Source organism: Brevibacillus nigriterrae (genome assembly GCF_049846925.1).
GTDB lineage: Bacteria > Bacillota > Bacilli > Brevibacillales > Brevibacillaceae > Brevibacillus_H.
Window position 1 is genome coordinate 1 of sequence record NZ_JBNCMT010000024.1, and the last position, 90,451, is coordinate 90,451.

Annotated in this window: 79 protein-coding genes and 4 pseudogenes; 23 read left to right on the plus strand and 60 right to left on the minus strand. The window is 43.1% G+C overall.

The genetic code is table 11. The annotated features are described in order from the left end of the window. Positions 1-13 precede the first annotated feature (13 nt). Genes ACPW7N_RS17375 through ACPW7N_RS17390 form a run of 4 tightly spaced genes read right to left on the minus strand, consistent with a single transcriptional unit; the run spans position 14 to position 5,318 of the window. Positions 14-922, minus strand: coding sequence for an MATE family efflux transporter (locus ACPW7N_RS17375; RefSeq protein WP_425652375.1), 909 nt, complete (start codon positions 920-922; stop codon positions 14-16). Positions 923-935: 13 nt separating this feature from the next. Next, a complete protein-coding gene (locus tag ACPW7N_RS17380; protein WP_425652376.1) occupies positions 936-2,420 on the minus strand; it encodes an aldehyde dehydrogenase family protein in 1,485 nt (494 codons plus the stop codon). A 16-nt stretch (positions 2,421-2,436) separates the two neighbouring features. After that, the gene (locus tag ACPW7N_RS17385; protein WP_425652377.1) at positions 2,437-3,705 is read right to left on the minus strand and encodes an NAD(P)/FAD-dependent oxidoreductase; all 1,269 of its coding nucleotides are present in this window, start codon (positions 3,703-3,705) and stop codon (positions 2,437-2,439) included. Continuing rightward, entirely contained in the window at positions 3,702-5,318 is a 1,617-nt protein-coding gene (locus tag ACPW7N_RS17390) for an amidohydrolase (protein ID WP_425652378.1), read from the minus strand. Before ACPW7N_RS17390 ends, ACPW7N_RS17385 begins: the two co-directional genes overlap by 4 nt. 181 nt (positions 5,319-5,499) lie before the next feature. On the opposite strand from ACPW7N_RS17390, the gene ACPW7N_RS17395 reads away from it, so the two are divergent. Continuing rightward, entirely contained in the window at positions 5,500-6,711 is a 1,212-nt protein-coding gene (locus tag ACPW7N_RS17395; RefSeq protein WP_425652379.1) for a MerR family transcriptional regulator, read from the plus strand. Between the two features lie 97 nt (positions 6,712-6,808). Here the strand turns inward: ACPW7N_RS17395 and ACPW7N_RS17400 are convergent, their stop codons facing one another. The 7 genes from ACPW7N_RS17400 to ACPW7N_RS17430 form a co-directional block, all read right to left on the minus strand. After that, positions 6,809-7,711 carry a radical SAM/SPASM domain-containing protein gene (locus tag ACPW7N_RS17400; protein WP_425652380.1) on the minus strand — a complete coding sequence of 301 codons (903 nt, stop codon included), beginning with the start codon at positions 7,709-7,711 and terminating at the stop codon, positions 6,809-6,811. Between the two features lie 182 nt (positions 7,712-7,893). Further along, positions 7,894-8,205, minus strand: coding sequence for a transcriptional repressor (locus ACPW7N_RS17405; protein WP_425652381.1), 312 nt, complete (start codon positions 8,203-8,205; stop codon positions 7,894-7,896). A gap of 96 nt (positions 8,206-8,301) precedes the next feature. Continuing rightward, the gene (locus tag ACPW7N_RS17410) at positions 8,302-9,309 is read right to left on the minus strand and encodes an LLM class flavin-dependent oxidoreductase (protein ID WP_425652382.1); all 1,008 of its coding nucleotides are present in this window, start codon (positions 9,307-9,309) and stop codon (positions 8,302-8,304) included. Between the two features lie 15 nt (positions 9,310-9,324). Continuing rightward, complete coding sequence (locus ACPW7N_RS17415) at positions 9,325-9,507, minus strand: hypothetical protein (protein WP_425652383.1); 183 nt, start codon at positions 9,505-9,507, stop codon at positions 9,325-9,327. A 95-nt stretch (positions 9,508-9,602) separates the two neighbouring features. After that, positions 9,603-10,841, minus strand: coding sequence for a Zn-dependent hydrolase (locus tag ACPW7N_RS17420; protein ID WP_425652384.1), 1,239 nt, complete (start codon positions 10,839-10,841; stop codon positions 9,603-9,605). 29 nt (positions 10,842-10,870) lie between these two features. Next, positions 10,871-11,059: a hypothetical protein gene (locus ACPW7N_RS17425; RefSeq protein WP_425652385.1), complete on the minus strand. Its 189-nt coding sequence runs from the start codon at positions 11,057-11,059 to the stop codon at positions 10,871-10,873. A 43-nt stretch (positions 11,060-11,102) separates the two neighbouring features. After that, positions 11,103-13,718, minus strand: coding sequence for a winged helix-turn-helix domain-containing protein (locus ACPW7N_RS17430; protein ID WP_425652386.1), 2,616 nt, complete (start codon positions 13,716-13,718; stop codon positions 11,103-11,105). Between the two features lie 171 nt (positions 13,719-13,889). Here ACPW7N_RS17430 and ACPW7N_RS17435 point away from each other — a divergent pair, with 171 nt between their 5' ends. From ACPW7N_RS17435 to ACPW7N_RS17455, 5 genes are all read left to right on the plus strand, one after another. After that, positions 13,890-15,494 carry an SWIM zinc finger family protein gene (locus ACPW7N_RS17435; RefSeq protein WP_425652387.1) on the plus strand — a complete coding sequence of 535 codons (1,605 nt, stop codon included), beginning with the start codon at positions 13,890-13,892 and terminating at the stop codon, positions 15,492-15,494. Beyond that, complete coding sequence (locus ACPW7N_RS17440) at positions 15,491-18,346, plus strand: DEAD/DEAH box helicase (RefSeq protein WP_425652388.1); 2,856 nt, start codon at positions 15,491-15,493, stop codon at positions 18,344-18,346. Before ACPW7N_RS17435 ends, ACPW7N_RS17440 begins: the two co-directional genes overlap by 4 nt. Then, on the plus strand, positions 18,343-18,504 hold the full coding sequence (locus tag ACPW7N_RS17445) for a hypothetical protein (protein WP_425652389.1): 162 nt from the start codon (positions 18,343-18,345) through the stop codon (positions 18,502-18,504). Before ACPW7N_RS17440 ends, ACPW7N_RS17445 begins: the two co-directional genes overlap by 4 nt. A 128-nt stretch (positions 18,505-18,632) precedes the next feature. Further along, on the plus strand, positions 18,633-19,802 hold the full coding sequence (locus ACPW7N_RS17450) for an MFS transporter (RefSeq protein WP_425652390.1): 1,170 nt from the start codon (positions 18,633-18,635) through the stop codon (positions 19,800-19,802). A gap of 20 nt (positions 19,803-19,822) precedes the next feature. After that, a complete protein-coding gene (locus ACPW7N_RS17455) occupies positions 19,823-20,332 on the plus strand; it encodes a GNAT family N-acetyltransferase (protein WP_425652391.1) in 510 nt (169 codons plus the stop codon). Between the two features lie 37 nt (positions 20,333-20,369). Here the strand turns inward: ACPW7N_RS17455 and ACPW7N_RS17460 are convergent, their stop codons facing one another. From ACPW7N_RS17460 to ACPW7N_RS17490, 7 genes are all read right to left on the minus strand, one after another. Further along, on the minus strand, positions 20,370-20,675 hold the full coding sequence (locus ACPW7N_RS17460) for a hypothetical protein (protein ID WP_425652392.1): 306 nt from the start codon (positions 20,673-20,675) through the stop codon (positions 20,370-20,372). A gap of 79 nt (positions 20,676-20,754) precedes the next feature. Then, on the minus strand, positions 20,755-21,318 hold the full coding sequence (locus tag ACPW7N_RS17465) for a histidine phosphatase family protein (protein WP_425652393.1): 564 nt from the start codon (positions 21,316-21,318) through the stop codon (positions 20,755-20,757). Continuing rightward, complete coding sequence (locus ACPW7N_RS17470; protein WP_425652394.1) at positions 21,275-21,928, minus strand: ABC transporter ATP-binding protein; 654 nt, start codon at positions 21,926-21,928, stop codon at positions 21,275-21,277. Before ACPW7N_RS17470 ends, ACPW7N_RS17465 begins: the two co-directional genes overlap by 44 nt. Next, complete coding sequence (locus tag ACPW7N_RS17475) at positions 21,918-22,841, minus strand: ABC transporter ATP-binding protein (protein WP_425652395.1); 924 nt, start codon at positions 22,839-22,841, stop codon at positions 21,918-21,920. The genes ACPW7N_RS17470 and ACPW7N_RS17475 overlap by 11 nt, the downstream gene beginning before the upstream one ends. Positions 22,842-22,883: 42 nt before the next feature. Next, positions 22,884-23,699, minus strand: coding sequence for an ABC transporter permease (locus ACPW7N_RS17480; RefSeq protein ID WP_425652396.1), 816 nt, complete (start codon positions 23,697-23,699; stop codon positions 22,884-22,886). Continuing rightward, positions 23,696-24,721, minus strand: a complete 1,026-nt coding sequence (locus ACPW7N_RS17485; RefSeq protein ID WP_425652397.1) for an ABC transporter permease — start codon at positions 24,719-24,721, stop codon at positions 23,696-23,698. The genes ACPW7N_RS17480 and ACPW7N_RS17485 overlap by 4 nt, the downstream gene beginning before the upstream one ends. Further along, a complete protein-coding gene (locus ACPW7N_RS17490) occupies positions 24,709-26,271 on the minus strand; it encodes an ABC transporter substrate-binding protein (protein WP_425652450.1) in 1,563 nt (520 codons plus the stop codon). Before ACPW7N_RS17490 ends, ACPW7N_RS17485 begins: the two co-directional genes overlap by 13 nt. 267 nt (positions 26,272-26,538) lie before the next feature. Here ACPW7N_RS17490 and ACPW7N_RS17495 point away from each other — a divergent pair, with 267 nt between their 5' ends. Further along, entirely contained in the window at positions 26,539-27,087 is a 549-nt protein-coding gene (locus ACPW7N_RS17495; protein ID WP_425652398.1) for a DUF3231 family protein, read from the plus strand. Here ACPW7N_RS17495 and ACPW7N_RS17500 read toward each other — a convergent pair. Further along, positions 27,041-28,087, minus strand: a complete 1,047-nt coding sequence (locus ACPW7N_RS17500; RefSeq protein WP_425652399.1) for an NAD-dependent epimerase/dehydratase family protein — start codon at positions 28,085-28,087, stop codon at positions 27,041-27,043. The two genes, ACPW7N_RS17495 and ACPW7N_RS17500, sit on opposite strands and share 47 nt — an antisense overlap. Before the next feature lie 48 nt (positions 28,088-28,135). Beyond that, entirely contained in the window at positions 28,136-28,621 is a 486-nt protein-coding gene (infC, locus tag ACPW7N_RS17505; RefSeq protein ID WP_425652400.1) for a translation initiation factor IF-3, read from the minus strand. A 115-nt stretch (positions 28,622-28,736) separates the two neighbouring features. Here infC and ACPW7N_RS17510 point away from each other — a divergent pair, with 115 nt between their 5' ends. Beyond that, entirely contained in the window at positions 28,737-29,273 is a 537-nt protein-coding gene (locus ACPW7N_RS17510; protein ID WP_425652401.1) for a Gmad2 immunoglobulin-like domain-containing protein, read from the plus strand. A 574-nt stretch (positions 29,274-29,847) separates the two neighbouring features. Next, positions 29,848-30,360: a hypothetical protein gene (locus ACPW7N_RS17515; protein ID WP_425652402.1), complete on the plus strand. Its 513-nt coding sequence runs from the start codon at positions 29,848-29,850 to the stop codon at positions 30,358-30,360. Positions 30,361-30,410: 50 nt separating this feature from the next. Here ACPW7N_RS17515 and ACPW7N_RS17520 read toward each other — a convergent pair whose 3' ends face one another. Next, complete coding sequence (locus tag ACPW7N_RS17520) at positions 30,411-30,734, minus strand: hypothetical protein (RefSeq protein WP_425652403.1); 324 nt, start codon at positions 30,732-30,734, stop codon at positions 30,411-30,413. Between the two features lie 170 nt (positions 30,735-30,904). Here ACPW7N_RS17520 and ACPW7N_RS17525 point away from each other — a divergent pair, with 170 nt between their 5' ends. Continuing rightward, a complete protein-coding gene (locus ACPW7N_RS17525; protein ID WP_425652404.1) occupies positions 30,905-32,497 on the plus strand; it encodes an alkaline phosphatase family protein in 1,593 nt (530 codons plus the stop codon). 38 nt (positions 32,498-32,535) lie between these two features. On the opposite strand, the gene ACPW7N_RS17530 is transcribed toward ACPW7N_RS17525, so the two are convergent. Both ACPW7N_RS17530 and ACPW7N_RS17535 read right to left on the minus strand, forming a co-directional pair. Further along, a complete protein-coding gene (locus tag ACPW7N_RS17530) occupies positions 32,536-32,772 on the minus strand; it encodes a DUF3892 domain-containing protein (RefSeq protein WP_425652405.1) in 237 nt (78 codons plus the stop codon). Positions 32,773-32,849: 77 nt separating this feature from the next. Then, positions 32,850-33,059, minus strand: coding sequence for a hypothetical protein (locus tag ACPW7N_RS17535; RefSeq protein ID WP_425652406.1), 210 nt, complete (start codon positions 33,057-33,059; stop codon positions 32,850-32,852). A gap of 274 nt (positions 33,060-33,333) precedes the next feature. On the opposite strand from ACPW7N_RS17535, the gene ACPW7N_RS17540 reads away from it, so the two are divergent. Continuing rightward, a complete protein-coding gene (locus ACPW7N_RS17540; protein WP_425652407.1) occupies positions 33,334-33,534 on the plus strand; it encodes a cold-shock protein in 201 nt (66 codons plus the stop codon). 156 nt (positions 33,535-33,690) lie between these two features. Here ACPW7N_RS17540 and ACPW7N_RS17545 read toward each other — a convergent pair whose 3' ends face one another. The 10 genes from ACPW7N_RS17545 to ACPW7N_RS17590 are packed head-to-tail and all read right to left on the minus strand — an operon-like array spanning position 33,691 to position 48,199. Then, on the minus strand, positions 33,691-35,892 hold the full coding sequence (locus ACPW7N_RS17545) for an LCP family glycopolymer transferase (RefSeq protein ID WP_425652408.1): 2,202 nt from the start codon (positions 35,890-35,892) through the stop codon (positions 33,691-33,693). Beyond that, entirely contained in the window at positions 35,889-36,863 is a 975-nt protein-coding gene (locus ACPW7N_RS17550) for an NAD-dependent epimerase/dehydratase family protein (protein WP_425652409.1), read from the minus strand. Before ACPW7N_RS17550 ends, ACPW7N_RS17545 begins: the two co-directional genes overlap by 4 nt. After that, positions 36,860-38,227, minus strand: coding sequence for a UDP-glucose dehydrogenase family protein (locus ACPW7N_RS17555; RefSeq protein WP_425652410.1), 1,368 nt, complete (start codon positions 38,225-38,227; stop codon positions 36,860-36,862). The genes ACPW7N_RS17550 and ACPW7N_RS17555 overlap by 4 nt, the downstream gene beginning before the upstream one ends. A gap of 36 nt (positions 38,228-38,263) precedes the next feature. Next, a complete protein-coding gene (gene galU, locus ACPW7N_RS17560) occupies positions 38,264-39,136 on the minus strand; it encodes a UTP--glucose-1-phosphate uridylyltransferase GalU (RefSeq protein ID WP_425652411.1) in 873 nt (290 codons plus the stop codon). A 19-nt stretch (positions 39,137-39,155) separates the two neighbouring features. Further along, complete coding sequence (locus ACPW7N_RS17565; protein ID WP_425652412.1) at positions 39,156-40,484, minus strand: tyrosine-protein kinase domain-containing protein; 1,329 nt, start codon at positions 40,482-40,484, stop codon at positions 39,156-39,158. A 15-nt stretch (positions 40,485-40,499) separates the two neighbouring features. Continuing rightward, positions 40,500-42,377: a polysaccharide biosynthesis protein gene (locus ACPW7N_RS17570; RefSeq protein ID WP_425652413.1), complete on the minus strand. Its 1,878-nt coding sequence runs from the start codon at positions 42,375-42,377 to the stop codon at positions 40,500-40,502. A 32-nt stretch (positions 42,378-42,409) separates the two neighbouring features. Then, entirely contained in the window at positions 42,410-43,630 is a 1,221-nt protein-coding gene (locus ACPW7N_RS17575; RefSeq protein ID WP_425652414.1) for an O-antigen ligase family protein, read from the minus strand. Then, positions 43,627-45,597, minus strand: a complete 1,971-nt coding sequence (gene asnB / locus ACPW7N_RS17580) for an asparagine synthase (glutamine-hydrolyzing) (RefSeq protein ID WP_425652415.1) — start codon at positions 45,595-45,597, stop codon at positions 43,627-43,629. Before asnB ends, ACPW7N_RS17575 begins: the two co-directional genes overlap by 4 nt. Before the next feature lie 12 nt (positions 45,598-45,609). After that, positions 45,610-47,049, minus strand: a complete 1,440-nt coding sequence (locus ACPW7N_RS17585; protein WP_425652416.1) for a lipopolysaccharide biosynthesis protein — start codon at positions 47,047-47,049, stop codon at positions 45,610-45,612. Beyond that, positions 47,039-48,199 carry a DegT/DnrJ/EryC1/StrS family aminotransferase gene (locus ACPW7N_RS17590; protein WP_425652417.1) on the minus strand — a complete coding sequence of 387 codons (1,161 nt, stop codon included), beginning with the start codon at positions 48,197-48,199 and terminating at the stop codon, positions 47,039-47,041. The genes ACPW7N_RS17585 and ACPW7N_RS17590 overlap by 11 nt, the downstream gene beginning before the upstream one ends. Positions 48,200-48,403: 204 nt before the next feature. Here ACPW7N_RS17590 and ACPW7N_RS17595 point away from each other — a divergent pair, with 204 nt between their 5' ends. Continuing rightward, a complete protein-coding gene (locus ACPW7N_RS17595) occupies positions 48,404-49,186 on the plus strand; it encodes a hypothetical protein (RefSeq protein WP_425652418.1) in 783 nt (260 codons plus the stop codon). Continuing rightward, positions 49,167-49,850, plus strand: a complete 684-nt coding sequence (locus tag ACPW7N_RS17600) for a sugar transferase (protein ID WP_425652419.1) — start codon at positions 49,167-49,169, stop codon at positions 49,848-49,850. Before ACPW7N_RS17595 ends, ACPW7N_RS17600 begins: the two co-directional genes overlap by 20 nt. On the opposite strand, the gene nosD is transcribed toward ACPW7N_RS17600, so the two are convergent. Next, positions 49,817-51,052 carry a nitrous oxide reductase family maturation protein NosD gene (gene nosD / locus ACPW7N_RS17605; RefSeq protein ID WP_425652420.1) on the minus strand — a complete coding sequence of 412 codons (1,236 nt, stop codon included), beginning with the start codon at positions 51,050-51,052 and terminating at the stop codon, positions 49,817-49,819. The two genes, ACPW7N_RS17600 and nosD, sit on opposite strands and share 34 nt — an antisense overlap. Before the next feature lie 143 nt (positions 51,053-51,195). Between nosD and ACPW7N_RS17610 the strand changes: the two genes are divergently transcribed. The 4 genes from ACPW7N_RS17610 to ACPW7N_RS17625 all read left to right on the plus strand — a co-directional run bounded on the left by ACPW7N_RS17610 (position 51,196) and on the right by ACPW7N_RS17625 (position 54,860). Further along, complete coding sequence (locus tag ACPW7N_RS17610; protein ID WP_425652421.1) at positions 51,196-51,636, plus strand: c-type cytochrome; 441 nt, start codon at positions 51,196-51,198, stop codon at positions 51,634-51,636. Between the two features lie 19 nt (positions 51,637-51,655). Then, the gene (gene nosZ, locus ACPW7N_RS17615; protein ID WP_425652422.1) at positions 51,656-53,536 is read left to right on the plus strand and encodes a Sec-dependent nitrous-oxide reductase; all 1,881 of its coding nucleotides are present in this window, start codon (positions 51,656-51,658) and stop codon (positions 53,534-53,536) included. 101 nt (positions 53,537-53,637) lie between these two features. Further along, positions 53,638-54,213: a basic helix-loop-helix domain-containing protein gene (locus ACPW7N_RS17620; protein WP_425652423.1), complete on the plus strand. Its 576-nt coding sequence runs from the start codon at positions 53,638-53,640 to the stop codon at positions 54,211-54,213. A gap of 59 nt (positions 54,214-54,272) precedes the next feature. Further along, positions 54,273-54,860: a YhcN/YlaJ family sporulation lipoprotein gene (locus ACPW7N_RS17625; RefSeq protein ID WP_425652424.1), complete on the plus strand. Its 588-nt coding sequence runs from the start codon at positions 54,273-54,275 to the stop codon at positions 54,858-54,860. 106 nt (positions 54,861-54,966) lie between these two features. Here ACPW7N_RS17625 and ACPW7N_RS17630 read toward each other — a convergent pair whose 3' ends face one another. After that, positions 54,967-57,162, minus strand: a complete 2,196-nt coding sequence (locus ACPW7N_RS17630; protein WP_425652425.1) for a heavy metal translocating P-type ATPase — start codon at positions 57,160-57,162, stop codon at positions 54,967-54,969. A 144-nt stretch (positions 57,163-57,306) separates the two neighbouring features. Between ACPW7N_RS17630 and ACPW7N_RS17635 the strand changes: the two genes are divergently transcribed. Beyond that, positions 57,307-57,726: a hypothetical protein gene (locus ACPW7N_RS17635; protein WP_425652426.1), complete on the plus strand. Its 420-nt coding sequence runs from the start codon at positions 57,307-57,309 to the stop codon at positions 57,724-57,726. 1 nt (position 57,727) lies between these two features. Here ACPW7N_RS17635 and ACPW7N_RS17640 read toward each other — a convergent pair whose 3' ends face one another. The 3 genes from ACPW7N_RS17640 to ACPW7N_RS17650 form a co-directional block, all read right to left on the minus strand. Next, positions 57,728-58,414 carry a sulfite exporter TauE/SafE family protein gene (locus ACPW7N_RS17640; protein WP_425652427.1) on the minus strand — a complete coding sequence of 229 codons (687 nt, stop codon included), beginning with the start codon at positions 58,412-58,414 and terminating at the stop codon, positions 57,728-57,730. Positions 58,415-58,497: 83 nt separating this feature from the next. Continuing rightward, positions 58,498-59,766 (minus strand): ribonuclease H-like domain-containing protein, encoded by a 1,269-nt coding sequence (locus ACPW7N_RS17645; protein WP_425652428.1) that lies wholly within the window; start codon positions 59,764-59,766, stop codon positions 58,498-58,500. Beyond that, on the minus strand, positions 59,756-62,035 hold the full coding sequence (locus ACPW7N_RS17650; protein ID WP_425652429.1) for a DEAD/DEAH box helicase: 2,280 nt from the start codon (positions 62,033-62,035) through the stop codon (positions 59,756-59,758). Before ACPW7N_RS17650 ends, ACPW7N_RS17645 begins: the two co-directional genes overlap by 11 nt. Positions 62,036-62,176: 141 nt before the next feature. On the opposite strand from ACPW7N_RS17650, the gene ACPW7N_RS17655 reads away from it, so the two are divergent. Beyond that, the gene (locus ACPW7N_RS17655; protein WP_425652430.1) at positions 62,177-64,129 is read left to right on the plus strand and encodes a hypothetical protein; all 1,953 of its coding nucleotides are present in this window, start codon (positions 62,177-62,179) and stop codon (positions 64,127-64,129) included. Between the two features lie 72 nt (positions 64,130-64,201). Next, on the plus strand, positions 64,202-64,912 hold the full coding sequence (locus tag ACPW7N_RS17660; RefSeq protein WP_425652431.1) for a hypothetical protein: 711 nt from the start codon (positions 64,202-64,204) through the stop codon (positions 64,910-64,912). Between the two features lie 128 nt (positions 64,913-65,040). Here ACPW7N_RS17660 and ACPW7N_RS17665 read toward each other — a convergent pair. Then, positions 65,041-65,200: pseudogene (locus ACPW7N_RS17665) on the minus strand (DUF255 domain-containing protein); the annotation flags it as partial. A 243-nt stretch (positions 65,201-65,443) separates the two neighbouring features. Next, complete coding sequence (locus ACPW7N_RS17670) at positions 65,444-67,135, minus strand: YecA family protein (protein ID WP_425652432.1); 1,692 nt, start codon at positions 67,133-67,135, stop codon at positions 65,444-65,446. A gap of 197 nt (positions 67,136-67,332) precedes the next feature. On the opposite strand from ACPW7N_RS17670, the pseudogene ACPW7N_RS17675 reads away from it, so the two are divergent. Next, positions 67,333-67,425, plus strand: a pseudogene (locus ACPW7N_RS17675) (hypothetical protein); the annotation flags it as partial. Between the two features lie 128 nt (positions 67,426-67,553). On the opposite strand, the gene ACPW7N_RS17680 reads toward ACPW7N_RS17675, so the two are convergent. The 3 genes and pseudogenes from ACPW7N_RS17680 to ACPW7N_RS17690 form a co-directional block, all read right to left on the minus strand. Continuing rightward, positions 67,554-70,127, minus strand: a complete 2,574-nt coding sequence (locus tag ACPW7N_RS17680) for a metallophosphoesterase (RefSeq protein ID WP_425652433.1) — start codon at positions 70,125-70,127, stop codon at positions 67,554-67,556. Continuing rightward, complete coding sequence (locus ACPW7N_RS17685; RefSeq protein ID WP_482758852.1) at positions 70,117-70,680, minus strand: methyltransferase domain-containing protein; 564 nt, start codon at positions 70,678-70,680, stop codon at positions 70,117-70,119. Before ACPW7N_RS17685 ends, ACPW7N_RS17680 begins: the two co-directional genes overlap by 11 nt. A 66-nt stretch (positions 70,681-70,746) precedes the next feature. After that, positions 70,747-71,400: pseudogene (locus ACPW7N_RS17690) on the minus strand (SAM-dependent methyltransferase); the annotation flags it as partial. Between the two features lie 181 nt (positions 71,401-71,581). Between ACPW7N_RS17690 and ACPW7N_RS17695 the strand changes: the two are divergent. Together ACPW7N_RS17695 and ACPW7N_RS17700 are read left to right on the plus strand one after the other, a co-directional pair. Continuing rightward, complete coding sequence (locus tag ACPW7N_RS17695; RefSeq protein WP_425652434.1) at positions 71,582-72,499, plus strand: helix-turn-helix transcriptional regulator; 918 nt, start codon at positions 71,582-71,584, stop codon at positions 72,497-72,499. Positions 72,500-72,584: 85 nt separating this feature from the next. Further along, complete coding sequence (locus ACPW7N_RS17700) at positions 72,585-73,097, plus strand: DinB family protein (RefSeq protein ID WP_425652452.1); 513 nt, start codon at positions 72,585-72,587, stop codon at positions 73,095-73,097. Between the two features lie 373 nt (positions 73,098-73,470). On the opposite strand, the gene ACPW7N_RS17705 is transcribed toward ACPW7N_RS17700, so the two are convergent. From ACPW7N_RS17705 to ACPW7N_RS17785, 17 genes and pseudogenes are all read right to left on the minus strand, one after another. Continuing rightward, complete coding sequence (locus ACPW7N_RS17705) at positions 73,471-74,034, minus strand: hypothetical protein (protein ID WP_425652435.1); 564 nt, start codon at positions 74,032-74,034, stop codon at positions 73,471-73,473. 82 nt (positions 74,035-74,116) lie between these two features. Then, positions 74,117-74,605 carry a hypothetical protein gene (locus tag ACPW7N_RS17710; RefSeq protein ID WP_425652436.1) on the minus strand — a complete coding sequence of 163 codons (489 nt, stop codon included), beginning with the start codon at positions 74,603-74,605 and terminating at the stop codon, positions 74,117-74,119. Beyond that, positions 74,602-75,924, minus strand: coding sequence for an AHH domain-containing protein (locus ACPW7N_RS17715; protein ID WP_425652437.1), 1,323 nt, complete (start codon positions 75,922-75,924; stop codon positions 74,602-74,604). Before ACPW7N_RS17715 ends, ACPW7N_RS17710 begins: the two co-directional genes overlap by 4 nt. Before the next feature lie 74 nt (positions 75,925-75,998). Then, positions 75,999-76,430, minus strand: a complete 432-nt coding sequence (locus ACPW7N_RS17720; RefSeq protein WP_425652438.1) for a hypothetical protein — start codon at positions 76,428-76,430, stop codon at positions 75,999-76,001. 41 nt (positions 76,431-76,471) lie between these two features. Further along, positions 76,472-76,714, minus strand: a complete 243-nt coding sequence (locus ACPW7N_RS17725) for an RHS repeat-associated core domain-containing protein (RefSeq protein WP_425652439.1) — start codon at positions 76,712-76,714, stop codon at positions 76,472-76,474. A gap of 190 nt (positions 76,715-76,904) precedes the next feature. Then, entirely contained in the window at positions 76,905-77,150 is a 246-nt protein-coding gene (locus ACPW7N_RS17730; protein WP_425652440.1) for a hypothetical protein, read from the minus strand. Positions 77,151-77,188: 38 nt separating this feature from the next. Continuing rightward, the gene (locus ACPW7N_RS17735) at positions 77,189-77,437 is read right to left on the minus strand and encodes a hypothetical protein (RefSeq protein WP_425652441.1); all 249 of its coding nucleotides are present in this window, start codon (positions 77,435-77,437) and stop codon (positions 77,189-77,191) included. Positions 77,438-77,658: 221 nt separating this feature from the next. Continuing rightward, positions 77,659-78,006, minus strand: coding sequence for a DUF7668 domain-containing protein (locus tag ACPW7N_RS17740; protein ID WP_425652442.1), 348 nt, complete (start codon positions 78,004-78,006; stop codon positions 77,659-77,661). A gap of 62 nt (positions 78,007-78,068) precedes the next feature. Continuing rightward, positions 78,069-78,560, minus strand: coding sequence for a hypothetical protein (locus ACPW7N_RS17745; protein WP_425652443.1), 492 nt, complete (start codon positions 78,558-78,560; stop codon positions 78,069-78,071). A 74-nt stretch (positions 78,561-78,634) separates the two neighbouring features. Further along, a complete protein-coding gene (locus ACPW7N_RS17750; protein ID WP_425652444.1) occupies positions 78,635-84,436 on the minus strand; it encodes an RHS repeat-associated core domain-containing protein in 5,802 nt (1,933 codons plus the stop codon). Between the two features lie 68 nt (positions 84,437-84,504). After that, on the minus strand, positions 84,505-84,924 hold the full coding sequence (locus ACPW7N_RS17755) for a DUF4280 domain-containing protein (protein ID WP_425652445.1): 420 nt from the start codon (positions 84,922-84,924) through the stop codon (positions 84,505-84,507). Next, the gene (locus tag ACPW7N_RS17760) at positions 84,905-85,456 is read right to left on the minus strand and encodes a serine protease (protein ID WP_425652446.1); all 552 of its coding nucleotides are present in this window, start codon (positions 85,454-85,456) and stop codon (positions 84,905-84,907) included. The genes ACPW7N_RS17755 and ACPW7N_RS17760 overlap by 20 nt, the downstream gene beginning before the upstream one ends. After that, on the minus strand, positions 85,416-86,606 hold the full coding sequence (locus ACPW7N_RS17765; RefSeq protein WP_425652453.1) for a pentapeptide repeat-containing protein: 1,191 nt from the start codon (positions 86,604-86,606) through the stop codon (positions 85,416-85,418). The genes ACPW7N_RS17760 and ACPW7N_RS17765 overlap by 41 nt, the downstream gene beginning before the upstream one ends. A 52-nt stretch (positions 86,607-86,658) precedes the next feature. After that, positions 86,659-88,083, minus strand: a complete 1,425-nt coding sequence (locus tag ACPW7N_RS17770) for a contractile injection system protein, VgrG/Pvc8 family (RefSeq protein ID WP_425652447.1) — start codon at positions 88,081-88,083, stop codon at positions 86,659-86,661. Further along, positions 88,080-88,727 (minus strand): hypothetical protein, encoded by a 648-nt coding sequence (locus ACPW7N_RS17775; protein WP_425652448.1) that lies wholly within the window; start codon positions 88,725-88,727, stop codon positions 88,080-88,082. The genes ACPW7N_RS17770 and ACPW7N_RS17775 overlap by 4 nt, the downstream gene beginning before the upstream one ends. 26 nt (positions 88,728-88,753) lie before the next feature. After that, positions 88,754-89,527 (minus strand): DNA and RNA helicase, encoded by a 774-nt coding sequence (locus tag ACPW7N_RS17780; protein WP_425652449.1) that lies wholly within the window; start codon positions 89,525-89,527, stop codon positions 88,754-88,756. Positions 89,528-89,557: 30 nt separating this feature from the next. Further along, positions 89,558-90,451: pseudogene (locus ACPW7N_RS17785) on the minus strand (molecular chaperone); the annotation flags it as partial.

Here is a 90,451-nt window from a genome sequence, read left to right on the forward strand (position 1 = left end):
ATTAGATTAGCATTCACATTAGGAAATTCGTGATATAACCGTTTTGAATCGTAAAGGCAGATACGTGTAGTTCGCCCCCGAGTGAACTTAGTAAATTATTCATAACAATAATGCCAATAAACATCGTAAGTGAAATGGAGAATGCCGCAAACCCGGTTGAATTTACTTCCCAAATATCCTTTACTTTCATTCGTATATCCTTCATAGCAGGTTTGAGGGAGGTTTTGCTTAGCATAAAATAAAAGATCAGCAAACACGGCATTGCCTGAGAGATTACATTTGCCCAAGCAGATGCGGCAACACCATAATGAAATTCTTGGAATAATACAATTTCTACCACAGCAGCTAAAAATGCTCCTACAAACCAGCTCCACATACTAAGCCCTGGCCGCTCATCAATTATCGTAAGAACACTTAGAATAATGGCTAACACAGCTAGCGGAAAGGAAATCCACATGTAGGTTCCAAACTGGATTGCATAGGGTAATGCCTCTTCATCTGCGCCAAAAAACCGCATCAAGGGCTCATTATAGATGTAACCAACGATCGCTATGACCAATGACAAAAGCATACCGAACCAGATCGATTGTCCAGCAATACTTCTTGCCTCTTCGATTTTTCCAGCACCTAACCTGAGAGCAACAACTGCTCCCGCTCCAACCCCTACCAACGTACCTATAGCTCGAGCAAGGACGATCATTGTATAGCCAATACCAACACCAGCTAGCTCTGATATACCTAAATTCCCCAATATATGACCATCCACCATGGAAGTAGCCGCAAGAAAAATGTTTCCGAATACAGCAAGCAGAACATATCGGTAAAACAATCGGCTGATTTTCTTGGTTCCCAATTCTCTTTCGTCACGTGCATCCTGTTTGACATTTGATGGATCTAAAATATCCAATGTGGTATTCGACATAAATTTCCTCCCATCATTTGTTCAGGTTATTAGAAAACCATCCGACAGCCTGTGCCTGGTAACAGAGATTAATCTGCTTCACTTCAGAAAACTCATTTAGTCCAAATATCCCTAATCCTCTGCCAATACCACTTTGCTTCTGCCCGCCCCATGGCGCTTGTACAGAAGCTACATGGTAGCAGTTTATCCAGGTGATGCCTGCCCGGATTTGTTTGACTACACGCATTGCTTTCGCAATATCTTGGCAAAAAACGGCACCCCCCAACCCATATACAGTGTCATTCGCCAATCGGATCGCCTCATCCTCATCCCTAAATTTCTGAACGACCAAAACGGGGCCAAAGATTTCTTCCTGAACAATTCTCATATCTGGTCTTGTATTGGTAAATATTGTTGGTTCGATATAGTAACCGCTTTCAAATTCTTGATCTAGTACTCGATTTCCTCCAATTGCGAGTGCTGCACCTTCCTGTTTTCCTATTTCGATATAACTCAATACCTTCTGCAAATGTGCTTCACTAATTAGTGGCCCCATTTCACTCGAAGCCTGATTACCAGGGCCTATGACAATTTGTCTGGCACGCATAACCAGCTTCTCGACAAATTGGTCATGAATGCTTTCCTCCAGTAACAGCCTTGATGCTGCCGTACATACCTGCCCACTATTAAAAAAGATGCTGAACAACGCATTGTCTACAGCGATATCTAAGTCATTGTCGGCAAACACAATGATGGGAGATTTTCCTCCTAGTTCGAGTGATAGTTTCTTTGTGGAGTCTGCGGCTAACCGCATAATGTTCTTCCCAGTTGTCGTTCCACCGATGAACCCGATTTTATCAACCAGATTACTTGCAACCATCGCAGAGCCAACAGTCCCACCTTGTCCTAGAACCAGATTGGCGACTCCTGCTGGTACCCCGGCCATCCCAATAATTTCAAACAATCGTACGAGTGTTACAGGAGTCAGTTCCGAAGGCTTTATCACAATCGTGTTTCCGGCGGCAAGTGCTGGTGCGATTTGCCAGGATGCCATCAGGAGAGGAAAATTCCAAGGTATAATCAGGCTGCATACGCCGAGCGGTTCACGCACGACCATTGTTTTTATGTCCTGGTTGATGTTATATAATTCGCCTTCTGATTGAGTAAGCAAGCTTGCGTAGTATTGAAAGCATTCAATTGCGTTGTTGACATCTGTTTTTGCTGCTAGTAATACTTTGCCGTTATTACCTGTTTCAAGCATTGCCATTTCATCCGCATGTTCTTCTAGTAACTCAGCAATTTTTTGTAGATACTTTGCTCTCGACTTATAGGGAAGTGAGGACCATTGACCATGATCAAATGTTTGGCGTGCAACCGAAATTGCATAGTGGGCATCCTCTATTGTTCCTTCAGCAGCAAGGGCAATCACTTCTCCGTTTGCTGGGTTTCTAATCTCCCTTTGCTCACCAGAACTAGATGTCATCCATTTTCCACCGATGTACATGTTTAGCTCTTTCATTACATATCCCTCCCGCTTACATTAACCAGTCAAGCAACCGATGATATTTGCTGGCCATATTAATTAGTAGTCCCTTTTGGCTGGATAAAGGAAATGGTTTCAGCTTAAGCTGACTAAATCGATAGGATCTTTCATTTTCATTTGCAATCGATTGAGCAAGAAGCTTCCCGAAAAGAGTTGCCATGGAAGCACCGTGCCCGCAATACCCAGCAGCGAAGTACGTTCCATCGCTCATTCTTCCAAGAATAGGGAACATATCACGAGTGACACCAATTAAACCACTCCAGCGATAATCAACTCTGCATCCTTTTAAATCAGGGAAGACGTTAATCATGGCTTGATAGTTTTCATCGTATACACTATCATCACGATTTGGATTGATATCTCCCCCACCAAATGCGATTCGAGAATCAGGTGTCCGGCGGAAATAGTACAAAAAATTGCTTGTGTCAAACACCATTCTTCCCTTTGGTAGCAGTTTTTCCAGTACATTTTCCGATAATGGCTCGGTAGCGATGATTTGGCTACTAATGGATAAAATCCCTTTATATAGCGGCTTTATCATCTTTTCTGAATACGCATCTGTCGCCATAATGAGCTCTTTGGCTTTTACGCTTCCAGACGGTGTTTGAACGTAAACATAATGAGCATCTCTTTTTACTTTTATCATTTTTGAGTTTTCATAAATTTTGGCCCCATGAGATTCCGCTGCTGCTGCTAGACCCAGTACAAAATTCAAGGGTTGGAACGAATAGCTCAAGGGATCTACCAGACATCCATGATATTGATGAGTGTGGATGGCTTCATGGATCTGGTTTTTTTCGACGATCACCGTTTCATACCCAAAGTGTTTGTTGCAGAATTCACTTTCTTTTTTTAATCCCTCAAAATGCTTCGGCTTGTATGCAGCAACCACATGTCCGCATTTCTGCAGGGAACAGTCAATTTGATATTCGTTTGTTAAGTGCTCTACAAGGTGGAGACTATCGAGCGAGAGCTGATTAAGCTCTTTGGCCTCAACCATTCCCCATTTCTCAACCAGTTCCACAATGGTTGGCTTGTAACCAGGCAGCAACATCCCGCCATTCCGGCCGCTAGCTCCCCATCCTACTGTTTCCTGCTCCAAAACGATTGTGTTATATCCCTTTTGCTGCAGATGAAGAGCTGCAGATACGCCGGTAAATCCAGCGCCAACAATGACAACATCTGTATGTACCTCTCCCATAAGCTCAGGACGCTTATTATGGGGATTGGCCGTAGCTGACCACAACGATAAACTCTTCATGAAAAATTCGTCTCCAATCCTTCTCTTTCGTATTCAATGATTCCATCTACTATCGTCATGTCTACTATTACATCCTTGATATTCTCGTCTTTTGTATTCAGAATGCTTCGATCAAGCACGACCAAATCAGCAAGTTTGCCAGCCTCGATACTCCCTTTTCGGTCTTCCTCAAAGCTTGCATAAGCACCATTCCAGGTGTACTGACGAATGGCTTCAAGGACACTAACCCGTTGATTTACGCCTACTTCTACCCCGTTTTTGCTTTTTCTATTTACAGCAACATGAATTCCAAGTAGCGGATTGCAGGAAGTTACGGGACAATCAGAACCAGCGGCAGCAATAATGTTTTGCTCGATGTAATCACGGAGAGGATACATCTGATTCACTCGGTCTCCATAATTTTTGATGTAACCTTCCCCGAATTCATAGAAAAAGGGAGGATTAGGAATCGGTATTACTCCAAGTTTTTTCATCCGCTCTTGCAAGTCAGCCTCTGCAATTCCTGCGTGTTCAATTCGATGTCGACAGTCAGTTCTCGGGAAGTCATTCTGTGCTTTTTCAATACAGTTGAGGACCATTTCAATGGCTCGATCGCCTTGGGCATGGGCTGTAATTTGAAATCCTTTTTGATGAGCTGGGATGAGTATCCGATCGATTTCTTCTTGTGTAAAGTAAAGGATTCCATAATCAGAAGGGTTACTGGTATAGGCTTTTCTGGTTGCAATGGTTGGGCCACTGCTGCTTCCATCCGTAAATATTTTGGCAGGTCCAATCCGAAACCGATCGTCACCTAGTCCAGTGACAATTCCCGTATCAATCATTTTTTCAACAAACACTTCTGATTGATTTAGAGTGCAGATCATTGCATAGACACGGACGCGAACATCTCGATTTTGTACTGCTTTGAAAATGCTACGAATATGTTCGGGACCATGTCCACCTGCATCGTGAATACTGGTAATACCATTGGTGAGGAACTCATCAGATGCGATTTTAAAGGCAGTTAGCAGTTCCGTTTCGTTATACTTTGCAACCTCTGCCATTTTCATATTTGCACCTTCAATAAATCTCCCGGTCAAATTACCATGTTCGTCTTTTTCGATTTGCCCACTTTCAAATGAGGTTTCATCTATTTGCGCAATCTCAAGAGCTTTGCTGTTCACCACACAGATATGGTTACACGTTCTCGAAATAAAGATGGGATGATCTTTTGAAACTTCATCCAATTCTTTAATTGTTGGATACCTTCTCTCATCTACTGACATTTCATTAAATCCAAATGCTCGAATCCACTCTCCTTTTGCTGTTTCCGATTTTTTTTGTTTAAGGCATTCAATCAGATCCTTTATCGATTTGATGGGTGGCTCCTTACAGTTAATCCCCATTCGGTTTGTGCCGTGGAGGATATGCAAATGAGCGTCAATAAATCCAGGAAGAATACTCTTTCCTTGCAGATCAACAACCTTTGTTTTTGCCGTAATATAAGGCTTTATTTCTTGATTCGTTCCGACGGCGATAATACGGTTTCCTTGAATAGCCACAGCTTCTGCAATCGAATTTTCTTGATCAACGGTGATAACCTCACCATTTAGAAAAACCAGTTCATGAAACATATTGCACCTCCTCTTGACAGAATTTTCAAAAACTTGTACTTATTAAGTTGACAAGAATGAATGTGAATTTTCTGTATTCATAATAGCCCTTGGGCTTAACGCCATGTCAATTCACCGAATCGTGCATTTTTTTTCAAAAAGATGGAGTTAAGACCATGTTTTGTTGATGGGGGGAAGCAAGATGAAAATCGGTACATTTGCCAAACTGTTTCATGTTTCGGTCGATACGATTCGTTACTATATTGAGCTTGGTTTATTGGTTCCAGAGAAAAAAGGTGCTCAGATACAGATGAATCAGTCCTGCCTTGATGATATGGAAATCATAATGGAACTAAAGCAACTGCAATTTTCCCTGCATGAAATTCAAAAATTTCTCTCCTACAAACGCTTGACTATCAATTTGGATATTAGTTATTATCGAAACCTCTTACTTGAAAAGAAAAACCAGTTTTTGGAGGAAAAGAAGAAAATCAACCAATCCATCCTACTCCTTAATGAAAAGCTGCAATCATTCGAGGATCATTCTTCTTTACGCAGCCACTCAGGAGTACCTATCCCTTTTGTCTCTTTTCTGTATTGTCCACATTGCAAAGTTCAATTACATATCACTGACGCATCCATACGGGATAGTAACATTTGTGAAGCAAAATTAAGCTGTTCCTGTGGTTACTTTGCGCTGATACAGGAAGGCATTATTATTACTTCGAATCTTGAGAAATCTCCCTATTGTATTCTCGATGAGGATACCATGAAGGAATTCACTCCTACCTTTGTCAGTTTAAAAGAAAAAGGACAGTACTGGTTATTCAAGGAATTAAAAAAGCAAGATTTATCAAATAAAATAGTGATTGAAACCAATATTGATATTTCAATTTCTTTACCAAAATCCATCACATCATTACATCCGAATGCCATCTACATTTTCTGTGGATCTTCTTTGGTCATGCTTAAGAAGCTTAAGTGTTTAATTGAAAAAAACAACTCAAATTTGCGTATTGTCTATTTTCAGAACACCGATTACGCTCTCCCCCTGAAACCGGGGTCAATTGATGTCGTGGTAGACAGCATAACTACGAACGATGTATGCTCGCACAGGAACATTTCTCCCATTACCTTATTAAAGAACTATATGAACCAAAGATCGATGGTGATTGGCAACTATCTGTATTACCATGAAGGTGCTATCTCCTTACGAAACTTCCGCACGCTATACCCAAATTCACATCCTCAAATTCTATATCCAAATTATCTTGAGACGAACCTGGTGAAAGAAGGGCTGGTACTTGAACATAAGGAACTGATTGGTTCAACAAATAACCCTGGAATTTTTCTTGATTATCACGAACAAGGAGAAAAAGTAAATCTGCTTGGTTATCTTGCAAATCACAGGTAAATGATAGAACCAGATTTGAAAAAAGCTCATGAATCCATTTAGCAGATTCATGAGCTTTTCGATTTGGCATTGATTCTACATTCGGATGCCATCGTTATTACATGACTACACTTGCCAATTCAGGTGTATTAAAACGCTGACGATACCCACACTTCCTGCATAGCTCCTCAACTGCTTCCCTTCTAGAAAAGCCATCGAAGAGGCGAGTTGCTCTTTCGCCGTTCATAATCTCATCAAAAGAAGTCTGATGAATATTGCCCAGGTTGATCACACCTTCACCATCCAGACAACAGGGAACAACCGTCCCATCAACAAGAATTGCTGCATGGGTGCGAAGAGCATAGCAAAACCCTTTACCATCGTCCTCTTTTGCATACAGGCTGGGCCATTGGAATTCATGATCCTGATTTAAGTAAATACGATCTGCAAGCTTGATCCCACTTCCTGGTGCTATTTTTTCTTCAATTTGAAAAGGAAGATCGAATTCTTTCTCAATCATTTCAAGGATTTCACGATTTTTCATCTTTTGAAGATTGGTTATATTGTCGGTATCCAGATTCCACAAACGGTATGAAATGAAGACATTTTGGTTTCGAACCACTTCACTGGTAAATGAAAGGATGTCTTCGATGTATCCCTGTTTGTCCGTCGAGCCTTCATGACCATCAAAACTGTGCAGGGAGAAGTTCATTTGTCGCAGTGCCGGTTTTCCCAGCAATTTTTCTCGATTTTTGGTGATCAGTGTTCCGTTTGTTGTAATATTGACTTGAAATCCCTTTTCATAGCTGATATCCAGCAGTTGATCAATCTTGGGGTGAAGCAATGGTTCACCTTTAACATGTAAATAAATAAAGTCCGTGTATGGTTTGATTTGATCCAGTGTTTTTGTAAAGTTTTCAATCGATATAAAATTCGCTTGTCGCTTTGTTTGCGGACAAAAATGACAAGCCAGATTACAGACGCTTGTTATCTCAAGATACACTTTTTTTAGTTTTTTCATCGGTACTTGTTCCCATCTATGTTTGATTTTGAATTCTTTCGATTCTTCGTGATTGTTAATTATATCATAGGATTCATGAGAAAAAAGCTGTCCAACAATTGGCTTATTCCGTTTTATGTGAAGAACATCGAGGCATTTTTTTACATAAAAAAGTGGCCTCTTCTGAAGGGCCACTTTCTTGATTAACCAACATATTCATTTCGCTTTTGGCTTTGCTTTGCATGGTGATGGATTCTGCCTGCTGATATTGCGTATTTCGTATCACCGTAGCTTCCTGTTTTGACTAATAGACCCGCCATTTCAAATGTGCGCAGATTGCTGTTGATCGTTGTATGTGTGATATTAGGGAACTGCTTGCGCATCTCCGTAGTGATTTCACTTAGTTCCATCTCTCGATCGTTGTCACGCAATATTTTAATCAGCTTTTCCCGTTTATCATTATGTCTGATTTTTTGTGTTTTTAGGATTTGGAGTATTTTATCTTCTAGTGTCATCGTCAAACTCCTCTCGCAGTAAAACCACTCATTCTAGTTATAAGTATAAGGAGTGGCACAGCAAGAGAAAATGGCTCGACTGGGTCATTTCTTCGTCTACTCTTTGCGAAGTTTCCCGGCGATGTGTGAAACAATTTCATATGAGTGCAGGCGAGCCTGATGATCGTAAATCTGGGAGTTGATCATGATCTCATCTGCCCCAGTTTCATCGAGAAACGATTGAAGTTGTCTTTGTACGCTTTCTTCATTCCCGACAAACGTATAGCGGAGCTGCTCCTGTAGGGTATTTTTTTCTAATGGAGTCCACAGTTCATCCATATTATCTACAGGCGGATTTAGTTGCCCTGGACGTCCTCGGATCAGATTCAGGAACTGTTGCTGCATTGAAGTTGCTAACCATTGGGCTCTTTCGTCCGTATCGGCTGCGATGACATTGACGCACACCATCGCATAGGGTGCATCCAGCATCTCTGATGGTCGGAAGCTGCTGCGGTACAGTTCCAGTGCCTGCAAGGTAAAAGTCGGTGAAAAATGGCTTGCAAACGAAAACGGCAGACCAAGCTGACCTGCCAAGCGGGCACTAAAACTACTAGAGCCTAAAAGCCAGATCGGGATATTCAACCCTTCTCCGGGAATGGCACGTACCTGTCTTGTTTGCTGGTCCTCAGGCGGGTTAAAGTATGTACGCAATTCATGAACCAATTCCGGAAAATCTTCACCATTGTTTCCTAAGTCTCGACGAAGGGCTCGTGCAGTCGCCTGATCTGAACCAGGTGCTCTGCCCAAACCAAGATCAATTCTGCCTGGATACAAAGATTCCAGTGTCCCAAACTGTTCAGCGATGACGAGTGGTGCATGATTGGGAAGCATGACTCCGCCTGAACCTACCCGAATGGTCGATGTACCGCCTGCGATGTGACCAATAACGACTGATGTCGCTGAACTTGCTATGCCAGTCATGTTGTGATGCTCTGCCAACCAGTAGCGATGATATCCCCTTTTTTCCACATGCTTGGCAAGATCGAGACTATTGCGAAAGGCTTGTGCAGCCGTTCCTCCTACAATAATTGGTGCTAAATCCAGTACGGATAAAGGGATGGTCATCATCCTATCCTCCTATCACTTACTTCCGTATCGCTCCAGGTTCTCAGTTACTCGGTTGTCTACGTCTATTTCATAAGTATCTTCAGTAATAGCAACAATAATTCCATTTCCGATGTACATGCCTCTCTCAGAAAATGGTACACTGTCACCAACTTTTAATCCTGCAGGAAGCAAATTCTTTGCTAACGTAATTTTCATCGTTGTCCCTCTTCTCTATTTTTAGATCAATAAAATAATATCGCTCAAAAAGGAGGAACTATGTTTCCCAGACTTTTTGAACTTCCTCTCAAAGTTTACAGTACTGCCTGTTCACTGCCAAGCGCGAGAACTGTATGATACAGAACGTTTGCACCATCTGCACAATCTTCAGGAGAACTCCATTCCGCTGGATTATGACTGATTCCATCTTTGGAACGAATGAATATCATGCTGATGGGACAAAGTTCTTTCAGTTGCATCCCGTCATGGCCTGCACCGCTCGGTAGTACGGTTGTTTTTAGTGCATTTGCCGTACAAGCCTGTTCCATGATTTGTTGAATGACTGGCGAACAAGGTGCGGGTGCAACCCGTTGCAGCGTCTCCACTTGCAGGGTGATTTCACGTTCTTGGCAAAGCTCTTGGGCATAGGTAACCAGTTGTTGTTCCAACTGATTCCGGACCTGCTCATCAATATCCCGCAGATCCAACGTGAACTCAACTTGTCCTGGAATGACGTTCACTCCGCCAGGTTTGACGGAGATTTGTCCTACCGTTCCAACCGCATTTGGGTATTTCTTGACCTCTTGTTCAATGGCCAGGATCAAATTTGCTGCCGCCGGTAACGGGTCTTTGCGAATGCCCATCGGTGTGGCGCCGGCATGTCCAGCTTCACCAATCAACGTCCATTTCATCCATAAGGGCCCTGCGATTCCAGATACAATTCCAACCGACAAATGATTAGACTCAAGTACCTTTCCTTGCTCAATATGTAATTCAATATAGGCTTTGACTGTGCCTTTTTCTCTTGCTGCTTCTGCGATTCGGAGCGGATCAAGAGCAGATTCCCTCATTGCACTTTCGATGGAAATTCCATCTCGATCCGTATTTTGCAAATGTGCGTTAGTTAGCGTACCTGCCAGTGCTCGGCTGCCGATCATACCAAACTGAAAACGGCCGCCTTCTTCATCTGTGAAAGCAATAACCTCGATTGGATGATCCGATGTGATCCCTTGCTCATTCATCGTCTGAAGTACTTCTACCCCGGCAAGTACGCCAAGCGGGCCATCGAAGTTTCCGCCCATTGGAACTGAATCAAGGTGAGAGCCAATGAGGACAGCTGATGCTCCTGCCAGGCTCCCTTCTTTGCGGCCAATCAGGTTGCCAATGGCATCTTCTCTGACGATCAGCCCTGCCTCTTCCATATAAGAAGCTACGAGGTCTTTGACCTGTCGCTCTTCTCTAGTAAAGGAGAGTCGTGTGATTCCTCCCTGTTCATGCTTGCCAATCTCACTTACTTCCTGTAGTCGTTGCCACAATCTCGCTTGATTAATCACACCATTCACCCCCTGAGTGTACTATCAAATTAATCGTTTTTGATTTTTTCGTATACTTTATCCAACAATTTGATTACTGGCTTCGTGCCGCCTACGATGTTTCCAAGACCCATCGAGATAAATAACGAGGCGCCGAAACTGTTCAGTTCATAGATTAATAATCCGTAATAAATGAAAGAAAGTCCGAGAATGATTGGAACAAGTGTGCGTGCACGCATGCTGAATACTCCCTTATCTCTGCAGAATAATTTGCAAGTCTTACTAATCAGGTATCAGATTCAGTTGTCTAGCCTTTTGAATTGCTTGAACACGGTTGGATACGCCAAGCTTTCCGTAAATACGATTCAAATGAATCTTAACCGTACCAATTGCCATAACCAGCTGATCTGCTACTTCCCTATTGGATAAACCAAGACTGATATACTTCAATACTTCAGCTTCCCGATCAGTCAACAAGTCAGTTAGCGTATTGTCTTGCTTAGCGACTGTAGGTAAGCTCAGCTCACCGACATCGGCTAACAGCCGTTTCAGATACTTCAGAGATACACCATTTTGCAAGGACAGTATATGGTGGTTGAGCCTTACCTCATGATACTTCATCAGTACTTCTATAAGCAGCAAGCCTTCATCTATGAATATCCGGAAATATCCATTCGATTCGCCGAGTTGCAAAGCAGCATGCAGCGTTTCCATGGAATTATGAAGGAGTTGTTTCTGATAAAAATAAATGGATTGATAGATGAGAGCTTCTATTTTACTTGGGATCCGTTTTTCCTGATCCGCTTTTTGTGAAATTTTCACAGATAATTGAAATGCCTCATCCAGCCGTTGTTTATAGTGCAAGACTTTCATCAGCGAAAGAAATTCGAACTCCTGGAAAACGGTAATGCCCCTCTCACTGTGCAGATTGGACTTGGCCAACCATTGATCCACTTCTTCTTGTTGGTTCAAAAAGATAGAATAACGAACCAGGAGCGCTTTAATCGGATCAAGCCAGTGCTCGCCATCCAGCTTCTTTAACTCATCTTGCGCATTGGTAAGTACAGCAATAGCTTCCCTGTAATTACCACGAGCTGCATGTATTCTAGCTTGCAGGGCAAAAGCGGGCGCCAACGCTCCCAGATTTGCTGTTAAAAGCGATACACGCATGCCCTCTTGGGCAAAATCTTGGCTATTCTTCAGATTGTTCCTCTCATACTCTATCTCACCCATGCACACATGGTAGTATGCCGTATAATGATAATCTTTCACTTTACTTTTCTTTACAAATTCGGTACAGACTGCGTGATATTTGATGGCGTTGACCATACTTCCGTAACCCCATGAGCTTCGCAATAAAAACAGATCACAATCATTAAATTCTATGCCGTAGTTAGTGTATAAGTCCATGTTCACGATTTGATCGATGTCATCACGCTCAACCAACGATTGCAACACCTGTAGAGAAACCTCAAAATCCCCTTTTTTCGTAAGATACCAGTATGTAATAAGGAAAATTTCCTCGGTGTACTTCTCGATGAGGTCAGACGGTAATGTCGGTGTTATGTGCTCTAGTGTTTGCTTTAGTTCAACTAATCTTCTCTCTACAATCTTAAGCTCTCCGACCACCACTTCAGACCATGCGAGAATGATCAGGACATCCATTGTTTTTGTGTACGATTCGGGCAACCGTTTTATCCAGTTGATCAGTGTTAAGCTTTGATTCCGCCTAAATAACTCTGGTGTGCATTTGGTAATCAGCATAATGGATCGCTCAAAATCCTCTGCTTCCAACGCATGATGAATAGCTTCATGAAACAAGGAATGCTGTTCAAACCACTCACTTGATTTCAAGTGAAGCTGGCGTATATCACTTCCATATTGATTTGTAAGACGATCTCGCAAAAAGTCAGCAAAGAGATGATGATACCGATACCAGTTCCGTTCTTTATCTAATGGGATAATAAGCAGATTAGCCTGCTCCAATTGGAGTATAAAATGGGAATCTATCGACTGTCCCGTTATCTGGGAGCATAAAGAGTCATTGAAGCGCTCCAATATAGATGTTTGCATCAGAAACTCTTGAAGTGGTTCCGATAATCCCAAAAATACTTCTTCTAACAAATATTCAACAACAAAACGATGGCTGCCGGTGAAGTTCTCCAGGGTATTGATGGTGTTTCCCCGACCGTGACTGGTTATTGCTGCCAACTGAAGTCCTGCAACCCATCCTTCTGTACGATTCTCCAACAGTTGCAATAAATTCTGGGAGGGTATTTCGCCGCTTAGTTCTCCCCAAAAGTCCTGTATTTCATCACGAATAAATCGCATATCTTCAATTGTCAATTCAACAATTTCTCCCTTTTCGCGATATCGTTCCAAAGAAAGTGGGAGTACGGTTCGGCTTGCTATGTAAATATGTCCATTGATTGGTAGGTTCTGAATAAAATAGTTCAGGGACTGGTGAATCCTAATATCTTCAATCATATGATAATCATCCAGAACGAGCAGGAAATGATCTTGTAGCTCCAGGATATCATTCAGCAACAGTGTCACCATATTATCAACTGTTTGAATCGAAACAGAATGAAGAATGGATTGTGCTCTTTTTCCGAGACTAGGAGTAACTTCTGTTAACGTTGCCACTACATATGTCCAAAAACGAACAAGATCATTATCTCCCTTGTCAAGAGAAAGCCAGCTTACAGGAATGTCCAGGCTGTGCGTCCACTCGCTTAGTAATGTTGATTTCCCAAAACCTGCTGGAGCAGAAATAATGGACACTTTTTTCGCCAGACCGCTCATTAGTTTGATATAGAGTCGTGGTCTCTTAACTATTGTATTGGGTATTTTTGGTCTCATCAGTTTGGTTTGCAGGATAATCATCTGATCTATCATTTGTTATCCACCCTTATCCCTTTTTCACTTCATCTGCAAACTTCATATAACCTTTATTAAATTTTAGTTTACTTGATTCGCTCACATTCATGAACTGTTTTTCCTGAATTTCTTTCCTCAATATTTTTGATATAATGAAAGGATGACTCTTCGGACGGAGGAACGAAAACCATGTTGCAACGGCAGTTAACGCGGGAACAAGTCACGAAAACAGGCGAGCAGATCCTCGTTAACATGAAGGACTATATGATCGAACGCGGTTATCAGTACTTTTCAGATGGCCGAGTCTTTAATATACAGGTGCTTGACAGTACATTACTTACGAGCAATGTTCAGGGAGAACAGGTATATCATGTGACCATTCATCTGGAATATTTTCCAAAAAGCACCTGTACTTGTCCTTACGCTCAATTTTGCAAGCATATTGCAGCTACTTTTTTTCAAGCATACAGTGTGTTTGAGAATCCAAGAAACTTTTTGCAAGCGGCACAACAGCCACGGAAACCAAGCTTCTCCCCATCCATGTTGTATCCCACTTACAAGAAAATGGTTGGTGAGCAAGAGCGCAAACCATTGTTTATCCAGGGTGTTACCATTACCGAGAACAGCAGTGTTAGTGATTGGTATCGGTTCCTGACAAATTGGTCACGCAATTTGCTGACAGCCATGGAAATCAACAGAGCCTCTACTGAGCTGTATAACAGTTATCAACAGGTGCTAGGCGCTACCCAATCGTGGACAGAAGATGCCGGACAGCTTTTCACGATTCATGCGAACCTGTTTCATCTGGGTATCTTGCAAGAATATGTCCAACGCAAACATTCATCCTACTGGTTGCAGGATTTGGCACAAACAGCGAATAACCTCGTCGAGCAATTGGAAGCCATTCTGTTTTACATGGATAAAACAAACGTCAAAGAACGGTTGCATGGACATCTGGAGGAAACACTGCAAAAAACCAAAGAATTGAAGTTATGCGACCCCACTTCCAAAGCAATGTTGCAAGCTTATCGTATTCTATGGTGGGAATTATTTCGTGATTCTGATTGGATACACACGGAGACCAGCGAACTCGAACAACTGATAAAGCGTCCAGACAACACTCCTGCGGAAAACAGCAAATATCAGATGCTTAGAGCGCATTTTTTTGTCATGGAGGGAAAAGATGAGGAAGCCTTGTCTGTTTTCACGCAATGTCAGGGGCTTTCGCTTACTTTTTATCTTTTGTATATCAAGGCATTTGCACGTAACAGCGATTGGACACGTGTCCTATTTTGGGTAGATCGTTTAGATTCCGTGATTGGGACTGCAGATACTACGGAATATAAATTGGTCATTGCCATCTGGCAGCATGCGATGGAGCTGACCGGACAAAGGGATGAATGCGGGCCAAAGCTTCAACGATTCTTACCTCAGAGCTTTCACGATTACGCTGCTTACTTGATCGAACAGAAGCAATTCAAACTCTGGCTCGACCTGCAAATGTCGTTACAAGTAAACAGTGCAGATGTCAACAGTCATACGGTCAAGGATCTGGAAGAGGCTAATCCCGCCCTCTTGCTCCCTTTTTATATCAGGGAAGTAAACCTTTTGGTCAGCCAACGGAACCGGACAGCATATCGAGATGCGGCGAAACTGTTGAAAAAAGTACGCCTGTGCTTCGTCAAAGCGAATCAGGAAGAGAAATGGGATCAGTTCATCCTTCGACTGGCTGCCAAACATTATCGCTTGCGAGCATTCCAAGAAGAGCTGAAGAGAGGAAATCTATACTCATGAGTGTAGTCGAGACGATATCAATTTCAGGTACCATCACAGAGGATGGTCTTTTCCAACTCAAAGGTACGAACCATACAGGGCAAGCAGTCGATCCAGAAGTCCTTGCTTCCCTGCTATTTGCTTGGGATGAAGCTTCCTTTTATGGGACATTTGTTGAAAAAACCGAAGAAACCATTCTGCTTGCGCCAACGGAAGCGCTCGCCTTTTTCACCAATCCACAATGGCTCCACTATGTATCCTTTCACCTGAGTGAGCAAATGGTTGGCTTCCAAGAGTCTGCGCAACTGATTCAGAATGCTTTAAGCGCAGGCAATTTTATCCCTTCTATGGAAGACTGGAAGCACGGTGAAATCGGTTGGAAACTCTCTTGCAATCACCCTGAAACCGTACCAGACTATGCGAACCGTTGGCTATCCCATATCATCAACGGCCTCTTGACCAACCAAGCTTCTGTCATGACTGCATGGCATCAGCTACAATCGCACTTTCCTGCCCTTTTCATCATGGGAAATGAGCTGTCTGTGCATGTCCGAGAAACAGAATGGCTGCAAACAATTGGTTGGCTTCCAGACGATACACCTTTCCGCACCTGTATTCAATTGATCGAAGCTGAGGATCAACTGGGAATGTGGCGTTTGCAAATTTTGTTGCAGGACCGGGAAAACCTTGAACTGCTCGTCCCTTTGTCACACGAACAGATAAATGAAGAGGACCTCCCCACTTCCTGGAAAGAATACAGGAATCGATTGGTTCGAGATATCCAGAAATGCAAGGAGATTGTACCGTGGTTAACAGGCGACGAGCATAGTGCTTCTCTATTGTCACAACTTACAACAGATCAGGCGTGGAGGTTTCTCACTGAGGGTAGTCTGGAACTGATCCAAGCGGGAATTCATGTTTTTCTCCCGGCTTGGTGGGAACAGGTGAGACGAGCAAAACCGAAACTGAAAGCGAAAGTCCTCTCTTCTGTGGGTTCTCACAATCAAACGTTTGTGGGGATCTCACAGCTAATGGATTTTGAATGGAAGCTTTCACTCGGCTCACTGGAGCTTTCAGAAGAAGAGTTCTATCTGTTGCTAGAGCAAAAAGAGCGGCTCATGAAAATCAGAGATCAATGGGTACAGCTAACCCCTGAACTCATATCCCAGTTGCAGAAGACCATGAAAAAAACAAAGGGAAAACATGCGCTTTCGTTACAGAACATAATGAAAATGCATTTCATGGGTGAGACCGATCAAAAGGAAGAAGCGCAGGAAGAGCCAGACTTGTCGCATTCTCTGCAAGTTGAAGTTGAGCTGAACCAGCATCTGCTTCATTTTATTCACCAGCTTCAGCAGCTTACACAGATCCCGATCCAAGAGCAACCAACGACCTTTCACGGAACATTGCGTAATTATCAACTAGAAGGAAGCTCGTGGCTTCTGTTTCTTCGTCAATTTGGACTTGGTGCTTGCCTTGCAGATGATATGGGTCTTGGGAAAACCGTGCAGTTCATCAACTACCTTCTCCAGCTAAAGGAGCAACATACGGACCGTTCCCCTTCTCTATTGATTTGCCCTACCTCTGTGATTGGCAATTGGCAAAAGGAATTGGAGCGTTTTGCCCCCTCCCTGCAGGTATATATCCATTACGGTTCAGGTCGTAAAAAAGGCAAGGAATTCGTGACTGCGATACAGGGAGCAGACATCGTGATTACTTCCTACTCTCTTTCTCATCTGGATGAATCGGATCTTACGGAAGTCATATGGAACACGATTTGTTTGGATGAGGCGCAGCACATCAAGAATGCATTTACCAAACAAGCTTCAGCGATAAGAGAATTACAGGCAGAGCATCGGATTGCGCTGACCGGAACACCGATTGAGAATCGACTGACCGAATTATGGTCTATTTTTGATTACCTGAATCCTGGGTATCTGGGCAGCTTGCGTGAGTTTTCGCAACGGTTTGTTATTCCGATCGAGCGAGACAACGACCAGCAGCTTGTCAAGCAAGTCCAGCGACTCATCCAACCGTTCCTGCTGCGACGGGTCAAAACAGATCCACACATCCAACTGGATTTGCCCGATAAAAATGAGGGAAAAGAATATGTTCCTCTCACGGCCGAGCAAGCAACGCTGTACGAAAATACACTTCAGGGGATGTTCGGACGACTCGATGAACTGTCCACGATGGAACGCAGGGGACTTATTCTGACTACCCTCACCCGTCTCAAACAATTGTGCGATCATCCACGGCTCATCTTGCAAGAAGGTACGGGGATCGATGACAAAGCACGTTCACACAAAATTGAACGGTTACTCGAACTTGTACAAGAGATCCGCAGTAAAGGAGAACGTTGTCTCATCTTTACGCAGTACATTGAAATGGGAAATTTGATGCAACGAATCTTGCTTGCAGAAGGTCATGGTCCAGTCATCTTTATGAACGGGTCTACTCCAAAGGAAAAGCGGGACCAAATGATCTCTTCTTTCCAAGACACCTCTCTTCCCGATGACGAACGCCCTGGAATCTTTATCTTATCCTTGCGTGCAGGCGGGACAGGACTTAACTTAACGGAAGCGAACCATGTCTTCCACATTGACCGCTGGTGGAACCCTGCGGTAGAGAATCAGGCAACAGACCGAGCATACCGCATTGGTCAGCAACGGAATGTGCAGGTTTATAAATTCATTACGCTCGGCACAATTGAGGAACGAATTGATGAAATGATGGAGAAAAAACTGAGCCTGAGTCAAACGATTGTTGGCAGTGGCGAAAACTGGATTACGGAGCTTTCCACAAATGAGCTTCGAGAACTGTTTACATTACGACACGAATGGGTGGATGAAAAGGATAGATGGATACCATGAAGAGTAACAATGGTAATAAGCTTCAACCACTCGATCACTCCCAACTCCCTGAGGCGTGGCAACGCTTATATGAAGAGATACGAAAAGCTGTTCAAGTGGAAGAAAATGATGAATGCTCTGCGAATGAAAATAAGATGACCAGGAAAGAGAGATACTAACATGTATCTCTTTTCTTTATGTAATTCATCACTGCAAAATGGGAAATGTTTGTTTATAATTATTATTCTATACACAATTCACACTATTCAGTTTTTTATTCTTATTTTTGTTAAAGGAGTGATTTTATTTGGAGACGAATAAAAGTACAGCGGCATTAACCTTTTCTACGATTGCTATGATTGTTTCATTTGCTGTCTGGTCAGTACTTTCTCCATTGGCGAACCAGTTTCAGTCAATGTATTCACTGACCTCCACCGAGAAAAGTATTCTTGTCGCCACTCCTGTCCTACTGGGTTCGATTATGCGCATTCCCTTTGGCATTTTAACAGATCGGATCGGTGGCAAGAAATTATTTACTTTTCTCATGTTATTTCTCGTAATACCCATGGTTGGAGCGGGATTTGCCAGTTCATACGGAGAATTGTTATTCTGGGCGCTTTTTATCGGGCTGGCCGGAACAACTTTTGCTATCGCAATCAGTTACGTCTCCAGATGGTATCCGCCTGAACAACAAGGCCTTGTCTTGGGAATAACGGGAATGGGAAATCTGGGTACAGCCGTTGTCGGCTTCCTCATTCCTACGATGGTTGCGAGTTTCGGGATACCCTGGTCGTTTTGGATTTTGGCGGGTTCAATTGGCGTGATGGCAATTATCTTTTGGCTATGTACGGAAGAACTGCCCAAGCCAGAACAGGTGAAAACGTTTCGAGCTGCATTATCCGTGATCAAGATTCGAAAGGTGTGGGTACTCTCTTTCTTTTACTTTGTGACATTCGGCGGGTTTGTCGCATTCAGTCTGTATCTGCCTATTTTGCTACAGGATTTGTTCGCTTTGACAACTGTAGATGCCGGATTTCGAGCGGCTGGATTTGTTTTGCTAGCTACTTTTATTCGACCGATTGGCGGATACTTGTCAGACCGGATGGGTGCAAGCAAAGTGTTGTTGGTTGTCTTTGCCGGTATTTTTATTGACGCCCTACTCATTGCTTTCTTCACAGATCAAATCAGTTTTTTCAGTGCAGGTTGCTTGAGTATTTCCTTGCTAGTCGGGATTGGGAATGGTGCTGTATTCAAGCTTGTACCACAGGTGGTGCCTGGAAATACCGGAGCAGTTACTGGATTTGTTGGGGCCGCTGGCGGTTTGGGAGGCTTTTTCCCTCCGATTGTATTAGGTGCGATTCGGGATGCGACTGGAAGTTATTTTCTCGGGTTTATCCTGCTTGCCCTTGTAGCGTTTTGTTGTTTATTGGTGCATTACAGGGAGTTCGCAGAAACAGAAAGACATACATATGAATAATTGAAAAGAGGTTTTTTTCCATGAAGGTACTTGAAACAGAACGGTTAGTTATTCGCTGGTTCTCACCAGATGATGCCGCTTTTATTCTTGAACTTCTAAATGAGCCATCCTGGATCCAGTTCATCGGCGATCGTGGCGTCCGAACATTGGATGATGCTCGTGCCTATATTATAAATGGCCCTGTAGCGATGTATGCCCGAGAAGGCTTTGGACTCTATTTGACCGAACGAAAAGACACTGGTGAGCCAATCGGGATGTGCGGATTAATTAAAAGGGACACGTTGGAGGATGTGGATATTGGCTTTGCCTTTCTGCCCAAGCATTGGTCACAAGGATTTGCCTATGAGTCCGCCTCGTCTGTGCTCGAATATGGGAAAGATGTGCTGAATTTAAAACGAATTGTTGCCATCACTAACCCTGATAATCATCCTTCTGGCAAACTACTTGAACGTTTGGGTTTCCAATTCGAGAGAAAGATCAGACTGGCTGAAGATCAAGATGAGCTTCGATTATTCGGGATTAATTGGTAAAAGTAAAAGTGACCCTTACAAGGGTCACTTTTTTGCATCAGTTTTGAATTTTGTCAGTTAAAGCATCAATATTGTTCAGCAATTGATTCACTTGCTGTAAAGATTGAATGATTTGCGTTTGGGTGTTGTTAATTTGCTGTTGAAGTAATTGGAATTGCATCGATGCAGAAGGATCGTGTGCTTGCAGCATTTGTGCAAATTGAGCGAGTTGTTGTTCATAGAAATCAAATTGTTGAGCAACCATGTTGGCGTTTTGAAGCAATGATTTCCCTGCTTTTACTTCAGCGTCAATTTGATCAGCTACACGAGCCGACTTCGAACCAAATCCAAACCCTTGGAACATGCGATCTGCCTCCATATTGGTAAAATTTTGGGTTATCCCATCCCAATATATGTGTGACCGCAGTGAAATATTTCTTATTTTATTCGTTGATTGTACTGAAAAATCCCCTGACAATTTTCCAGGTTGGTATTTCAATCACAGACAGATCAGGAAGCCTGATGGATTTCCATTCTTCCGAGGTAATTCTTCTGCCGAGCAAATCACTATAAAAGGCTGTAATAATCCTGCCATGACTTACAATTCCTACTGATTCATTGGTTTCATCAAGGATCGAGGCAACTGCCTTGCGTATCCTTTTTTGTGCGGCTTGGAAATCTTCAAAATCGGGATCAGGTTTACCCATGAAGTATTCACTGACTTTCATTTGAAAATCACTGGCTGAAAGAAATCCTGTCCTCATCTCAAGCTCTCTCAAGTCATGATGCACTTTGCAAGTGGCACCTATTGTTTCTGCAACGATCTTTGCTGTCTGTTCTGCTTTTGGTTCTGGGCTATGGTAAATCATTTTGAGATGATGCCAGTCTTCCCGTAGCGCCATCTCTCGTGCTGCCTGGATTCCAACATCAGATAATGTCCAGTGTGTTGGTTCTGTAGTTGGATCAATTTGCACTTTGGAGTGTCTGATCATATAGAGTTGTTTCAAGATTAGACCACCTCTTAGAAAAAGGGACTACTCGACTGCATAACCGATTAATTAGCTGACTTTCATGACTAATCACCAGTATGCCTATCTGGCGCTCATCGGCAATATTACGTACAGCTTGCCAGATTTGTGCCTGTGTAATTGAATCAAGCATGGTCGTCATTTCATCAGCAATCAAAAAACGGGTTCCAGGACCGAGTGCTCTTGCCACACAAAACCGCTGCAGCTCACCACCTGACAGCTCATTGGGCATTCGATTTAGCCATTGTTGCTCAATTCCTAATACTGATAGAATTTCTGGTTCAGGTGACCACCCTTCATTCAAGGTGCGCCACATCGGCCAACGGGGATTGACTGCTTTCTCTGGATGCTGAAATACCAGTTGAACTGGATGGTAACCCTTTACAGGAAGTGCAGCCCCATCTAGTGTAACCGTACCTTCCATTGGCTGATTGTACCCGGCCATCAAGCGCCCCAAGGTTGACTTGCCACAACCACTTGGTCCAACAAGTCCAACGACTTCACCCGCAGTAATTTGTAGATCAACACCACGGAACAACCACTCTTGCTTGTTGTAACGATAGCCCAGGTTTTTTCCTTCAAGAAGCATGGCTGCACCTCACCATCCCGTCTCTAACCTCTCTCATTTCGATGACACTTTCCCCGCAATGACTGGATGCGTGCAAACAACGAGGCGCAAAGGCACATCCAACAGGTATTTCACCCGTTGGTGGCTGTGTGCCTGGAATAGGGGTAAAGCCATTTTGCGGAAGAGCTCTCCATAGTGCTTTGGTGTATGGATGCCTCAGGCGTTCGCCTCCACCGGAAAAATCTTCAGCATTTGCAATCTCGACGGTACTACCTGCATAAAGAACGGCAATCCTGTCCGACACGGTGATTGCTGATCCGATATCATGCGAGATTAGTAGAACTGCACAGCCTTGATCGGCCAACTCTCTGAAACCTTGCAACGCCTCTTTTACAATGGACGGATCAAGACCTGGTGTAGGCTCATCGGCGATAATCAGATTGGAATTACTGACCGTTGCAGTAGAAACAAGAATTCTTCTTGCCATTCCCCCAGATAGTTGAAACGGGTAGTAATTCTCTACCTCACGCTTCAATTGGTAACGGCTAAAAATCTCTCGTTGAGCGGCAACAGGGTCTCCTACCTTCACTGAATGACGAACTTGTTCGCCCACTCGCATCAAGGGGTCAAGGTATTGAATCGATTGAGGAACCAATGCGAGTTGGTGTCCTCTCAGTTCATCTTGCTTGGCTGGAGTAAGTTCTTCTCCGTCAAATCGCATGGTTCCTGTTACTTGAGAATTACTTGGGAGAATCCCGAGGATGGCATGTGCCAAGATGCTTTTTCCAGAACCGCTTGAGCCGATGACCGTCTGAACCTCGCCTCTGTTTATGGAAAGCTGAAGGTCACGTAGCACACGAATCGTTTGCCGTCGCAACCCTTTTGTGTATTGAGTAAAGCTTACTGACAAATTGTCTATTTCAAGAAGAGCCAATTCTCTCTCCCCCTCATTTCCATCTAGCTTCCACATTGTCTGTTATTCGTGAGCATGCTTTGGGTTGATCAACATGCGCAGATGTTCTCCCAGTCGATCAATAGACCTGACAATCAACAACAGGCACAAACCCGGACAAAACGCCAGCCACCACATTCCCGTTGAGAGGTATCTCATCGATTCGGAAAGGATAATTCCAATGGCAGGCTCATGCGGAGACAAACCCAATCCGACGAAGGAAACAGCCGCTTCATGGAGGATCGCATGCGGGATGATCAAGATCAGTCCCACCATAAGTTGTGGTATCAGATGTGGCAAAATATGACGTGTTGCAATCCAAAGCCTGCTCTTGCCCAAACGCTTAGAAATCAGCACATATTCTGCGGAACGAAGGTGTAGTACTTCTGCACGAATGACCCTGGACAGACTGGGCCAATGGGTCAGGGCAACCCCTATAATAACGCCTTTGGCTCCACCTCCAAGAACAAAAGCTATTAATATCAGTGTCACAAGATGTGGAACGCTTAGGAATAAATCAATCAACCAGGAAAAAAAGCGATCGACATATTTTCCCATAGTGGCAGCCAAAAGCCCAAGCACCAGAGCGATGACAACACTGGCCAATCCGGCTGTCAGCCCAACCTGTAGGCTAAGTACTAACCCTTTTATCGTGCGTGTAAACATGTCCCGTCCCAACCAATCCGTCCCGAATGGATGCTCGACCGTTGGTGACAGGTTCCGAATTTCCAGATTTGTGCTCAGGTTATCATCACTTAGTAATAACGCGCTGATCCACGTTCCTAGCAATAAGACGATAATGAAGAGAGAAGATCCGAGCGTACGGTGACGTCTATTCATAGTGCCCTTCCTTCCCGGATTCTAGGATCGATCAGTCGGTACGCTATATCAGCAAATAGATTACCAATATAAACAAAACATGTGCTGAACAATACAATACCAAGCAGCAAAGGTACATCTCCACGTAGCCCTGCCTCCACAGTTGCCTGTCCCAAACCAGGATAAGTGAAAACCTGTTCAGCAAGAACTGCACCCCCAAACAGCTCACTGAAAGAAGTGAATTGCAAGGTTACTGCTGGAAGTGCTACATTGCGTAAACCATGCCTCCAGAACAAAGTAAACCCTTTCTCACCTCTGGCACGTGCAAACAGTACGTAATCACTGGAGAGAACGTCAATCAACTTTTGCCTTGTATGCAAAGCGATCGAAGCGATTCCAACAAAACTGAGGGTGAGTGCAGGCAAAATCATATGTATCAATCGATCGAACAGTGTCACCTCTTCTGACGATACCCCTGCGGGAACTCCTAATCCGATAGGAAACCAGCCAAACCATACCGAAAATACGAGTAAGAAAAGGATTCCAAGCCAGAAAGTAGGGGTAGAAGCCAACGTGTAACAATACCACCGGATCAACGCATCAATCCATGTGTTTTGTTTCATGGCAGCCAACACGCCTGCACTAAATCCGATAAGACCGGATAGAACCCATGCGGTTCCCATCAGTAAGACCGAACTGAAGAATCGTTCCTGGATCACTTCCATTACTGGTCGGCGGTAGATCATAGATGTTCCCAGATCACCACCAAATACAGCACTGACCCAGTGAATAAATCTTTCGACGGGAGGCTTGTCCAATCCCCAATATAAAGCAATCGCCTCACGCTGTTCTGCACTAACTCGCATCATATCAGCACCTACATATGCTTGAACAGGGTCGATCGGCGAGTGCTCAACGAGTGTAAAGGAGATTGCACTTACTGCCCCCAGTAATAAAACCAGTCTTATACTTTTTTGCAGGATATACCCCAAAATACGTTTCAACTTCACAACATTCACGTTTCTCTGATCTATTTGGTCCATTGCCATTCCTCAATATTATCCGTGACGGGCCAGCCATGTCCGTGCGGGTGAATTTTTTGATTGCCGATATCCAATCCATCCTTTACGAGGTAAACATGATTGATATTAACCAACCAGGCCCATGGTGCATCCCCTTTTGCACTAATTCCGGTTTGGCCATCCCACTGCGCCTTTTTCCACAGTTCGATTGCGTCTTGCTCGTTCGTTGCTCTCAATGCCTTGTTCATATAATCTTCTACCACTGGATTGCTATAAAACCCGGGATTATAATACTCAACACCACCGAATTTACTACTGTGAACGTTATACATTTCAAGTGGATCATGACTTCCCCAGCCGAATAGAACGGCATTGGAGTGCATCAATTTTTCGATGTCGTCCCAACTTTTTGCCTCGACCTTTATGTTAATTCCGAGCGGTTTCACCATATCTGCTGAGGCAATCGCCAATGATTGGCGGGTCAAATCGCCTGAAGGATACACCATGGTAAACTCCGCTTTGAGATTTCCTTTTTCGACAATTCCGTCTCCATCGCTATCCTTCCAACCATTCCGAGCGAGTATCTTTTTTGCCCCATCTAAATCCGCATCTTTGATTTGCGCTTCCGGATTATACCAGGGCAAACCATCATTCAACGTATACGCAGGTGTTCCGTATCCATCCAGCACACCGTCAATCAATGCTTTTCGGTTCAACGCAATATTGATCGCTTTACGGATGGAAACCTCAGCCGTTACATCATTACCGATTGGATATCCTTCTTTTGTTTTGCTTCCGGATTTTACAAAGGGAAACATAATGCCTCGGTTATCTACACTTTGCACAGCCTCGATATGCAAACCAGTAACGGGTTGTTTGGTAAATGCAGAAGGAATGGCTGTTACATCAACCTTCCCAGCCTTTGCTGCTGCAAAAGCAGCATCTTCATTCAAAAACAAAAACGTAATTTTCTTGAATTGTGATTTGGGCCCATAATATTCTGGATTCGGTTCCACAATGACTTGTTGTCCTTTATCCCACTGAACGAGTTTAAATGGCCCCGAGCCAATCGGCTTTTGTGCATAATCAGTCCCGTGTGCATGTTTGGGCACAATTCCAGTGGCTACCAACATTTGCATAAAAGTAGATTGAGGCTCTTTCAGCGTAAACTTGACGCTGTGCTCGCCGATTGCCTCCACACTTTTCAGGTTGCTTAGATCAATCGCAGAGCCACTCTTCGCTGCCGTCTCAAATGTATATTTGACATCCTCTGAAGTAACAGGGTTTCCATCAGAGAACTTCACATTCTTTTGCAGATTTACGGTCCACACCATACCATTTTTACTGATCTCATAACTCGTAGCCAAATCGTTAATAATTTTCAGATTATGATCACGCTTGAGAAGGGTGCTCTGGAACAAGGGAGATCCGTAACGCCCCCATCCGGTTGTCGGATCAAATCCTGCTTCTGGCTCTCCACCGATTGCAATAATAAGTTCATCTTTGCTGCTGGATGCTGCCTCTTTTGACTTTGGTGAACATCCCGTAATCATGAGAACGAATACCAACATGATCACGAAGAAAATTCTGAAACTTACTTTCACTTTCAGTCACTCCCAATATCTTTCTCTTCTATATATATCCAGTAACACGAAACATAAAAATCGTAACACATGTATTTGGGCACGTACTGATCCATTTTCATCGAATTTGTGTCTTTTAAGTTGCGGAAACAAAAAAGCAACGTACCTATTGCTAGGTAGTTGCACATGGAATCTTATTCCAAGAATGGAAATGCCTCAAATGAAAAATAGTAATATCATAGGAGGCGACCAAGGATGATAAACATTGCAGAGGCAGTTTCCCACGTTTTGCAATCTTTCGTAGACGATGAACCGAAATCTCCTCTTCATATCGGAGAAGCAATGAATTGCTGGACTTATCTAACAATGTTAGAAGAAGAAAAAGCAATTGTGCAAATTATGCTGAACACAACAACAGACGACGTATTGATTGATATGCTTCATGTATCCGAACAACTGGCAGACAGTCAAATCATTAAACTAAAAGAATTCATGCAGGTAGAAGGTGTATCCCTGCCTCCTGCCTCTGAAGAGAGACCGAAATCTGAACCGAATTCAATCCCTTTGGGAGTCAAACTAACGGATGAAGAAATTGCCAACACACTCGCAGTGAAAGCAATAAGCAATATCATGATGTGTGCGAATGGAGCAAGTCAATCTGTTCGAAATGATGTTGGACTCATGTTTTCACAATTCCTTGGAGAAAAGCTTGTCTTTGGCGCAAACCTGAAAGCAAAAATGCGGCTGCGGGGCTGGATCAAGGTTCCCCCGTACTATTATCCTCCGGGCTTGCCGAAACAATAAAATCCGTGCTTTTTTCCTTTGATTTTTGCCATTTTTCAAGCAGATCTTGTTCACGTTCGGGTTCCATTCCTGCTTTCCAGCGAATATCATCCGGTCTAGACTGAACCCAATAGAGCGTTTCGGTGATCGTATCCTGGAGTGGACGGAAGCTGAGTCCCGCCTGTATCGCTTTCTCTTTACTGGCTGCAAACATCCAAGTGGGGCCGTCTTTTTTGATCCATAAAGGCAGTTCAATCCATTCACCCACTTCATGCTGGATCAGGAAATCTTCATCTATCCATGTTTGTTGAATATCCGATTGGCATGCCAGTTGGCATTGTTCCACCAATTCTTCGAACGTACAATCTTTACCAGTGACATTGTACGTTCCGGTTGCCTGTTTCTCTACCATCCGAATCGTCCACTCGGCGAGATCACGAACATCGATAAATTGCAGCCTTTGTTCACGAGGTGTAGGAAGTAAAACTTCTCCTCCTTGTGAAATTCGATGCGGCCAGTATGTAAAGCGATCAGTGTAGTCTTTTGGACCAACAATCAAACCTGGACGTATGATCAGTGATTGATCCGGCATGAGTGTTAGCAGTTCTTGTTCGCATCGTGCTTTGAGTGCACCATAATGCAGAGATACATCTTCCGACTGCTCGTCTTCCAATTCCAGGATGGGAGCATTCTCATCGATGAGATCAGAGTTCGAACTGCCTTGATAGACAGAGATGGAAGAAATAAAGGTGTAGTGTTTCACTCGATTCATTAGCAATTCAACTGATGCTTTCACAATTCGAGGGACATATCCAGATGTGTCAATGACTGCGTCCCACTCTCGATCTTGCAAGTTCTCCAACTGCCCATCCCTGTCACCGAGTAGTACCTCTACTTCAGGAAAATCAGCCGATTGATAAGAGCCTCTATTAAATACCGTCATCTCATGCCCTGCTTGCAATCCAGCTTGAATAAGATGCCACCCGACAAAACGAAACCCGCCAAGCAGAAGAATTTTCATGTTTTCCCCTCCCTCTGCTTATTAGATGCACAAATGACGGGAATAGTTTTATAGGGGATAAAGATTTGCCAAAATCTGTTTGCTGCTTGTCTGAATTCCTTTCTCCTGTTTTCCACAATGACTCAGTTCACCGATCAGACGTTTTATCAGTTCTGTAGCGAGTTGTGTCTCTTTCTTTTCCAAGCGTACTGTTAGTTGAACGGCATCTCCTCCATTGAGGATTCGTTCCGCTTGTCTTTTTTTTGTATCGTAATCATGTTCTTCGATATGAGCAGTCAAGCGAATCTCTTTTATCTTTGCTCCCTTATCGGCTTTTCTTTCTTTTTGTTTCTCTTTGTTCACCTGATTTTTGAATTCACTTTGTCGGACAAGCTTACAAGGCGGCGGGCTGGAAGATAAGGAGAGACAGACCAAATCTACTTGAAGGTCTTTTGCCATCCGCAGTGCTTCTTTTGTTGAAACAATGCCTAGATCTTCTTCATTTATCCCAATTAATTGTACCTCTGATGCTTTAATTTTTTCGTTCATGATCATCGTTGGGTTCACCGTGCTTTCTTCAGTTTCAATTATGTAACAAAACGGAATGCAGTTCGTCACATTCAATAACAACACATTATATCTGGAATGGAGAGATATCATGAGGATATTCATGATCGTTCTAATTGTAGCAGGTTTGTTGCAAGGTTGCTTACCCCTTGAGAAGGCAAGCCGAAATAATAATAGCACCAATCAGAATACTGCTCCTGTGAATACACAGCCTGAACAACCTCAGCCCGAGCAGCCACAGCCAGCAACACCCGAACAACCAACGAATGGACAGCAACCTGCAACTGAAACGGTACAACCGACGAAGCCAGCAAAAGAAGAACAACAACCAAAAGTATACGGGAATGAAACCTTTCAAAATGTAACTGTTAAAAAAGTGAAGGAAAATACTTACGAGGTCAAAGGAAAAGCAAGAGTATTCGAAGCTACATTCGGGTACGTGGTAGAAGACGGGCATAATGAGCTTAAAAAAGGATTCGTGACAGCCAGTGCAGGCGCACCTGAATTTGGTGACTTCCAGTTTACCATAGAGGTTGCCAAAGCAGAACCCAACTCAACCTTGATGCTTATTTTATTCGAGGAAAGCGCCAAAGACGGAAGCAGAATACATGAGCTTCCCATTCCATTGCCCGATAAATAAAAAAAATGCCCACAGGAGACACTATTCTCCTTGTAGGGCATTTTTTGTCTTATGTTTGCGCAAAATATAAACGAGAGGCAGAACTTACATGGGAGTTACCATATATGACTTTGTTCTTTTACTTTGCATTAAATATAATTGCGGTCCTTTTTCTCATAAAAAGAAAAAGAAAACTGCACATCCTTGAAGTCATGGTTTATTGGATGGTCGCTTCCTATGCGTATCAAAACTTTTCAGCGCTCTGCTATATGAATTTTAAAACTTTGTTTATTCCCGAAAATTTTATGGATGAGTATACACATTTCCTTAATCGGATTGTGCTTTTTCCTGTACTCATGGTTACATTTCTTGAATTTTTTCTGGTACTAAGCTCAAGTTGGAAAAAGCTTTACTTACTCATAAGCTTTGTTTTTCTTTTCAGTGGGATCGAATGGATATGCAATTTATTGGGTGTACTAATCCATGTCAATTGGCGGATATGGTGGTCATTTGCATTTTGGTTCAGTTCGCTTTTGTTTCTGATAGGATTTATGAAGTTTTTTCGTAAACTCCTTTATAAAGGGGCATCGATTGTATGAATGTTACCTTCGATTGGAATGAATGGTTTTTTATCATATCAACCTGTGCGATTATCTTACTGTTTTTGCCGATCAGGAAGTACTTTTCTCCTGCTTTAGTCACCATTATATGGGTATACAATATCACTTTAGTTTCAACCATCGATTATTTTTTAATTGCCACTCCCTATGAAATGTATTATTTTGGCGATAACCCTACCTATGAACTTTCTGGTACATTATTTCATTTATTTATGTATCCGTGCGCTTCCCTACTCTTTTTATTCGCTTACGAAACGTGGGAGCTATATGGCATTAAAACGGTTTATTATATTCTGTGCTGGACTGGTTTCTCATTATTTTTTGAATGGATTTGTGTTATTAACGGTGCTTTAATCTATACCGGTTGGAAGTTATATTATTCCATTCCCGTCTATCCAATCGCAGCTTTCCTGTTGATTTTTATTTATCGCTTTTCTAAGAAGAAGCTTTATGAGCTTTCCCTTCCCAAATTTCCAAAACAACAATAAAAAATTCCCCCCAAACACGGCTGAGAGGAAATTAAAATGGTATGAAATCTTTAATCATTACGATGTCTGCGGAAATTCATCAACACATTTTCTGACCAATCACGGAATCTGTCTTCAATTTGATCCTCGGTAGCACTGAAAATATATACTCCATACACGGGATCGACATGCTGTACCGTTGTTGCGAGCAATTGGTTGTATTCCACAATATCCTCTACTTCACTGAAATAGACGTCATAGGTATTCGTGCTGTTTTTTCGCTTGATGGCCACTGCTTCTACACAGGGAATATAGGGCGTCAAAAAGTTGTCTACTTTTTTCTTTACGGAGAAATCATAGTTGTTTAAGCTGAAATATTCTGTCTGAGTAATCATCGATTATTCCTCCCTCTCTCTGACACCTTTATGATATACGGAATTTCAACTCTAGGTAGTGATGAATTTCACAAGCTCATGAAGTCTCTAACACTCGTAGCTGGTTAATCATGTGACGGATGGTTACACTAGGTAAAAATGAAAATGTGGGAAAGGGTTGTTAGCACTTGATGACCTTGATCAGACCGTTACGAAAATGGAACGTCCTCCTTGTTATTCTGATCATCCTGCTTGCTTTCACTACGTTATTTCGTTATTCGCCCTTTCATTGGAAGGAAGAAAACAAGGTACAGGTTCAAAGCAATGAGGCAAAGAGAAAAGTCATCATTCTCTTGATTGATTCCCTGTTGGCAGAACCTATGGAGTATTTATTACGTACGGGCGAGCTGCCAGCCATTGCCTTTCTGATGCAGCATGGACATTATCAAAGAGAGATGATCAGTTCATTTCCTACTATGTCGGTTACAATCGACAGCACACTGATCACTGGAGCGTATTCCGATAAGCATAAAATCCCGGGGTTACTCTGGTTCGATGCAAAAGAACAGCGGATGGTTGATTATGGCGATGGCCTGCGGGTTGCCTGGAAACCGGGAGTATTCCAATGGTTTTGGGACAGTTTCTATCAATTAAACCAGGTTCATTTATCAAAAGACACAGCTACTATACATGAGGAGTTGTCTGCCAAAGGCTTCACGTCCGGTTCGATTAACGGATTACTCTATCGAGGCGACAAGACGCATCATTTTGGGATGAAAGGAATATCCAATGTGACAGTAAAAGGACCGGATGTGTTGGCATTAGGGGCCCTCGCCCGTGTAACGTCTGACAAGCTTCCCACTAGTCCCGTCCAATCACTCGGAATGAACAATAACTACTCGATACAAAGTGTTATTAGTCTCATAAAACAAAGGCAGTTGCCTGATCTGACTCTAGCTTACTTCCCTGACATGGATGGAAAGCTGCACAAAGAGGGACCCACTCATCTAGAGGGAATTAAGCAAGTAGACAAGCAGCTTCAACAGCTTCTGAATTCATTTGGGAAATGGGAAAATGCGCTGGCCGAACATGTCATCATTCTCATGGGAGACAGTGGTGTTACTGCAACGGTACGGCGAGGTGAAAAGCCTTTAATCGATGTGGAATATTTGCTCTCGGGCTTTACTTGCTTTCGTATGGGGGAAAAGCGCAGAGATTCACACGATATTGCGATAGCGGTAAACGGACGGATGGCTTATGTCTATTCCTTGTCTTCACGGGCTCCTGTTCCTTTGCTGGTTGATCGGTTGAACCGGGATCAAAGAATTGATCATATCGCCTGGCGAGAAAACGAGTGGATTCACGTCGTTCAAGGAACTCGTCACATGAGTTTTCGTAGCGGATCGGAAATTATGGATCACTATGGGAAACGATGGGATATTCGTGGTGATGCGGATTGCTTGGGCTTGATCATTGACTCACGAGAACGAACAGTCACCTTCACTGATAATCCGGATGCTCTTAGCCGTCTGGAAAGTGCGTTTTACTCACATGAAGGCGAATTTCTGATTGTCTCGGCGAAACCAGGAATGGAAATCTCTGCAGATGGTGCCCCCAATCATCCTGGTGGTGGGAATCATGGTTCTCTCCATGCAACAGACTCACTGTTTCCTTTTCTCATTGCTCCAAAAGAGAATACTCCTGCTCCCCCCGAACGAGTGGTCGATGTAAAAAATTATGTGCTATCGCTAATTGAGATTGAAAAAGGCATGAAAAAAGAGTGACCTTTATTTAGTCACTCTTTTTTAGTTTCTGTTGTTGTTTAAAATTCCGGCAGGTTATCGAGGTTATTAGATGAATCTTGATCAGGAATGCTGCGAAGGTGCTTGCCTCCATCTCGCCCTTCCAACACTTCGACATTCGCTATCAACCCTTGTGAGACCAATTGTTGGGCCACTAGCGTGTCAACCTCATTTCCGTTCGACAATTTCAGTTTGGTAATGTTACCGTCACTGTTTTTGCGGACGGCTACAACCGTTGGTGCATTTTGTTCAGTCATTACGCATTCCTCCTTCTGTTCGTTACCTATATAGGTTTACCAACAAAATGGGAACGATACGACCGACTGATGCAACCTTATACGCCAGTACGTCTGCGCTGGTTATTTGGTTTTTTGGTTTGCTGACTTTTCATCATCTGATTGCCAGCTTTTACATTCACATTGGAATTAGCTTGTTGTTGCGCCTTCTTCTTTTCTTCCAATTTACGTTTCATTGCTTCCTGCAAGCTCATTTTGCCCGACTTTTGTGTAGCTCCATCCTGTAGATTGTCATTTTGTTCTGTCATGCCTACATCTCCTATCATATCTCCGTCCATGTTCTCATGAAAAGAGTCTCATATTACAAGTGTTGGGTTTTACTCTCCTATTTTATTCGATTATGTCCGTGCCTGCCAGTGTGTATTGCTGAAAAAAGCCAAAAATTATCTGTATCAACGAAAAGTGTAGATGAAAGTATAAAATCCCAAGAATCTGTTCATCCTACATAGAGATCACATGGTATATAGTTACGCTATTATTATGTGTCAAATTTTCCTTTATTTTTAGGTTGGAGGTTATTTCATGCAAACGGGAACAGTGAAATGGTTTAATGCAGAAAAAGGATTTGGGTTTATCGAGGTTGAAGGTGGTGACGACGTATTCGTACATTTCAGTGCGATTACGGGAGAAGGTTTCAAATCGCTTGATGAAGGTCAACGAGTTCAATTTAATGTTGTCCAAGGCAACCGCGGCCCACAGGCGGAGAATGTGGTAAAACTCTAGTCCATCCTACCAATAATGAAACATGACGATTGCTTATTGCGATTAGATGAAGCATCGGAAATGTTGAATTTATGCTGATAGACTTCTGTTGCCAAAATAAAGAACTGCCCACTCACAATCCGGCAGTTCTTTTTCTGTTTTTCTTATTTGACTGTTTTACTCTTTTTCTTGAAGAAAAGTCTCCGATATTTCTTGTACTGCTTTTTCATCCGGGAAGATATAGTACAATTCCTGATTAACAAGCGGGTCTAACGCTTTTCCTGACTTTCCGTGAATTTGCGTATAGGATAGCTGCTCTCCAGTTAGTCCTTTGAATAACAAGGCAAGACTCACCAGATCGTCATCCGTAAAATTGGTGTCGAGAATGTCAGTGCGGATGCTTTGTAACAAATGATATATTTCCGGGATATTTTCCGGTTTCAACAATTTACTTACTACTGCCTTCATGACCAACATCTGGTCTGCTTGTCGTCCGTATTCGCCGTCAGGGCGAGAATACCGCTCACGAATCAGTTTCAATGCAAGCTCCCCATCAAGATGCTGATCTCCTGCGGGAATTTCCAATGGTTCATAGGTCATTCGCACCGCATGTGGCAAGTTCACGTCGATCCCGCCAATTTTATCAATGAAATGGATAAACCCTTGAAAGTTCGTTTTTATATAATAATTGATGGGAATATCGAGAAAATCACTAACGGCCTGACTGGTAGCCATCGTTCCTTCCCGGGAGCCACCTTTTATTTCACCGAGAATATGAGCATGATTAATCTTGGTTTTGCCGATTCCATTGATTTGCACCTGCGTGTCTCGTGGTACGGAAACGATATTCACCTGTTTCGTCTTGACGTTGACATGTGCGACCATAATCACATCCGTGCGGGAGTTTTCCTTTTCTCTTGCATCAATTCCCAATAGGAGCACATTAAAGTGATTTGAGGGAAACGGTACGACTGAAGCCGATGAATGATTTTGACTGGTAGCTGTAGGTTGTGAAGTTGATTGTGTTTGTGCGGGAGCTTGAGCCTGATTATGACGTCTGTCAAAAATGGAGTCACTGGTGAGGACAGGGTGGATTTTTTGTTGAAAATGAGTTTCCGGCTGTAATTGTGAAACTTTCCAATAACCATATACGATCGAAAGACAAAAACCAATCAAGAGAACCAATAAAACCGAATGAACGATCTTTTTCCATAGCGGCTTCTGATACGGGACTGTTGCCTGATACCATTTGCTGATCCGCTCGACCACAACCTCTTCTGTAAAATGCTGTTCGATCCTCTCTCTGCCCTTCAAACCAAGTTTGGCTTGCAACTCGGCATTTTCGATCAGCCGTATCAGATTCTTGGCAAGTTCGTCGGGATTGCGGTAAGGAGACAATAACCCGGTCTCTTCGTGAACAACGAGTTCCTTTGTTCCCTTGACATCTGTCGCTACAATTGGCTTGCCAAAAGCCATACTTTCCATCAGAATACGTGGAATCCCTTCTTTTTGGGAAGATAGCACGATGAGATCAGATAATTTAATCCAGTGATAGATATTATCCTGATAACCAAGGAATTTGACATAAGGCTGGAGACCTCTCTCAGTCACTTGTTGTTCGAGTTCAGTCTCGAGATGCCCGTTTCCAGCCAATAGACAGAGTATGTTTGTTGTGCCACGCTTTACTACCTGTTGAAGTGCCTCAAATAACAGCGCATGATCTTTGACCGGCTCCAGTCTTGCGGCCACGAGCAGCAGGGTTTTGCCCTCTGGTATGTCGTATTTCATCTTATACTCGTCCAGTTCTTCCAACGAGATTTCCTGACTGATTCGATCGAGCAAAGGCAAATGTACACCATTGCCTTCGTAATGCAGCTTTTCTGTGGGGAGATACTTTCGCAGCGTTTTGAGATCTTCATCGTTTTGACTGCAAAGATAGTTACAGTACTTGGCTGCAAACAACTCCAGGGACAGATATGTGTAATACTCCAATCTGGATTGTCCAGCAAAAAAAGGGAGCCCATGCACTGTATGAATAATAATTGGTACCCGGGCTTTGTGTGCAGCTACTCTTCCGAGAAAACCTGCTTTGGCGTTATGCGTATGGACAATATCGGGTTTGATCTTTCGCAGCAAACGAACAAGCTGGCGAAATGCTAGCCAATCCTTTCCTGCCCGAATAGACCTCTCCATTGCTACCTCGTGTAACTGGATGCCTTTTTCCTGAAGTTTGTAAACGTACTGCTCTTCATGTTCTGTACCCTCAGAAGAAGACACAATATGAACCTCGTATCCTTTCTCTGATAGAAGGATGAGTTTATCCAGAAGAATTTTATAGCTTAGCTTGGAGGTGCAAATATGAACAACCCGCTTGCTCAATAAGACACCTCCTCATATAATCCGGAGCTGCGCAGCCAATGAATAAAGTGATTCAATCCCACTTGCAAGCTTGTTTGCGGACGGTACTGTAACAATCGGGATGCCTTGTCAAGGGATGCCCATGTTGCCGGTACGTCTCCGACCTGAGCCGGAAGTTGGTGTATGATCGCCTTTTTGCCAACCGCCTCTTCAATCGAATGTATGAGGTCGATTAATTTTACAGGCTGATCATTGCCAAGATTACATACTTCAAAACCTTGTATCGGAACAGACATTGCAGCACAGATTCCTGTTACAATATCGGTTACATACGTATAATCTCGGCACGTTTGCCCATCTCCGAACATGGAAATCGGTTCACCACCAAGGATTTTGCGACTAAAGGAATGGATCGCCAAATCTGGCCGTTGGCGTGGACCATACACAGTGAAAAAACGCAGTGCTACGATCGGCAATCCATAACAATTGCTATAGCTTTGGCACAGCGCTTCTCCGGCAATTTTTGTTGCGCCATACGGTGAGGCAGGTAGCAGAAGCGGGTCATCTTCCGTGAACGGTACTTTTTTATTTAATCCATACACCGAACTGGAAGAAGCGAAGATCACTTTTTTTACCTGATGGGCAACGGACAGATCGAGTATATTGGCTGTCCCATTCACATTCGTCTCAATGTATCGTTGAGGTTGTTCCACGGAGGGACGTACCCCTGCTTTTGCTGCCAGGTGAATGACCAGATTTGGTTGCCATTCGGCAAAGATGGGTTTCATTTGTTCTACGTTTGCTATATCTGCTTCGACCAATCGGCAAAATCCTGATTGAAGAGCACCAGATATATTAGATTCTTTGATCCCCCGATTGTAAAAGGAATCGAAGTTATCGACCACACACACTTCCATCTGATCACGAACGAGAGAATCGACCATATGACTACCAATAAACCCTGCTCCGCCTGTAACTAGTATCCTGTTCAAGTGGTTCGCCTCCCCACTCCTTCATAAATAAATCCAAGTTCTCTCATTCTTTTAGGTTCCATCGCATTCCGCCCGTCTAGAAAAACAGGATGATTCATCACTTCACGTAGTTGTTGCAAAGGCAGTTGCTGGAATTCTTCCCACTCAGTCACAAGGATGACTGCATCACTCGCATAAAATACTTCCCCTGCTGATTGTGCAAAGCTGATTTCCAGTTGAGGTTGTTCAAGCTTCAATCTTTCTAATGCAATGGGATCGAATACGGTTACCTGGACATCGTTACGAACTAATTGTTCGATAATGGCAATAGAAACGGCATCACGCAGGTCATCTGTATTTGGTTTAAATGAGACACCGAGAATGCCCACTCGCAATCCTTGCAATTGACCGAAAAGAGCACAAAGACGCTTATGCACCCACTCTCTTTGCTGCTGATTCACTTCTACCACGGATTGCAACAGCTTCATTCTGGTTTGATGCTGCTCTGCAGTTCGGATGATGGCCTGTAAATCCTTGCCGAAGCAACTTCCACCCCATCCCAGCCCAGCTTGCAGATACTTAGTCCCAATTCGCTGATCTAGCCCAATTCCATATGCAATTTCCTTGATGTCAGCTCCTGCAGCCTCAGCTAACTGGGAAAATTCATTAATAAAGGAGATTTTCATTGCCAGAAAGGAGTTTGCCGCATATTTGATCAATTCAGAACTTTTAGGATTGGTAACGATGAATGATGCTCTACCTCTCTCTTTTGGTACTGGGACCTCAACAGGTGGGGTAAAGGTTTGGTGAATCAATGGTTCATACAATGCTTGCATGATTTGTGCAGCATGATCATTTTCTGTTCCGACAATAATTCGGTCTGGAAAGAAGGCGTCTCGTAGAGCTTCTCCTTCTCGCAAAAACTCAGGATTTGCCACGACCTGAATGGACCTGGACGAACCGCGACGATTCAGTTCCAGTTGAATGATTTGGGCAACCTTGTCAGCCGAGCCGATCGGAACCGTTGATTTCATAACGATTAGCGGATCTGCTGTATCAGGAATATGCTCTCCAATTTGCTGCGCAACAGCCTCTACATAGCGTAAATCCACATCACCATTTGGTTGCGGAGGTGTGCCGACGGTAATAAAGAGAACATCAATATCCCAGTTTAAGTCGCTCCATTCGTAAAGAAAATCAACGTTCTGTTTCACTTGACGAAACAGAGAGTGTAGCCCTGGTTCATAAAAAGGTAACTCCCCCTGCAACAGGGTTGTAATTCTATTTTGATCGCTGTCCAAAAATGTAACATGGTTGCCCAGGTACGCAAACGTCATGCCTGCTGTAAGACCAACATATCCAGACCCGATGATGGCTAACTTCATCCGCTTCACCTCTCTGATCTTTTTATTGGAACGGACTTATCGTTCTTCCCTGCCAATGATTTCTCTCATGTTTTCAAGAAGCTGATCTTTCAATTCTGGCCGCTGCAATGCAAAATGAATCGTGGTTTTGATATATTCCAATTTATCCCCGACGTCGTACAGTTTTCCTTGGAACTGGTAGGCATACACGGGTTCAACTTCTGTTAATTTGCATATGGCATCTGTTAATTGAATTTCATTGCCTGCGGTAGGTCTTTGCTCTTCCAATATGTCAAAAATAGTAGGTGTCAATATGTATCTACCAATAATCGCCATGGTGGATGGAGCTGTGTCACGAGTCGGCTTCTCTACAAGGTTATGAACACGATAAGTGGATGAGGTGAATTGTTCTCCATCGACAATACCGTATTTGGATACCTCGTCTTCCGGCACGTTCTGAATTCCGATAATCGAGCTGCCAAAATCATCATTAATACTCATTAAATCTTGCAAGCACGGTTGTTCCACGATGACATCGCCGAGCAATATCGAAAACGGTTCATTGCCAATAAATTTGCGTGCACACCAGACAGCATGACCAAGTCCAAGCGGTTCTTTTTGCCGTACATAATGTATGTCAATTAATTGTGAAATTCGTTTAATCTCTTTTAAATCTTCCCACTTTCCTTTTACCGTCAACAACTTCTCCAGCTCCATCGACTGATCGAAGTGATCTTCTATTGCCCGTTTTCCTTTACCCGTAACAATAATAATATCTTCAATTCCCGCTTCTATAGCTTCTTCAACAATATACTGAATCGTAGGCTTATCTACGATGGGTAACATTTCTTTTGGCATCGCTTTTGTGCAAGGCAAGAACCTCGTACCTAACCCGGCTGCTGGAATGATTGCTTTACGGACTCTTGACATCCTGATTTCCTCCCATTTTTTAGTTTGCATTCTTTGCCGTCTTATTCAGAACGATACCCCAGCTTGCTGCATTGATTTTTTTTAACTGGGCAAGCGCCTGGACGAGTTGATCAGACGAGGTTTTGTTCGCTTCAACGACAATCACACTTCCATCCGACAAGGAAGCTAACTCTTTGGGTTCGGCAAAGGGAAGAATCGGTGGGCCATCGAAAAGAATGATGTCGTATTGTTGTTTCAAATGCTCCAAAAGAGATTTCATTGTCTCATAATAGAGCAGCTCTGATGAACTAGTGGTCAGAGGACCTGATGGGATCACTTGCAAATGGTGAAACGTGGTGGGATGAATAATCTCTTCAGGGCTGATCTGCTGTGACAAATAACTGGATAGGCCTTTGTCATTGGAAATGCCAAAAAACTCATGGCCAACCGGGTTCCTGAAATTCGCATCTATATAGATCGTTTTTTTCTTGATTTGGGCAAGAGAGATAGCCAAATGTACAGCAGCAAAAGATTTACCCTCTCTTGCTTGTGGACTCGTGATGAGTATGGTCTTCACTGTATCTTGATCATGTGCTAACAGCAGGTTTGTACGGATGTGGCGAAATGCTTCTGTGAAAATCGCACTTTTTTCTGATATAGAAGCATTGGTTAATTTGGACCAACGGTAGCTTCTTAGCTTGGGAACTGACCCCAGAACGGGAAGACCGCATTTTTCTTCAATTTTTTCTTCAATCCTCAGTTTTGAATCAAGGTGATGACGTAGGAATGCCAGACCGATGGAAAGCAACAGTCCCATGATAAAGGCTACGATTGTTGTCAGAACAGGCTTTGGACGCACAATGACAGGGAATGCGTTGACCTTTGCTTCCGTCAGGATTTGGACATTGTGCAAGCTCATCAGTGTAATAATTTCTTCTTTAAACGTCGATGCCAAAGTATTTGCAATTCGTACGGCATTTTCCTGACTGGTATCCTCCACGGTAATCGAAATGACTTGAGAGTTAACGACCGGCTTTACCTTGATTTTTTTCTTGAGCTCCTCCATTTCCGGTTCTCCCACTTTGTTTGCGACCAACTCAAGAATACGTGGGCTGGTGAAAATAACGAGATATGTTTCAATCAATTTCAGGTTGGTATCAATATCTCCTGTTACAAATGGAGTAGCTCGTGAAGTGTTTTCATGATCGCTAACCAGTATTTCTGCTTTTGCCTGGTACACTGGCGGGATCACAAAGATCGTAAGGACTGCACTAAGCAAGGTGATACCTAGCGTTACAAGAAGAATAAAAGGTAATTGTCTTCGAAAAACCCGCATGGTAACCCGGATGTCGATGATCGTCGTCTCCACTGTTTCCGCCCCCCTTCAAAGTCCCCTCCCCGCCGTTTCTTTCCACATGGGTTGGTGGTACCTGGGGACCAGCTTATACAGATAGAAAAGAATCTCATCTGACAATTCAAGCGAATGGCAATCTTCCATATTCGATTCCATCTTTGTCAGAATTGATGAAACCTCATCGTAGGACAAATCTGCAGGCTTGCCAATAAAGATACGATCGTATGTGGTTGCCGCAACGCCCTCTTCTTCCGTTAAAATTTCTTCATACAGCTTTTCGCCCGGGCGAATTCCGGTGTAAATGATTTTAATATCTTTATTGGGCTCCAACCCTGATAAACGAATCAGATCATTGGCCAGATCATCGATTTTAACGGGAGAGCCCATATCCAGAATAAAAATCTCTCCCCCTTTTGCGTAGGCTCCGGCTTTGATTACCAGTTGTACAGCCTCTGGTATTGTCATGAAAAACCGGACCATATCGGGATGTGTGACAGTGACTGGACCGCCTTTTTCAATCTGTTGCTTGAATAATGGAATGACACTGCCTCGACTGCCCAAGACGTTTCCAAACCGAACAGCAACGAACTTCGTCATACTCATTTTTCCAATGCTTTGAACGATCAGCTCAGAAATTCGTTTGGTCACTCCCATAATGCTGGTAGGATTTACAGCCTTGTCTGTCGATACTAGAACGAATGTTTCCACCCCATTCAGATGGGCACATTCAGCGATATTGCGTGTGCCAAATACGTTGTTCTTAATTGCTTCTAGCGGATTTTTTTCCATCAAAGGCACATGCTTGTATGCTGCAGCATGAAACACCACCTGTGGCTGGAAAAATGCAAACACATCCTCCATCCGTTTGCGATCCTTAATATCTGCTATGATGCTGTGAAGAAGCGTTCCATTGCTCGTCTGCATCAGTTCATTTTCGATAGTGTAAATGCTGTTTTCGCCATGTCCCAGAAGAAGCACAATCCTTGGTTGCAAAAGAAGAATCTGGCGGCACAGCTCTGAACCGATCGATCCGCCAGCACCAGTCACCAAGATAACTTTTTCCCGAATCAGACTGTGCATTTCCTTTAAATTGTCAGGCTGGATGGGGTCTCGACCAAGCAAATCCTCCACGCGTACATCTCGTAGCATGCTAATCTTAACTCTTCCTTGAATGACATCCTTGATTCGAGGCAAGATTTTGATTTCTGCTTTGGTTTCCTTGCAAATCGTAATAATCTGGGCGATCTCTTCCCGTTTAACAGATGGCATGGCAATGATGATGGTATCGATTGCCAGCCTGTGCACCTGTTCAATAATATTTCTCCTCGTCCCAACAACAGGAATGCCAAAAATAATCACCTTTTGCTTGCCAGGATCATCATCGATAAATGCGATTGGATAGGATTGTGTATCTTCTGCGCTCATTAGTTCTTTGGCTACCAAACTTCCCGCATGTCCTGCTCCAATTATCATTACTTTTTGATGATGCGGCTGGATCTTTGAAGTCGTATCATTCTTGAAGCGTCTGAGGAATCGGGAACCACCGATACTCATAATCAAAAGGATCCAACAAAGGCCGAATATCGAGTGTGGGATTCTAACATTCTCCACAAATGAGGCAATCACTTTATACATCAACAAATCCAAACAAATAGATATGGTGATCAGCTTAACAATCAGGATCAAATCTCTCAGCGTCACATATCTCCAAGTACGCAAGTGTAATTTGAAAGAACCAAACAAACTCATCGTGGTCATCCAGATGAGTAAGAAACATAGTGGAATGCTGAATAGATAGTGTTCGGGAATTTGTGCTTCGAAACGCAAGATGTAACTAAGAATGACAGTGCAAAGAATGAGAGCTGAGTCAATGGTTACAACAAGAAATGTCCTTTTGTAATAGCTCATGTTTCCTCCCTCACTCTCACCTGAAAATCAAGTCAACAAACCTTCTGATTCAGTTCTCTTGCCTTGGAAATGGAGACAGTCATCACCCATGTCATCAGGAACCAAAAAATCGGTTGACGAAGTACGTAATGGAAAAAGCTGAACTGAAAGATCATCAGTAGTGATACCAATAAATACAGTTGATTTGCCCTCCAACAGACATAAGTCCAGTACACATAAAGAGCGACCAATACCAAAACACCCAATATTCCTGCACTGCCACCCCAGTCAATTAGTGTGTTGTGAGCCTCAAACCCCTCGAATGGACCTCCCCTTCCCGAGTGGGCTCCTGGCCCTGCCCCGAATAAAGGAGAAGCAGCAATAGCCGAAAGCCCATTTCCCCACAAGAGAAATCGAAGCGAGCCTTGGTGCCCGTCATTATAGATGGATTCCACTTGGCTCATCACTGGCTGGTACAAAAGGATGCATACAGTGGAAGCAACAACGATTACCAACAGATATCGTACCCATCTGGCAACCACGGAGGTCTTTGGGAGCAAAGGGGTTTGTTCCTTACCCATAATCAATCGCACGGTCACATACAATGAAATGCTCGATATCGATGAAATCAGCAGTGAATCACTTTTGGTGGACCAACCGACCCATGCCAAGCAGACAACCATAATGAAATAGCCAATTTTTCGAATCATATCAGAGGTTGTCAAAAGGTAATATCCACAGATCCATAGCGAAACGGTGATATGCAAAGCCAATTGATTCGGATTCGTGGACCAGCCTGTGAATCGGTCCCAGTACCAAAAGGAAATCGGTCCCAGACTTGATGTCAACTGGGCAAGCAGATAAATAAAAATCAGAATCATGAATGAAAAAATGAGAAACCATTTTGCTGCTACTTTCATGTACAAGGATGGCGGGTGAATCATCGACAGCGTGATAAACAGCACTGAAATGAACAAATAGGCAGTGATATCATGGAAGCCAGTTGTATCCCACAGCCCTTCTGCAATGCCTATCCAGAAGCCGATCAATAAAAAGAGGAATGATAAATACCAGAAGCCGCAGGTCCATCTGGTTACTGTTGTTATCGAAATGTGCTCTATTCTAATGAACTCAAACGGAATCAGTAATAACCAACTGACCAGAAGTAGCTCCCCTACACCAATCGGCAAGCCTGAGAGTCGCAATTGCGTAGCTGAGGTGAACGTCAAAGCCAACGCAAACAGGATAGCCGTCAGATACGAGAAGAGTTTCATGGCGTAACCACCTGTTGATGCCGCTCAAACCATGCTTGAAACATCAGAACAGCCCACAGATCATTGTGCCAATCTCTTTTCCCCTGAATATGTTCGGCCCACTTGGTACGAATGGGTTTTGGATCAAAAAAACCATCTCTTTGCAGTTTTCCCTCATCCAACAAATCTTCTGCCCATTCCCGCAGTGGCCCTCTCAACCATCTTCCAATCGGTACGGAAAATCCAGTCTTCGGTCGATTAATCAATTTCTCAGGGACGTATTTATATAAAATTTGTCGTAAAATCCATTTCCCAATCCCTTCTCTGATTTTCATTTCAATCGGGAGACTCCACGCAAATTCAACAATTCGGTGATCCAAAAAGGGAGCTCTTGATTCCAGACTGACATTCATGCTCGCCCGGTCCACTTTTACGAGAATATGGTCGGGTAAATAGCTGATCAAATCCATTACCATCATTTTTTCGGAAGGATTCGTCACTCGGACCCAATCTTGGTCATTAATGATTGCAGATTGTAATGGCTTGCTAGCTCCTTGCACAATTCCGTTACCATCCTTCCAGTTGGAAACAAGATTCACATAGATGGAATTCAGGGAGTCTTCTGTCAAAATCGCCGCCAGTTTCGTTACTTTTTCTCCAGGAAGGGTCACATTCCATGACAACGGAAGAATGGGTGACAATTTGTTATACACCACGTTCCATAACTCCTGTGGTACCATTTTCATCCCGGCTGCTGTTGCATGACGTACGCCTTTGGGAATTCGATTCACTTTTTCCCAGATTCGATTTCCCCACAAATGGCGATTATAGCCTCCAAACAATTCATCTCCGCCGTCCCCTGACAAACTGACCGTGACCGATTGACGAGCTAGCCTGGAAACTAAAAACGTAGGGATGATCGAGGTTGCCGAGAAAGGTTCATCGCTGATATGGGCAATATGTGGTATGACATCCATCAGTTCCTGATGATTGATATACAGTTCCGTATGATCTGTTCTCAGATGTTCTACAATTCGTTTGGCAAAAATCGCTTCGTTATAATCCTCATCGGTAAAGCCAATGGTGAAAGTTTTGATTGGCTTCGAATGGAGGGATTGCATCATGGCGACAATGCTCGTTGAATCCACACCTCCTGAGAAAAAAGCACCGATGGGAACATCAGCGATCATTTGCTGACGTATCGATTGCTGCATCAACGCTTCCAACTGAAGAATTGCTTCGCCTTCATCTATTGTTTCAAGGCCAGCCTGGCGTTTCTCAAGAATTGAATGAATACTCCAGTAGACGGTCGGTTCAGGTACTGTTTGATCGATGATTGATACTTGCAAATACGTTCCAGGCGGCAATTTTTTTATGTGCTGATAAATCGTTTGCGGACTCGGAACGTAATTGTAGCGAATATAGCTGGCAATCGCATCCCGATCAATCGTTCCTTTAAAGCCGGGGAAAACCTGAAATGCCTTGATCTCGGAAGCAAAGATGAAATTCTCTCCGACAAAACCGTAATAAAGTGGCTTTTCTCCCATGCGATCACGAATCAGTGTAAATGTTGCTTCTTTACGATCAAACAGGGCGATGGCAAACATGCCTACGAATCGTTGGATTGACTGGTCAATCCCCCATGCCTCAAAACAGGCCAAAATGATTTCTGTATCAGAATGCCCCTTGCGTTGGTAGCCCAAAGAGTCCAATTCACGGGCAAGCTGCTGATGATTATAAACTTCTCCGTTGTAGATCATGACGTACCGTCCGTTCTGGGAAACGATTGGTTGATGGCCATTGCTGGAAAGATCAATAATTGATAAGCGCCTGTGCCCCAGTCCAATCCCCAGGCTCTCATCGACCCAATATCCTTCTCCGTCTGGCCCACGATAATTGATGGCGTCTGTCATCTGTTTCAGTACGGCAGTCAGACTACTATTTGAGAAGGTTTTGTTGTAATTCACGATCCCTGCGAAACCGCACATCTCGCCAACCCCTTATCCCGTATTCCTGCGTAGAGTGATCGTTCGCAACACTCTGTCTCTGACACCAGCTACATTCAGGAGCAATATTGATCCCCCATAGACGATGATTCCGCAGATGATTTGCCCGACCAACCACCATAGTCCGATTTTTGTACTGATAGGCAGAATACTCAGGATCATGGCTAGCGAAGCGAGACATATTTTTCCTGCCTCACGAAACGGTATGGGCAGTGGCAGGATTCTATGCCCGAGATACCAACTGAGGATAGCAGCAACCAAATAGGCTACAAAAGTGGCTGCGGCACACCCCATAATGCCCCATCGTGGAATCCAGAACAGATTCAGGCTAATCGTAAGCACAGCAGCAATTAAAACGGGCCAGATTTGTGGAAGTGTTTTTTGCCCCAGTTGAAAAGATAAATCAAAATAGAAGGTTTTTAAGCCTTGGAGAAAGGTTGATAAGGCAATCCACGGCATGATAGTAGTTGCGATCGGAGAATAGGTGTTGCCCAACAGTACAGTTGAAATGTTCGTAGCAAGGAGAATGATACCGAACGTAGCTGGAATGGAAATTAACAGGAGGAGAATGATATTTTGTTCAAGTCTTTGTTGTACCTGAATGGTTGAGTTTGCCTCCATTGCTTTTATGACCAAAGGAAATGCAGCAAGGTTGACAATCAACATCAATAAATACAAGCTTTGTTGTGTAATATCATCAGCAACAGCAAACATGCCTGTAGCCTCTGTACCCTGTAACCACCCCAGCAGAATTCGGTCAACGTTGTTAATAAGTGACCCCATGGCAGCAGTTACAATCAACGGCATTCCATAAGACAAGTATTGGGCTGCCAGACGCCGATCCCATTTCTTGATTCGTATTTCTCGCCAATACGGATTGGGAAAGATGAGTAGTGAAATGGATATCCCGACGATTAGGCCAAGCAAAATTCCTGTCGTTTGAAGTCCTGCAAAAATAAACAGGCAAGCAAATAACAGTGAAAGCGATACTTTCAAAAGAGATTGCCAGCCATACTGATTCGGCATAAGCTGTGATCGAAAGATTTCCTGATTCAATTCAGAAAGGGATAACAGCCAGAGTGTTGCCCCTCCAAGTAAGACCAGTTCCCCGTAATCAGCTAGACGAGTACTCGTCATCATTGCTGGAATGACCATCAAAGCAATGAGCATCATCACAATGATCGTCATAACAGCAAATGTACTCATTACGGTGCTACGATTTTCAGTGGTTGTACCTGGTATAAAACGGGCGACAGACATGTTGATCCACCGAAAGCCAAACGCTTGTGCCAACCACACAGAAGAAAGGACGATAGAAGCGATACCATATTCTTCGGGCGTTAATAAACGGGAGTAAATCAAAATGGCAGCAAAACTGACGACCCCCGTACCACCACGTGTAAGAAAATAGAGAATGGTGTGTTTAATCAGCATAAAAATTCTGATGATTACTAGTAATATGCAGAACCTGCTCTATGACATAATCCACTTCTTCTTCCGTTAAACCAGGGTACAACGGAAGAGAAATAGCTGATTGGAATGCTTTCCATGACTCAGGATAATCCTCGATTTTGTATCCGAGGTTCCGGTAGTATGGATGACATGGAACCGGAATAAAATGAACACTCGTACCGACCCCTGCTTCCCGAAGTCTATCAATAAATTCATTGCGAGTTATGGTAAGCCTGTTTTCATTTAGCCGTATAACATACAAGTGCCATGCGTGACGATGCTCGGTGGAGTCATACGGTACGATCAATTCTTCCCGGTCACGGAAGGCTTCCGTATACCGATCAGCCCATTTTTTACGCAAAAATTGCATCTGCTCAAGCTTTCTCAATTGGGCCAACCCCAATGATGCTTGTATATCAGTCATATTATATTTATAGCCGGGATATTCCACTTCGTAGTACCATGACCCCTTTTCTGAATAACGATTCCACGCATTCTTGCTCATTCCGTGCAAAGAGCGGATGCGAATTTTCTCCGCCAATTCCTCATCTGCGGTTGTAACTGCTCCCCCTTCTCCCATCGCCAGATTTTTGGTCGCATAGAAGCTAAAGCAGGTCAAGTGACCAATACTTCCTACCGGTTTCGCATTATACTTCGTGTAAACGGCATGTGCGGCATCTTCGATCACAAATAGCTTATATTGATCGGCTATTGCCATAATGCGATCCATTTCACAAGGAAATCCGGCAAAATGTACGGGGATGATTGCTTTTGTTCGTTCCGTAATTCTCGATTCTATCTTCTCACAGTCTATGTTCAGCGTAACCGGATCAATATCGACAAAAACAGGCGTAGCACCACAGTGGATAATGGAGTTTACCGTTGAAACGAAAGTATAAGGAGTCGTGATCACTTCATCTCCGGGACCGATTCCTGATGCTGACAAGGACAAGTAAAGTCCAGCAGTACACGAGTGCAAGCCGATTGCAAATGGGCTATCTACACTTCTGGCGAATTCAGCTTCGAATTCGATCGTACGAGCCCCTCTACTGAGCCACTTAGAACGAATTGCTGCCGCTACTTCTTCAATTTCTTCTTCCCCGGTAAAAGGAAGGGAATAGGGAATTTTCATTTGCAACAATCCCTTTCATCCGGAATCCATTTCATTTGGAACTACTAGTCAATGAGATATTTACACTTTATTCAGGCGATACTGTTTCATGTGGAGATAATAAAAAAAATGAAAAATTTCATATTTTATCAAGAGAGACAATATTGTATATGGCAAACACATGAAAGTCTGGGGTGAACAGACCAAGGAGTTGATCTTATCAATATGACAGATCAATCAGGTGTTCAAGGACTTGTAATTGAATTTCTTGGTTTACCCGGAGCTGGCAAAACGACGCTTACAACGAAGCTCACTCCACTCTTGCAGGAACTGGGAATTGCTATACATGAGCCTTCTTTCAAGCGTCGTAATGGGAAGTCGGGAAAGCGGATTCTTGTCAAACTTCATATGGTTATTACCGAACTTATCTTTCATTTTCGATTTACCTTGCTCTCCATCTGTTATATCTTGATGTCCAAACAAACATCCTGGAGAGATACTTTTACCACCTGTTTCAATTGGCTGTTTTGTGCAGGGATCATTCGTCAGAACAGTCTGCACACAAAACCAATCCTGCTAGACCAAGGCATTTTCCAGGCATTATGGTCCATCCGTTATTCCTGTCTTTATGAACCTGTGTCTTTGGAACTTCTCTTAAATTCGTTGATTTGCATGCCATTTATCGTTGTTGTACTAAACACAGATCCAACAATCATTCGCAAACGCTTGCACGAACGCCCCGGCTCATCCAGCAGGCTGGAGAAAAAACTGGAACAGGGAGACAATGTAGAATTAACATTTCAAAGAGCCATTACATCCTTCGAAAAAACAAAAGAAACGTTAAAAAAATGTGCGAAAATCAATCGGAATTTACTGATCATTGAAATCGGAGAAGAAGAGCTGGATCTGGATTTGAATGCACTGACAATCTCTCAGGTAATTGAGCGGTTATATGCAAGTTCACCTTATGTAGAGGGGAGTATTCCAGATGGGCAAACGATTGTTTGACCTCACATTTGCAATCACGTTTCTGTTGATCTGCTCCCCCCTCTTTCTTTTTGCCCTTTTCGGGATTCGATTGACAAGCCCTGGTCCCATTTTCTACCTGGCAAAGCGTATCGGTTTCCAAGGTAACGTATTTACAATGTACAAATTCAGAACAATGCATCAAAAGCAAGCTGAGAACGCTAGCAAGCTTACGCTGAATAATGACCCGCGAATTTTTCCCTTTGGATCTTTATTGCGAAAAAGCAAGATTGATGAACTGCCACAATTCCTGCATATCCTTGGGGGGACGATGTCGGTTGTTGGTCCACGACCAGAGGACCCCGAGATTTATGCTCGCTACTTCAAGGAGTATCATCGGGAACTCTACTCCATAAAGCCTGGCTTGTTCAGTCCAGCGAGTATTTACGAATATACGCACGGGTCAAAGTATCTGCACGATCATCAACTGGAGAAATCCTATGAAAACTATCTTGATATAAAAGTTGCCCTGGACCTCGTGTATATCAAAAACAGAACTCTTTGGTATGATGTGCGATTATTGTTTCGTTGTGCATGGACAATTTTGCTTGTCCTGCTTGGCAAATCTCACTTTCCCGATCCTCCCGAGTTGAGAATGATCGATATTGACAATCAGAAGCGGTTCCTGGAATCGATCAATGGATAATCGTCTTGAAACATGACATCTTGCTTTTGAGCCCATCGATTCATTTGTTCGTACATATGAATGGCTGGACTCTTTAAAAACAGATAGGTTAATTCATTTTCTTTGATTAAATGATAGAGTGATGATTGATATCTAATCGCATAATCCCCCACCTTGTCCTGGTTGACATCAAGTAACGGGAAGCTGCTTCCCCAATAGTTGCCCTTCCCGTCTTCACTCCACGAATTTTTTGATTTCCCACCAATCGTGAGTACAGGTGTGATGTTATTTAGAAATCGATTCTGTACGAAAGTTTGATTGTTTGCGCTTGCCCACAATTCAATACCGATATGATTATTCATAAACTGATTATCGATCACACGTCCGTTAAACGAGTTGTCAATATAGATTCCTCGCAGATTATGGAGGAACCGGTTTCCCCTTATTTGGATATCTTCTCCTTCCTGCATTAAGATACCAAACGCTTGACTTCCTTTATGAAGGGAAAAGTCATTCTGATTAAGCTGGATATGCTTGGAGACCATTATCGCTGCTCCGCCACTATTGTTGTGGAAGCGGTTTTGAGATATCCGGTTTTCATTTGAGTACATAAAATGCAAACCATATCTGGTTTTGGTTACATCATTTTGGTCAATCGTGTTATTGTCTGAAAAATACAAGTACATTCCGTCTCTTGTATCTCTGATGGCATTTTGTCTAATTTGATTGCCATGGGAGTAATACAGATGAATGCCGTTTCCCTGTCCTGCAATTTCATTTCCGCCATGCCCTACTACCTGAATCCTTTCGATCTGATTATTGTTTGCCTTAAACAAGCTGATCCCATGAAAGGAATCGGTTATTGTCACATCTCTTATCACATTGTTCGCAGCGCCAATCACACGAATGCCTGCATATTCCTCCATCGAATTTCGATCCATGCTTCCATGCTCGACACGTACATTTTGAATGGTTACCCCGGATGATCTGATCGTGATGACATGATTTGTACGATCGCCACGAATTACTGTATTAGTTTTGCCTTGCAATGTGATTGGTTTTGTAATCACGATATTTCCCTCGTACGTCTTTTCTTCCAACTGGATCACGCTTTTTTCAGGTGATCGATCAATGATTTGCTGCAAGGATTCTTCTCCTTGCACAATACCTGGACAACCTGTTACCAAAGCAAATCCCATCAGTAAGAAACAGAAGAATTTCATAACGATCCCCCTTTGTACTTAGTATGGACAACCAGAACTGCCTTGCATGCTATGTCTGCTGCATACTTTTCCGTATATTTTCCAAAGACCACGGGCAGAATTATACAGAAATTACGGTACTTGACGATAAGGGGGTTCTCATTTTGGGTTCCAGAAATAACTTTGTCCTCTTTTTATTAAGCTTTGTTATCGCTTTAGGCGGAGGGTATTTATATTTTAAACCTACTAATACTGGCAACGTTGCCCAGCCTCCAGCTCCTGCACAACCAGCACAGCCACAAACCCAGGAGCCATCAAAACCGGAGCAAACACCAGAAACAGCAGAGGAAGGACGAATTTTCGTTCAGCGTGGATGTATTTCTTGTCACAGTATTTCCGCGCTTAAAATTCAGGGAGGTGCAACAGGCCCTGACCTTTCGAAAGCATTCGAAAATGTGGAAGGCAAACACGGAGTTCCTCTCGAGCAATTTTTAAGGAAACCTACTTCCGCAGTTATGTCAAGTGTGCTTGGATCCAATCCACTTACGGATGAAGAACTGAAAGCGATACTTGCAGGACTGGAAGCAGCATCAAAACAGCCATAACATCTTGGGAGGTCACCTTATGATGAGTAAAGTACTGTCAATTGGCGCAGGGTTAGCCCTAGGGGTTGTTGCTTCTGCTGTCTTCTTTGGTAATTTTTCTCCAAAACCAGGCGGTGCGGCAGGTAATAACACTGCTGCAGCCTCCAGCGCTGCCCAAAAAGTCTATGTTCCTTTTGGTCAAAAGGATGAATATTATTTGTTTGCCTCTGGTGGACACTCCGGACAACTTTTTGTCTATGGAATCCCCTCCATGAGACGCATACGGACAGTTCCACTCTTTGGATACGATTCAGCGACTGGTCATGGGTGGGACAAGCATTCGAAGGATCAAATGGGTGGCTTTAGCTGGGGAGATTTCCATCATCCGGCTTTCTCGGAGACTGCTGGTGAATATGACGGAAAGTATATGTTTGCAACGGATGTGGCAAACAACAGAGCGGCTGTCATGGATTTAAGCACGTTTGAAGTCGCTGATATGCTCCACGTGCCGAATACTGGCGGTCCACACTGTGCCGCATTTATAACACAGAATTCGGAGTATCTGTTCTTGCCGACTCGTTTCCCGATTCCACTCGGTCATGCTTATGCACCTTTAGAAGAGTTTTCTACCCGATATAAGGGTGTAATGTCAGCAGTAACCTTTAATGAAAGCACCAAAAAGCTACAATTAGCTTATCAACTGATGCTCCCTCCTTGGTCATTTGACCTCTCTGATGCGGGCAAAAAAGTATCGGGAGATTGGGCAGTAATGACTTCGTACAATACAGAAGAAGCTACAACCGAATGGGAAATCAACGCATCACAAAAAGAACGTGACTACGTCGTTCTGTTCAACTGGAAAGAGCTTGAGAAAATGGCAAATACGCCAGGTCAGCATGATGTAATTGACGGCGTAAAAATGATTGACCCTTCCAAACATAAAGGGGCCGTCTATCTGGTTCCATGCGCCAAATCTCCACACGGCGTTGACGTGACTCCCGACGGACGCAGATTCATAGCTTCCGGTAAGCTTGCACCTGCTATGACGGTTTTCTCATTTGAAAAAGCATTTGATGCTGTGAAAAGCCAAAAATTTGCGGGAGATTTCAATGGAATTCCAATCCTTGATTACAATTCTGTCATGGAGAGGGAAGTGAATCCTCCTAACGCTCTTGGCCCACTTCATACGCAATTTGACGACAAAGGCTTTGCCTATACAACCATGTTTATTTCTTCTGAAGTGGTGAAATGGAGTCCTGATAATGGTGAGGTTGCTGATCGCATTGCTGTTCAATACTCTCCTGGTCATTTAGTCGCTGCTGAGGGTGATTCTGTCAGTCCCGATGGGAAATATCTCGTTTCGCTTAATAAAATTGCCAAAGACAGTTATCTATCTGTTGGCCCCTCCCATCCAGAATCCATGCAGTTGATCGATCTGACCGGACCCAAAATGGAAATAATCTTTTCATCACCCGTTGATCCAGAGCCACACTATGCGCAGATCATCAAAGCTGACAAGCTGAAGCCGGTTGTAGTCTTTCCGAAAGATGAAGCGAGAGCCGGAAGTGTGTGGGATCAGAAGAAAGCACGAGTGGAACGAAGCGGAAATGTCGTGAACATTTATGGAACCGCCATGCGATCCAAGTTCATCTTTGATGCGACTTCTCCACGAAAAGACGTAGTCACCGTGCGTCAAGGTGATCGTGTCGCCTTCCACCTAACGAACATTGATCTCGATCAGGATATAACTCATGGTTTCGGGATCAACGCCTATAATCAGACGATGGAGGTTCAGCCAGGACAGACGAAAACCATTGAATTCGTCGCCGACAAAGCTGGCAGCTTCCCCATATATTGCACCAACTTCTGCTCTGCCCTACACCAAGAGATGATGGGATACTTACTGGTGCAGCCACGATAGTAGTTATTGGAAAGACTGTTGAGCTTACAATCAACAGTCTTTTACTTTTGAATGATGTTGTCATGTGGAGGAAACCCTATCTTGTGAGGATGGTGAGATGAATGTCAACCAACAAGCTCTCTGTTCCTTCCATGATTTCCATCGTGTTGGCTGCACTGCTTATAGCCGGCTCCATTTTCTTACCTTGGTGGGGTATGAAATTCTTTGCTCCACAATACCCAGAAGGCCTAGACATTATTGTTTATCCAAACAAATTAGCAGGCCAAATCGATATTGTAAATGGTCTCAATCATTACATTGGTATGAAGCCGTTTAGTGAAGACACATTTCCTGAACTTGATTACCTGCCTTATCTGATTGGCGGGTTGGCCGTACTGACACTGCTCGTCGCTTTTTTACGCAAGAAGTCCTTTCTGCTCGGGCTTATATTGCTTTTTGTCATCGGAGGTGCTTTGGGCATCTGGGATATGTACCGCTGGCTGGCTTCTTTTGGTACCGAGTTGGATCCTCGTGCTCCGATCAAGATTCCTCCTTTTGTTCCGCCGATCATTGGGAAAAACACACTTGCAAACTTTGTCACACACAGTTACTTCACAACCGGCGCCTATTTGATTGGTTTGGCTTTTCTACTCCTGCTCTTTCCCCTGTTTATCGATAACCGGAAAAAACAACACTAACAGGTTGCCGCATAGGTATTCATTGCTCAAAGCAAACTACTAGCAGGGAGGTTTTGATCATGAAAAAACAGCGTATGAGCAACATCGTAACTAACCTTTTCGTTCCTGTGATACTTGTTGGTCTAACTGGTTGTGCCAATTACGGTGCTCAACCGAATGTTCCAGCGCAGCCAAATCAAGCTCAGATTCAAAGTGCGCAAGTGAAGAATGCACCAATCACTCGCAATAACATGAATCCGGGTGCTCCCTCTGTTGATCAACCCTATGTGCATAATTATGATGGGACCTACAATGGAACCAGACCAAATACGTATACAGAGCAGGATGTCCGATCAGCAGAACTTCTCTCTCGTCGAGTCACACAAATTGCCAAGTCAGTATCAGGAGTAAACAGTGCCCAAGCTGTTGCTCAAGGAATTGACGTCGTCATTGGTGTTGATGCAGGTGGGCATAACCCGTCAATTGAACGGCAAGTTCATCATAAAGTGAAAGCAGCAGAGCCTGGCTATAATATTTATGTAACAACTGATCCCGATCTGCAAAATCGCGTCCGTACACTGTTTACCGCAATGACGAACGTACGGCATGGACAAATTACACACGGAATCAGCGGTATCATTTATGAGATGGGACGGAAAAGCAGATAAGAAAACCCACCCGATACAAGCTTATGCTGGCATTTGGCGGGCAACAAACTTCACCCCCCGTACATGAGCTGTGCGGGGATTCGTCTTTTTATCGCAAATGTATCACCTATAATCGGATTCGTTTTAAACGCAAGGAATTGAGTACAACAGAAATAGAACTGAGTGCCATCGCACCACCAGCAACCCAAGGAGCCAAAAAACCAAGCATGGTGACCGGAATAGCAATCGTATTGTAGGCAAGTGCCCAAAACAAATTTTGCTTGATATTGACTAGCGTCTTTTGACTAATCAAAAATGAATCGGCAACACCATGCAAATCGCCATGCATAACTAGAATGTCTGCTGCCTCTATTGCAACATCTGTTCCTGTCCCAACTGCAATGCCGATATCCGCTAACGCTAATGCCGGTGCATCATTGACACCATCACCGACCATAGCGACAACTCTGCCTCGCCGTCTCAACTGGTGAATAATACTGGCTTTCTCGGTTGGTAGGACACCAGCGTATACTTTGGAAACACCGATTTGTTTTGCTATATGTGCAGCCGTTCGTTCATTATCCCCTGTAACCATGATTACTTCTTTTCCGAGCTTTTGCAGTCGCTCAATCGCAGCTTCCGAACTGTCTTTTACGGTATCGGAAAGTGCAATCATGCCTGCGAACTGGCGATTAATGGCTACATAAATGACCGTTTTACCTGCCTGCTCATACGTATTAGCAAGTAATGCTCCCTCTTGTACAGCAATCCCATTTTCCACCATCAAGCGGTGTGATCCAATCAGCATTTCTTTTTCCATGACGGTAGCTTTCATCCCATATCCGGGCAATGCTTCACATTGGGTGATCATTGGTAATTTCAGTCGGTTGTCCGTTGCAAATTGAACGACGGCAGATGCTAATGGATGTTCAGAGCCTTTTTCAGCAGCAGCCACGAACTGTAGAAATGTGTGTTTCCCCCACTCATTTTTTGCCACGTGAACGTCTGTGACTTCCGGTTTTCCTTTCGTGATTGTACCCGTTTTATCAAAGATGACGGTATCGACCTTCTGAACAAGCTCCAGATGCTTCCCCTGTTTGAACAGAATTCCTGTTTTTGCGGCTCTGCCTGAACCGACTAAAATCGAGGTGGGAGTAGCCAATCCGAGTGCACAAGGACACGCAATAATTAGTACAGCCATTGCTCGCTCAAGAGCGATTCCGACAGTATGTGGTGTGAACAAATAAAACCAGGCGAGGAAAGTAATTGCGGCGATCGTTACGACAATCGGCACGAAAATTTCGGTCAATTCATCTGCCATTCGTTGGATGGGAGCCTTCGATGCCTGTGCCTCTTCAACTATTCGGATGATTTGGGCCAAGGCCGTGTCTTTCCCAATCCGGGTTGCTCTAGCTTTTAACATCCCGTTTTGATTCATGGTTGCACCAGTAATCAGATCTCCCGCCCGCTTTTCAACAGGGAGGCTTTCACCCGTAAATACAGATTCATCTACAAAGGAAGTTCCTTCCAATATTTGACCATCGGTGGGAACTTTTTCCCCTGGTCTGATGATAAAAATATCGCCTACCCGCAACTCATCAATCGGCACTGAGGTCATCTCTTGATTGCGAACCACCGTGACCGTTTTGGCTTGTAATTGATACAAGCTTTTGATGGCTTCCAGTGTTCTTCGCTTTGTCATGGCTTCCAACAGTTTTCCAATGAGTAAAAAGGTAATGATCAAGGCACTTGTTTCATAATACAACGTCACATCATGAGCTTCCGCATCTTTGAAGGCAAATGTCATGTAGTGGCTGTAGAAGAAAGCTGACGACGTACTGAGTATAACAAGTACATCCATATTGGCGGTGCGGTTCCGTAGCGAGTTCCAAGCCCCTTCATAAAAGGTGCGGGCAATAACGAACTGAATGGGAAAGGTGATCGCCAACTGAAAAAACGGATTAGAAAACAGATCAGGTACCCAAATAAACGAGGTAAAAGAAAAATGAGTAGCCATTGACCAGAACAATGGGATCGACAGGAGTACCGCAAAGAGGCACCGAAGCGCAAGCCCCCTTATTTCCTTTTCTTGATCCCCCTGGACATCCTGTGTCGCGTGGTATCCCAATTTCTCTATTCGCTCTTTAATCACGAATTCATTCACTGTTTCCGGATTGTATTCAACGCGAGCTCTCTCCAAGGCATAGTTCACCTGTATTACTTGTACACCCTCTACTTTCGTTACAACTTTCTCGATTCGGGTTGCACAGGCTGCACAGGTCATACCTCCAATTTGATAAGTCACATGAGCAGTTGTTGGCACGAAATACTCCCCTTTGTCGATCAACTAATGAGCTTATCCACTACCTACCATATGCCAGTCCGCTCCCTATTAGAAATGGGAATCTCCCACCGGATGGATGAATAGGCTAGTGATGGACAGTAACGTTACATTTGAGGTGAGCCGATGCGAATCGATAAATCATTTCTCCTGCGATTGATGATGATCGTAATTCCTCTCTTCATCCAATCCGCCTGTTCTTCTGCCCCAGCCGCAAAGTCCAATCAGGTGGTTACTAACGATCAGCGACATGTCATCCAAATTGATCTTCAACCGAATCCAGCCAAAATATTAAAAGAGAACATGCTGCACATCTCACTTCCAGCTTCACTTCAGCAAGAATTGAAGGAGAAGACAGTAAAAATCCAGCTTTCTATGCCGGGAATGGATCATGGAATATTGGAAGTGCAGGCAAAGCCAAACGAACAGGGCGAATATATTGCTCCTGTTACGCCTACCATGATCGGGGATTGGAAAGCTGAACTGAGTATGGAAGGAAAAACCCAGACGATTACTGCTACCTTTGATTTCGATGCCGTCCGATAATTTACCACAGCCAAGGGTTTATGCTGGGGATCCAGCCGTTTAGCACCATTCCTCGGCAAATCGAGATGACGCCAATCAAACCAGCCATAATATTGGCTACGTATAAGACTTTATTGCGCAATGCACGGCTGATCAGTTTGGAAAACAGCCCGATGAACACCAGAGCAGGCAGCGTACCGATCCCAAAAAACAGGAGAGTGAGTGTGCCCTCCAGCCAATCTCCCGTTGCTGCGGCTTTCATATGCATGGCGTAGGTCAATCCGCACGGGATAAAACCTAATAGCAGCCCGCTGATAAAAACAGGAATGACTCCTGTTTGTTTTTTGGTTCCTTCCAAAAACGAATGAATGACAGGTATTCGTATTGGGGTCCAGGCTGCGATGGGCAGAGCGTATTTACGATACACCCAGAGCAAAATAAAGAGCCCGCCCACAATGTTTGCGATCCCCTGTAACCCTACTACTTTACCTGCTGCATCGACGAACGAACCGATAAATCCCATAAATGCGCCCACAAACATGTAGGTAATGATCCGTCCACTATTGTAGGCCAGCATGGTTTGCATGACGGGTGCTGAAGATTGCAGCGTCCAGGTGCTGACGATGCCCCCACACATTCCGATACAGTGAGGTGCACTCAACAGACCCGTTAACAAGAGCAGCCCGTATTCATACACACTATTATCCATCCAAATCTCCTCCCTCTGTCCTCCTGTCTTCTTCCAATGTAAGTGAAACCTTGTCTATTTATGAATAAAAAACTCGACATGCCTCAAACGAGCCTGTCGAGTTTATTTTCCAATCGAGTCAATCGTTTTTGAAAGGAGCTGGCCTCCGCTTTGGAAGTGTGGCGCAGTAAACGCCCTTTCATTTTCCACTGTTCAAACGCTTTTCTTGCAAAGTGGAGAGCAGCTTCATAATCTTTGTGATGGTGCTCGTAGATTTTCGCAATCTCGGTGTACACCTCATCCGACTGATAATTGGTATCCCGGATGACACTCTCCCACTGTTGCAAGGCCGAAGACATCTTCTTTTGCTTTTTATACAGATGTCCAAGTGCTACCTTGGCTTTATTCTGTAGAGAATGTGAATCCTCCGCTACCTGCTGATAAATCTGACAGGCACGCTCATCTTCTCCAACCGCTTCATACCAGCGGGCGATTTCGAAACGCTCTTCTACTGACATGTCCTCATTGTCTGTTTCCAATAGCAGCTTGGAGATATGAATGTATAACGAAATCAAAGATAATACGTCCAGTTCATTATGCACAAGCACTCCTGCAATACCCTCTGGATTTTTATCGGTGAGATAATCGAAGTAGAGAATAGGAGCCATGTGTCCAGGTACATCCTCTTTTCTCCGAATACCCAGCTTTACTTGCTCCAGAATTGACAGTCGACATGAAGGAAGCTCGTCTTTCCACAATCGTCTCGCTCCATGGAGCAAATCGTAGTGCTCGAATGTCGGCAACTCGGGAACTTCATCACGCAGCAAAGTATGTCTTGTTTTCACCTGTGGCCAATCGAAGGATTTGCCATTGAAAGTAACGAGGTGGGTGGACTGCTTCGCCTCTGGCAAAAATGACTGATACAACATGGCTTCTGCATGGGGTGCAGCCAGGAAATGCTGACGGACAACAACTGCATCTGGTTCAACACGGCTATAGCCGAGTAAAAAAATCGTGTTGCCTACTCCCCCATGCAATCCAGTCGTCTCGGTATCAAAGAATAACAGTTCCTCTGCCTTTCGTTTGGCTGAGGATAATGGGTGATTTGCAGGATGAGAATCCCAAGCAGACATCACGTCATGCAGCTCCGAAAAACGATACCGCCCATACTGATAATCAAGCGGATAGCGAACTTCCCGAATCATGATGTATTCATCCAATTGTCCGTATGGCTTTGCTTGCAGTTCAGACCACTTTTCGATAAAAGGCACATCCCATGTAAGATCGGGCTCAGCTTGTTGACTGAGATTCACTGGTGCTGCTTCCAATGACAAGTGACTTTTCATTCGGTTCAGCTTGTTTTTAAGTGACATGCATGCTAACCCCCTGGGCAACACGAAGTAGCGTGAGCGACAGCTCTTTGGTGCCTTCTTCCGTTACACCAATGCAAGAAGGACAACCCGCTTCACACGGGCAGGAGGTGATCATTTCTTCTGCTTTGTTCAGGATCGTTTTTATATCTTTGAAAACCTGCTCACTCAAACCGATTCCGCCCGGATAACGGTCATACAGGAAAATCGTGGGTTGTCCGGAATGAACAGCCTTCCGTTGTGCGATCACATGCAAGTCCATCGGATCACACATGACCAGGAGTGGTGCTACGTGCTGAAGGACATGAGAGAGTCCGAAAAGTCCTCGTTCTACCTCGGCTTTTCCGAGCGAGGTTAAGAGATTTTCTGAAAAACTCATCCAGGCCGCATTCGTATGAAGCTCCTGTTCAGGAAGATGAATCGGCCCTGAGCCTATATTTTCGTGTGTCTCGAATTTGATCTTTTTGAAAATTGTCGCCATGGCATGTACAGAAACTTCGCCATAAGCAAACTCCGTCTGTTGTTCCATGCTACGCTTATCTTCTTCCAACACCTTCAACTGCACAGCCAGATTGGCATCCGTATAGTAATCGACCTTTACTTCTCGCACATAGGCTTTCTTTTCTTCGTAATCCAGCTTCTCCACCTGGAACTGTGTCCCTTGATGCAAGTAAATGGCTTCTTCATGAAGCAGCGTGAGAGAGCTAAACCGATCCATTTCTCCCAGTACACGCTCATTTCCTCGTTCCGTGATATCAATAATTACCACGTTTTCTTGAGAAGCTGACCGCAAACTGATGTTATGGGCTGGAAACGACTGATTCATCCAGAACCATTTTCCTCTCGAATGGTGCAGTACCTGCTCTTCTGTCAAAAACTCCAGAATCTCAACAATCTCCGCATTTCCGAATCGATCACCCTTCTGGAAAGGTAATTCATAAGCCGCACACTTGATATGATCGACAAGGATGATTAGGTTGTCAGGATTAATTCTCGCTGTCTCAGGACTTCGATGCAAAAAGTACTCTGGATGTTGAATCACATACTGATCAATCGGGGTCGAGCTACCAACCAAAACAACAGCCGACTCCCCTTGTCTTCGCCCTGCACGACCTGCCTGCTGCCATGTACTGGCAACGGAACCGGGATAACCGGTAATCACACAAGCTTGCAACTGCCCGATATCTACACCGAGTTCCAGAGCATTTGTGCTGACTACCCCCATAATGTCACCATTCCGTAACCCCCGCTCGATTTCTCTGCGTTGGCTCGGAAGGTACCCTCCCCGGTAACCTTGAATCGTCTTGGGCCCCAGCTTCTTCTTGATTAATTCCTGCAAATAGGTAAGGAGAATCTCAACCCTTACACGACTCCGGGCAAACAGAATGGTCTGAATCCCGTTCACCAAAAATTGCTCCGAAATGTCTCTTGCCTCTAACGTTGCGCTCCGGCGGATATTCAGTTGGTGATTCACGATCGGTGGATTGTAGAAAATAAAGTGTTTCTTGCCAGTAGGCGCTCCGTTGTTGTCTACTAACTCCATCTTTTCTTCGGTTAGATGCTCCGCTAATTCTCTCGGGTTGGCAATCGTTGCCGATGTACAGATGAATTGAGGGCGACTGCCATAATAAGCACAAATACGCTTCAAGCGGCGAATGACGTTGGCTACATGACTGCCAAAAACACCTCGATACGTATGTAATTCATCGATCACAATATATTTGAGATGCTCAAAAAAAGAAACCCACTTTGTATGATGAGGAAGAATCGCAGAATGCAGCATATCGGGGTTGGTAATGACGATGTTGCCAGCTTTCCTCACCACTTGCCGGATGTTGGCAGGTGTGTCCCCGTCGTATGTTTCTGATTTGATTGATAACCCCATCTCTGTGATCAGCTCGTGAAGCTCGTTTTTTTGGTCCTGAGCCAGTGCTTTTGTCGGGAAAAGATAGAGCGCCCGAGCCTGCGGATTCTCGGTTAGCGTTTGTAATATCGGCAAATGATAGCACATGCTTTTCCCGGAAGCAGTTGGCGTAACGGCTACGATGTTTTTCTTCTCACGGACGAAGCGATAGGCAGATCCCTGATGCGTATAGAGAGAGGATATTCCTCTTTTGATTAGTGTCTGTTTGATTCGTTCGTCCATCTCATCTGGAAAAGGAACCGTCTTTGCTTCCTTTGGCTGAATCGTTTCCCAATGGACGATATTTCGTTTCATTCGTTCATCTTGGCGGAACTCTTCCAACAGTTGCGTCAATGGCAGCTTTATCATGCCTAATCACCTTCTTCCCTCTATTGTACGAATAGACGTTCGGTGTGTAAAGGATTCGATTGATAAATCCTCATGTTTAAATTCCGGTTTTTATCATCATACTATTGGTCAGAATTGACATTTTGAAAGGTGAACGAGCTTATGGACAAACCAAATTACTCATCCCTAACAGCCTCAGACTTTCTAAATGCGTTATCCAACTTAATCACCATACGTCGAACGCGCCGTAGATCTACATCAGCATTCTCTTCAAATGATCCTGCTCATAATCTAAGTTGCAAGGATAATTCCGCTAAATTGGAAGAATGTTTAGCTCCTAAAGCGAAACAAGGTCCACAATATGTGGTTCCATTTCGTCAATTTATTCCTTTAGCACCTTTACGCTTTAAGGAAGAATTCCCCTCTTTTTCGTTAGCTTGTGTCCCGATTCACTGGGCCACAGGGGGGATAGATGTTCACATTGCCGCAGACCTTACATTCGAGCAAAGATGGTTTTTTCAGCAATATGCAATCAATAACCTGATTTCTACGATTGCTCTTGCCCCGGGAGAAGAATTAAAAATACAAATCAAAGAAACACAAAGAAAATATTTCGAACAAAAGACACTAGATCAAGTTGAAGAGATGGAATCCAAAGAAAGTACGCTTCTTGACAAAGATGTTCTCAATGTTACCCGTTCGTCTGCCAAGTCCAAAACTTGGAATGTAAATGGCAACATTGGAATTACGATTCCAGTCAAAGGAATCCCTTTATCCCTGCAGCTAGGCGGTGGATATACATCTACAATCAATGAGACCTCCCAAAATACCGTAGAAAGTATAACCGAAGAAACCACAAAATCATCGAGGAGTTTGAAAAACCTGCGCTCAATTGAGGTTAAAACGATAGCTGAGGATACACTCGAGCGAGGAACGACTCGTACAGTAACTAACCCTTATTCAGATAGAACTCTACTCATTAAAGTGTTTGAATTAGTAAAGCAGTACTGTATAGAGACTGCCCTGCATGAAGTATCCCATGCAGTCATCGTAACCATTAAAAAGTTCGAATTCAATCGTAGCTTTGTACTCAATAACCGTTCCTTTATAGAGGAATTTCTGCTCGATAAGGTTTTGCAGATGGAATTGGGCAGTGCATTACATAAAACGGTAAATCTTAACAAAGAAGGTGTAGAAGCACGTGCGATTGAGAGAGCAGAATGGTGCTTGCATTATCTCTTCTCGGATGAAGTAAACATTTTTAATGTGGATACCTTTGACAACAATGGTACCACTATCGATAACAATCAACCGAGTACTTCGTTCAATGCACGGTTAGATGAATCAGGCCTTGAGGACGCCCTGGACAATAAATTAGGTTATGTTTTTACTACCCTTAATACTTATTACAAAGTTTACAAGGATCTCATTGCTCCAACAAACGGAAAAAAAGAATTAGCCGTGGACTTAGCTCTATCACTGTCTGAATATATTAGACCGTTTTGGGATCCACTCGCTCGAGATGAAGATCCACATGATGTAATGGATGAAGATGATCGGACTGAAATCTTTCGTCGAATTTCAGGCTTCTTAGCAATGGTATCCGGTTTTCTTAAACCTCTGGTTAGTCCACTTGAGCATGAACGTGAGTTGAACCTCGCTGCTCAACGAGCGGAATTCGTAATCAAACGGGTTATCGAGCATATAAACTGCCACTTGGATTATTACACCGAGAAATACCTGAACTACATTGCTCGTACCACATCACTATTGTCGATAAAGGAATTTATTGAGAAGCTTTTCAATGAATTAAATCACACTGATTTGCTAAAGGAACAATTCGATGTTGATGGTGTCTTCCTGGATCGTAACCGAATTATTGTTCCCAGCAGGCATCGCCTTGATTTTGATGATATCAAGGAGTTGGCAAGAGAAATTGATGGAGAAGATAGCGAGGAAATAACTCTCGGAGTTAAATCAGTAAAGGAAGTAACTGTACCATTAGAAGGTGCACATTTTGAACCTGTAGTTGGTAATTGTATATTGGACTCTCCGCCACCACCAAAGCAAGCGGATTGCCTTGATTTGTCGATCAAGACAAAGGGATGTGATTAGCCCAAAACCCCACGTTTGCGCACAGACAGTTGTGTCAGTACGTGGGGTATTTGAACAGTCGAGGTGAGCATTATGTCCAAACCGCTTACAAAGGATCGTTTGATTCAAATCATTAAAAACATGGGATATATATTAAATAACCCTTTTCCTATCGGAGATGAACAATTCATCGGTTCACTATTTGAATCGTGGGTACTTAAATTTGGGTTTATTCACCCGCTAACCAAAAATACACATCCTTATCCCTCGAAGGTGTTAGGCCGGGATGTTATTCCTGATGCGAAAGGAACCTTAAGAGAGGTTGCCAAGTTGCCTTTCGATCCAAAGCCTGCTATAAGGGAATTCCCAGACAGCGTTTTTATTGAAATCAAACAATCTCGCGAACCGATAAAGCTATCAACCGGAAACAGGCAGATAGAAGGTGAAATAGATGTTTTATCAAGAAAGTCGGATGCAATTGTCCCAGTTTTCATTGTAGTAACCCTCGATCAGGGGGTTGATATGGAAGTAGCTATGTATGGAGAGTTCAGGGGTGTTGCTGTTTGGAATTACAAGGTGTGGGAACATCCAATGAATGATTTGACTTTACAATCACCACTATTAAATCCTTGGGAAATGCCTTTACTCCAACTGGGACAACCCCAGTGTATGAACCCAAATATTTATATGTTTCCAGCGACAAAACAAATCTATGGTTTTCCAGGCCCACCTCCGATACAAATGACGATCCCTATTCCACCTAATCCTACTAAGGTATCTTTGGTGCAAGCCTGGCATCACTGATAAGAATAAGTGTATTTCGATTTTATCAGAAAGATTCAATCAACCAATTTGTCTATCATTTGAAGAAAAGAGGCTGTTAATTACTAAAACAGCCTCCAATGGCATGTACGTGTAGTTAACCAACGTCAGCTATACCCAATAGATAAGAAGACAGGTTTTGTTCTCCTGTTTAGCTTTTTCGAAAGCTTCTTCTGACCAAGGGAACCAGTCAACTGGGTTGTTGGCGTTTTGCAATAAATACGGAGATTTTTCCTTGGCTAATCTATTGGGTTTGTGGTTTGTAGACAAGGTGGAAACCTCCTTGTTCATTGGTTTTTTTGTTATTGACAAATCAAGTTTAGCATAGCCTTTAGGCAAAAGAATAACAAGGCTGTATCTACAACAGCTAAGGGTCAAACACCTTCTTTGTTCCATTTTTAGTATCATTCAATTTTATCTTAAGGTATCGTTGATCTTATATTTTTTAATAGCTTTTGTTCGAGTCTATTAAGAACATTAGTTTGCTCAACGAATTATCTCAACTTTCTATCGTTAGCTCCCACAACATTTTTTATACTTGATTTCACTTCCACATGGACATAACTCATTTCTCCCGACCTTTTCCTTGTCATATGACAATTTATTATCTTTTCTATTTTTTACAAATCCGGGTAATTCAAATGTATAATTTGCATATTTTACTCCAAGTTTTTGAAATTTAAATTTAGGGGGAATTGGAGATAAGTATTTCTTCGCCACAATATCTTTTAGTAACCCTCTTAAGCTCTGGTTATTGTTGTTACAAAGCTCTATGAATTTTTTTAAACTGATTACTGGTACTTTAGTATTAGTAGTTCTAATCCCAACCTTTGAAATAACAATTGCCCCTATTTCAGAAATTCCGGGTAGTTCCTCATTAAAAGCTTTTTTAATAAAATCAAACGAATTTTCATGTACATACTGTTGTATGGATTGAACCTGCTCACAACCATGATTTATATCATCCTCACGTGCGTATACCTCATGAGTTGCGTCTGCCTCGATTAACCATTTTAACTCACAAATTAATAGTATTGATTCTTCTTTATTGTAAAAAACCAAGTCTACATCCGGGAGTCTTCCAGGCAACTTTACGCCGACACTGAATTGAGTTGAAGTATTATTACCAATACTTTTTGATATTTCAGTTATCATTAATTTTTCTCTTAAATTTGTTAAGTTAAAATACGATTTATCTTTTTTCTTATGCATAAGCATGATTAAATTTCTCTCTGCACGACTAGCTAAAAATAAGTGGGGACAGAATGCAATGTAACTATCAAAAAGAGGTATCAAAGGTTGAAATATTATATCATTATTTTTTAATTTCGAATCATATACTAGATAATCAATGATGTTGCTTAAAACATCATGGCTAACATCAGATTTTTGTGAAATAAAATTTATTACATCTTCTTTCTTTTTCACTACAACTACATCTTCTAAAGCTGCTCCAACTGTACCTGAATGCAAACAAGCAAATGAGTGAATCCACATCCAACTTCCGAACGCTATCCAAACATCTCTAAATTCTTTTAAAGAAAACCTGTCAAATACCCATTCAAGAGGCAGTTCACTTGATTCAATCCATTGCCTTTCTATCAGCTGCTTAGCTACGCTCCAAACTTTATCACTAATATCATACGATATTCTCTTGTCTTTTACTCTTATAGATTGTTCCAGTTCTTCAAGTACTTGTAATAGAACAAAGTTAGTAGGAGCCTCCTTGCCATTATGGTTATAAAGCGCCTCACTAAAATTCGATATAACGATATTTATAAGATGAGCATTTGGCTCAAAAGAAACTTTTCGTTGTTTCTCATTAACTATTGCTCTATATTTGCCTCTAGAATAACTAACATAAGCATTATATATACCAAAGTACTGTCTAGCATGATGATAGTGTAAATTCGCGAAATCAACATACCTTTTGTCACAAGTGGAATCAATTTGTGTATCCGGCTTACATTCCGAAAATATCCATTTTAATACTATATCAATTGAATTTAACTGTTCTCTAATTTCCATTGAGTAATCTACCGGATCACCTGTTTTGCTAAGAACAGCTTGAGCACCCAATCTGCAGCCATCTTCAAAAACCCGTAAAGCATTTAATATTGCTGTGGGACGCGTATATGTAAAAACCCTGCTGCTCTTATGAAAATCGTCAATTTTTCTTTCAATTTTTCTTAATTGGTCGTTCATTTTGCTCCCCACTAGTACATAGTAATTGATAGATCACTTATTCCGAGTACGATGGAACGATAAATATTTATGAATATTTTAAACAACAACAATATGGTTTTTTATAATGTATTATTTTAGTAATTTTTAATCAAGATATTTTCCAATTTTATTAATATTATTAATTGAGGTCTCCGGAATTCTGATGGCCAACCGCATATTATGGTACGAATATGTTAGTTGAAAAAAGTCAAAAAACGTACGATCTAGAAAATGTGTTTCATTTTGTACAGAGCATCCCACTGCGTTAGCGAATAAAGTAGGAACGGATTGAATTCTGGATCAAAATAATATTACAAATGCGCTTTCCCCTCTATCTTTAATGATTCACACGAACATCTCACCAGTGAATCTTTTTGTTATGCTGGTTCCAATCATACTACAGACGTGGATCAATTCCAGACTCTTTATTCGTCTCAAAAAGCATATTGGCTACCACTTGCTGATACTCACGATTGTTATCACTGATGGAATGCAGCGGAAAAGAAAGCATTTGTTTTCCAAGTTTATGTTCATTAATAGACGTTGCCAGCTTTTGACCAATATTTTTTTGAGAAAAGAGACTTTTGAACTTGTGTGGAAACGTATAATCATAGCCGTAAATGAGACGAAGATACTCTGGATTTCTCACTTTCATCGCAGGAGCCACTCCAACCTTCTCTTCTTCTGGTTTGATAACAACACCCTCCATCCCGCGATCCGTCGTAAGCGTCAGATAGAAATCGTTTGCTGTTTCGTAATGATCCGGGTCATCAAAGTCTACTACGATCGACTCATCTTCGGAAATCAGTTGGAAGACTTCACTTGTAACCTGCGTTGGAAATTCTTCACGATCATCCTCATGTACTGATTTCAAAAGAGAAAATGGTTTAAATGTAATATCTCCATCTGCTCCATGCAACTCTACTTGCTGATGATATAGTTGATACGCTTCTTCGTGCAGCGCCAATGAATAAAAACTGTTCATTATTTCATGCACGTGCTTATAATTTCCAGTCAGTGCTTCTCCGTACTTCTCTCTCAGTTCCTTTTTGGATAGATGATGTTGATCTTTGGAATACTCGGAGTTACTGTAAGCATCAAACAGTTGCCCCATCTTTTCTTCAAATCCAGATTGCTTAAGGAACTCAATTTCCTCTGAGATCCCCGAATCGATAACCCGGAACTCCTTTTCGATCAATCCTTTACCCAGCGCCATCCACGGTAGTAATTCTCCGTCGAGAATCATCGTTTTCCAGGAACGCTCTTCCATCAAGGGAGAAAATTTTTGATGCAGTTCCAAGTAAATATTCGAGAGATCCACATTTTTGATTTTGTAGCCATTGCGAGATACAGCAAAGGACTCATCCCACGTCTTATGCAAATAAATCGTACAACGAGAACCCATATATTTCGGTTGCAAGGTTACCTTTTTGACGCCTTTTGATTGGAAATAGCGCAAGCCTTTTTCCAAACTCTCCAATTCACCTGTTTCCACATTCTTATCTGCAGGACTTATTGTTCCAGAAATGAAATTGATTTTATTTTGCAAGACGTACTGTAGTTTTTTGCGATCTTCTTCGGTCAGATCATCCAACAGAACCCCTTGTGTCCTTTGCTCAAATAGATTGGGTAATTCAATCTTTTCAGCAGATGAACCTTCTACCGATTTGAAAAATACCCGTTGATTCCCAAATGACACACTCAGCAGTCGATTGCCATAAACAGCACCTGTATCAATTCCTAGTTTATTTTTCAAACGAATTGCGCTTTTGGAAGCTACATGTCCAAATACATGATAAGGATGATTGCCTACCGCTTCATTTAGTAAGAAATTGAGTTGCTCGTGATAATCTTTATCTCGTTCGATCCGGAAATTGCGTTGTTTTTTTAACGACATCGAATCGAGCTTGCCCACATATTTGTTGTGACATGGCGCATGTGTAACATAGAAAGAATTTTTTGAGATTCCAATGTATCTGTAGAACTCGACTGAATCCTCCACCAGCTCATAGAACATTTGTTTCAGGTCTTCATTTCCCTCCAACTCAGCGATCGAGGTAAAATGAGTTTGAATCAACTCATCATCGAAATCAGATTCTTGTAACTCTCCCTTTAGTAATTTATAAACAAAGTTTTCATGGTTGCCTTTTACCAAGAGGATGTGGTCACGATTTTTATAAATGAAATGGATAGTTTCTTCTGTTTTATTCCCTTTATCAATCCAGTCTCCCACAAGAATCGCTTTGCGGTTTTTGTCAGGAACGTCAGGAGTCACCTTGTCACCCTCAACCTTGAATCCCTGGGCACGGAAGAGTTGTTTTAAGGAATCTACCTCTTCGTGTACGTCTCCTACGATGAAATAATCATTTTCAACGGGTAGTAACGATTTCAGATACAAGTCCATGTTGGCGATTTCTACCTGGTACCCCTCCAAAAAGTCTTTTCCTCTCACTCGATGAATATGGCGATACTGACCTTTTTTCAAATTAGCCAAAACATCCGTTCGCAAACGGCGCACATCACGGGAGATGATTGCTCTACTTTTGGTTACATCTTGATAGTAATCTTGTGTATTTTTGTAATCGAACAGAATAACTTCTACATTGTAGTTATTTCGCTTCGCGATCATACAAATCTGGTTACGGAATTCTTCAGATAATCCCTTCGTATCGACAATGACAAATTCAGCATTAACAGGAAAAGACGTTACCACTTCTACCTTCTTTTCTAATAAATCAAATGCTTGAGCACTTGCTTCCATCATGATCTGGTCATGCTTATCGTAGGGCTGGCCCAATATATCACGACGTATCACATCAGAAGAAATGACTTGCACATTGGTTTTGAAATTTTTCTTCGGATCGCTGAGCGTTAATTGAGGAACAAGAACTTTTTCCACAAAAGTAGACTTACCACATTCGGTAGGTCCTACAAGAATAAAAATGGTATGTAAAAAGGTTTTAAGTAACATGTGCTTCCAACTCCTTGCTTTGCTTCTGAATGATCACACCTTGGGTCGTCTGTACGCCATCAACGCTGTCACCGATTCCAAAGAAATCACACTGAAATGAAGCGCCAACAATCTCTTTCATCCATTGTTGGAATTCAGCCCGGGTCATCTCCCATTTGTGGTCATCATGACGAAAGCCATCCAAGAGATAGTGACGATTAAATTCATAGTTTGGCGTTGTGACAATTAACTTATCAAAGTCTACATGTTGGATGATTTTCCGCAGAAAACGAGATGAATCCTCTATCGTCATATGTTCAATTACCTCGGTTATGATGATATCCACCGTCTCATCGTTATAGTTTTCAAGGAATTTTTCGATTGAGGTAAACGTGATAATGTTCTCTATTTCTGCTTTATTCGCTTTTTGCTGAACGAGATTTACTTTTTCTTCGTTTACATCGATTGCATAATAAAAAAAGTCACCGATATTTTTGGAAAAAGGTATCGCATAGAACCCTTCTCCACAACCAACATCCAGAATCGATTTGTCAAAGGTGATGAGTGATTTCATTTTGTATCGTCGCTGAATGGCGGTTGTTCCGAATTGCAAACGAATTTGGTTATGATTAGTAGCTTCCAAATCCTTTTTATACTTGGCAAACTGATCCCGGCTACTAATGACATTTCTGCCAAACAAATACCGAATAAAGAAAGGTGCATCCAGGCGATTAATCACCTTTAGATACTTTTCGATAATATTGTCATTCACGAAAATATGCTCTCTTGCAAAAATTGCGAAGAACAAGCAAAGCAAGCTGGTGTAATTGAGCAAGTCATGAATACTACTCTTTGTTTGTATGGTTAACGAATAACTATTGCTTGCTTTTTCTATTACTTCTAAATCAAATTCAGGAAAATTCGTTTGAAAGAAATGAACATATCGCAGATTTTCAATATTAATTAGTGGAATGAACATCTTATTTTCGAAACCATCCACGTCTTGTTCGCTGCGTTTCTTTAACGGATCATCGAAGAAGGTATTAATAATGTTTAGAATTGCTAAAGGTGAACGATAACGGGAAGTATTCAGATATTAAAACTCATTCTTTTCTTTTTGATAGGAAACCTCATTGTCCGCATCTTTGAAGTAGACATTGTATGTATTGGAATCCGAGTACCATCCATGACCGATCCCTTTCCGAATTTCACGTAACATCATGCCGGATGACGGGTTCTTGCGAATGATAAACGAGAACGCCGGATTTGCAGATTGTAGTTGGACAATAGCCATATCTATCACTCCTTTTATTGCATAAGTAACATGCTGAAACGTTCTGTGGTGTGAGAATAAGGAAAATTTTGTTTCTTGCTATTATACTTTAGATTACATGCCGTTGCGTACAAATACTGGAATAAATCTGTGATATAATAATGACCTGCAATATGAAATGAAATAACGGGCGGGGAAACATATGAAATTGGAGCGATTAATCTCTATCGTCTACAAGCTGCTGAACCACGATGTGTTGTCTGCCTCCATGCTGGCCGAAGAGTTTCAAGTTTCCCAAAGAACCATCTACCGGGATATCGATGCCATCTGTGCTGCGGGAATTCCGGTCATATCGTATCAGGGAACTAATGGCGGATATGGCATTATGGACGGATACAAAATGGATAAAAGTCTCCTTGGTTCGTACGATGTTGATTCCCTCATCACCGTCCTCCACAGCCTCTCCACCGTGTTTGAAGACGAGCGTGCGCAAGGAACTATTGAACGATTGAAAACGATTGGAACGGAGCATCAGACTCCAAGTCTAAAGGTGGATTTTGAAACCCGCCGTACAGATCCTGAGGCACTTTCTCTTTTGCGCAAGGCCATTACGGAGCGAAATATCGTTCGTTTTGATTACATTAATGGAAAGAATGAACGGACAACCCGTGATCTTGAACCGGTGAGGCTTCATTATAAATATGGCATTTGGTACATATTTGGTTATTGCCTAACACGGCAGGATTATCGAGAGTTTCGACTTTCCCGGACGATGAATGTACTCCTGACAGAGAAAACCTTTCAGCCGCATCGTGAGGTGCCGAAAAAGGTTGCTTCTTCAAATAGGGGATGGCACGATCAGGTGGAAGATGTAGTGATCCGAATTGGACCTGAGGCTTTGGCGGAAGCGATGGATCAGTTTCACCAGGTTGAAAAGCAATTTCATACCGATGGAGGTATGACGATGCGCATTCCTGTTTTTCAACCATTGGAAGCACGATGGCTTTGGTCAATTCTGCTGAGTTTTGGCAGTGGCGCCGAAGTTCTCGAGCCCCCTGCACTACGAGGCATCTTAAAGGAACAGCTTCAAAATGCGCTCAAACTTTATGAAGAAGTATGACAGACTGTTGTCATACTTCTTTTTTTATAATGACAACAGAAACAAATTCAAATTCATGATAAGTCAAAAGGAGACGATAAGAATGATGAATCATCCAATACAAATGTATAACTATCACACATGGGCCAACCAAACGATTATCGGGAGAATCAAGGAACTTCCGTCATCTGTGCTGAGTCAAGAAATGAACAGCTCATTTCCCACCATCGCCCATGCCCTTAGCCATATCTACGCTGTTGATAAGACATGGTTTCTGGTTTTAACAGGCACAGATATGCCAGAAGCGCTGCAAACATGCATGCCTCTCAATGAGCGTATCCTGGATTCTGTGGATGAATACGCAAACTCCTTTGATGAGTTAGCCGAACAATACAGAGAATGGTTCCGAAGCCAAGCTGATTTGGAGCAAACCATTCTGCTTGACAATCCATACGCCGGAATCCGTCAAACACGCTTATCCGAAATTGTGCTGCATCTTGTCAATCACGGGACCTATCACAGGGGCAATATATCAACCATGTTGCGTCAGTTGGGCCATGCATCCACCATGAACGACTATGCGCTGTTTTGGTATCAAGAATCTGTGGAATCAATTTAATCGCTGACTTCCTGAAACAATCGTTTTGAAGCCTTGGTTAAGGGCACTGGAGTTGTTTGGAATTATATCAATTCGTTCTAAAAAGGTCGATTTTTCTGAGAACAGAAAGATCGACCTTTTTACTGTTTGTAAAATTTTTGCCTTTGTTTAGAATCTTTAAAAACTTCTTTACCTGCCTCGCCTTTTCGTTAATCTAAGTTGATACTATCATAAGCATCTCCCAAAGTCTTAAAGCCATCTTCATACCAATACCATGTTGTGCCTTCACCTTTCGTATCTATAAGTCTATTCAACAAGTCTGTAAAAGATCTGGCAATAATCGTACAACTACCTGCTATGGCGTGACAATCCCAATGGCTATCATAACATTTACCTAACCTATTCTTATGAAGATCAATTGTAAGATAATCCCCTCTAGTCCTAGTTGCAAGTTATCCAGAAAGCTATTGGATTCCTCTTCCTCGACAACCTCTTCCTCAACTGCTTCTTCGGGCAAATCCTCTACCACAACAGGTGCTTTGTAGGTTCCTTCCATCTTGATCATCGGTGCTTGCAGATGGGTTTCACCGTCTAGCATCACGCTACTTGTGTCACTGACAAGATAAACTCCTTCCTGCGCAGTAATCTTAATTTTTTTATCCGCTTGCAACTCCAGATTTTGCTCGGTCGCAACGACAATCGGGAATTCGCTTTGGAACATAATTCCTTGATCCTCATGCAAGGAGAGAAAGACGCTCCCTTCCTTTGCCGTGAAAGAAAGGTCTTTGCCGCCCATCATCATCTCTTTGCCGAAGTTGGTGCCCCAGTATTTAATGCCTGGGTTGGCGGTTTTGGGAGAGCTTGCTCCCCCTTTTCGCACCGAGCTGATCGCCGTTGCTTCTTCTTCCTTTTTTGATTTAGGGCATGCTAAAAAGGCCCACTCCTCCTTATCGTTCAAGTTGGAATAAGCCTTTGAAAGTTAATCAAGTTGATTAGTATTTGTTTCGAGCAATAAATTCACCAAAAGTACTGGTTATTCCTTAAGCAAAGTAAGCGATTATTTTCCCGCTTTCTGGATAACTGCCATCCCAGCCACATGGAAAGCCACCTGCTTTATATATTTTAAAAACTTGCTCATAAAAGTTATTAGTTTGACCGTTTACTGCACGGTTTATTGCACAATTTCTTAAATCGACTAAAACATTTTCAAAAAAATCACTGTATGTATCAGTGATTTCTTCTCTTAAACCTCTCTCTACATTCTCTGTTATTTCTTCCAAACCAGTAGGCCTTTGACTGGTTTCTAACTTGTAAATTTTCCCCTTCACTTTCGCCATTTCAAGTTGTCTTATATCAGACCATGTATATTCATCCTCTCCATAAACTTCATGGATAGCAAATTTTTTAGCATCATCATGATCTTTAATAATCACTATATCCTGAGGGATCTCTATCTTTAGAATATTTTGCATTGAATTTGCAAATTGAATAACTTCTTCTACTAGTTTGGTGTGTACCCCATATTTCATAACTTATCAAACCACCTTTCCCATAAATCGATAGTTGCTCCTCCGCCTCTGTCCCAAACAGGCTTAATTTTATCCTTATTGTTAGCTCTGTCAAGTTTATACTCTTCTAATCCTTTTGACTTGATTTTTTTCAATTCCTGCTGTAGATAAACATCTGTCTTATATAGAGGCAGACCTTTTTCTTGGAGTTTTCTAAGCTTTTGTTGCAATTCAAAAACCTGTTTTTCAATCACATCAATATCTTGATTTATATCGATTTTATTCAATTTACTTTCAACAAAATCACTATACACAGAATGATATCCCTGGTGACGAGAAGTAGCGCTAACATATTCGTCAGGAATACGAAGGAAAAAACCATTGGAAGCATGGTCCATATCCATTCCTATTTTTTGAATTACAGGGTGCTCATTAAATTCAGCAGGAATAATATGCTGTGCCTGATAAGGAGTTCGCTTGGTTGATCTAGGCAATCCCATTTCCTCAAACATATTCTTACCAAGTTTAGTAGAACTTCCACCTGTAACCTTCCCCGGAGTACCTGGTATTAGCCTAGAAGCATTACCCGTCCCCTTACCAATCTTCCCACCTGCACCACTCGCAACGTCTTTTCCTTCTTTTTTAACAATCGCTAGCATAGGCAGATTTAGACCATCTGGGGTAGCTACTTGAAGAACTTCAATTCTATAATTCGGGATCTCTTTTACGAAATCCTTTACCTTTATGATCTGCTCTTGCATGGCCTTTTTGAGCTTCTTTATCGCTTCCATGAGGTCTTTCAGCTTTGATACGATCTTGCTTGCAAGCGTAATGACTCTTCCTTTTTTTATCACACCGGCAACATTTCCTGTTGCTCTTGCAAGCTGTGCCCCTTTGTCTAAGACCTTCGCAACCTTTTTTGCCTTTTTAGCTGCTTTTGCCGCTTTAATTCCCGCCTTGGCAGCGGTAGCTCCCCATCCAGCAAAGGGGATCATGGAAGCGAAGGACAATGCGGCACCGAGATAATCGCCTCGTGCCAACGAGATGACACCGTTCGCTAAATCTGCCACTTCACCTAAACCAGGGATTAACCCAACGATGTCTAATCCTAATTGCAAGTTATCCAGAAAGCTATTGGATTCCTCTTCCTCGACTACCTCTTCCTCCACCGCTTCTTCGGGCAGGTCCTCTACCACAACGGGTGCTTTATAGGTTCCTTCCATCTTTATCAATGGTGCTTGCAGATGGGTTTCACCGTCTAGCATCACGCTGCTGGTGTCGTACATTGTTAGTCGGCTTCTCTGGCCTGAATAGCTAACTTCTTGAGTTGGTTCCAACATAAGAAAAAGAGTCTACCGGTCTCAGTAGACTCTTTCGACATTTTCGGGTGGTGACAGCACTAAGACCTAAATTATTACCAATTACTGTCTTCAGGCATCTCTTCAGAATTGATCCAATTTATTTTATCAGTCCTTTCACCAGATAAAAGAAATTCTACAATTGCTATCCAAGCTTTTTCTAATGGTAAAAATAATCCTATCGAAGCGTACCACTCATCAGAACATTCAACTGTATGTTTTAATGCTAAGGAGTTTTCCAAGGAAAGCCACTCTGCTTTAACTCTTCTATTTTCCATAACAAGGTATTTAAGATAAATTCCATGCTCACTGTTTGGAAGAATCAGGAGCGAACGTTGGCTTTTTTCATCATCAAAATAATTAATTGTAGCTGTTCCATTTCCTTGCATCCAAAAATCCGGAAAATTATCTATCATATTCAATCGCAAATCGTTGATACTTGGATTCTCGATCATTGACCCATCAGGTGATTCAAAGCTTATTTTCATTCCATTTTCCTCCGCATATTTTAAAATTTACACTGTTATTTTCATTCAAAGATGAATTCATCTCCACTTTTCATTAAGACTTTTAGTTTCTTTATACCCATTGCGTCAATCTCACACTTCTTCATCAACCCAAGCGGATCAATGAACTGCACGGGATCACCGTTGACGTAGGCAAAGCGATTAAAGGTCTGACCGTCCGTGATTTCCCCTTGGAGAATATCCCGATTCAGGAATCTCTTCAGACCTGGGTGATAGTAACGGGCACGCATGTAGTACAGACCCATTCGGGTCGGTCATGACTCCGTCCCGTCCATTGTAGCAAAACGGCTGACGAGTGCTTCCCTCATGGTGCTCTAGTTCACCATACACTTCATACGTGTAGCGTTCGGTGACAATTCCTTTTTCATCAGTCAGAATGGTGGTACTTCCCCGCTTGTCAAAGTGGTAGGAAAGATACCTTCCATTCGCATCTTCTCAACCGATCAGCCCCATACCATAGACATAGTAGGCTTTAGGTTTGCCGCTTTCCTCCAGTTCCATCAGTACTCGGCTTAGCTCTTCCGTTGGATCGACTACATATCGGGTGGTTTTTCCGTTCCAGATCTGAGCAGTACGGATATTTTCGGCATCGTAAGTGTAGGTGGTTTTGGATGTTCTAATCAGACGATTGCGAGCATCGTACTTGTACTCTTCCAGCTGTCTGTTTTCTGTAACAGACAACAGGTTTCTATCTTCATCGAAGGTAACCGGACTTCCATCTACCGAAAGAAGGCGGTTGTCTTGGGTGTAGGATCATCTCTTTTCTCGGCTTGGAGTCCATCTCCCCAATTTCCGTGGTGTTTCCTGCCGAATCGTTCAAGTACCATATGCCATGCGCTACTGGTTAAGCGGCGAAGTGCATCGGTGTACTGCTTATCCTCTTCCAGGAAGATTTGCCCGATTTCACTGTACATATATCGAAACTGCTGCAGTTTGATCTTTCGATTGGTTGTATCCCATAAATTCACCTATTGACCGGCTGCATATCCATTCTGGTTTTTCTTTTATAAGCCCTATTTCTTTTTGGGGTTTTATTACGACTCTATTCCAACCATATTTATTTCTATTCTCGAGTAAATACGAGTTTTTGCGTTATATTGAACAATATCGTTAATACATACGAAAAAAGAGCCTACCATTTATATAGGCTCTATCAAATATTATTGGAGTGGTATCAGATACTGACCTTTCACAAAACTTCAATTTCTTCAATTTCAAATTTCTTTATCTGTTCGGACCCAAAATCAACCTCAACATTACAAGACAATGTTAGGTCACTTACTCTATTATCAAACCAGAGATTAAACTCAATTGAATAACCGGAATTATCATCATATTTATAAAATCTAATATTACTGAAGGCATTGTTAGGAGGTAAAGTTACTTTTCCAGAATAACCTTGATTAAAAATATAAAGTAAGTCATCTTCTGTAAAATTTCCTAACCAACCACATTTAGAAATTTTGGTGTAGTTTCCACTTACTATTTCTGAAACAAGTTCTTTTAGCAGGATAATAATTTTATCCTCGACTGACATAAAAATACCTCCAAATCATTCATAAAAAAATATAATTAATCGTAAAGTATGATTATATTTTTTTAATACACTATTAATTCTCCATTTGGATAAGAACCTCTCCAACCACATGGAAAATTTCCTTGCTCATAAACATCTAAAAGGTACAAAAAAAATGTCGGTCTATTTTTGCAATCTTTATAAGAATGTTCAATAATTGCATTTAAAAGGTCCCATTTGATGATTTGAATTATTTTTTCATCAATAGAATAATTTTCTATTAAACCAATAAGTTGATGTTCCACTTTTGAATTTACAAATGCTCTAGCCTCCTTGCTTATTTTATTCCAATTTGAATATTGGCTGAGATATCTCTTGTGAAGGAAACTACTTAAAATATTTCGCGCCTCCATCGAAGTATTTTCCCACGTTGAATTTTTGCAACTACTTTTTGCATCTTCCCAATCTTTTGCATAACTAAAGTTAATAGAAAAATTTTCATCGATTCGATTACCACAATTAGCAAACCATTTAATATTTTCAACTCGTTGTAAAATATTGTCATCAATCCTCATAATTATCCCCCACTTTAGTCACTCGTTATGGTATAAAACTGTCCGGCATTTACAATGTCGGACAGTTTTAGTTATTAGAATCTTGGTTTTTGGTTTATCCTTCCTGGTATTCTTGGAACAGGTAAACCACTAAGTAACCCAAATTCTACTCTTTGTTTAATTGCCTCACGTACTATATATTTTACTTCTGAATCTGTAAATTTACCTGTAGCTTTTAAAGAATTCATTAATGCTTTAGTATACTCTAAGTTAGTAGGGATATCGCCATCCTTAGCCCCGCCTCTTCTGTATTGATCCCAGAATTCTTCCAAACTTTCATGTGCATTATAATGTGGCGAGTTTACATCTTTGAAAGCATTACCTTCTAATTTGGTAGCCTTACCATCATTAGTTGGGATAATATCTCTATAAGCAGCATCCTGGTTTAAATGATGGGATTGACCTGGTATTGATTTGTTTTTCTTTAAGTTGCCATGTCTATCAACAATAATTTTTCTAGTTTCACACTTCTTCATCAACCCAAGAGGATCAATGAACTGCACGGGATCACCGTTGACGTAGGCAAAGCGATTAAAGGTCTGACCGTCCGTGATTTCCCCTTGGAGAATATCCCGATTCAGGAATCTCTTCAGTCCAGGGTGATAGTATCGTGCACGCATGTAGTACAGGCCATTCGGGTCGGTCATGACTCCGTCCCGTCCATTGTAGCAGAACGGCTGATGGGTAGTTCCTTCGTGGTGCTCCAGTTCCCCATACACACCGTATGAGTAGCGGTCGGTGACGATTCCTTTTTCATCAGTCAGAATGGTGGTACTTCCCCGCTTGTCATAGTGGTAGGAAAGATACTTTCCATTCGCATCTTCTCGACCAATCAGTCCAAGGCCATAGACATAGTAGGCTTTAGGTTTTCCGCTTTCGTCCAGTTCCATCAGGACACGGCTTAACTCGTCAGTTGGATCGACTACATATCGGGTGGTTTTTCCGTTCCAAATCAGAGCAGTACGGATATTTTCGGCATCGTAGGTATAGGTGGTTTTGCTGGTTCTTACCAGGCGATTGCGAGCATCGTATTTGTACTCTTCCAGTTGTCCGTTTTCTGATACAGACAACAGATTTCCATCTTCGTCGAAGGTAACCGGACTTCCATCCACCGTGAGCAGTCGGTTGTCTTTGGAGTAGGACATCTCTTTGGTTGGCTTGTTGCCTACTTCCCCAATTTCCGTGATGTTCCCTGCCTGATCATACAAGTACCATACTTTTCGTCCCGGCCACGCTCCACTGGTTAAGCGACGAAGTGCATCGTAGGTGTACTGTTTTTCCTCTTCCTGGATGATTTGCCCAATTTCATTATACACATATCGATACTGCTGAAGCATGATACCTTGACTGGTTGTATCCCACAATTTAACCAATTGACCAGCTTCATCGTAGGCTCTTTGTTCTATGGTTCCATTGGTTCGTTCGGTTCGGATGAGTTGGCCATTGGCATCGTATTCGTGTGTGGTGACGCGTCCTGCCCAATCTTCAACTCTAGTCAATTGACCTGTAAGATCGTAGGTGTAGGTTACTTCTTTTCCGTCTGGATAGATAAGTTTGGTTAGTCTTCCAGCTTCATCATAAGCATAGCCAATGGTATTGCCAAAGCTATCTGTGCTGGATACGACACGACCTAAGAGATCGTAGACACGGCTTTTTTCACCGCTACCTTCTTCGGCAATTCGTACGACTCGACCTTCAGCGTCGTAGCCCATCTGTACCGTACTTACTTCATCTTTTACTTTAAGAAGCTGGCCTGCGGTATCGAATTGGTAGTTGGTTTCTTGTCCCCGAGCATTGGTTTTTTGTTTCAGCCAACCACGTTCGTCGTAGTTATAGGTGGTTGATTCACCCGTGGCATTTCGCTCTTCTAATAGAAGACCGCTTCGGTCGTATCTTCGGGTCGTCTCGTTTTCGTTGGCATCTGTATAGCTGACGAGTCGGCCTTCTCCATCGTAACGTTGTTTGTAGACCGCTGCGTCGTTCTCAAGAACTTCGGTTAATCGGGAAGCGGCATCATAGGCAAAGCTAGTTTTCTGTCCTAGCGCATTCTGTGTAGAAATGCACTGGTGCAGGGCATTAAACGACAGTTTTGTGGTACGGCCTAACGCGTCTGTTTGGGCGAGTAAATTGCCTGCCGCATCATAGGAATGAGAGGAAACTTTTTGTCCTTGTGCATCCCATACTTCGGTTAGGCGGCCGGACACATCGTACACGAAACGTTGTTCTCTTCCCAATGGGTCAGTAACACCAACGATCCGTCCCATTGCGTCTCTTTCAAAATGAGTTATGGCTCCATTCGGGTCGATGCGTGCAACTATCTGATCTTCTTTGTCATAGACAAATTTCGTCACGTTTCCGAGTGCATCGGTTACACTATCAATGGTTCCCGTTTGGTTGTAGGTATAGGAAGTTGACGCACCAGATGGAGTCTGTTCACGTACTCGCTGATCCCAGTCATCGTATTCGTAGGAGTATACTCTCCCTAACGGATCAATGACTTGCAGCAAATTGTCGTTGGCATCGTAGGTGCGCAGGACTCTTCCTTTGCGTGAATCTTCAAAAGCAGTCATCCGACCGATTTCATCATAATAAACACGAATCTGACGGCCTTCCGGATCTAGTGCTGCGTAAAGGAGACCGTTGTCATCATAAAGATAGCGAGTAACTGCACCTGTGAAATCGGTGTAACTGATTCGCTGACCTCGCTCGTTGTACTCAAGACGTGCTCTTAACTCATCTGGACGAGTCAGGCAAATGAGCTGCCCGTCTTCGTTATATTCGTAGGTGCTAATGCCGCCTTCCGCATTCGTTTCACGAATCAGCAAGTCGTGTTCATTGAATTCATATATGATCTTATTCCCCAGAGGATCGACGATTTCGATCAGATTTCCTCGGTCATCGTACGTATAGGAAGTAACCTCGCCACCAACGGATGTCTCCGAAAGCAACTGACCTTGTTCATTGTAGGTAAACCGTTCGATGCCGCCATCTTTGGTACGGTTCTCGATCAACAGCATGTTTTCATCGTGGATCAGCACTTCCTGTGTTCCACTACTGTTGGTAACCGTTGTAATTACTTTACCGGGGAGTGTTTCCTCATCATAGTCGAACTGACTGTATTCACCAGCAGGATTGGTTTGTCGGATGATTCGTCCGTCTTCATCGAAGGTGTTGACGTACTGAATGACTCCCGCAACCGCCAGACTTTCCAACTGCCCGTTGCTAGTATAGTGCAGGTCACTGACGATCCCTTTTGGGTCAGTAAAATGAACCAATTGCTTCGCATCGTTATAGCTAAAGCGGATACTCCGTGAATCATCATGAATCCGACGAAGAAGTCCCGATTCTGTGTAATCCAGCATAAGAGAACGTTTGGAAAGCTGATCGGTCAGTTTACTCAGACGCTGATGTTGATCATAACTGCAAAGAAGCGATTGCCCCAGTGCATTGGTATGTCGGAACAACTGCCCGTTTCTTCTAAAATGATACGTTTCTCTTGAACCCTTACAGAAAAGAACATAATGGTCGGTGTATTCACGAAGTTCATCATAGTACACGTCATGATCTTCTGAGCGATACAGGCCATTCTGTACATGTTTGAATTGATTCGATCTTCCTGTGTTCCACCATACCGTGATTTCTTCACGATGTTCATCAGGAAACGCCAGCTTCATCTCGTAATTATGGGTCCATGCTTTCCCCATGCTACCTTGTTGGAGCAACATCGAGTTGTAATGCAGTTCAAAGCTCCAAGTAGAAGCACCATATAACTGCATTGCCTGATGAACCACAAATTGCGCACCACTGCCAGCGTGGATCGGGTCGTTTTTGCAACTCTTTTTTGTAAAGGTCCTGGGATTTTTTTGAGACAAGTTTTTGCTTTGTTTCTTCGTAACGCTTTTTACTTTCGCTTTACCTGGTGTGTTCAACTTCTTCAGTTTGGCCGTTTGTTTCTTCATGCTGCTTTTCATGCTATCAACGGCATCTGCTATCTTTTTTTCAACTCTTTTGGCTTTTCTGGCTGACGTTAAAACTTTGCCTTTTGTTACCCCTTTGACCTTCTTGACAGCCTTTGCGAGTTGAGCTCCTTTATCTACTACCTTTGCAACGGTCTTGACTTTTTTCGCTGCTTTAGCCGCTTTAATTCCTACCTTGGCAGCGGTAGCTCCCCATCCGGCAAAGGGAATCATGGCAGCAAAGGACAGCACTGCACCTGCAAAATCGCCTCGTGCAAGTGAGATAACACCGTTGGCCAAGTCTGCTACTTCTCCAAGACCAGGGATTAACCCGACAATGTCTAATCCTAGTTGCAGGTTATCCAGAAAGCTATTGGATTCCTCTTCCTCGACAACCTCTTCCTCCACGGCTTCTTCGGGCAAATCCTCTACCACAACAGGTGCTTTGTAGGTTCCTTCCATCTTGATCATTGGTGCTTGCAGATGGGTTTCACCGTCTAGCATCACGCTGCTTGTGTCACAGACAAGATAAACGGCTTCCTGCGCAGTAATCTTAATTTTTTTATCCGCTTGCAACTCCAGATTTTGCTCGGTCGCAACGACAATCGGGAATTCGCTTTGGAACATAATTCCTTGATCCTCATGCAAGGAGAGAAAGACGCTCCCTTCCTTTGCCGTGAAAGAAAGGTCTTTGCCGCCCATCATCATCTCTTTGCCGAAGTTGGTGCCCCAGTATTTAATGCCTGGATTGGCGGTTTTCGGAGAGCTTGCTCCCCCTTTTCGCACCGAACTGATGGCAGTTGCTTCTTCTTCCTTGCTGTTGGGGAAATACAGCTTTACCGCATCCCCGAGTTGGGGCATGCAATAAAATCCGCTGTTGCCTTCTGCTGTGTAGAACGAGGAGTACGGGAACCAGTTAGCTTTGCTCTTTTCCTGCTTCTCGTCGATATCCAGATGAATACGGACGGTATCTTTGGCTACCTCGATAATCTTTCCTTCGAGTGCGGCACCAGAAAGTAAAGGGTTTACAATCTGGTTCTGACGGATTCCTTCCTTTGGCGCCAGCACGTGGGTGAACAGGAACGTGCCCTGTTTCATAGCTGCTGTGCTTTCGGCGACGAGTAGCTCCTGTCCTTGGAACGTAACCCGATCTCCCAGGCTCAGATAGCTTTCACTCTCCACTTCATAGCAGCGAAAAGCATCGACGGGTAAACTTGTCGCATAGCCGTTCTGGGTGGTCGTTAGAAAATCTGCCAGATTTTTGCTTACCTGATAATGGGTATTCTGCAATTCTCCCGGTCTTCCTTCTGCCATGCCAAACCAAAATTTCGGCTGGGGGGCAGTGGCATCTGGCACCAACACAGCTCCAAACCGAGAGGCCATTCGCTTCATGAATTGCCAGTCTGTCTCTTGATACTGCATGGCAATCGTACCCAGTTCAGAAGATTCCGACGCATGATCAATAAAATCTGCCCCCGGATAATCCTTCAGGATCTGATCCAGTAATTGGGGATAGATCATCTCCTTGTGTTGAAAGGAACGACTTTTTCGCTTTACATCCAGTGTAATCGTGTGGGATAGTGCCTCTATTTCGAGATAATAGATTCCTCTGACCGATCGAATGCCGATATCCGAGACAAGTCCACGGAACAGTGTACGTACCTCCAAGCCTTCTTTCAGTTGTTTCACTTCGATGGTGTCCGTACTTTTGGCCATCTCCATGTACTGATCTCTTTTCTCTTCCGGTACAATTCCCGTGAGCAAAAGTTTTGCGTGCTCGTTGACCTTATTTGAAATAGTAAGATCGCTTAATTTTTGTATCTGGTAAGGGGATATCACCTGGATATCTTCATAACCGATACGTCTATCTGCCGTTCTCACATGATCCCTCCACTCCCTATGGATTCATGCTGTCGTCTGTTTTCTGTGTTTGGGTTTTGCATCGCAAATTATTGATCCTGACCGTCATCTTCGATCTTGATTGTTCCTGCATACATGCACATGTTGGTACACTTGTTTAACAGGGCTGGCTGGTTCTCGATCAGGACGTCTGTTTTTCCGCTAATCCATGGCATAATTACGGCAGGAACACACGGCATCGGGGTGAGATTGCCATTGTTGGCTGCTGTAGCGGAGGCTACCGTTGGATTTTGTAAGCTGCTGCATTTACCAAAAGGCATAATGTTCACGTTGGGAATGTAGTCGTTGATGTTCATTTGTGCCTTGTTTTTGATGTAAACACCATGGCTAAAAGGTGTCTTCAGCTTATTGATCTTGTCGCCGTAACTGCAGGAAAGAATCGCCCCTGCCACCACATAGCTTTGTTGATCACCACTGCCGCTAACGATTTCAACGTCCTTTGGAAGCATAAAGAATCTCCTTTTGGTTCGTCTCTTTCTCTACTTTAGTCAAACGAATTCCCGTGAATTCCCTGCGTAACAGGCTCTCAGCCAACTCCAGATTGACCAGCACGATGGGCTCCCTGATGCCGTCAATTTGGAGAATGCGGTGTCTTGCCGCCTTCTCTTCCTCAATCAACAATCGTTTGAGCGAACCATCTTTGTGGAATTCAGTACGTTCTGACAAGCAATTCACTTTCGGAGGAGTCATGTGCCAGTATGTCTTTTGTCTTCCTCCCGACTGGTCGATGAGCGTAAGCGGACGAAGCTTGATCCGAGGTTCGAACTTGATCATGGTTTGTTTCAGCCTGTCGGAAAGTAGTGGCTGTGGACACTGGATGAAATCGATGAAATCTTGATTACCCTTCTTTCGTACAGGGATTTGAACGATTTCTTCCGCAGAATGTCTGTCCTGTCGCTCCTGATCGAGTAGCTGAGATACTCCTACAGGCTCAACCGCATCAGGATTTCGAAGGTCCTGTGTTAGCATGAAATAATTCATGGGCAGCCTCCTCGTTCGAATCTGCATCCAGCTTCCAGATGATACTCTTTCGCTGCTTCTCATCCAGCACGAGCTTGCCTCGATCTGTCTTTGCAAACACTGCATGATCCAGATTGGCACCTGCAAAGTTTACGTTTTCTAGATTGGCGCCGAAAAAAATGGCACCCCTTAAGTCCGCTCCACTGAAATCTGCGCCATACAAATTGGCACCTGTGAAATTCACACGATCGAATCCTGGCATCTCCCAGGTCATCGTTCTAGGTAGTCCGTTGGCTCCTTTTGCTTCCCGAAAGATTGCTTCATGCAAATCGCAATTCCGAAAATCTGCTTCATAAATCAGGCTATTGCTGAAATCCGTCCCAACTAAACTTCCGTGATTCCACTTCGTTCCAACGAGAATGCACCGAATCAGCTGGCTTCGTGACAGATTGCTACCACTCAAATCTGCATAACGCAAATCAATGCTTTCGTAGTTGCCTTCTGACAAATCCAGATGAGAATAAACCTCGTAGGCATAATCCAGACCTTTTTTTGTCTCGAACCATGCTTTGATCTGTTCCGCTTCTTTTTTGCTCCGATCCAGTTTGTACACAACTTCATTCAAATCCAAATACTCTCCAACCCGAACTTCCCATTCTTCCTCTATTTCTATCTTTTGAAATTCTTCTATCTTTACGGCATCTGGCATGGCATATCTGGCAAGGCTGACTATGTATTGGTTGATATTCTTTGCTTCTCGTAACAGGAGTTGTTCGATATCCGGGGGTGTGATCAGGCCTGCGTAGGCTTTTCTTGCCTCATCCAGCTCCTGCGCCGCTTGTTCGAGAAATCGAAAGGCCCAGCTTGCGTCATAGGACCACTGGCATTCCTGCTTGTCAAAATACCATCTGCGGTCATTTGCATCGATAAGGTAATGATCGCTTCCTGCCAAAATCTCTGTACGGAGCATGGAGTAGTTGATATAGCCGATTTTCCCCTTCTGTCCTGCAGTTTGTTGCTTGGTAATTTGGTTACATATTTGCCGAAATGATTCGATGAAGCGATCCGCTAGCTGCTCCTTATTCGTCTGAAAATAATCCTCTATAGCAAAGAGACACTCCTGAATCTTTGGACGTACGGTGTGTTCTTCGAAATGCTGCCATGCTTGCATTTTGTTCACGTGATTCCTCCTCTCTCCATTCTTTCTGCACCGTTATCTGTCATTAGTTCGTCTTAACTTCTTTTCCGTTGATGTTGATGTCTCCATCCATCTTGATTGTGCTTTCTTTGCAACTGATGTTGATCTCTTCCTTGGCTGAGATTACTACTTTTTTATCTGAACTCATCATGATGTCTTCTTGCGAGACCACCTTGATATTCTTTTTACTGAAGATAAGGATGCCGTCTTTTTCGTTCAGTTTGATCAGGGTTTCCCCATCCTTGGCACTGATCAAGATTTCTTCGGGACTAAACATAAGCTCCTTACCGTTGGCTGTACGGAAATACTTGATATCTGGATTACCCAGCTTGTTGTTGGTGCCTTCCTCCGAATTTTTGCGAACGGAACTGAGTGCGATCCCTTCCTCTTCTTTGTTCCCTGGGAAGTAGATACGGACGTGGTCATCTAACTCCGGCATGCAGTACCAACCGCTGTTTCCTTCCGCCGTATAAACGGATGAATAAGGAAACCAGGTCGCTTCACTTTTGTTTTGCTGTTCGTCAATTTCAAGATGAACCTTGACGTTGTCTTTGGCGACTTCGATCACTCGGCCTTGTACGGATAACCCTACGATTCCTTGGTGGTAGACCGTATTTTGACTCATCCCTTTTGGGGAACAAAGCGTGTAATGATGTTTGAGCAAGCTTTTGCTCATATGGGTGTAGGCTTCACAGACGTACAATGTTTTTCCCTTGAATGTAACTCCATTCCCGATTTCGAGCACCTTGTCAGTTTCTACTTCATAGTAGATGAAGTCATTCTCATCCAATGCGGGGTTGTAATTTTCTGATGAGTCCCGGAACGTAGAAAGACGTTTGCGTACGGAGTAATGATAATCCTCTAGCTTCCCTTTCATCGCTCCCGTCGGCACACCGAAACTAAACTTTGGTTTGTCAAACGTGGATGCTGGCACCAGCCCTGTGTGAAAACGGGAGGCCATACGTTTGAGAAACTGCCAGTCTGTCTCTTGGTACTGAATCGTAAACTTGCCGAGTGCAGCCCCTTTGGACGCCTCATCCATGATGTCCATTCCCGAATATTCGGAAGCAATTTTCTTTAACAATGCTGAATAAGTCATGGCTTTGTTTTGAAACGAACGGCTCTTTCGTTTGACGTCCAAATTGTACGAATGAGAGACTGCCTCTACTTCCAAGTAATAAATCCCTCGTACGGCCTTGACTTCAATGTGCAAGACAATTCCGGCGAAAATGGGAAAGCTGTTGCCATCGTCATCGATCTGACTGACTTCGATCTGCGTCTCTGGAGTCGTCATATCTACATAACTATCCTTGCGTTCTTCCGGAACAATGCCTGTAAGGTACAGGCGTGAGTGGTCGTTGATTTTTTTGGTGATGCGCAAATCCTGAATATTGATCAATTGGTACGGAGCTAATTGCAAATTGTTATAGGCAATGACAGAGAGGTTCATTGCAGACTCCCTCCCTTCACGTGATCGCATTGCTCAACGATCTCTACTGACTCTAATACTCCCCTTGCGATGGGTTGCCAGTCTTCCATTTGGTCGATTGTACAGTTGAAGGTACATAGCAGGGCTTTGCCTTCCAACGAAATAAAGAACATCAATTGATAAACATCCGTGTCCAAGGCAGGGGTAATGCACTCGCAATACCCGATTTGGTGTCCGTTCGTTTCTCTGATGCCTTCTCCAATCCATTGTGCTGCCGGTTGTGTCTTCTTCACGATTTGAACCATGGCATCTGTAAACTTTTTCATTTCTGATTCGACGAGCGAAGTAGGTATATGATTGAAGGCAATATTGATCGAGGCTGACGTGTCGGTATAAATGAGGCCAGGTCTTCGCTCGGAAGGATATTTGAAAGATGCCATTTCTTGAGACATGACCTTGAATGACTTGGGCATTCGGATTTTGATCTTTTCCGAGAGAATGCTTCTCTCTTCCAGTGGAATGTGCTCATCACCAATCACGATAAAGGCTTGTTGCAAATTCTGACCAAAGCGTTGAGGCTGAGTATTACGCCGATCATCTGAAGAATGTGTGTTATCTTCCAGTTCGTTCATCATGTGAATGATTTTTTCATCCATACGCTCCATTTTTTCACCTTCCTTTTGGCACTTGCCTAATCCACAATGACTCGCTGACGTCCACCAGGCAGGTCACGACGAACACGGCTTCCCGTACGAATTTCATCCAGAATAATTCCAAGATATTTGTGGATTTGTAAATTAGAATAGTCCTTAAAACCTGATCCCAGCCGATTGCTTACATAGTAAAGAATGAGCTGTCGGTCAACAGTACCTTGTTGCATGCATTGCATCGCAAATGAAATATCATACGGATGAGATGCCCCTGCTTGCAATGCTTCGGTGGCGAAATAGCGGAGGATCGCTGGATGCAATGTGCTTCTTTCATACCCCGCATACTCTACGTGAATCAGTTGTAATGTGTTGAATTCTGTGGCAAGGTCTCCAAAGCTCTGGTATTGTGATCGGAGCTGTGCTCCTTCTTTGAGCTTGAATCGCGCCAACTCCATTTCATTCGTATGAATTTGGACTCGTTCATCCAAGGCGATTTCTGTCTCGTAATAGGTGTAATCACTGGTTGATTGTTCTTCCTTGAAACGTATCTTCAACAGTGTTTCTTTGCCCGAATTGGTATAGCAAAGCTGGCATTCATTGGCGAGTATGTAGATTCTGCCTTGGTGCTTCACGATTCCCTTGGTAATGGTAAGAGAATCGTCTCCTACGAGTACATCTGCACCCGTAATGATGCCATCTGAGAAATCCTGGAATAAAATCTCAGTAAAGTCTCGTGGGTAATCCCGCAAGTTCTCCAGCATTTCTTTTTTTAAAATTCTCCCTTTCAGGAAGTGTGGAAAGTGATTGGAAAACAATGCTGTCCCCTCTTCCTTTACATGCCATATTTACTTCCAACCATCGAAGAAGTCTAATTCAGACAGATCATTTTCGAAGGCGAAGAAGCGTTTTTTGCCGAGATACAACTGTTCTTTTTGTCTGGCCACAGGAACGACATGAAATCCCCAATCGCTTTCTGCGGAGAATACAAAGAACTTCACTTCCCCGTTAAAAATGGAGTCTGTATCATCTTGTGGTATTTTGTTTCCAAATCTCTCTTTGATCTCTTGATACACGACAGGTCGATAGGTCGAAGCATCATTTTGATAAACATAGGTTTGGCGCACGCGCTCTTCACTGTCTTTCAGCATGAACTCAATCTCGGCTGCTTCGATCGGTCGTGATATGAAGCCTTGAATTTGACTTAGCTTCTCTTGATGCTGGACCAGGATTTTCTCTCGCTTGTTGTGAGTGAATGACGTTACGGAATAAGGAACAATTGGAGCATGGTTGGTGATGCTAGTTTCGATAAAGCCGACTTTGCGAGCATTGAGGTATCGGATGGCACCTCGCAGGCAAGATAGCTTTAAGTCAGGCACTTTGTCGGCATCTTCTGCTTTTTGTTTAAATTCAATGCTGCGACCAGGAACGAACTCCTTCAATGCTTCTTTGAACAAGTCAATTCGGCACGATTGCCCCGTTAATTTGATGATCGAATAGTCTTGGAGCTTGCCTTCCTGAAAGAAATCATCCAGGAATTTACGCACAATCTCATAAATATCTGCCTTGATTAGTTGGTTGATCTCCTTGATCGTGAAAACAACATCAGGGAATTCATACACATCGGCAAATCTTCCTTGCTCTCGTACAGATAAAGCCCACCGTTCGACTGCTGTAATTTTGAGATCGTTATTTCTTTGATCATTGCTTTCCGCATGGAATCGATTTCGCAGCATGCCTGT

What these genes read in the sequence shown, in the direction of transcription:
- ACPW7N_RS17720 (WP_425652438.1), bottom strand. Translation starts at nt 76,430, where the DNA reads ATGAAAATAAGCTTTGAATCACCTGATGGGTCAATGATCGAGAATCCA.
- ACPW7N_RS17485 (WP_425652397.1), bottom strand. Translation starts at nt 24,721, where the DNA reads ATGGACCAAATAGATCAGAGAAACGTGAATGTTGTGAAGTTGAAACGT.
- ACPW7N_RS17575 (WP_425652414.1), bottom strand. Translation starts at nt 43,630, where the DNA reads ATGAAACTCTTCTCGTATCTGACGGCTATCCTGTTTGCGTTGGCTTTG.
- ACPW7N_RS17380 (WP_425652376.1), bottom strand. Translation starts at nt 2,420, where the DNA reads ATGAAAGAGCTAAACATGTACATCGGTGGAAAATGGATGACATCTAGT.
- ACPW7N_RS17680 (WP_425652433.1), bottom strand. Translation starts at nt 70,127, where the DNA reads ATGTTACTTAAAACCTTTTTACATACCATTTTTATTCTTGTAGGACCT.
- ACPW7N_RS17650 (WP_425652429.1), bottom strand. Translation starts at nt 62,035, where the DNA reads ATGATAAAGCTGCCATTGACGCAACTGTTGGAAGAGTTCCGCCAAGAT.
- ACPW7N_RS17490 (WP_425652450.1), bottom strand. Translation starts at nt 26,271, where the DNA reads ATGTTGGTATTCGTTCTCATGATTACGGGATGTTCACCAAAGTCAAAA.
- ACPW7N_RS17635 (WP_425652426.1), top strand. Translation starts at nt 57,307, where the DNA reads ATGCGAATCGATAAATCATTTCTCCTGCGATTGATGATGATCGTAATT.
- ACPW7N_RS17620 (WP_425652423.1), top strand. Translation starts at nt 53,638, where the DNA reads ATGTCAACCAACAAGCTCTCTGTTCCTTCCATGATTTCCATCGTGTTG.
- ACPW7N_RS17500 (WP_425652399.1), bottom strand. Translation starts at nt 28,087, where the DNA reads ATGAAAATTCTTCTGCTTGGCGGGTTTCGTTTTGTCGGGTGGCATCTT.
- ACPW7N_RS17745 (WP_425652443.1), bottom strand. Translation starts at nt 78,560, where the DNA reads ATGAGGATTGATGACAATATTTTACAACGAGTTGAAAATATTAAATGG.
- ACPW7N_RS17510 (WP_425652401.1), top strand. Translation starts at nt 28,737, where the DNA reads ATGATCGTTCTAATTGTAGCAGGTTTGTTGCAAGGTTGCTTACCCCTT.
- ACPW7N_RS17725 (WP_425652439.1), bottom strand. Translation starts at nt 76,714, where the DNA reads ATGGGTCTGTACTACATGCGTGCCCGTTACTATCACCCAGGTCTGAAG.
- ACPW7N_RS17525 (WP_425652404.1), top strand. Translation starts at nt 30,905, where the DNA reads ATGACCTTGATCAGACCGTTACGAAAATGGAACGTCCTCCTTGTTATT.
- ACPW7N_RS17755 (WP_425652445.1), bottom strand. Translation starts at nt 84,924, where the DNA reads ATGCTTCCAAAGGACGTTGAAATCGTTAGCGGCAGTGGTGATCAACAA.
- ACPW7N_RS17585 (WP_425652416.1), bottom strand. Translation starts at nt 47,049, where the DNA reads ATGCTGATTAAACACACCATTCTCTATTTTCTTACACGTGGTGGTACG.
- ACPW7N_RS17425 (WP_425652385.1), bottom strand. Translation starts at nt 11,059, where the DNA reads ATGCGTGCACGCACACTTGTTCCAATCATTCTCGGACTTTCTTTCATT.
- ACPW7N_RS17390 (WP_425652378.1), bottom strand. Translation starts at nt 5,318, where the DNA reads ATGTTTCATGAACTGGTTTTTCTAAATGGTGAGGTTATCACCGTTGAT.
- ACPW7N_RS17375 (WP_425652375.1), bottom strand. Translation starts at nt 922, where the DNA reads ATGTCGAATACCACATTGGATATTTTAGATCCATCAAATGTCAAACAG.
- ACPW7N_RS17395 (WP_425652379.1), top strand. Translation starts at nt 5,500, where the DNA reads ATGAAAATCGGTACATTTGCCAAACTGTTTCATGTTTCGGTCGATACG.
- ACPW7N_RS17710 (WP_425652436.1), bottom strand. Translation starts at nt 74,605, where the DNA reads ATGAAATATGGGGTACACACCAAACTAGTAGAAGAAGTTATTCAATTT.
- ACPW7N_RS17480 (WP_425652396.1), bottom strand. Translation starts at nt 23,699, where the DNA reads ATGAATAGACGTCACCGTACGCTCGGATCTTCTCTCTTCATTATCGTC.
- ACPW7N_RS17765 (WP_425652453.1), bottom strand. Translation starts at nt 86,606, where the DNA reads ATGCAAGCATGGCAGCATTTCGAAGAACACACCGTACGTCCAAAGATT.
- ACPW7N_RS17770 (WP_425652447.1), bottom strand. Translation starts at nt 88,083, where the DNA reads ATGAACCTCTCTGTCATTGCCTATAACAATTTGCAATTAGCTCCGTAC.
- ACPW7N_RS17530 (WP_425652405.1), bottom strand. Translation starts at nt 32,772, where the DNA reads ATGACTGAACAAAATGCACCAACGGTTGTAGCCGTCCGCAAAAACAGT.
- ACPW7N_RS17430 (WP_425652386.1), bottom strand. Translation starts at nt 13,718, where the DNA reads ATGATAGATCAGATGATTATCCTGCAAACCAAACTGATGAGACCAAAA.
- ACPW7N_RS17775 (WP_425652448.1), bottom strand. Translation starts at nt 88,727, where the DNA reads ATGGAGCGTATGGATGAAAAAATCATTCACATGATGAACGAACTGGAA.
- ACPW7N_RS17640 (WP_425652427.1), bottom strand. Translation starts at nt 58,414, where the DNA reads ATGGATAATAGTGTGTATGAATACGGGCTGCTCTTGTTAACGGGTCTG.
- ACPW7N_RS17760 (WP_425652446.1), bottom strand. Translation starts at nt 85,456, where the DNA reads ATGAATTATTTCATGCTAACACAGGACCTTCGAAATCCTGATGCGGTT.
- ACPW7N_RS17405 (WP_425652381.1), bottom strand. Translation starts at nt 8,205, where the DNA reads ATGACACTAGAAGATAAAATACTCCAAATCCTAAAAACACAAAAAATC.
- ACPW7N_RS17440 (WP_425652388.1), top strand. Translation starts at nt 15,491, where the DNA reads ATGAGTGTAGTCGAGACGATATCAATTTCAGGTACCATCACAGAGGAT.
- ACPW7N_RS17695 (WP_425652434.1), top strand. Translation starts at nt 71,582, where the DNA reads ATGAAATTGGAGCGATTAATCTCTATCGTCTACAAGCTGCTGAACCAC.
- ACPW7N_RS17515 (WP_425652402.1), top strand. Translation starts at nt 29,848, where the DNA reads ATGAATGTTACCTTCGATTGGAATGAATGGTTTTTTATCATATCAACC.
- nosD (WP_425652420.1), bottom strand. Translation starts at nt 51,052, where the DNA reads ATGAAATTCTTCTGTTTCTTACTGATGGGATTTGCTTTGGTAACAGGT.
- ACPW7N_RS17455 (WP_425652391.1), top strand. Translation starts at nt 19,823, where the DNA reads ATGAAGGTACTTGAAACAGAACGGTTAGTTATTCGCTGGTTCTCACCA.
- ACPW7N_RS17595 (WP_425652418.1), top strand. Translation starts at nt 48,404, where the DNA reads ATGACAGATCAATCAGGTGTTCAAGGACTTGTAATTGAATTTCTTGGT.
- ACPW7N_RS17385 (WP_425652377.1), bottom strand. Translation starts at nt 3,705, where the DNA reads ATGAAGAGTTTATCGTTGTGGTCAGCTACGGCCAATCCCCATAATAAG.
- ACPW7N_RS17685 (WP_482758852.1), bottom strand. Translation starts at nt 70,680, where the DNA reads ATGAAATCACTCATCACCTTTGACAAATCGATTCTGGATGTTGGTTGT.
- ACPW7N_RS17700 (WP_425652452.1), top strand. Translation starts at nt 72,585, where the DNA reads ATGAATCATCCAATACAAATGTATAACTATCACACATGGGCCAACCAA.
- ACPW7N_RS17495 (WP_425652398.1), top strand. Translation starts at nt 26,539, where the DNA reads ATGATAAACATTGCAGAGGCAGTTTCCCACGTTTTGCAATCTTTCGTA.
- ACPW7N_RS17740 (WP_425652442.1), bottom strand. Translation starts at nt 78,006, where the DNA reads ATGTCAGTCGAGGATAAAATTATTATCCTGCTAAAAGAACTTGTTTCA.
- ACPW7N_RS17470 (WP_425652394.1), bottom strand. Translation starts at nt 21,928, where the DNA reads ATGCTTCTTGAAGGAAAAAACCTGGGCTATCGTTACAACAAGCAAGAG.
- ACPW7N_RS17600 (WP_425652419.1), top strand. Translation starts at nt 49,167, where the DNA reads ATGGGCAAACGATTGTTTGACCTCACATTTGCAATCACGTTTCTGTTG.
- ACPW7N_RS17645 (WP_425652428.1), bottom strand. Translation starts at nt 59,766, where the DNA reads ATGTCACTTAAAAACAAGCTGAACCGAATGAAAAGTCACTTGTCATTG.
- ACPW7N_RS17570 (WP_425652413.1), bottom strand. Translation starts at nt 42,377, where the DNA reads ATGAGCTATTACAAAAGGACATTTCTTGTTGTAACCATTGACTCAGCT.
- ACPW7N_RS17555 (WP_425652410.1), bottom strand. Translation starts at nt 38,227, where the DNA reads ATGAAGTTAGCCATCATCGGGTCTGGATATGTTGGTCTTACAGCAGGC.
- ACPW7N_RS17540 (WP_425652407.1), top strand. Translation starts at nt 33,334, where the DNA reads ATGCAAACGGGAACAGTGAAATGGTTTAATGCAGAAAAAGGATTTGGG.
- ACPW7N_RS17415 (WP_425652383.1), bottom strand. Translation starts at nt 9,507, where the DNA reads ATGAAAATTACGTTAGCAAAGAATTTGCTTCCTGCAGGATTAAAAGTT.
- ACPW7N_RS17535 (WP_425652406.1), bottom strand. Translation starts at nt 33,059, where the DNA reads ATGACAGAACAAAATGACAATCTACAGGATGGAGCTACACAAAAGTCG.
- ACPW7N_RS17400 (WP_425652380.1), bottom strand. Translation starts at nt 7,711, where the DNA reads ATGAAAAAACTAAAAAAAGTGTATCTTGAGATAACAAGCGTCTGTAAT.
- ACPW7N_RS17715 (WP_425652437.1), bottom strand. Translation starts at nt 75,924, where the DNA reads ATGTTGGAACCAACTCAAGAAGTTAGCTATTCAGGCCAGAGAAGCCGA.
- infC (WP_425652400.1), bottom strand. Translation starts at nt 28,621, where the DNA reads ATGATCATGAACGAAAAAATTAAAGCATCAGAGGTACAATTAATTGGG.
- ACPW7N_RS17590 (WP_425652417.1), bottom strand. Translation starts at nt 48,199, where the DNA reads ATGAAAATTCCCTATTCCCTTCCTTTTACCGGGGAAGAAGAAATTGAA.
- ACPW7N_RS17435 (WP_425652387.1), top strand. Translation starts at nt 13,890, where the DNA reads ATGTTGCAACGGCAGTTAACGCGGGAACAAGTCACGAAAACAGGCGAG.
- nosZ (WP_425652422.1), top strand. Translation starts at nt 51,656, where the DNA reads ATGATGAGTAAAGTACTGTCAATTGGCGCAGGGTTAGCCCTAGGGGTT.
- ACPW7N_RS17670 (WP_425652432.1), bottom strand. Translation starts at nt 67,135, where the DNA reads ATGAACGACCAATTAAGAAAAATTGAAAGAAAAATTGACGATTTTCAT.
- ACPW7N_RS17655 (WP_425652430.1), top strand. Translation starts at nt 62,177, where the DNA reads ATGGACAAACCAAATTACTCATCCCTAACAGCCTCAGACTTTCTAAAT.
- ACPW7N_RS17520 (WP_425652403.1), bottom strand. Translation starts at nt 30,734, where the DNA reads ATGATTACTCAGACAGAATATTTCAGCTTAAACAACTATGATTTCTCC.
- asnB (WP_425652415.1), bottom strand. Translation starts at nt 45,597, where the DNA reads ATGTGCGGTTTCGCAGGGATCGTGAATTACAACAAAACCTTCTCAAAT.
- galU (WP_425652411.1), bottom strand. Translation starts at nt 39,136, where the DNA reads ATGTCAAGAGTCCGTAAAGCAATCATTCCAGCAGCCGGGTTAGGTACG.
- ACPW7N_RS17445 (WP_425652389.1), top strand. Translation starts at nt 18,343, where the DNA reads ATGAAGAGTAACAATGGTAATAAGCTTCAACCACTCGATCACTCCCAA.
- ACPW7N_RS17625 (WP_425652424.1), top strand. Translation starts at nt 54,273, where the DNA reads ATGAAAAAACAGCGTATGAGCAACATCGTAACTAACCTTTTCGTTCCT.
- ACPW7N_RS17460 (WP_425652392.1), bottom strand. Translation starts at nt 20,675, where the DNA reads ATGTTCCAAGGGTTTGGATTTGGTTCGAAGTCGGCTCGTGTAGCTGAT.
- ACPW7N_RS17660 (WP_425652431.1), top strand. Translation starts at nt 64,202, where the DNA reads ATGTCCAAACCGCTTACAAAGGATCGTTTGATTCAAATCATTAAAAAC.
- ACPW7N_RS17410 (WP_425652382.1), bottom strand. Translation starts at nt 9,309, where the DNA reads ATGACCATCCCTTTATCCGTACTGGATTTAGCACCAATTATTGTAGGA.